Genomic DNA, 115,343 nt, shown 5'->3' with positions numbered 1-115,343 from the left:
CCGCGCTTGCCGCTTTGGAGGAAAAGGCCGCTGGTTCGCGACTGGAGATGCTGTTGTCGCAATTCCGTGACGTGCCCGAACTCAAACAGGATAGCGGAACGCTCGCGCGGGAACTGACCCGTCTTCTTCCCAAACGACGTAAGCGTTTAAGGGCTGATTCTGGTGGTGTGGAAAACCGGCCGGCAAATTTTCCTGGATTGATATGGGCGGTACTGACGATCTTCTTTCTGATTGTGCAATTAATACTCGCTGGCACTCCGGGAACGGGCCAATGACCTTGGGCAAAGCACAGGACGGCGACCGCAGGCAGGGCGGCACGCCCGGTCTGGACAATGCGATCCTCTGGGATCTGGAGGCGCGACACTGGACCAGCGGCGCGGACAGCGCTCGCACGGTGACTGCAACAAATGCAGTGATGATACTTCCCTATCCGCCAGGCATCCTTCAGGGCGAACAGATCCTGGAGCATATGAAGAAAAACACGGGCTGGCGAACCGTGGAAATGAAAGACCGTAGCCAAATCAGGCAAGGAGCCATTGCCGTGCTCGCCTATCGCGTATTCGCTGAAAAGTCGGGTTCACCAATCTATGAGGCGCTCTGCGCGTCCACATATTTTCTGGACAACGGTCGGTGGCTGCGGCTGTCACATCAGCAAACCCCCACCACCTGACTCCAGCAGGATAAATCTTCACCTTGGGGCGAAACCTCTAACGAACTTATTGACATGTGAACCGGCCCCTGGGGTCTGGATTCAGAACCAGAACTTGACCACTACAGCCGATGCCCAAGCGGACAGTACAACTTTCGAGTGTCCCAGGCTAACCTGCGTCAGTGCAACGGAGCGGAGAAGATGAGTACATGGCTTCGTGCCTGCCGAATCTCCGGCGGCACTCATTTCCGAGCAAAATAGAAGCGCGTGAAGCGTGCGGTTCTTGAAACGGGCTGCATTGCCCAGCGTCTCCTATTCTCGGAATGTCCAGGAAAGGACATTCTAATGACGCCTGAACAAACCAATGTCACCGAGAAGATGACCTCGGTCAAAGCAGCTTGTGACAAAGCGCCTGCCGGTCCCAGAAAGGATCGGGCGCTGGAACACTACCAGGCTGCCGAGAAAGCGCACGCGGCGAAGAACTACGACGAGACGAACCGGGAACTCGACGCGGCTGCAGAAGAGATTATCTGACTGATCTCGTCTTAGAAGAAAATCAGGCCGCCCAAGCTTAGCGAAGGGCGGCCTTCTTCATTTCAGAAGTGGGTCGGTCTGATCCAGATATGCCGGATCGAAACCCGAAAAGCCCACCAATCCGTCATAATTGTCGAACGTCACGCGGCCGTCCTGAAAGGTCAGCAGACCGCTTTCGCGAAGCTTCCGCAAAACACGGTTCACATGGACAGCACTTAGGCCGAGTGCATCAGCAAGATGATACTGTGTCAATGGGCAGGCGTACCCTTCCTTGCTCCCCATTCCGACCAACTTCAGCCTTGCCCCCAGTTCCAGAAGAAAATGCGCCATGCGCGCATCCGCGGACCGCCGACCAACTCCAACGAGATGCTCGACCACCATGGCTTCGTCCCGTGATGCTGCCCAAAGAAAGGCTGCCGCCAGGCGAGGGGTTTTCGTGAATGCATCCAGAAGGTCGTCCACCAGAACCTCCACCGCCTGAATGTCCGTGACCGGCTCGAAACTGTGGTCGGAGGTGCGCAGCAGGACGCTGCGCAATCCAAGAAAATCCCCTGGTATCTGGAAGTCTACGATCTGTCGGGTTCCGTCCGGCTGAAGCTTGTAGGAACACACCCAGCCGGCGGCCAGAATGTAAGCGGCCTGATCAGATTGCCCCTGATGCACAAGATCACGCCCCGCCGTGAAGGACCGGCGGCGCAGATGCAGACGCTTCAAAACATCCAATTCATCTTCAGACAAGGCGAGGAAGACTTGTAACTTCTTTGTAAGCGGGCTTTCTAAGATATCCGTCATCGGGGCCTCACAAGCCGAAAAATCTCCAGACGCAATCGTGCGGAGACTGCTTTCGGTTAGCCCAGCTTAGCCTTTTTTCTGCGAAGATGCTGGTGAAAAGCGAGGCCGCCCGGTCGCGCGTAACTCTAAGCGTTACCTGGAAGGAAACCACAAAATGCTTAGCGAGAAGGACTTCCCGGGAGTGGCCGCCCTCTCGATCTGCGAAGCACTGCTGCTGGCTATGAACGATAACAAAGTCCTGCCTGAACACGAGATCGTGGGTATCCTGCGCGATGCGGCAAAGACACATGAGAACGCGGCTGGCACTGACAACGAGATAGAGGCGCACCTGGCCGTGGCGGCTCTGATCAACCGGATCATTGCTGGCGGGAACTCCGTTCGGAGGCCGCCGGGATGACATGCTCAATTGCACCGGGTTGGACATTGCCTATGCCGTTTTCGTCCAACTCGTACAAGGCACAGGGCCAACAGCCCGGTCATCAAGACATGCCAGTTGGCACATGCCACCAAGACGGCAGCGTCCAAACTGACATGTTGAAAGCCGGATCTGCCTCGACCGCGCGGCAAGCGCGGGTCCAGCCAGGTCCCTTGCCCGTCACGGGTGGGGCACCCGGCGCGGGATACCCCTCCGGTGTAACCGGTCCGAGACAGGAAGAGGCGCAGCTGACCGCATCAGACTGGACACGAACCCTGATGAAGTACCGGCAGCCAATCCCCTCCCGCAGCATTTTCGAACTGACGGTCACGCTCGTGCCTTTCGTGGCAATATGGGCGGTTGCCTGGTGGGTGCTCTCGATCAGCACCGTGTTGGCACTGGCTCTCGCGTTGGCGAATGCAGCCTTCCTGCTCCGGCTGTTCATAATCCAGCACGACTGCGGACATGGTTCCCTGTTCCGCGACCGGCGTCTGTGCGATTGGATCGGTCGCGTGATTGGCGTTATCACGCTGACGCCCTATGACGTCTGGCGCAAGACCCACGCGATCCACCACGCCACGAGCGGAAACCTGGACCGGCGGGGCATCGGAGACCTGCCGGTGCTGACAGTCAGAGAGTACCGCGGGAAGGGATGGCCCGGCCGTACGCTTTACCGCCTGTTACGCCATCCGGTTTTCCTGTTCGGGGTGGTGCCGTTTTACACGTTCTTTCTGCACAACCGGCTGCCCGTCCATCTGATGCGGTCCGGCTGGCGCTACTGGTTGAGTGCGATGGCGACAAACGCTGCCATAGGCCTCACTCTGACAGTGATTGTCTTGCTGGGCGGGTGGGAAGTACTGCTGTTCGTCTTCCTGCCGACGATGCTTCTGGCCGCAATAGCCGGCATGTGGTTTTTCTACATGCAGCATCAGTTTGAGAAAACCAGCTGGCGGCACGAGGAAGACTGGAACATCCGGGACGCGTCCCTTCACGGCAGTTCGCACTACGCTCTGCCCGGCATCCTGCGCTGGATCACCGGGAACATCGGAGTCCACCATGTGCATCATCTGGCCAGCCGCATCCCCTTTTACCGTTTGCACGACGTAGTCAAGGATCACGACGCCCTGGCGCAGACCAGACGCATTACGCTTTGGGAAAGCTTCCGCTGCGCGCGACTGCACCTTTGGGATGAGAAAAGCCGCAGATTGCTATCGTTTGCAGAGGCCCGGGCACTTCCCGTCTGAGCCTTGCGAAATATTGCCACTGGTCAGTGAATTGGCGCGTTGGATAGGAAACTGGGGGCACCTAAATAGGACATTTGTCGTTCCACGGACGGCCACGTCTGTGCCAGTTGGGTTTCTTTCTGAGCCAGTATTGTCGGGACAATTGGGCTGATTACTCAGTTGTCGCTCTAATCAGGAAGGTGGATGCTGTGACCGCCATATCGTCAGCGGCAAAGGTATGAATGAAGGAGGGCGGACTGATTGATCTCATCGCCGACTATGAACCCTATCTTGCGCTCGCAGTTGTCGTCCTTCTGTTCGCAGCATTTCTTTCCGAGCGCTTCGAACCGGACGTAACCGCTGCGGGGGCCGCCGCGCTGTTTGTCGTCTTGGGGTTTGTCCCCACGAATGAAGTTTTGGCAGCGTTTTCGAACCCTGCACCCATAACGATCGCTGCGATGTTCGTGATCAGCGGCGCGCTGGTCCGAACCGGGCTTCTCGACGCACTTGCGAACAAGGTTGTCGCCGCAGGGAGCAAGCGCCCGGTCGCCGGTATAGCGGCGTTTCTCATCGCGACGCTAGTCGCCTCGGGTCTGATTAACAACACTCCGGTCGTCATCGTCCTCATACCGGTGGCCATTCGTTTGGCGCAGAGCCTGGGCTTTGCTGCGACACGCCTGTTGATTCCGCTATCCTACATGTCCGTCCTGGGCGGGACGTGTACTCTGATCGGCACGTCGACCAACCTTCTGGTGGACGGCGTTTCCCAGGCGTCTGGCTTGGAACCGTTTTCAATTTTCGAGATCACACCGGTCGGTCTGGTGGCCGCGGCCACAGGCGGTGTGGCGCTCCTCCTGCTTGGACCTGTCCTGCTGCCGGACCGAAAGGATATTGCGGAACAGGGCGGCGACGATGAAGCGACTTTTTTGACCGAGGTACGCCCGCGAGAGGACTACCCGAATATTGGTCGAACGATTGATGAAATCGCCACCCTCAGCCGAAGAGGTATTGAAATCGTCGGCATCCGTGCGCGTTCTGGAGTCAAGAGACAGGGTTTGGGTGAACACATACTCGAACCGGGCGACAGGATCATTGCCAAGGTTGCGACATCAGAACTGCTCACCCTCAGGAAAATTGAAGGGATCGAAGTCGGGTTGCGCCAGGGGCCAGCGGCCGAAAACACCTCGGAGCTGATCGTCGCCGAAGCTATCGTGACGCTTTCACGCCGAAGCCGCGGAGTGCGCATTGCCCAGCTTGCCATGGGGCACCGATACGGCATGCGTGCTCTTGGTGCCCACCGACATGGGGAAGTGCTTGGACCCGACCTGTCGACGGCGCTATTGCGCCCCGCCGATACGCTGCTTTTGGAAGGAACGCCTGAAGGCTTTGCCCGAATGACCGAGGCGGGCGATCTTGCCGCGATCACGGATGCCGGGGGGCGCGCCTTCCGCCGCGGGAAAGCGCCGCTGGCTCTGTTCGCGCTTTTCGCGGTTGTGGCGCTCGCCGCAGCCGGGTTCGCCGAGATCAGCGTGCTTGCCCTTGTCGCGGTCGCTGCCATCCTCGTGCTCCGGTGCATCGACAGCGGCGAAGCCTGGGCGTCCATCGACGCCAGCGTCCTTGTGCTGATCTTTTCCATGCTAATCGTCGGCAGCGGTATGCAGAATGCAGGAGCAGTCAACCTGATCGTGGAGACATTGGTGCCGACTCTCGTAGAGTTGCCCCTAATTGTCACGCTCGCTGTGATCTACATACTGTCTTCGGCGCTCACCGAGGCGGTTACCAACAACGCCGTAGCCGTCGTCGTTACACCTCTCGCGATCGGTGTTGCGGAACAACTCGGTGTCGACGCCAAGCCGTTCGTCGTCGCTGTGATGTTTGGCGCAAGTGCAAGTTTCGCCACTCCGGTCGGCTATCAGACCAACACGTTGGTATATGGCGCAGGGAACTACAGGTTTTCCGACTTCCTGAGGATCGGCGTTCCGATGAATCTTATCGTCGGCGCAGCCGTGGTCGGGGTGATCCCGGTATTCTTCCCATTCTAGGGTACCCGGCCTTGTTCTGCGGTGCTTGTGGCGCTTTTTGTGCGCGCTGCGTGAATTGTCAGCAGGAGCAGCATGAGGATCCCGGCCGTTGCGGCAATAGCTGATCCTGAGAGAATTCCAAGCTTTGCGGCGTTCAGCGTCGCCGGATCGAAGGCCAAGCCCGCTATGAACAGCGACATCGTGAAACCGATACCAGTTAGAAACGAGCCGGCCAGAATTAACGGCCCCGACAAGCCCGGCGCTAACACTGCCAGGCCTGATCGGACAGCTAGCCAGCTGAACCCGAAGACGCCGATCGGTTTTCCTAGCACCAGACCGACAATTATCGCCAAGGAGACCGGTTGTTCGAAATCGGCACCCTGAACCGTGATGCCGGCATTTGCCAGCGCGAAAATCGGCATGATTGCAAAGCCGACCCAAGGGTGCAGCATTGTCTCGAGCCGTTCGACTGGCGAGAGTGCCTCCGTGACCGCTCTGCTTGCTTGACGCAGGTTATGGCGGGTTGCGGTATCTCCCTGCTGCCGATCGCCGGCCGGAACGGCGCGTAGGCGTCCAAGGATTGCATGCAGCCGGGCATCGCTTACCCAGATGCGCGTCGGCGTCATAAGGCCCAGAATGACCCCTGCGATGGTCGCATGAACGCCGGAGGCATCGATGCATAGCCAGACTGCCGCACCGAGAAGAAAATAAACCGGGACACTTCTGATCCCGACGCGCGAGGCGCCTGCGACGACACCAATTCCCAGCAGACCCAAACCGAGCGCCGACCAGTTCAACGCTTCCCCGTAACCGAAGGCGACGACGAGAATTGCGCCGACATCGTCAAAAATGGCCAGAGAAAGAAGGAACAGACGCAAGGTGGACGGGATCCGCCTTCCGAAAAGCGCCAGGCATCCAATCACGAACGCCGTATCGGTTGCCATCACGGTTCCCCAGCCGTGCGCCCCGGGCTGCCCGGACATCAACAAATGATAGAACGCGACCGGCACCACCATGCCGCCCAAAGCGCCCGCGAACGGCAGGGCGGCCTGTCGCGGGTTTTGCAATTCGCCCAGTACGATCTCGCGCTTGAGCTCCAGAGAAAGCACGAAAAAGAAGAGGGTCATCAGCCCGTCGTTGATCCAGTGTCGCAGCGAGCGGGTGAAATCGAACGAACCGAATGTCAGGCCAACAGGGGTCTTCCAGAAGCCCAGGAAGCCTTCTTGCCAAGGCGAGTTTGCCAGCGCCAAAGCCAGCAGAACAGCCAGGAACAGGAGCCCACTCGCGGCCGCTTGGATCTCTAGGAAGCGTGCGAAGGGTTTTGTTATTCTATCGGCGGACTCTTGGGGAAGGCTTTGATGATTGTCTATCATGGGACAACTACGCCAATTCGGGTGAAAAGAGACTACGCCATTGAAGCGTGGACGCAATGACCACGTGGATCAATGTCTGGCTATGCAGGAGCCATCCACGCAGGATATTCACCAGCAGGTTTTTCAGTTTCTGAGAAACGGACAATGCGGAAACGGTTGATTAGGCTTCACAAATTAAGGAACAGGTTAGCATCCGGCATTCATGAAGCCCCGGAGTTGGTTCTTTGTCATTTCCCCGGGGACCGGCTCCGAACAATAGCTGGATCGTCACCAGAAGTCGTTTGTCAGGCTTCGGTGCTTCGGCTCTTTCCTTGAGCCAGCTGTGACTTTCCAAAGTTGAGTCCGCTTCACTCAGAATTTTGAAACCAGCGGCCAATAGATGCGTGGACATTTCCTCGGGTGTCGCGAGATGACTGATCGAAGGTTCTGAAGCCTAAGGTGCCGGATACAAAACTCACCGCCTTCTCCCTGCAAAATGTCATAAATTCTAAACCTTGCGCCGGGTTTGAGAAAACGTCGCGCCTCGGCATAGACCGTAGCCTTTTCCGGGACGTTCATAGCGACGTGAACTGGAAACGCACCATCGAAATGGTTGTCGGGAAAAGAAAGGTTTGTTGAATCACCCTGAAGGAACACGGTTTTGTCGCTCAAGTTAACCCCTTCCGAAATCTCGTTTGCCGCATCGTATAACTCTTGCGTCAAATCCATCTTCCTTGGCCGGTATCTTCGATCCGAAGACTTCCGCCGCGCGAAACACGAAGGGCTGGTTCAGACGTCTGTATCAGCAAGCGCCCGGTATACGGTCATTCTTGAAATCCCTAGTTCACGCGCGATCTGGGCTTTTGCGATGCCCTCGCTCGCCAATCGCCGGATTTCCTCATCATCTACGGATTTCCGCCGCCCCTTGTAGACACCCTTACCTTTGGCGGTGTCGATCCCAGCACGCTGACGGTCGCGGATAAACTTCAGCTCCATATCGGCGACCATACCGAGAACGGTGATGACCATGCGACCCATATCTCCGGCGGTGGTTACGTGCGGTTCAAGAACACGAAGTGATGCGCCCTTGGCGTCCAACTCATATACCAAGTTCAGCACGTCACGCGTGGAACGACCGAGGCGATCTAGGCGATGAACAACCAGCTCATCCCCTTCGCGCAGAAATTCCATCACTGTAGCCAATTCAGAACGGTCATCACGGGAAGCACCAGAGACTGTTTCGGATCGGACGATCTGACAGCCTGCTGCTCTCAGCGTGGCTTTCTGGATATCAAGATCCTGGCTTGATGAGCTGACGCGGGCATATCCAATCTTGGGCATAGCAAACTGTCACATTAGGGTGGTTCCCATTCTGATAATGTAACAATATGCTGTTGACTACTCATTTGTGACATCTTGGCGTGCCACATCACCCTGTCTCCTGCGGGTGTACCCTTTTGTGACGCACAGATCACGCGGCCATTGCCCCAAAGTCGATCCGCTTTTCCAAATCGACATCGAACCGACCATACGGATTGATGTGGGAATAGATCAATGGAGTGAGGCCGTGGTAATCCCGCTCGGACAGGCGAGTTGCCCATCCTGGTTCCGACAACACGGATTGCACCATGCGTGTGTTCACATAGACAAGGGATGCCTGAAGCAGATGCAAGGCATGGGCGGAGATTTCCTGATCGGCAATCCGGTTGCTGGAAATCTCGCCGCCTTTGCCAAAGAACACGAAGCCATTGGCGCTGTTCCAGTTCTCCACTACATTCAGTCCTTCATGAATCTCGCGGCGGAAATCTTCGGATCGTAGATACCTGCACAGAAAGATAGTCTTGATCGCCCGCCCCAGTTCAGCGAGTGCCTTGTATGTTGGATGCATCACATCGGCGCGTGCAAAGCGACGCAGGATGGCTTCCGGATCGGCCGTGCCATGCTGCATGGCCGAAGCGTATTTGACCATTTCATCGTACTGTCTTTCGATCTCGGCCCAGTCAACAGTGCCGGACAGGATCGGTAGCAGGTTGGGCAGTTGTCCCCGCATTGCGGAATTCGGTAAGGCCAGCTTTTGTCGGGCGATGGCCTTCAGACGTGGGGCCAATTCGAATCCAAGAAGATGACAGAAGGCGAAGCCGATGGCACTTTGGCCGTGGCTATCAACATACTGGCGCTGGATCTCCATGTCGGTGCAATGACGCAGAACCCCTTCGATCATCGCAGCCACTTCAGATGATGAGCAGCGTTTCAGCTGGGAATAAATACAGGTCGCCTGCCGTTCGACATGCCAATAGATCATGACACCGCGCCCGCCATAGCGGGCATGCCATTCGGTCATCAGGTTGCGATCCCAGGCTCCGAACTTGGTGGAATCTGCCGCGCAGGCGGTTCCCGCATTGCCCCAAACTGACGGATTGCGCACCGCCAACGTGGCATCTGCAACCTTGACCGCCGCTGCCCGAAGAGAAGCAGGATCGACATAGCGGCGTCGGATATGCAGCAACTCATCATAGCTGATTTCAGGCGTGCCAGCAGCTACACGTTTCAAACCGGCATTGGTGCCCAGGCCGTAGAGGCAAAGCAGCAGGCGTTGATCCCGGATATCACGCGGCAGTGCTTCCCGGCTGGCTGACGTTTCGAATGCTCCCAGAAAGCCTGTCTCCAGCGCTGTCTCTTTCAGCGTATCCAGCAGTCCGGTCATCGGCCACCGCCGACCAATCTCTGATTTAAGGCCGATCAACCCTTTTGGCTCTGGTGCCGGGGTGAAAGGTGTAATGCTAATGCAGTTGTCACCAGACCAGCGCAGCCGCACCTTGTCACTATTGGGCAGCGAGCTGTTCAGTTGACGTAACTCATACTCCAACTGCTCCCGAACAGATCGCGAAAATTCCCGTGCATCCTGGGTGAGCTTCAGACCAGCATAGTATACGTCGCGCTTCTCAGGAAAATCCTTCGGCAGATCATCGTCCGGGTTGCGATAACGATCAGCCCCTTCGACCCAGATCTCTTTTGACCTGATACGATCCCGCAACTGGGTCAGGACACAGAGTTCATAAGAAATAACATTCAGCCGCCCGCGTGTGTCGATCACGGTTTCCTGCCATTTACGCGGAATTGAGCCCTCGGGTGCCAGCGCAGCCGGGGCGTAACGCCGTCCTTCCTCATTCAGGCGGATTATCAGAACCAACGCATCCAGGATCGGTCGCCACGTCTCATTATTCGAGCGGAATTGTAAGACAGACAACAAGGACGGCAGCATTCGACGATAGTGGCTGGCATAGGAACCCCGCATTACAGTCTGAATCCGAACATTCAGTGTTCCCTTGGCCCTGTGTTCATCAATGATGGCTTTCAGCTTGGCCGCGCCCGCGATTGGAAAGATCACATCCGAGACTTTGCCGTTCGGGGCCATCATCGCCGCCGTCGCAATGTCCACCAGTAACCGTTCCTTGCCGTGAACCTTATCGATGTCAGCGGCAATTTTGCTGATCACCTTCCGTTTGGAGCGTGTGCCGATGCGATGAACAACGTCGATGAGCAGGTCTACAAGACCATCAATCAGCTGCGATCTGCGCGACATCAGATAGATCGCCAACAATCCCAGGCGCTTTTCCCGGCTATGCCGCCGCATCTCTGAGGCTGTTTCCCCCTCAACCCGGCGGGTCAATATCCTGATCCATGTGGGATCAACCTCGTTGACCAAATCGAACGGCAGATCAAGAGCATGAATAAAGGCCAGCCGGTCAGCTGCGTCGAGTACATTGTCCAGCGTGGCTGCGCCAACATCGTCTTTTAGGCTTTGAAAGCCATGATCGCCGCGTGGGTTGGCTAAGCTGGCTTCCAGTGCTGCAATGGTTTGCAATGACAACCGGCTGGATGCATGCTCCAGAAGTTCTTCCTGAAAACTATACTGCGCGGAACGCACCAAGCGTTCCATGATCTTCCGGGATGGAATGAACACTGATTGGCCCAAGGCCCATTGATAGCCGAATTGAACGAGATCTTCCGTGGAGGGCCCCAAAGTCGAAACCTGCGATGCAAGTGCTTCGCGCAGTTTGGCTCGATCCCGGTCATTGGCGCGGCGAATGCCGAGGAAGCGTAGAATCTCCAACCGGTGGCGGCGCGCCGTGTCACTACCGATGTCATAGTTCGACACATGCGCGACATCCTCACCAAGCTGTTCAGCGAGATAATCCAATGATTCCGATGGAAGGTCCTTCAGTCGCTTTGGGAAATACCCGAAGCGCCGAAAGTGCGCTAACTGGGCAGCCAACCCAATCCGCATTGCGTGCCGATAGCTGTTTATAAACTCAAGATCAGCGTAAGACAGACTCCAGACAGCCAGAAATTCTCGTTCCAATACAATACCCTCCAAACGAAAGGGCAAATTGGGTAAGGATCAAGATCTCGTCAAGCCGGACGGCGTTCCGCTATTGTTCTTCATAACGCCCAAATATGCACGCTCGGTCCAGTTGGGCCGTATTGGGTAACCAAAGCCTTTCAGCATCTTGTTTATGGCTTTGATGCCGGCAGTGTTGGCCCCGCTTTTGTCGATGACGATTTTACGCGGCAGCCCGTTGGCTTCGAGCGCGCGGGCAAAAAACTTCGTTGCCGCAGCTTTGTTTCTGCGCTTGGAAAGCATGAAATCAAGCGTTTTGCCGAACTTGTCGATCGCGCGATAGAGATACACCCATTCGCCCTTCACTTTCACATAAGTCTCATCCATGCGCCAAGAATGATCCGCAGCACGCTTTCGATATCGCGCGGCTTCAGCCACAAGCACGGCATATTTACCTACCCAGCGGTTCAGCGTCGCATGGTCTAGGTCAACACCACGTTCGGCCATGATTTCTTCCAGATCCCGGTAAGACACGCCGTAGCGCAAGTAGAAGAAGACCGCGTTTAAGATCACGTCCTTTGGAAAATGCGCGCCTTTGAATGAAATCGTCACGGTTTGCCCCTGTCTTATCCGAGCGCGCGTTATCAAAACCGCAGTCGGAATGACAGTTGGGAGCAAAATTTGCGACAGAACCGGGTGACATTGTATTAGAAGCCATCTCGTAGTCCTTTCCGAGTTACTTGCGCTGTCGCAACAAGAGTAACTCTTCACCCGTTCTTCTGGTATCCGGCACAAAATTGTGCTGTTCTGCAAAAATGAAGAACGGGTTCCGAAACTGGTCGGATATTCGTGTGTTCCTCTCGGTCTTCAGAGAAGGATCGACGCTTGCGGCCTCCAGAAAACTGCAGGTCTCCCAACCAACGGTTGCCCGACGCATTGCCATACCGGCTTTATCCCCTTTCGATTGCACACATGATGGCAGGTGATCAGCAACTCGCGCTTGAAGCAATTTCGGACGCGACTGAAATGCGCCCCTACTGTCGACACTTCTGGTTGGTGAAGGCGTGGATACTCAGAAAGTCGCGAATGCACTCCAAAGCGGAGGCTGCTGCAGAACGCGCGGAAACGCTGTCAGAAAAAGCGGATATCCTTGCACAAAACCTTCATCTGCCTGACCCCATCAGAGAGGATATAGCGTTGCCAGGTGATCCGATCCAAGCATAGAGGCCTAGATGGGTTATGAGAGCGTGGGCTGATAGCCGAACGGCAGACATGTAATACGTTCTTGCCTTTCGATATTCTATCAAGACCCAACCTAAAGCGCGTTATCTTCATTCACCGCGGGCGATGGGCAGCGTCATTTTTCATGGTCGATTTGTGCTCACAGCAGACATTCGAAAGTCAACAATAGGGAGCCAACGGCGGCTCTGCGGACAATTCCGCCGTTAGCTACAACAAATTCCGATGACCGCTTTCGGCGTACATTAACACTACCAAGATATGTTCTCTTGTGTTGGCGGTAAAACACACATTACGCAAATGTGCCTGTTTCCAGCCATGGCTCGAAAAGGAATATCTTAAAACCGCCATCCCGCATCTGTTAAGGCTGAAATCACTTCGTCCGATAGATTTGGACTGGAATAAAATGCTGCTAGAACAAGATCTGGCCTGAACTCTGGCCACGACTGTTTCAGTTGATTCAAGGTTGCATGTGCGTCTTTGGCTTCGCCCAACCTTTGATAGGAAGCCGCCAAAAATACCAAAGACAGTGCACTGACGGGGTCACCATTGTCACTCGCAAATTTCAAGGACGCGATTGCTTCCCTAAACTCACCGATGTGAAAACTGGCAACCGCGTGAATGTTCCTGTGGGCAAACCGATGACTTCCCATCTCTCTGGGGTGGCTTGGGTCGCTGACGTCATACGCTTCTTCAAAGCGACCCATAACCAGTAGTATCACGCCGCGAAAGTCCAGAACGTTTCCGTCATTGGGTCGAAGCGACTGGGCGAGTGCTGAATAGTCCAATGCGCTGTCATAGTCGCCAGAAACGTAAGACACCCATGCCATTGCCGATTGGCTCCAGCCGTTTGAGGGCGCAATATCCACAGCTTTCTGTGCCATTTTTCCTGAATTCAGTATCAGCGCGTCACGCTCTTCCTCGCCTCGCGTTAGTAGAGCCTGGGTTCCCAGACTATGGGCCAATCCGGCATATCCACAGTAAAAATCGGGAGCCTCATTTATTGCCATTCTAAAAATGTCGCTGGCCAGGATCTGGTTATCGATAGTTGCGATTGGAAAGAGCAGGCCCCGAGCTTGATCGCAGTAATTTGACGCCTGTACTGCAGCGGGTGATTTAGCGGATAGAGCCTTTCGCTCAAGTGAGCGCGCAGATGTCTTTGGGTTGAGATCAACAACCTGTTCCATGCGCCCGCCCAAGACGTAAGCAAGAGCAATGATCGCTATGGTGACAGCAGGGATGCCAATCCGCCAGGGTAATCCTGGCCTGAATGGCGTATGATCGACATTGCTCTGAATTGTACCAGAGCGGTCCTCGAACCAAGGTGCGTAGCCGCCGCTATCAATGTGAATGCGCAGATCGTCTCCAGCACCTGCCGTTTCATAGTACTGCTGAAGTTTCCGCCGTAACCGCCCCGCATCCACACGAACAACGTTGATGTGGCCGTCATCACTGGCAAAACTCTTGAAGTAAACATCCTGAGCGATTGTTTTGCCAAGAATAGCCTCGGATCTACCCGCAATGGCTTCTTCGACAACGTAGCTCAGAAAATTCCGAAGGCGTTCCGCCTTGCCAAATATGTCACTCGCCAATACCTGGTCCAGCGCGTACTTCACACGGGTCGCGTGACGTTCCGGATCAAGGGTCAATTCTCTGTCGGGCATCTGAAACTTCAAGTTTCTCTGTATTTTCAACTCTATACTGTCAAATGAATATTTGAATGTCACCCTAATTTCACGGTGTAACCCTTCCGCGTCGCGCGATGTGCCCTCAGCCTAGTGCCCAGAGATGGACTAGGCGCCAGGGCAATGACGGACATCAACTTACTAGAGCTCGCTTTTCCGGACCAAATCAGCCGCATCCGCGTCATGCGAAAGAACCATCGTGGATTCGAGGCACTTTGCGGTGACTTCGAGTTGCTCTCAACCGAGTTGGAGAGGGTCCGGAAGGTCAATGAGCAGACGTCACCATGTCTGATCGATCCTGTCACCGAAAGCCTAAACGGGCTGGCCGAGGAAATCGCCGAGCATCTCTCTCGATTCACTAATTCAGAGATTGTCCCGAAAGCCATTTCAGAAGTGGCTCCCATATTCACCCAGGCTCGAACAAAGGACTGAAAATATGCTGCAAGACAGACAGAGGAAGTCAATTAAGTCACTCAGCGCACTCGCCGTCGCAGCGACATTGTTCGCCACAAATGCGTTCGGTCAGGCTCCTCCGGTACAGGAGCCCTCATCCCAAGAAGATATTGAGGCTGCACTGACTGGCGGCGTCCCAATGGGACGTTGGAAAGAGGGTCTGACCTTTGAGGGCATCTCTCCTCAACCGTGGTTGAAAAGTGCGGCGAACTGGTTCCCACGCACAGAAGATGTACAGCCCAACGAGATGAGAATTATCTTCATGGGATCTGCCCCGTTCATTCGCCCTGGGCAAATGAACACAGCGATTCTTGTTGAGCTGGGTAACGGTAAGATTTTCATGTTTGACATTGGTGAGGGCTCACCAGCGAACATCATTGCCAGTGGATATGCACTGAATGAAATTACCGATGTATTCATCACGCACCTGCACGTGGACCACTTTGGTGGGCTGCCGTACCTGTGGATGTTCGGAACCTGGGCAGGTGGATGGCACGAGCAGTTGACGGTCCACGGCCCATCCGGCCGCACCAAGGAGTACGGCACCGCAACGATGGTAGAAGGCATGAAAATGATGACCGGCTGGCACCGGGATGCGTTCAGCGTCTTTCCCGTTGGCAAAGGTTGGGACATCGAAGTCAACGAATTTGATTTCCGTGACAATGGTGGCGTGATCTATGATGAAGACGGGGTCAAAGTCACACACTGGCAAAGAAGCCATGCCAAGGACGGTGCATCCGGATACCGGATGGACTGGAATGGCATGTGCTTCATCTGGACAGGTGACGGTCGACCCAACATGATCGACATTCCTTTCGCCAAAGGCTGCGATGTCTTCGTAACGGAACAGCAACAGGAAATCATCGAAATCTCATCCGGAGTTCAAGGCGTGCCGCCTTTCCTCGGGCGGTATACCGTCGACACCCATCACACGCCCAGCTATGCGGCCGGCTACATTGCCAATCTGGTGCAACCCAGGCTTCTGATGAACACTCACATGAGCTATGACCCCTATCAGATCGAGGAAACCGTAGCGGAGATCCGAGAGCACTGGAAAGGCCCCTATCACTTTGGAGCGCCTGACGGGATCGTTGTGAACGTCACCAAAGATCAGATATGGGTTCGCGAAGGCATATTGCCCGAGTTTCCAAACTCACGAGCGCCGCAGTTTGACTTTAGCAATGGTCAGTTGATCGTGCCGAAGCCGCCCCACCGGCGCGAAGACATTCAAGAACCCTACGTGCGGGATATGGAGATCGATCCTAAGCTGTACTATCCCGAGGGATATCATCCTGAGCTGCTGACAGAGTGGCCAGTTGATGACGACCTTGTTGTTCCTCTGGAAGCGCTTCCCGAAAATCTGAAAGAGAGTATGGGCGCGGCATGGCGCCATCGTGAAGCCAACCGCAAAGTGTTGGAAGAGCAAGGTGACAACTAAGTCATCATGACAAACAGGGCGATCACTCGTAAGTTTGGGTGGTCGTTCGAACTTTCCGGAAACATCACGAAGGAATGAAGTCTTGTTAATCGTACTTGGCCTCTACTTTGGAATAGTCTGGCTGGTCTTTTCCAAGTTTCACCTTCTCCCCTGGAATGGATTCTGGAAAACTCTGGTTTACTGTGTAGCCGGTGTTATCGCTCTGGTGGTCATCGGTGCGCTGAACCACACAACTCCGACTGGCCCGGTATCCATTCAGGGTGTTTCGACGAATATTGCTCCGAACGTGGCGGGCACGGTTACAGAAGTCGTTGTGGAGCCAAACCAGGAAGTTGCAATTGGCGAGACCCTATTCCGGATAGATAATGAGGTTTTCAAAGCCGAGGTTTCCCGGCTCGAAGCTGTCTTGGAAACTGCAAAGTCATCTGCCGATCAACTGTTATCAGATTTATCAGCTGCCGAGGCCGAGATTGAATCCCTGACTGCTCAGCTGATTTTCGGAATTCAGCGTCGTGATGACATCATCCGTTTGGAAGAACGCGGGGCATCAACCACGTTCCAACTGCAAGAGGCTGTCTCAACCATCGACCAGTTGACCGCGAATATCCGCGCAGCAGAAGCCCGGAAGACAAGCCTTGAGCGGCGTATCGCCGCGAAGATCGACGGGCGTGACGCAGGTGTTGTGGAGGCCGAACAGACACTTGCGCAAGCTCTTTGGGATTTAGAGCAAACAGTTGTAAAAGCGCCGGGAAACGGCGTTGTCACGGCTGTATCACTACGACCAGGTAACCGCGCCACTCCGCTACAAGGGGCAATAACTTTTGTCGAACCCGGAGACTTTGCAGTAATTGCTACTCTGCCCCAATCCAGTCGTGCCAATGTTTCGGTCGGTGACGAAATCCGGCTTGCATTTAGAACGGAACCCGGCGGAGAAATTACCGGCCGTATTTCCGATTTTCCGGTCGGAACTGTCGAAGGTACTGTTGATCTAAGGTCAGGCCTTCCCTCATTGCGCGAACTAACCGGGATATCCAGCTACATCGTATTGGTTGAACTACCTGCAGATGCAGACATAAATTACTTGCAATTTGGAACGTCAGGAACAGCTTTGGTCAAGACAGACGAGGCCGGAGCCATTGGTGTTTTGGCAGAGATCCTTTTCTGGGTCACCAAGAAGCTCAATTATCTTTGAAAAACCAAGCCAAAGCATCTGTGTCATCAATGAAAACTGTAGAGCTCAAATCCTTGGTGTTTCGGTGGCCCGGTCAACCTGACCCGGTTCTCTCAGTCGCTAGCTTCGATCTTGAGGCCGGGGAAAGTGTGTTTATGAAAGGCCCCAGTGGCAGCGGAAAGACCACATTGCTTTCGGCAATTGCTGGCGTGATCGATGTACCGCAAAGCGCGGTTCGCGTTGCAGGCACGGATGTCGGGGCTTTGGCCGGAGGTGATCGTGACCGTTTTCGTGTGGATCATTTGGGGATTGTTTTCCAGGTCTTCAATCTCTTGCCTTGGCTCAGTGCGCTTGAAAACACGTTGCTGCCCTGCCGGTTTTCAGCGCGACGTCGCAATCGGTCGGGGCCAGACCCCAAGGCTACCGCCACACGGTTGCTAAGTGAGCTGGGTCTTGAGGATACTGAGCTCATCAATCGACCTGCCAGCGCACTGAGTGTTGGGCAGCAACAACGCGTTGCGGCGGCGCGTGCTCTGATAGGGGCGCCTGAAGTAGTTTTGGCGGATGAACCCACCTCGGCTTTGGATGAGGAAGCGAAAGACACGTTTGTCCAGTTGTTGTTGAAGGAATGCAAAGCATCAGGGGCAAGTTTGTTATTTGTCAGCCATGATCGCAGCCTGGAAAAACACTTCGATCGGAGCGTTGACTTGCCGATGCTGAACGCGGGCAAAACGTGATGTTCAATCTTTGTTATAAAAGCCTTCTCAATCGCCGCTTTATCGCTGCGTTGACTGTTCTTAGCATTGCCTTGAGCGTGGCTTTGATTGTTGGGGTTGAACGACTGCGAACAGAGGCACGAGCGGGTTTTGCCAATTCTGCATCAGGGATCGACCTGATCATTGCGGCACGCGGAAACGATGTGCAGATCCTGATGGCAACGGTTTTTGGTGTCGGCACAACTGGCGCTGGTATCAGCTGGGACAGCTACGAGATGATCGAAGATCTGCCCCAGATAATCTGGACAGTGCCAATCATGATGGGTGACAACCACCGAGGATATCCCGTGATAGGAACGTCCGAGCAATATTTTGACCACTTTCGTCATAGTGGCGGCCGGCAACTGATATTTGCTGAAGGTGTTCCGTTTAAATCTCCAGATGGCGCAGTGATTGGAGCAAAAGTTGCTCAGGCTTTCGGGTACACGTCAGGTACTGAAATCGTGAATGCCCATGGCTCAGGGGAAGTCGCCTTTGATGTGCACGACGAAGCGCCATTCACAGTGACCGGCGTGCTGGGGCATACCGGGACGGCCGTCGACAGAATGGTTTTTGTCTCACTCGAGGGTTTTGACGCCTTGCACGAAGAACCTGCATCAGAGGTTGCGGACCCATTCGTTTTGATCGAAGCACCAGAAGTCGCCGGAGAACACGAAGACCATGACCATGTGGAGTTAGACGAGCCTGACGAGCACGAAGAAGGGCATCAGGAACATGACGACCGTCATGCTCACGGAAGCGGCCATGAAGACGAGGGGCAAACTGTCACGACCTCTGACGGGCACGATCACGATGGCCATGATCATGAACCGGGGACCATCAACGCGATTTTTGCCGGGCTGGAGGAAAAAACGGCGGTGCTTTCAGTTCAACGGCAACTGGCAGACCATCGCGACGAGGCACTGACCGCTGTTCTTCCTAATGTTGCGCTGTTGCAGCTTTGGTCGATTACCAGTACGGCCGAGACTGCGCTGCGTCTGATGGCAGGCGCTGTGGCAGTGGCTGGAATGATCGGCATGGTGGTCATGTTGTCTGCTTCACTCGACAACCGGCGGCGTGAATTTGCGATCCTTCGATCCGTGGGCGCAACACCTGCCGGCGTCTTTTCCCTGATCTTGCTTGAAGCCGTTTTATTGTTGTCGGCCGGTATCGTGCTTGGAGTAATCGCGCTCAGCGCTCTCACGCGCGTGATAGATCCGATTCTTGCCGCAAATTTTGGGCTTCGCATCGGTGTTGGCCTGCCGAGTTTTCGCGAGGTTCTTCTCATAGCCATCGTTTTCTGCTCTGGTCTTCTTGCCAGTATTATACCTGCGTTAAGGGTGTACCGTATGACGCTATCAGACGGACTGTTGGTGCGGCTTTGAATAAGAGGATCCGCTGAAATGAAAACCATTGCGCATTTTCTGAATATCTTATTCGCCCTTGCGATTGCGGGGCCTCTTCTAGCAGCGGATCCGCGCAACATAAGTTGGCAGGATCTCCTTCCTGAAGAGCGGCCCTACCACGATCCTTTTGCCACCCTAGAATATTCTCAGGTCAATGCGTTGGCCATGCTTTATCGGATTGAGGTTCTGCATGCGGACACCGCGGATGACGAGAAGCGCGCAGAAGCGTTTCAGATCCGCGAAGGACTCGTATCTCAAGGCCTTGACCCAGATTGGTTGTTTGAACAACGCGAAATTGTGATGAACCAACGGTTGATTGCCGCGCGCGAACCGAACCTTGACCTTTTGGGAGAGAACGTGCGCCTTCCCGGCTATCTCCTTCCCCTGGATATTGTCGACCAGAAGGCGGTCGAATTCCTTCTGGTTCCGACAGTTGGAGCCTGCATTCACACACCAGCACCTCCAGCCAATCAGATGGTTTACGTGCGATACGAACAAGGCTTCGAAATCGATGAGTTATATAAGCCGGTTTGGATAAGCGGGGAAATGCGGGCACTGAGCAGGTCCCAGTCACTCAATTACGTGGACGGCCAGGCAAATATCGAAACCTCATATGCGATGGATGCGCTGTCGGTAGAAATCTATGACTGATCAGTCAGACTAGAGGTCTGTTCTATGGCTTCACCGGGATAAATCTTTGCACCGCACCCCTGTATCAGGATCTTTGGTTCGTGCAGATGTGACGCTGCAAATCTCCTCTGAAGCTCCTTGATGATCAATAGGGCGATTTTTTTTCACGATCCGCCATTTCGTGACCACACCATTCCACGCGTACGGGTTTTACAAGTACACCCGGCAACCCTCGCTGGTTAATCAGCTTATTATAAGTAGCAAGAACTCTTTTTCATTGCTCTTGATCGATCATGTTGTCTCTTTGACCTATTGATCAGTGTTCTTAATCGCATCGCATACCGCGCTTGTAAGCCGCCTTTCGTGCGTGTCGCAGCATCCGTTAGTTTGGGCTCAGTGTTGCCGTTCTCCGTAGTCACCATTATTGGCGGTTCCAGCCCACAGCCGACATTGGTAGTCATCCCGGCGAAGGGCTGGTCCAAAGCCACTACAGACAGAATACCCCAAAGCGTCCGGGACAAACCCCTTGATCTGTGAGAAACTCAGTCGCAGCATGATATTAGAGGTGTTCTAATCTGGAGGGTACAGTTGGAAATACTGAAATTCGTGCTGCTGAACCAATGGTGGGACCAGCCGAGATGATCCTTCCGTCCCCAGAGCTTCTCGCAGTTTCAAGACGCTGGTATCAGGGTATTTTTAACGGAAATACTAAGATTTTGCGGGACTACCTTTCGACCGTAGAAGAGTTGCGGTTCATAGGAACGGGTGAAGGTGAATACTGGAGGGGCTCCGCGGTGCGCGACGGCGTCGGTGATTTTTTTGAAGAAATACCGGTTTTCGACGAAGTCGAGGAATTGGAGGCGGAAGCGTACGAAAACGGAGAAACCGGCTGGTCGTCCTTTGTCCATAGAATACGATTCGTCGGTGTTGCCAGTGAAAGCGTTCATCGCACAACACTGATATTCGCTCTAGATGGCGCCGCGTGGAAAATCGTGCATCGCCATGCCTCGGTTCCGACACCCAACATCGACATCGTGGGCGCAGAACAGATGGCAATCCAAAGACTGGTAGACGCCGCGCGGGACGAAGGACCAGAGTTGAACCAGACCGAGGGGCTAGCCTCGGTGCTGTTTACCGATCTGGAGGGCAGCACGACGTTAGCGGCGACACTGGGCGACAAACGTTGGTCAACATTGATAGATCAACATTTTCAGACTGTTGAAGGGATTGTTACGGCGCACCGTGGACAGTTCGTAAAGTCGCTCGGAGATGGAACGCTATCCAGTTTTCAATCCGCAAACGAGGCGCTTCTCGCAGCGATCAATATGCAGGAAGCCGTAAATTTGACCGATTTGGAACCGCGGTTGGGTTTGCGGGTTGGTATTCACACAGGCGACGTCGTGTTGGCGCGAGGCGACTTCTTCGGAACTGTGGTTAACAAGGCAGCTCGCATCATGTCATCAGCCAATGCGGGTGAAATTCTAGTCTCAGACGAAACACGAGTCATGGTTAGTGGAAACCACGAGTTCAACTTTGTGGACGCTAAATCAGTGACCCTCAAAGGGTTGCCAGAAGATCATACCATTTATCGTTTGGAATGGACGCGATAACTGTTTCGCTGGGCGACACCTTGAAAGTCAACTCTGCAACCGGTGTGTCTGTTCAGCCACTTGGTTTTCTATTCGGTATCCCCTTGCAGAGCGGACATACCCACTCAGCCGTTCCATCAATTGGGCGTCCCTTGCTCTTTAAATCCCGCTGAGAAACAACCTGCTGATCGCGACAAAATGGACATGTTGCAAGCGCAAAGAAATCTGGAATATGCGTAACTTTCTTAGGAACAGGATTGCAAACCATCACTAACTCCGTTTGAGAAAAGATGTGTTATCTAAAATCTTGACGACAAGGTTACGGATGTCTTCACAATCTTAGCATAGATCGACGACTCAAGTATTTCCGTCACAAATGTTCTGCTTTGGGCTCAAAGCAGTCATCTGACGACCTCTAGAAATCACAAGGCGGTTCAGCCGTGCCGAGCGTCCGGTGTGCGGGACAAAACTGCCATTGCCACGTTGGATCAGATTAAAAAGTTTACAGTGCCGATCTCTAATCAGAACAGATGCCCATACGTGCGAATTGCATGCTGCCTGTTCTGCAGTTCAAGTTTGGCGTAGATTTTACTTGTGTGGTTTCGAACGGTTTTTTCACTCATTTGGAGACTGTTAGCAATTTCTTTACTGCTCATTGCCTGACAGATAAGTCTCAGCACGTCCTGCTCGCGCTTTGTCAAATCGTTAAAGTCCGTCGTTTGACCGGAAGATGTAAATTCAAGCAAGCTCTTGGAAAAAGCGCGCCAGGCAGGTTCATCGCGTTGGATAATGTGATTTTTTCCCTCTAAAGCAGACATTGTCGCTCCGGGAATTTTCTGAGCGAGACGTTGTCCTTCTTCAAACGGAATAACCTGATCGTTCCTTGAATGGATCACCAGTGTTGGAACTGAAACCTTTGGCAGAAGGCTCTCAACATTTACGTCAGCGCGCGCCATAAGCAGGTCGGCCCCTGTCTCAGGCAAAACGGTCTTTTGGCAAAGATCTGTGAACCATGAGCGCTGTTCGACTGCCGCGCCAGGAAGAAATCTTGATGTGAATACATCTTGGAATGCTGGGTTGTCATTCTCCCAACCCAAGCGAAATATATCGATTACAGTCTTGTAGTTCTTGGCGGCAACCGGTCCACGGTGGTTACTGCCCCTTGCATAGCCGCCAACAAGTATCATCCCAGCGACCCTGTCGGGATACATGAGCGAATACGCGATAGAAGTCGCCGCACCCTGAGAAACACCCAGAAGATAGAATGGTTCATTTATTTCAGCGGCGTCGATTACAGCTTCGAGATCATCAACCCAGTAATCAATACCTAGATTCTCAACTCGCTTGTCAGATAATCCGCAGCCTCGCTCATCATAGCGAACAAGGGTGAATTGACTTTCTAACATTTCGATCCAGTGAGACCAAATTGGACTGTCGAGATCATAACTGAGATGCGTAAGCCAATTAGCCGCCTTTACCATGGGCAGGCCGTTTCCGGATTTGCTCCACGCCAGCGACGTACCATCGCTTGAGGAAGTGTATCTAACGGTTCGCATGTCCTTTTTTAGTCAATTTGGGGCAAATGTCCCAACAATTTCCCGTCGTTTTGAGTCTAGCCGGGACATGTGTCCGATAGGTTGAAGGACAGATGAGTGACACCATTGTGAAATTCAGATTGGAGGTCATCACATGAATAAACAATTTGACGCATCACTACACGCTTCGCCGTCCCGGTCCCAATTTTCGCCCGCTCCCTGCGTGGGGCTACATTGTTCCGGTGCTGACGGAAGCCAGTGGCGCACTCTGTTTGCCCGGATGAGCGATGAAACCAAAACAATAGCGCCCGACCTAATTGGAACCCTGTCTCGGGGTCATAAAATCCCCGACGGGCCGTTCACATTGGAACACGAAGCTGCTTCGATTATAACTGAGATAGAGAAGTTTGGCAGGCCCGCTCATTTGATTGGACACTCCTATGGAGGAGCGCTGGCTTTGCATATCGCCAGAGCTCGACCCGACCTTGTTCGATCACTTTGTCTCTATGAACCAACTTTGTTCAGCCTACTGAAAGCTGGAGAGTTGACTGATGGTTTATTGTATTCCGAGATTGTTAGCCTCACAAACGCAATACGAACGGGCATAGAAGAGGGATGCGAAGAGTTTAGCGCACAGGTTTTCACTGATTTTTGGGGAGGACTTGGCTCTTGGCAAGCCCTGAGTCGTGAACGCAGGTGCGCTATGATTGATTGGGTTCACAAAGCCCCAAGCGATTTCGATGCGCTTCTGAAAGAACCTGACCCAGAATACATTCTTTCTGAGGGTGTTCCCTCTACGATCATTCGCGGATCGCAGACGCATGTGCACACAAAGCGCATCGCAGAAATTCTGGCAACCCAAGGTAAGCTTGTTGAGCTAAAGGTTCTGAAAGGTGCCGGCCATTTGGGGCCCTTTACCTTCAAGGAAAGTTTCGAGATGGAGGTGCTGTCACATATTGGAACTGTGGACCGTCGCTACATGGCTTCAATGGAAATCTAGCCGATCAGAAGATCGTGAGCCGGGGACACTGGGACTCTAGGACAAACGACCGACCGCTAAGGGCTCGGTGCGGCCGTTCATAACAACATGTCTGTATGTAAGCTTTGCGGATAAAACTGACGCCCTCCAACTGAGGAACACACATTTGCTTACGATCCATCTTATGGTTCGTGTCACACTCAGGATCTACGGTCTAATCCGAATTTGGCTTCTGCTTCAATCAAGCCGACTTGCGGAGAATCCGTTGCCAAGATCGAGCTAAGCGCCGGAATTTGCTTTTTAGTTTCGACATGTGTTTGTCTTTCCACAGGACGCAAACGATCGTAAATCATGTGGAAAAAATATGTGTAAATCGAATAGGTTAACGTCAAGCCCAGATTGAATGCTAATGCGGCTGACAGTGTATGCCCGCCGATCCACATGAGTAGCGGACAAGTTATCAAAATCGCTGTAACTTCATGCAGTGTGGCGTGTAAAACTCTAAGTCTGTGTGGGCGTTTGCAGGCCAGTCGGTTGGTGAAATGTCTATCAATCACGTCAAAGAAGGTATTAAAGATCGGCGACCAGACCATTACTGCTATAGATAATACGGCAATTGTTGCAAACCCATGTACCATTGATGACCCGGCCAGTTGGGCATAAATGGGGGCAACAAAAAAAATACCTACTAACTCAAAACTTGAAGTCTGAATGACGCGTTCTTTAAATGACCTAAGTGTAATTTTTCTGCTCCAATACAGTAGTTCTTGCCACATCAAAAAAGGCATCTGCTCACTCAGGAAAATGACCCATCCGGATGCAGAGTACGTTTCCCGAGCAGCCTGCTTTCGCCGCTTCAATGATTATAATTGGCCAGTGAAGATGATTTAGCTGTGAAGTTAGTCACACTGGACAAGTTTAACGAAAAACTGGACATCTGCTCTCAACAATACGGTTTGCTGTAGTGCGGTTTTGTTTGACCATCAATTCGCGAACTTCCTAAACAAGTTCGCTTTTAACGTCTGCTTTGGGCTGATATTGTTGAAAAACTCACAATTGGTGTAAACTCGAGTCAGAATTTGGCCCGACACGGCCGACGGGAATTTTCAGCTGAGGGGTCGGCCAAAAACTGACACTGGCCACCAGTGGGCACCGAAACGCCCGTCATCGGTATCAGAAGTGGACTTTTCGGATTGACTGCCAGTTCGCAGACTATCAGGGCCTCCCAGATTTATAAGTTTTTCAACACAATCGGCTCAATATTGCAGTTCTCTGCGGTTTGCATGGTTGGCGGTTCGCAGCCCAAAGCATGCGTAATTGGGCTGACCGTGAACTGAGGTCGAGCTCCCGATAGGCTCACAGGGAAACTGTGAACATGGGAGATTTCGAATGGAGTATTTTGCAGGTTTGGACGTGTCGCTGCGTTCGTGCGCGATTTGTGTCGTTGATGGCAAAGGCGCGGTTCTGCACGAGCGAGACCTGCCTTGCGAAATCGAGGAGATCGCGGGCTATCTGGCCGCGCTTCCTGTTTCGGTCGAGCGCATCGGGTTTGAGTCTGGCACTTTGAGCCAGCACTTGTTCTACGGATTGAAGGCAGAAGGTTTCGACGTCGTTTGCATGGAGGCGCGCTAGGTAAGTGCGGCGTTGTCAGCGATGCGTAACTAGACGGATCGCAACGAAGCACGTGGCATTGCCCAAATCTTGCGGACAGGGCGGTTCAGTCCTGTTCACATGAAGAGCCGGGAGGCACATGGGATCCGGGCCCTCCTGAGCACGCGCAAGGCATTGTTGAGTAAGACCAATGATCTGGCCAACGAAGTGCGGGGATTGCTGAAGATCTTCGGCATCCGTCTGCCCAAGACGGTTTAGCATGGCAGCTTCGACGACGTCGTCCGACCGATGATCGAAATGGACGAGGTGTTGGCTCATGCCATGCTCCCGCTGCTCGACGCCCGGCTGGTGCTGTATCAACACTTCCTTGAATTGGATCGGAGGGTAAAACGCGCCGCCAGTCGGGATGCGGTCTGCATCGTATGATGACGGTTCCTGGTGTCGGCCCCATAGCGGCCTTAACCTTCAAGGCCGCTGTTGACGATCCTACGCGGTTCAAACGGTTTCGTACCGTAGCCGCCCACTTTGGCTTGACGCCTCGAAGATATCAGTCAGGTGAGCAAGACAATCCCGGTCGAATATCCAAAGCCGGGGATCGCGATGTGAGGGCGACACTCTATGCTGCCGCCAACGCTTTGCTGATGCGAACCATGGCAGGATCGCAGATCTAGTCATGGGGGATGAGATTGATGCGCACGAAGGGGCGCCGCCGCGCGGTCGTTGCCGTTGCACGCAAACTGGCCGTTCAAGTTTTCACCCGCCGTCTGTTCTACGGGCAACGCAGCCATTCGCAAATAATTGTCGTCGATGCGGCGCGAGCATGATCCGAGACCAATAAATTCCAATTTGATTATACATAATGTTGAAGTATCCTCCGACGAAGAAACGACATATAGATTGAAGGTGACGGAGCGGATGGTAAAAGGTCTTAAATCAGTAGTTGCAACTGCACTAACTGCAACGTTGATGACATGCCCCAATTTAGGCGCAGCAGACCAAGTCTCGGAACAGATAGAAGCGCTTCTAAGGTCAAATACGAATGCGAGTAGTACACTTTCAAACAGCAAGAGTTTGGACGCAGAAATCCTTGTACCTCGTTTCTATACGGCTAGAGAATTTACGCCAGCTTGGACCAGTATTGAATTGGTTGACGAGCTTTTTGAGGAGTTGGGTGGAGCAATTGATCAGGGCTTTACGCCGAGTGACTTCAAACTAGAGGAGCTTCGATCCGCGTTCAAAGCTTCACAGGGTGGCGATGCCTCCAGTCGAGCATTATTCGATATTCTGGCGACTGACGCGGCCGTGATACTCGTACACCATTTGGTGTTTGGAAAAGTCGATCCAAATGCGCTAGACGACGATTGGAATTTCTCAAAGCCAGTAATTCAACAAGACCCTTCCGTTGTATTGAGCCAATTTCTTCAAGGTGAAGGCTTCAGCGCTTTGATTGAACGCATCGATATCGACAATGCGCAATATACGATGCTCGTTGATGCATTGCGTAAATATAGAGCTATTGCATCAAAGGGAGGCTGGAACAAAGTTCCCGAAGAAACGGTTCTGAAGCCGGAAATGGTGGATCCTGCCGTCGCCGAACTGCGCAAAAGGCTAGCGACAGAAGGCTACGAGGGAACAAATGAATTTCAAGAAATCAGCCAAAACGGCATAAACCCAACTTGGGTTTATGACGATTACTTGGTGCAACTGGTAAAAACCTTTCAAAATCGTCATGGCTTGGAAGCAGATGGCGTCGTTGGTGGTAAGACTTTCGCGTCTCTCAACAAACCTGTCGAAGATCGCATAAATAAGTTGCGCCTCAGCCTGGAGCGAGGCCGCTGGCTCATGCGGGAAATCGACGAAGAATTCGTGCTAGTAAACATTGCAGGAGCCCGTACTTACTTAGTCAAGTCCGATGGGACGGTTTGGACCACCCGGTCGATCACAGGATCAGCCTACCGAAAAACCCCAGTGTTCCGAGATGAAATTGAATACATGGAATTCAATCCGACTTGGACCGTTCCCGCCTCGATTTTTCGGAAAGACAAGCTTTCGCGGATCCGCAAGGATCCAGCCTATCTGGCGCGCAACAATTACGTAGTTCGGAACAAAGACGGGCAGACAATTCCTGCCAACGCTGTCAACTGGGGGGCAAAGAACCCCGCCGTGACTTTGGTTCAGCAGCCGGGCCCAGACAATGCGTTAGGTTTAGTCAAGTTCATGTTTCCCAATAAATATGCAGTGTACTTGCATGATACCAACGACCGCAGTCTTTTCGACCGAAATGAGCGGAACCTAAGTTCCGGCTGCGTTCGTCTTGAGTATCCGTTCGAATTTGCCAGCCTTTTGATGGAGGGAGAGCCCGACTGGAGTCGGCAAAAGATGCAATCCATATTGGATAGCGGGAAGACAACGCGCGTTAACCTACCCGAGCCCATGCCGGTCCTTTTGACCTATTGGACTGCTTGGGTCGAAGATGGGGCCGTTCATTTCCGTGAGGATCCATACGAACGAGATGCTCGAATCCTCGCAGCTTTGGATCGATGAACACGTCATCCTCAAAGAGATGCGCAGTTCCATGTTCAAACTGCAATAGTTGTCGTCACCAAAATGAACCAGCGCAGCTGCGTTCAGGACTCACAAGCGCTCGACGCGCGGTGCAGCGCCGAGTGGCCGCTCTGGGCGGTCTAATAGTCTTTGCAATGTCCGGTTTCTGCGGATTGTGTTGAAAAACTTATAAATCTGGGAGGCCCTGATAGTTTGCGAACTGGCAGTCAATCCGAAAAGTCCACTTCTGATACCGATGACGGGCGTTTCGGTGCCCACTGGTGGCCAGTGTCAGTTTTTGGCCGACCCCTCAGCTGAAAATTCCCGTCGGCCTTGTCGGGCCAAATTCTGACTCGAGTTTACACCAATTGTGAGTTTTTCAACAATATCTGCGCATTGCTGTCATTGGGGAATCGCGCAGCATCGGTCAAAGTGGACTCCGAAGTAGACAGTCGCCGCACTCGGTGTGAGCGACTGCTATACGGGACGAAACAGCCGTTCGCTGCGTTTGCACCAATGTCCGTTCATCATGGCTCAACGGCTCAAAGTAGCATGGACATCTCGTGCCAAGTCATTCCTCCATGATCAGAGGTTGATGGATGAAGATAGCTGTAGCCAAATCTCTGATAAAGCGGGACGTGATGCTCTTTGCACATGAGGTAGATCGCGGATTTGTCCATATTCCTCATGCAGTCGACGAATTCAGTCATCAATGCCCGCGACAGGCCTGTTCCCTGATGCTCAGGATCAACAACGACGGACATAATAACAACATTTGGCGCGTCGGGGTCATGCCCCACAAGCTCCTTGAACTCCTCGTCTGACATTTCGACTTCATGGGCACATCCGCAATTGATAAAGCCAGCGATCTCGCCTCGTTCCTCAAGAATCAGGAAACCATCGGGATAGACCTCGATCCTCTTGGATATCTTTTCGAGGGTTGCTGCTTCGTCGCCTTCATAGGCAGCAGTTTCGATCTCAAAGCAACGCTGTGCGTCGGATTGTCGGGCATTTCGGAACTTGCTCATGCATTTACAATATGCGCGTTGGGTCAAGTTGCATAGCCGCCCTTGGTTGCGCTGACAGCATCCGGCAATTTGGGCTCTCACCGGCCCAATGCTTACGCGGCGATGCCGTTGCGGCGGGCTGACCGAGACCAGTCATCTGTGATTTTCGCCAGCCACATGAATTTTCTATGGCAAAACAGAGTAGCGAACCTTGGACAGCATTGAGCCGACCTTTGTGCGGCTGGCGGCGAATCTTGAAGGTGATCCCAAAGCGGAACTGGAAGTTTTCAGTGTCAACTTGAAGGGAGTGATCCTCCCCCTCTGAAGTGGTCCGCCGTTATGGTTAAGAAAACGGAGGAACCACATGGCGCGCAAGCGACCGAAGCCGGAAGAGATTGTCTCGAAGTTGCGGCAGGTTGAGATATTGATGGGGCAAGGCATGTCCCGTCTGGATGCGATCCGGCAGATTGGTGTTGTTGAACAGACCTATTATCGCTGGAGGAAGAAGTACGGCGGAATGGGTGCGGATCAATTGAAGGAACTTAAGCGCCTTCAAAAAGAGAATGAGCGTCTTCGAAAGGCCGTCTCGGATCTTACCCTGGACAAACTGATCCTGACGGAGGCGGCCAAGGGAAACTACTGAGCCCCGCCCGTCGCCGTGCCTGCATCAACCATGTGCGCCACAAACTGCGTGTCTCAGAACGCCGGGCGTGTCGCGTCCTGAAACAGCACCGATCCACACAGCGAAAGCTGCCGAAAGGTCGAGCTGACGAGAAGCGCCTGGTGGCGGACATGATAGAATTGGCCCGCCAGTATGGCCGCTACGGTTATCGCCGGATCGCGGCTTTGCTGAGAGATGCGGGCTGGCAGGTGAATGACAAGCGCGTCGAGAGGCTTTGGCGTCGGGAGGGGCTGAAAGTGCCAATGAAACAACCAAAGAAGGGGCGGCTCTGGTTAAATGATGGATCGTGTGTTCGGCTGCGGCCGGAGCATCGAAACCACGTCTGGAGCTATGACTTCGTGCATTGTCGAACGGATGACGGAAAGGCATTCCGCACGCTCAACGTCATTGATGAGTACAGCCGGGAGTGCTTGGCGATCCGTGTGGACCGCAAGCTGAACTCCAGCGATGTCATCGACGTGCTGAGTGACCTGTTCATCATGCGCGGTGTGCCAAGCTACATTCGCTCCGACAATGGCCCTGAGTTCATTGCCGTGGCGGTGCAAGACTGGATCAATGCAGTTGGAGCAAAGACCGCATACATCGAGCCAGGCAGCCCATGGGAGAACGGTTACTGTGAGAGTTTCTATGCGCGGTTCAGAGATGAGTTCCTGAATGGAGAAGTCTTCTACAGCCTAAAAGAAGCGCAGATATTGATCGAAGAATGGAGGAAACACTACAACACTAAACGCCCGCACAGTGCTCTGGGATATAAACCACCGGCCCCGGAAACCATCGTTCAGATGGACCAAAGGCCAATCATGCACTAACAATCAAATTGGACCACACAAGTGGGGCTGATCAATCAATTCACCAAGATCTAAGCGATTGTCAGCGTTGCTTTTTTGTGTTCGGCCGATACAAAAAAGCCAAGTTTTTCTCAAAGCAATATGGGGTTATGCCGAAGAAATGTTGCTTTTTCACAATGGCTTGATGATTTGAAGCTACCTTGAAAAACAAAGCCTCTGTGCCGACGGCAACGACAATCCAGACGAAATATCCCTTATCCGGTGTGCTTTCTCCCGCCCTGTACGTCATCTGAATAGAACCATTCGTCGGGATATGGATACCACCAGCCCGCCTCCTTCGCCTTCGGGTCAATCACGACCATCTTGGGCCGTCTGAAAGCCTCGAGGCCTTGAAGGCCTAGCGTGCGCCCAAGTCCGGAATTCTTGACGCCGCCAAAAGGCAAGGCATCGTTGTCCACTAGCGGGTTGTTGACCCAGACCATCCCCACCTGTAGTTCGTTCACCCCCTGAAATGCCTCGTCCAGGTCGCCGGTAAACAGGCATCCGCCAAGACCGAACTGTGACGCGTTGGCCAATTCAAGCGCTTGGTCAAAGTCGCTCACCCGAATGACCGAGGCGACTGGCCCAAAGACCTCTTCCTGAGTTAGCGCCATGTCCGTCGTCACGCCGGTTAGGATCGTTGGTGCGAAGAACCAACCCGGCCCGGCGTCATCCGGAATACCGCCTCCTACCTCGACCACCGCGCCTTTCTCAGTTGCATCGCGCACCAGACGCTCGACCTTGTTGCGCGCCTCCTTGGAGGCCAAAGGTCCGATTTCCGCCACCCCCATGCCGTCGCCGATGCGTAGTTTCCGGGTTCGGGCCACGAATTCATCGACAAAATCGTCGTACACGTCATCCACCACAAAAATCCGTTCAGACGATGTACAAACCTGGCCCGACTGCAAAAAAGCAGCGGTAACTGCCCCGGCAGCAGCGACCGCGATATCGGCATGTTTACTGACGATCAGTGGATCGCTTCCCCCAGCCTCGATCACTGCGGGTTTCAAGTTCTCTGCTGCGGCCACTGCGACTGCACGACCTGTCGGCACGGACCCTGTAAAGGCGACCACATGGGTTTTGGGGCTGGCAATCAGCTGTTTGCCCACGTCTGCCCCACCCGGCAGGCAAGCAATCAGGTCTTGGGGCAACGCCCGAAAAAACTCCATGAACGCCATCGTGCACAAAGTTCCTGCGGGTGAGGCTTTCAACACTACACCGTTACCTGCCGCAAGTGATGCGGCCATCGACCAGCTGCCAAGAATGAGGGGGAAATTGTACGGAACCACATGCACGGACACCCCGTAGGGCTCGTATGTCTGATACTGAAAAGATCCGGTTTGCATCGTGCCGGCGATCTTGCCCGCGTCATTGCGCGCCATCTCGGCATAGTAGCGGAAAACTGGCGGGATGTTCGCAATCTCGCCAATCGATTCAGGGTAAGGTTTGCCCGTTTCCAATGTCATCAAGCGGGCGATCTCAGTCATATCGCCGCTTTCGATGTCGTTGGCGATCTGGTGCAATACCCGCGCGCGAGATTTGCAGTCCATCGCAGACCACCTCCTTTGCGCCGCATTGACCCGGTCCAGAACCTGGTTCACGATCTGCGGCGACGGCTCACCAAAAACCCCGACGGGCTGCAAGGTAGACGGGTTGACCAGAGTGGTCCCACCACCCTCCAATGGCACATGCTTGGGGTTGAGGTAGTAGGTAGATTTGAACGGGTCACGCATTGGGCAGCCCCCTTGTTTGACAGGCATTGCGCCGTTAGCGGATCATGTACACTTTCTTGACCGTCTCGTGGACAGTGCAAACGCCTTTCCAGTCCTGCGGAAAAAAGGCCGCCGTATCGGGCGTAATCTCAATTACCTCGCCGCTTTCATGGACATAGGTACAGCGGCCTTCCAGAAAGTGGCAGAACTCGTCCTTGGTGACGTGACATTCCCACTTACCGGGAGTGCAGACCCAAAGGCCGCATTCGGACTGGCCGTCAGGCCCCTTGTGGATCAGCTTTCCCGAGGTGCGGGATTGCCCTTCAATCATCGTCGGGATTACCCCCCAATCGACAAGATCAGTCTGCTGGAGCGGGTTTTGCATACGTGGCGTGGTCATGATTCAGGTTCGCGATCCGTTAGGTAGTAGGTGTTGCGCAGTGTTTCCTCGACCGTGCATTCCCCTACCCAACCGGCGGGGAATAGTACGGCCGTTCCGGGCGTAACTTCGATGCTTTCGCCTGCATCCGACCGATAGACCGCGCGGCCCTGCACAAAATAGCAGAACTCGTCACGCGGAATCGTTAGGCGCCAGCGCCCTGGAGTACAGACCCATGCGCCGATCTCCGGTCGGTTGTCAGGACCCTTGTGAACCAGCATACCCGATGAATGAGACTGGCCTTCGATCATGTCCGGCTGTAGCCCCCAGTCCGTGAGGTCGGTGCGAGTCGAGATTTCGGAAAGATGCGGGGCGCTGCTCATTCCGCGGCTTTCAGGATGTCGTCGAGAATGCCGGCTGCCTTGGTCGGGCCATGCCGTGACTGCATATGAGCAGAGGTTGCCGCCATCTTCGCCTGCATTCCTGGATCGTTGATACATTTGTCGAGGGCAATAGCCAATTCATCATCGGTCCAGTCGTATCGGTGAAACCCGAACCCGTGGCCAGTTTCCTGAACACGAGTGGCGTTATCGTGGCCGTCCCAGACATAGGGCATAATGATTGCCGCTTTGCCGAAATACAGGCACTCGGTGAACGAGTTGTTACCGCCATGATGTATCACCGCGTCAACCTGCGGAATTACCGAAGGCTGGGGATACCAACTTTGTATGTGCACGTTGTCAGGAATTTCTGTGTATTCATCCATGTAATCCCCGACATTTACGAGCGCCCGGTAGGGCAGCCTGGAAATGGTCGAAATGATCCTTTTTAGCAGGTCGGTGTCGCCTGCACCAAGTGACCCGAAAGATACATAGAGAAGTGGTTTGTCATTGTTGGACTTAAACGTTGGCACCTCAAAGGATTCTTCTTCGCGTACGCAACCTTCAAGATACTGGAACCGGTTTGGGTCCAGCGGGTTCTGTCGTTCGTACTTTGCAGGCTCGGGATAAAGCAGAAGGTTCATTGTGGGCGACGCTTCGAAAAACTCTCCGATCGGATAGGCCTCTTCGTTGCATCTGGCCAGGAACGCATTGTAGTCGTCGTGGATCGGCTTGATCACCTCGTGGAATTTAGCCTCATAGGCCGCCATGCCCTCGCGGTCATCCACCCGGCAGCCTGACAAGTGCGGCGGCACAATCGGGTCAGGGATTTCGTTTTCGGAACATGAGATGATCCGCACCCACGGTACGCCGAACTGCTTGATAGCCGGGAACATAATGACATTATCCACGCAGATCATATCTGGTTTGATTTTTGCCAGTACATCGGGCAGATCTTTTTGCGCCCATTTTGCGCTGTCGACGATCGCCTCCCAGCAATCCTTGACGTAGTTATCGATCTGGTCAATCGGGGCTTTGCGAAAATTTGGGATGTGACCGTTGATGAAATCCTCCCAGAACTTTGCCATCGCCTCGGGTTCCATCGGCTCGGACAGGGCAACAGGATGCGCCTCAAACCCATAACCTTCATATACCTCGACAAAGCCGGGATCGCTTAGAAATACAGCCTTATGGCCCAGTTTCTCGCAGGCCTGCGCGATGCCAACCGAATTCAGCGCAGGGCCAAAGGCAGCTTCGGGGAAGAAGGCGATGGTTTTCTGTGACATTGTAGGTCTCCCGTTAGATATGGCTTAGCAGTTGGGTAGGATGCGGGAATGTTTCGCGTCCCATACGCAGTAGACATCCTGACCCGGCTGGATACTTTCACGGTCGGCTTGGCCGGCTGGAACGCGGGCGGACAGGGTGCTCCTCCCGCCGCGAACACGCACATGCACACCCAGGTCTGACCCGTGATAGGCGACTTCTTCGACAGTGCCGGGAAGGCAGTTGCGCCCATCTTGAGGGGCGGTCTGCATCAGGCTGACCCGTTCCGGGCGCACAGCAATCGTGGCGGCACCGCGCAGCTCGGAAACGCCCCTCAGCATTCCCGCCCCGTCGACATCGACACCGCCATCCACGGCGTTACCATTCAGGAAGTTCATCACGCCGATAAAATCTGCAACAAAGCGCGATCCGGGGTGTTCGTAGAGCTCGTGAGGAGTACCGACCTGCGCCAGCTTACCATCATGCAAGACCGCGATCCGGTCGGCCATGACCAAGGCCTCTTCCTGGTCATGGGTCACAATTAGAAATGTAATCCCCACCTCGTGTTGCAACCGTTTGAGCTCCAGCTGCATCTCTTCTCGTAGTTTCTTGTCAAGAGCTGAAAGGGGCTCATCCAGCAACAGGACTTTTGGCCTTTTGACCAGCGCGCGCGCCAAAGCAACCCGCTGTCGCTGCCCACCAGAAAGCTGATCCGGCTTGCGCCCGGCAAACCCCGAAAGTTTCGCACTTTCCAGAACCTCAGCTACTCTCGTGGCAATTTCGTCCTTAGGCAATTTCTCCATTTCTAACCCATAGGCGATGTTTTTTTCGACGCTCATGTGCGGAAACAAGGCATAGGATTGGAACATCAGATTCAGGGGCCGCCTGCTGGGACGTATGTTTGTCACGTTCTGCCCGGCAACGATAACCTGTCCTTCCTGTGGCGTTTCGAAGCCCGCCAGCGTCCGCAATAGTGTGGTCTTGCCGCAGCCCGATGGGCCCAAAAGTGCAAAGAACTCGTTATCGCGAATATCCAGTGAAACATTGTCGATCGCGGTCACCAAACCGTATCGCTTGGTTATATTCCTGAGTTGAACCCCTTGGTTCATCGGCTGAAAACCTCTTTGTCGGTACGCTGTGCGAAGAAGACCAGCGTGAATGAAACGAACATGACGATGGTAGCCATCGCATTGATTTCCGGCGTGACGCCAAATCGGATCATTGCGTAAATCTGCATCGGCAACGTGGTCGAGGATTGCCCAGCACCGGCGGTAAAGAAGGCAATAATGAATTCGTCCACAGACAGGGTGAAAGACAACAGCGCCCCGGCGATAACCCCCGGCGCGATGGCGGGCAGCAGGATGCGGCGAAAGGTGGTGAATTCGCTGGCCCCAAGGTCGGCACTGGCCTCAAGTATCGAATGGTCGAAATTGCGCATCCGCGTACGCACCACGGCGACAACAAAGGCTATGTTAAATACGACATGGCTGAGGATGATCGAATGAAGCCCCAGCGTCATGTTGAGTAGGGTGAAAAAGGACAAGAGCGCGATGGCCAGAACTATGTCGGGGATGATCATCGGTGCGAACAGAACCGCGTCTAGAACTGAAGAATTATGCCGTGTCTCGACACCGACCGCCAAAAGCGTGCCGAATATTGTCGCCAGAACGGTCGAGATTAAGGCCACGATTAGCGTGTTGCGCGCCGCCAACAGTATTGGATCCGCGGTAAACAACTTGCCGTACCATTCCAACGAAAACCCGGTCCATACAGTTGGAAGTCCGGCCCGGTTAAAGCTTAACGCCATGAGCACAAGGATCGGCACATAGAGAAAGGTGTAAAACAAAACCAGGTGCAGCTTCAGGCCCATGTTGGATCGGTCCCGCATCAGTCCTGCCCTCTCTGTCCCGCTGCGCGATTGGCCAATACCGCCTGTGCGAACAAAAGCCCCATCATAATCGCAATCAGGAACATCGACAGCGTTGCTCCGAACGGCCAGTCGCGGGCGCTCAGGAACTGGTCATAGATCAGGTTTCCAACCATCTGAAGTCGCCCGCCACCAAGCAAATCGGGCGTAATGAAATTGCCGATCGACAATACAAAAACAAAGACACCACCTGCCGCAATGCCGGGAACGGTCTGTGGCAGTATCACCCGGTGGAAAGTGGTCCAAGCGGGAGCTCCAAGATCTTCCGAGGCTTCTATGGTTTCGACATTTATGCGGTTCAGCGACGAATAGATCGCCAGAACCACAAAGGGGGTGTAGTTGTAGACAAGCCCAACGATCACCGCGAAATTGTTATAAAGTAGAGACAGCGGCTCATCGATCAAGCCTGCCCCCTGGAGAGTATTATTGATCAAGCCCTCGCGGTTAAGCATCACGATCCAGGCGTAAGTGCGGATTAGGTAGTTGGACCAGAACGGCAGGATCACCAAGATCAGCAAACCGGTCTGCCAACGGCGCGGCGCCAGCGTGATGGCATAGGCCGCCGGATAGGCGATCAGGATCGCGATTATCGTGGTCAGAAATGCGATCTTGGCTGAGCGTAAGAAGATCCCGAGGTAAAGAGGATCGGTGGCCCGCACAAAATTCTCAAACGTAAAGACGTGGTCGATACCGCCATAGATACCGCGTTCAAAGAACGCATAGGTAAAAATAAGGCCACACGGCACCACCATAAGAAGCGCAAGCCAGCCCAGGCCCGGCCCCAGCAAGATCACCGATTTCAGTCGATTGGTCATATACTTGGCAATCTGTGGAGTGATGTCGTACAGGCCCGACCCTTTGTTCGGGTCGGGTTTTGCTCAGGGTTTGATCACTTACTGTGCGGCCATGATTTCGGTCACGGTCCGTGCAAAGGGTTTCTGGCCATTGCCGAGATCGCGCAACTGCTCGTACTTGGTAAGGTCTGCAGGCGACATTCCCATATTCGGGAAGGTTTCGATTAAGGACGGGTCCAGCGCCTCCATCGCAGCCTTGTTCGGCGTTTTGTAAAGGATATTGCTGGCAACCCAGACACCGACGTCCGCGCCCAAGACATAGTTCACAAAGGCATGCGCCGCATCTTTGTTTTCAGATGCATCCGCGATGACTAGCGCATCCACCCACAGATCCGATCCTTCTGATGGTATCGTGTACTTGATGTCCGCGTTTTCACCGATGCCGTAGTTGCACCAGCCATCCCAGGCGTGAACCATCGTTGCCTCGCCCGATACCAACTTCAGATAAAAAGTTGCGTCGTCGTAGGCCAGCAGATCCTGCTTCGCCGCAACCAGCAGGTCCTTTGCAGCCGCCAACGTCTCATCCGACGTATCGTTCAGCGACTTTCCGAGGGCTAGCGCAGCAGCCCCCATCAGCCAGCGATCCGTCGAGAGCATTGTCACTTTGCCTTTGAGGTCGTCAGAGGGTTTGAGCAGATCGTTCCACGAAGTTGGCTCTGGCATCAGGTCTGACCGGTAGCATAAGCCCGTCGTGCCCCAAGCGTATGGCATTGAATAGTTGTTGCCCGGATCATGGGCTAGTTCTTTAGCTTCGTCATACAGGTTAGAGGCATTCGGAACCTTGTCGTGGTCGATTGCAGCCACCAGCCCCAGGTTGTTTAACGCCTCGGCAAAAGGCGACGAGACGAAAAGAACGTCGTAGCCCTTTCCTCCACCGGCTACGACCTTGCCCATGATTTCTTCGTTAGTGCCATGCACCGAGAGCTCGGCCTCGATACCGGTTTCCATGGTGAAATTCTCCAGCAGGTCCGGCGGCATGTAGCCGTCCCAGTTCGAGATCACGATTTTTTCTGCTTGGGCCGCTCCGGCGAATGCGCTGAGTGCGCAGGCCGCCCCGGCGGTGAGCCAAGCAAATGGCAAACGGAACGAATTGGTGAACTTGTTGGTCATGTCTTCCTCCCTTGACATCCGCGCTCGCTTCTGGGGCGAGATATATGATGCAATCACGGTATTTTTTGATGAAATAAAACTCAACAATTTTTTGAATCATTTTTGTATGGCCCGGAGAAGCCATTTAAGATACCGTTTTTATTGTATATTAACTGAGTATGACGAAAGCCGTCTTCTTATGTCACCAAGCAAATACTTGAAACTTGCTCAAAAAATACTGGATGTTGCGATGGATCTCGATTTGCATCAGGGCGACAGACTGGTGGAAAAAACCCTTGCTGATTCGTGCAGCGTCTCTCGCACTCCGATTAGATCCGCATTGAGGCTGCTGGAAAAGGAGGGGATGGCACGCAAAGCGGCAGAAGGCGGGTTTGTCCTAGAATGCGAACCCGAAAAGGGGCATTCGATACTCAACCAGCATGCGGTCGGAGCAGGTGTGGATCTCGCTGGTGCCATCCTACGAGATCGCGGCGCCCGACGCCTGGACGGTGCCATCAATGTCACAGACCTGATCCGCAGATATTCGGTTTCCCGCAGCGCTGCACAGCGTGCGCTCGAAGCCCTCCTGGCCCAAGGCGTGATTCAGAAAGCCGAAGGTCAATCCTGGGTTTTTACGCGCATGCCGGGAGACCGCTCCGGACGAATAGAGAGCTACGAATTTCGTCTGATACTGGAACCGCAGGCCATTCTGTCCGACGGTTTCAAGTTGGACACCAAGCGCGCCGATCTGGTCCGCAGCCAGACCGAAGCGCTTCTGGCGCAGTCGGAAAACTCTTTCAATAGCCAGGATTTCCAGGACGCGGATCTTGCCTTTCACAAGCTCATCGCTCGATCGTCCGGAAACCAGTATCTAGCTTCTGTTCTCATGGCCCATCATGGGTTGCGCCACCTGCCAGGCGGATCATTCGGTATGATCGACTTTCGGATGAGGCAGGCGCTCGATGAACATCTGCGTATCCTTGATTTCATCGAACAGGATCATTTCGATCTTGCGGCGGATCAGATGAGGTTGCACTTGCGGCTTTCAATGCACCAAAGGCCCAGCGTCGCCAATCGTGGTGCTCCGGCGCTAGTCCAAGCAACCCGCGGGTCAATCCGGTGATTGAATGATGAACCGCAAGGAAGCACCCGTAATCGCGTTTTTCCCCGAAGCTAGTTTTGGGGCTGCACTGAATTGTGTGGGGATCGCCCAGGAACTGCGCGCAATGGGTGCACACCCCGTTTTCCTCACCCACGGTGGCTTTGGTGGCGTATTCGCAGATTACGGTTTTGACGAGTTCGCCGTCCCTGTTCAGTCAGAGTTGACAGAAGAGGAAACCCAGACCTACTGGCAGGAATTCCTGAGCCATCATCTGCCGCATTTTAACATGCATCCAACTGACCAACTGACCACCTATGTAGAGCCCGTTTGGAACGCAATCGTCGAGACAGCGGAATCGGTCGAACAGGGTTTGGAAACGGCGCTAGAGCGGATCAACCCAGATGTCGTCGTCCTCGACAACGTCATCATGTTCCCGGCCATCGTACGATCCGAGTGCCCATGGGTCAGGGTTATTTCTTGCGCGGAAACCGAGTTGCCAGACAACTGCCTACCGCCGTACCTGTCCGGTCTGCCGGCATCTGACGCTGCCGGGTGTGCGGCATTTCGAGACCAGTACTTGGAGACCCTTGGCCCAATTCATGCGCGCTACAACAAATTTCGCCAGGATAAGGGGCTTGAGCTATTGCCTGAAGGTGAGTTCCTAGAAACATCACCGCATCAAAACCTTCTTTTAGCGCCATCTATCATTCGCCATGATCGTGATCAGGTGCTGGACTCTGGACAATTCACCTTTCTCGAAGGCTGCGTTCGCCAGGAAGGTCCTTACCGTGTACCTCAAATGCCCCGTAACAACGGGCCTCTGGTGTACGTGAGTTTTGGCAGCCTCGGTGCAATGGATGTCTCATTCTTTGAAAGCCTGTTCGACGTATTCAAGACATTGGACATGCGTTTTCTGATCAATGTCGGCGCACAGATCGATGCCTATTCCAGAGTGCCGGACAATGTTCATCTGCAGGAATGGTTCCCGCAGCCTTCCGTGGTTGAACAATGCGATCTTTTTATTCACCACGGCGGCAACAACAGCTTTTGCGAAGCGCTGTATTTCGGGGTCCCGTCGCTAATCCTCCCCTATTGCTGGGACGGACATGACAACGCCCAGCGGGCAGTCGAAACCAGTGTCGGACTCAGGCTAAATCGATGGGATTGGACAACGGAGCAGTTGGAGAATGCGATTAACCAACTACTTGGGGATGCGGAGATGAAGTCCCGGCTGGCTGCGAACTCCGAGGTCATGCAGTTGAGAAAGTCGGTTCAGTTAGCTGCTCAGAAAATACTGGATTGTGTAAATCCTAATCGAATCTAGGATATTCCCGTCGGTCATCCGTTTTGTCATGAAGGATGGAAGGGTGCATCGCAATGATCTCTAAATCACTGAACCTAAAGTGTCGGTTTGGGCTCGAGACAGACGCTCGCTGAAATGTCGCGAGCGGCAGCAATGCGGGACGTTGCAGCCATCCGCATTTTTACTCCAAAGAACCGCAGTCAGCCCAAAGTGGGTGTTCAAGGAACCTTTTAAAGTGCCTTTTCAATGAACTTTGAAAAAAGCTCACCCTGCGAATTGATCCTAAGTTTCGCGTAAATGTTGCGTCTGTGGATGCGGACTGTGCCTGGAGAGATGCCGAGAATTGTGCCGACAGCTTCTGCCGAATGACCCTTCAACGTGAACTCAACGACTTCTCTTTCTCGTGGCGTCAGAACGCCATCGCCAAATGCCTGGAAAGCAAGATCGACGCGACGACTAACGCCATTCGCTGCGGCGCCGCGGGTCATCGTTGGAAAGTCACTCCAATGTTTGCAACAGGCTGCCCGAACGAGCGGCCATAGAGCGTGCAAATGACGAATTTCCTTGGCTGAAAAAGGCTTCACTGATCGCATGAGCGAGACCACAACCATCCCAGTGCTTGGGATATCGATAAAGTAGCCAATCTCCTCTGCTAACCCAGTCCTTTTGTAATAGCTGCGATAGTATTCGCCCTGATAGAACCTGTCCGGTGCGATATCGCGCATGCGGTACAGACCCGGTGTTATCGGTTTTGTCGCGGCCAAAAAAAATGGATCAAGTACGTAGGGCCCTGCTTGGTAATCCTGAACAAAAATACGCCGTTTGCTTTTGGGAAAATCGTCGTGAAGGTCTATAGGTGCTTCGGTTCCGACATGGCCAAACACCACTGTAAAATCGAATGGTGCGACCTGCCGCAAGCCATCTGCTAAAGCACATGGAAATTCTGGGGTTCCGATCTTCTCCACGACCCTGCCGGCCTCTTCCATCCAATCGAACACACGCTGCTCCAGATTTTCGAAAAGCGGCTTTATACCCCAATTGTGGTATATACAGCTAATCGGGGTTATTGTTACTTTTTCCCTGTTTGAGTGGTATGCCAGTAAATGCCAAAAAATCAAGCAAAAGGAAAAAGGCAGTATATGAGCTTTGACATGAGCGTCACCATGCAGACGATTGCGGAACTCCGCGGAGTGACTAAGACCTTTGGGAATGTGGTCGCTGCCAAAGACCTGAATCTTTCCATTGGGAAAGGAGAGTTCCTGTCGTTCTTAGGCCCATCTGGTTGCGGCAAAACCACTGCGCTTAGAATGTTGGCAGGTTTCGAGAAGCCAACCGAAGGTCAGGTGTTGCTCGATGGAGAAGTCGTCAACGACTTGGATGCGCACCATCGCCCAGTCAACATGGTGTTTCAGCACTATGCTCTTTTTCCTCACCTAAGCGTGTTCGACAACATCGCGTACGGCCTGCGCCAACAACGACCACACGTAGACAAACAAACAATCGCGACAAAGGTTGAGCAAGCGCTGGAAACTGTCCGTCTTGGTGGGTTTGGCCCACGTCGCATCTGGGAGATGTCTGGTGGTCAGCAGCAACGCGTCGCTTTGGCGCGTGCGATCGTAAACGAGCCCAAGCTTTTGCTGCTTGATGAACCAATGGCTGCTCTGGATCGAAAGCTTCGAAAAGAAATGCAGTTTGAACTGCAGAACCTGCAACGACAACTGGGAATAACTTTTGTCCTCGTCACGCACGACCAAGAAGAAGCGCTTTCAATGTCCGACCGAATTTGTGTGATGGAAGGCGGCAGTATTGTGCAGGTTGGCAGCCCACGCGAACTCTATGACATGCCCCGCAGCCGCTACGTGGCTGGATTTGTAGGCACCTCAAATTTCTTTGATGCAACTGTGACTGACTCAGCAGCCGACCAAATTACTGTGCGTTTAGCGAGTGGCCAAAAGGTGCACGGAACTCCGGAGATTCCAATAGATGCAGGGCAGGAAGTGTGCGTTAGTATCCGTCCTGAACAGATCACGCTGACCCGCGCGCTACCCACAGCTGAAATCGCTCTGCCAGTTACCATTCAAAATCGGATCTTCCTTGGGGAGCACACAGAATACCTTGCGCGCAACGAAGCACTGGGTGATTTCCACGTACTTGTGCCAAGGCAAGCGGAATTGAACGAGGGGACGTTCAATGCAGGAGAGCAGGCCTTTGTTTCATGGGGCGAAGGCGCACTGCTGATCCTGGAAAATTAACAAATCCCGCAATCCAACAACAGAGAGGTTCACAATGACCAAGGATAATGGGACTATTTCCAAGCAAAAGTTCATGGAAGAGCTTCGCCGGTACCAAAAGGGTTCGGTTACACGGCGACATTTCTTAGGCGTGACAGGTCTTGGGATGGCAACGGCCGTTCTGGGCACGGCCATTCCTGGGTTGCGTCCACGCCCGGCATTTGCTGCCGGGGACATTGGCGACCGAGTGATCCTCGCCACATGGCCGAACTACCATGACGAGATGAACTTCGAAGCCTTCACGGAAGCCACTGGCGCCCATGTTCAGGTCAATGTTTTTGGCTCGAACGAAGAGATGTTGGCAAAACTACAGGCTGGAGGGTCTGGCTGGGACGTTTTTGTTCCAACCAACTACACAATCACTACGTATGTGGGTGAAGATCTGATCATCCCGCTCGATACGTCCAAACTGCCAAACTACGACGCAGGTTCATTCGAACAGCGCTTTTCCGATGCCGGTTCTGTCGATGGCCAGCTTTACGCGGTCCCAAAAAACTGGGGCACGACTGGCTTTGCAGTGAACACCAGCAAGCTTGACGGCGCTCCGACTCCAACCACATGGAAAGAGTTCTGGGACCTTACTATGGAAGGTTACTCAGGCCGGACAATGGTGCATGATTACCAACTCACCACCATCGGTAATGCCCTGAAATACTTCGGCTACTCCTTCAACTCGGTCGATGAGAAGGAACTGGCGGATGCCGAGAAATTGTTGCTGGATGCCAAACCGCATCTGTTTGCAATCTCGTCGGATTATCAGCCACCGATGCGTAACGGTGACGCCTGGATGACGATGTGCTGGACAGGTGACGGCAAGCAGATGAATGTCGACATGCCTGAAATCGCCTACGTTCTGGGAGCCGAGGGCGGTGAACTCTGGTCCGACTACTACGCTATTCCTAAGGGCGCACCCCATATGGATGCCGCTTATGCCTTGATCGACTTCCTGCTGAACCCGGAAGTTAATGCGAAAGAAGTCCTCGCTCACGGCTATCCATCGGCTGATGCTCGCACCAATGCGTTGCTGCCGAAGGAACTACTGGAAGATCCGATCCTTTATCCGGCAGCTGACCTTCTGAATGCACTCGAGTTCGGCGCGGCAGCTACACTAACAGATCCAAACCGTGCCGAGTTGCTCGCCCGCTTCAAGTCGGCCTAAGCGCCAAGGTCGCCAATATCGGAAAAGACGAGGACAAAATGACCGAACGAGGCAGAAAAGCACTGTTGCTGGCTCCAGCAGGAATATGGCTTTTGGTAATGCTAGCCCTTCCTCTGCTGGTCGTCTTCGTCTTTTCCTTTGGCGAACGGGGTGCCGCCGGAGGCTACGTTCCAGCGTTCACGTTGGAACAATATGCCAACCTTCCTGCGCGATGGACGGCGTTTAAGAACACTTTGATCCTTGCACCACTGGGGACTATCGCTGCGTTGGTAATTGCCTACCCGCTCGCCTACTTTCTTGCAGTGCGTTGTTCACCAAAGTGGAGAACTTCGCTGTTGATCCTAGTGATCGTGCCGTTCTGGACATCGATCCTGATCCGGTCATACGCTTGGATTTTCATCCTTGGGGGGCGTGGCTTGCCCGCTTTACTGGAGTCGATCGGCATCGATGATATCCGCCTGATAAATACGCCGTTCGCTGTGCTTGTCGGGATTGTCTATGGGTATCTACCTCTGATGGTTTTCCCGATTTTTGTAAGCTTAGACAAACTGGATAAACGCCTTCTGGAAGCATCGGCTGATCTCGGCTCTACCCCATGGCGTACGTTCCGTCAGGTGACACTTCCTTTGTCGGTACCTGGTATCGCAACTGGCTGCATGCTGGTCTTCATCTTGCTGATGGGCGAGTTTCTGATCCCAGCGATCTTGGGCGGCGGAAAGGTCTTTTTCGTCGGAAATGCGCTGGTGGACCTGTTCCTGCAGTCTCGGAACTGGGCGTACGGATCGGCGGTCGCAATGACTTTGGTTGTCGTAATGCTTGTCACTGTCTCAATTTACATGAAATTCATCTCGCGCCTGGGTGGCCAGCGCCAAGATGTCTCGCTGATGTGAGGGTCCGATGCGCTTATACGCGATTTGCGTCTACCTTTTTCTCTATATTCCAATCGGCATCATCGCGCTTTTCAGCTTTAATGCCGGACGACACGCAAGCCAGTTCATGGGGTTCTCGACCCAATGGTATGGTAAAGCGCTGAACAACCCATTTGTAATGGACGCGCTCGAGACCAGTCTGCTTGCGGCATTCATAACTGCTTGCCTCGCATCCACTCTCGGAACCATGGCGGCCATCGCTTTACAAGGGGTTAAGGGATGGCTCCGAACTTTGTTTGATGCGATGATTTATATTGCGATAATGATACCCGGTATCGTCATCGGCATCGCGACACTCATTGCCCTGGTCACTGTATTCGGCTGGCTAAACCCGCTTCTTGCAAGCCTATGGCCCGATGGAGCAAATCCCCCGCAACTTTCCATGGGGATGCCCACGCTTGTCGCCGCACACACCATGTTCACAATGGCGCTGGTCATAATCATCGTACGTGCAAGGCTATCGGGTATGGACCGCGCGCTCATGGAAGCTTCGGCTGACCTCTTTGCGACGCCCTGGGGCACCTTTCGACAGGTGACCCTGCCGTTGATAGCACCGGCAATTTTGGCAGGCTTCCTGCTCAGCTTCACTTTCTCATTTGATGATTTCATCATCGCGTTCTTCGTAGCTGGCTCAGAAACAACCCTGCCAATCTACATATTCTCATCCATCCGGCGCGGCGTAACACCCGAGATCAATGCCATCGGCACTATGGTTATGGGCGCGTCGCTCTTGTTGCTCGTAGCAGCGCAGCTGCTTTTGCGCCGAGGCGCCTCAAAATCGAATAATTAAATAAAGGAGCCAAGTGACATGCGGCTTGCAGGTAAGGTCGCGCTCGTTACGGGCGCGGGATCAGGAATTGGTCGGGCGGGTTCAATGGCAATGGCACAAGAGGGTGCGAATGTTGTGGTAACCGATCGCGATGCAACACTTGCTGAAGCCACTGTGGCCGCGATCGTTGCGCAGGGAAATCAAGCATCTGCCATACAGCTTGATGTGACCGATGACGATGCGCTTACCAAAGCCATAGACGAAGCAGTAAAAAACTTCGGTCGGCTTGACGTGTTGCACTCTCATGCTGGGTTGCAGATCGAAGGAACGCTGGAAGAAGTGGAACCAGATGGAATGGATGCTTCTTGGGCATTGAATGTCCGCGCTCACTTCATTGCCGCGCGCGCAGCCGTCCCCCATATGAAATCACAAGGTGGAGGCAGCGTGATCGTCACGGCCTCCAATTCGGGGGTTCAATACGACCGGGGTATGATCGCCTATGCGACTACAAAGCACGCAGCTGTTGCGATGGTCCGGCAGATGGCAGCCGACTACGCTGTCCATGCAATCCGTTTCAATGCCCTTTGTCCAGGATTTGTAGACACCCCCTTCAATGCAGGCTTCGAAAAGCAGATGGGTGGCCGTGCCAAACTGGAAAGCTACATCGAGCAGGCGATCCCTATGAGTCGGTGGGCGACAGTTGAAGAGATTGGCCATGGGATCGTCTATTTAGCTTCAGATGAATCCGCTTTTATGACGGGGCAAGCCTTGGTTATCGATGGCGGTGAATGCATTTAGTGATGGGTTAGACCGGATCTGTTGCAAACTTTTGACCGTTGACGCTCATAAGTGCTTCGAGTGAATGGATATCGAAATATTGAAGTCGAAAGTCAGTTTTTATGATCTCTTTCAAAGGCGCGCAGTATCCGAAGGATGTGATCCTCTTCGCTGTGTTCTTCTATGTCCGATAAGGTGTGTCATATCGCGATCTAGAAGAGATCATGCATGAGCGAGGCGTTGCAGTGGATCACACGACGCTGAATCGCTGGGTGACGCGGTATGCAGGCGCAATCGGTGAAGCGGCGCGTCGTCGAAAGGGACCGTGCGACCGCTCCTGGAGAATGGATGAGACTTACATCAAGGTGAAAGGCAATTGGGTCTATCTCTATCGAGCTGTCGACAAGCACGGCAAGACGCTTGATTTTATGCTTTCCCAGCGTCGAAACAAACTCGCGGCCACCATGTTCTTCGCCCGAATGCTGGAGGTCAACGGCCTTCCGAGAAAGATAGTCATCGACAAAAGTGGAGCTAACACCGCTGGCCTCAAGGCCATCAACAAGATGCTGAAAGGTTTTGGTTGCCCGGTCCCAATTGAAATGGTGAGGCGGAAATACTTGAACAACATCATGGAACAGGACCATCGTTTCATCAAAAGACGAACCCGCCCGATGCTCGGCTTCAAGTCTCTTGCTTCGGCATCAGCGACTCTGGCGGGCATCGAGGTGACGCACATGATCCGTAAAGGCCAGTTCACGCCCGGAATCTGCCGGTTTCGTCAATTCTCCGAGTTGGCAACCTGAACTGAAGCGATCGCAGAACTATTTGGCTGACCTAAAACTTTGCAACGAAACCTCTGGTAACGCGTGCTGGAACATGACAGGAGCAGACCGTGACGATCTCATTTAAGGGCGCGCATTTTCCGAAAGACGTGATCTTGCACGCGGTTTTCTTCTATCTCCGATACGGCGTGTCATATCGGGATCTGGAGGAAATCATGGCGGAACGTGGCGTTGATTTGGATCATGCAACGCTAAACCGCTGGGTCAGCCGATATGCAGGCCTCGTTGCTGAAGCAGCGCGGTATAGAAAGCGTCCCGCAGACCGCTCGTGGCGTATGGATGAAACCTATGTGAAAGTGAAAGGCGAATGGGTTTATCTTTACCGAGCGATCGACAAACACGGCAAGACACTGGATTTCATGTCGTCCGAACGCAGGAATAAAGCCGCTGCGACGAAGTTCTTCGCCCGCGCGCTAGAGGTGAACGGTCTACCGCGCAAGATCGTCATCGACAAAAGTGGTGCAAACACAGCCGGCATCACGGCGATCAACAAGATGCTCAAGAGCTTTGGTTGCCCGATCCCAATCGATATGGTCAGGCGGAAATACCTCAACAACATCATTGAACAGGATCACCGTTTCATCAAACGAAGGATCAGACCCATGCTGGGATTCAAATCTTTCGCTTCAGCCGCATCTGTCCTGGCAGGCATAGAGCTGGTCAACATGATCCGCAAAAGTCAATTCACGCCCGGACTCCGTCCGTTTCAGCAGTTCATCCAACTGGCGGGATAAACTGCTCACCAATTCCACCGATGCTCTGCCATCTAAAAAGTTTGCGACAGAACCCTGTTCCGTTGTTCGGCACATAAGCTGGTTCCGTTGCAAAGATTTCAGCCAGGCGAGCTACTTCAGTGATCACACCGGCGTTAATAGGCTAGTTCAGCGAACTGTTGGAACGGACAGAGTCCGGATGTGAGTTGCCCCTTGAGGATCATGTGCGCGAATTCGATCCCGGCCAGAGTTGCTGCAGCCGAGATATAGCACTTGAAGCCAAGCATCGGACGGGTTCGTCTTTTGATGAACCTGTGAGCTTGTTCCATGATGTTATTGAGGTATTTGCGCCTGATCATCTCGATCGGGATCGGGCAGCCATACCCCTTTAACATCTTGTAAATGGCCGTGATGCCAGCGGTGTTTGCGCCGCTTTTGTCGATGACTATCTCTCGCGGAAGGCCGTTGACCTCCAGCATCTGGGCAAAGAATTTCGTGGCAACTGGTTTGTTGCGCCGCTCGGACAGCATGAAATCAAGTGTTTTTCCGTGTTTGTCGACGGCACGGTAGAGATAGACCCACGCGCCTTTCACTTTGATGTATATTTCGTCCATTCTCCAGGAGCGGTCGCATGGTCCTTTGCGCCTACGCGCGACTTCGGCAATGGCGTCTGAGTATCGCGTTACCCAACGGTTCAGCGTGGTGTGATCCACGGAAACACCTCGCTCTCCCATGATTTCTTCCAAGTCGCGATATGAAACACGGTATCGAACATAAAAGAACACCGCGAACAGGATCACGTCCTTCGGATATTGCGCGCCTTTGAAAGAGTTCATGGACCGACTCTCGACTTGAATACACCGATAGCCATTCACTCGCAGCGCCTACGAGCGTCAACAGCCAAAAGTTTGCAACAGATCATCCGAGAGGTTAACAAAATCCTTAATCGGTTTGGTTGCACCGCCAAAATTTAAACAGTCAGGTCCAAGTATTTAAACAACCTGATCGAGCAGGATCATCGGTTTATCAAGCGTCGCATCCGGCACATGTGCGGGTTCAAATCTTTCAGATCCGCCTCGGCCACACTGGACGGCATTGAGGTCGCCAAAATGATCAGAAAGCAGCAATTCCCCAGCACTACGACATCTGGTTTTCGGCAATTTGCAGAGATCGCAGGATAAGTGTGTCCGGTAAGTCGCTAACTCTGACCGTCCCAAAAGTCTGCGACACATCCGTATGTGGATGCGCCCGTCTTGCCCCTCTGTCATAGTTTCGTTTACTCATTTCCATGTAGGCGAATTCAGAGAGACTGCCATGCAAAGGGATATTGGCCATCCCAACGGCCCGTTTGGTTTATTGATTTTAGCATTGGTTTCGGTTTTTGGGACTGTCCAAATCTATTTCTGGACTGATCGCAGCATCTGGATTGATGAAGTTTCGCAGTTGCTGAACTTCCCGCTGACCAATCTGGCCCAGGCCTTCGGCCCTTTGCCCGAGGCGCAGCAGGCGGGACCGCCCGTATTCAACCTGCTGCTGCAAGCTATCTCTGGTCTGTCAATTCATGTGATGCGTCTGATCATCATCCTGCTGACGCTGTGCGTGATCTCGGCGGCAATGTTTGGCGCTTTTGGCAAGCGGGCTCTGCCGATGGCGGCGGGGTTGCTCGTGTTGCTGTCGCTCCCGTCTTTTTTGATCAATGGCTCGATGTTGAAATTCTATGCTTTCGATGCCGCCGGGTTCGCCATCTTTGCGGCCTGGATCTATGCGAAAGACCGGAGCGCGGGGCTGAATTTCCGCGACATTGCAGTTCTTCTGGCAGGCCTCTTTTTGGGTGTTTCCACTATTGTCGGGGCGTGCGTCGTGGTGGGCGTATTTCTGGTATTGCGGCTTCTCGGGCGTCAGCTTGAGGTCAAAGAGATCGCGCTGGCGGGCCTTCTGATTGTGCTGTCTTTGGCTTATTACCTTCAGATTGGTCATGCGACGAAAATCCAGATTACTGCGTTTCCCGATGCCTATGGGGGTCTGGGCATGGAGGCGTTGCAGCGGTTCGGCGACGCCACAATGGAGCTGTTTCGGATCAGAGGCGCGGCCATCTTGTTTGTGGTTTGCCTCGTCGCTCTGGCCGCGGTTGCGTTCACAAAAGGGGCAGAGCGATCGCAACTGTCAGGGCTGATACTGTTCATCAGCGCCATTCTGGCGGTCTTTCTAGGGCTTGCCGCAATCGGCAAATACCCGGCCGCCAGTTCGCGCCATCTGGTTTGGATGTTGGGAGTGTTTCCCGTATTGGCCGGGGCGGTTGTCGATTGCCTGCTCCGCTCGTTAAGCTATCGACGTTCAATTGCCATTGCAGGTTTGGCTGTATTGAGCTGCATATTTGCAGCGACCGGGCTGCGCGTGGTATCGAAATGGCCGCCGCAACTTGTCGAAGGATCCAGTGATCAGGTGATCGCAACTTTGGCTGATCTTCCGCCGTCGCAGGTATTGCATTATTTCGGAGCATTTCGCCTGATCCCATTGATGATCGAACGAGGCGCACCCATTTCCCATCACAGTTATGCGCCATCTCTGTCGACCCACAGTGTTGCGATTGATCCATCCTATTTTGATCCGGAATGGAACGAGATGGACGCCGATCTGTTTTCCGAACTGATCGAGGATATGCTGCACAATGATCCTGCGGGCTGGGCGAAGATGTACATCATGTTGCGTTTGCGCGGCGATTTTCGCCCGTTGGCACGATTTGTTCTGGATGCTGCGCCCCGCGATGGTAGTACGTTCTACATAAGCTCAATCCATGCGGTCTGGCCCGGAGACACGGGGCGGGCGACCCACGGGTTGCGGCAAGTGCTTGACGAAAAGTCTTGCGATTATGAACCGGTGGGGGTTTTCATAACGCTGCTCAGTCCCGGTTATGTCCTGAAGGTCAATTGCCCGAAACTCCCTTAGTCCTGAAGGCAGTAGATGGCAATTTCATAGTTTCAGCCTCTTGAATATGTTCTCTGGAATGTTGCAGATGATCGTCATGATCAGCCACCAGATTGAACGGACATAAATCACGTTCTTCCCGCGCTCGACAGCTGTGGCGATCTTCTCGGCGACCTCCATCGGTTGTGCCGTCAACCATTCAGGCAGGTCCAGGTTTTCGGTCATCTGCGTGGCGACAAAACCAGGCAGAACCGTCACCACATGCACACCCTTCTTTGCCAACCGGTTCCTCAGACCTGACAGGAAGGCGGTAAATCCGGCTTTGGCCGAACCATAGACATAGTTTGTTGCGCGCCCACGCAGCCCGGCGACTGAACTGATGCCTACCAGAGTACCGGAACCACGCGTCTCAAACCGATTGGCGAGTTCAGCCAGAATGCCCGCGGGGCCTTCGTAATTCGAACGCATGACCAGGCTGGAGGCTGCTAAGTCCTGTTCGTTCTGCGATTGCTCACCCATGAACCCGACGGCGCAAACCGCGATCAATGGCAATTTCGGCAAACTGTCAACGAAGCCTGCAAAACTGTCAGGCTGCAACGCATCGAACTCATGAAGTGTAACGTCGACTTTGTATCGTGTCGTGATGTCGGCGCGGTTGGGTTTCAAGGTTTCGACATTACGCGCCGCAAGCTGGATCGGATGGCCGAGGCTTGCGAATTTATGCGCCACCGCGAGGCCGATGTCCGAGCGCGCACCAAGGATGAGAACGGAATCTTTGCTCATATCGCTAGCCTTTCGGATTGGGAGGATTGAAAAGTTTCAGAGGCACCGCTGTCCTGACGTTGGGCTACAAACCGCGCCACGCGCGGATCGCTCTCGATCAGCGTCTGTGCGGTCATTCGGGCATCCTTGGCCAGATAAAAACGGCCCCCATGGGCAATGGTGATCCTGTCCAACTGCTCAAGCAACCTTAGGTTTTTGGAAGTGGCAGGGAAGTCCAGCGCCAGTGTGTAGCCGAGCATCGGAAATGAAAACTTGCTGGACTGCTCACCAAACCGTTTCAGCACAGCCAGAAACGACCCGGCACCGGCTTCGGAAATCGCCTCGAGCAGAGCTTCGAGACCTGCTTTGGATGCATCGAGCGGCAATGCGCACTGAAATTGTAGAAAACCCCGGCGCCCATAAACCCGGTTCCAGTTCAAAATCGCATCCAGAGGATAAAAGTAGCTGTCCCAATCTACCAGATTGTCGCCAGCCTTGCGCAGCCCGGCGCGGTAGTACAGCGCGTTGAACGCCTTTACTAAGGGGCCTGACATGGCAAAACCCGGAAAGTCGAAGGCTACACTCTTTTTTCGCTTGGGGCGTAGCGCGTATCGGTCATCGTTTTCCTGCGCGCCCAGCATGTCGCCTGAGGCGTGTTCGCCCAACATGACCAGAGATCGGCCCCGGTTCGCACCACCCTTGAGGCAATCGATCCAGGCGACCGAATACGGGCTGTCGTCAGAGGTTTCGAAGATCTCCATTGCCTCGGCGAGGTTTTTGGCCGGGATCGTGGTTTGCCTGATCCAGCCGGTCTCGACCGATTGCAGGCGAATGGCTGCCCGCAGGATTATTCCGGTCAGTCCCATGCTGCCAGGTACCCAGTCAAATAGTTCCGGGTTTTGTGTGCGGGATGCCCGGTGCACCTGACCGGATTGATCCATGACATCCACCCATTCGAGGGCCGCCGACATCGAACCGTCACGATGATGGTTCTTGCCATGTACATCGGCCGCGATCATGCCTCCCAAGGTCACGAATTTGGTGCCCGGCGTGACCAGAGGGAACCAGCCGCGCGGCAGGAAAGAGGTGATGACATCCGCCAGCATTACACCAGACTCTGCAACCAAGATGCCGGTTTCCGCATCAAACGAGATCATGCGGTTGAAGTGACGCATATCGATTGTACCACGACGGCTGACGGCGCTGTCCCCATAGGCACGCCCGTTTCCGCGCGCGATGACGCCGCCTTTGGCCTGGGCAGCGGTCAATTCTGCCTCGGAACGCGGCCTATCAACGACCGGAGCGTAGATGACTGGAAAGCGCCCCCATCCGCTGAGCATCATGTCGCACGCCCCAGCGACAGCATCGCGTCGGTGAACACGTAGCGCCGGTCCAGATTGTATTTTACCACATAGCCGATGGTCAGGCCGATCACGGCACCGATCTCCCGTGCAAGGTCGGTTTTCCAGATCAGCCAGCATGCTGTTTCGGAACCCCAGAAGATTACCGTCGTGACCAGCCCCATGATGGTGTAGAGCGTGAACTTCTTGCCATGCGCCGCAGCGCCCGAGGACAGGTCATAGAAGATCCAGCGTTTGTCCAAAAGGTACTTTATGACCAGTCCCACAAATGTACCTGCGCCCATGGCAATGACAAAGAGGCCCAAACCTTCGCCCCAGTGCAAAACCAGCCGTTGGGTCGTCAGGTTTGCAATCGTTGCGATGACTGCGAACACGCCGTAGCGCAGGACCAATCCCCCCAATGTCATAGCAGCGCACCCCAGATGGCGCAGAACAGAATGCCCAGAAAACACAGCTGACTGGTTCGGTCCTTGGCCGCAAACACGACCGGGTCGTCGTGCATGTGTCCGCGATGGGTAATCATGATGATGCGGGTAAGCCAATAGAGCAGGATCAGGCATACAACCCAAAGCGCCGTAGGGGATCGGTAAAGCTCCACAACGGTTGGCGAGTTGATATAAAGCGCCATCACCAGCACCGATACATAACCTGACGAGATTGCCACCTGACTGATCAGCGGCAGATCATCGACCTGATATCCGCGACCAGCAGCTTCCATCGCACCACGCTTGGCGGTGTCTATCAGTTCGGCTTGACGTTTGACCGATGCCAGAGACAGGAAGAAAAACACCGAAAACGCCAAAAGCCAGACCGATAGGGGTATTTCTGTCGCATAGCCACCAGCGATGATGCGCGTCGTGTACAATCCGGCCAGCACTATGATGTCGATCACGATCCGGCGTTTGATGTTCAGGGAATAAGCGGTGGTCGCAACGTAGTAAAAGATCATCGCCCCCAACAAGGCGAGATTGACACTGGCGGCGATGATGACGCCAAGTGCAAGCATGCCCATCGCCATCCAGGTGCCATGAGCGATCGGTATTGCGCCTGACGCAAAGGGCCGTTTGCATTTGCGCGGATGGGCCCGGTCGGCGGCCAAGTCCAGAAGGTCATTTGTGACGTAGGCGCTGGAGGCAACCATCGAAAAGGAGATGAATGCCATCAGAGCGGCCAAAAACGTGCCCCAATCGTACTGATGGGCCGCCAGCATCGGCAGAAAGACCAATATGTTCTTGAGCCACTGATGCGGGCGCATTGCCTTGATATACGGTTTGATGCTGTTGGGCCGGGTCTGAAGATGATCGACCTGAGCGTCCAGGCTGTCCACCGTGCTGCGCAACGAGGCAGAGGTATTTACAGTGATTGCGCGTTCGGCTTGTGACCATACAGGAATATCGGCATGGGCGTCGCCCATATAAGCAAAACCGCCCTCAAAATGGTCCTTCAGAAAGGATGCCTTTGCAGGGCCTTTCAGGTTGCGAACGCCGTCCGATCCGTAGACCTCATCGAAAATACCCAGATGGTCGAAGATGCCATTGGCAATCCTTTCGTCACTGGCCGTTACCAGCGCCGTCCGGCCACCACGATTGCGCCAGTTCTTCACATAAGAGATGACCTCGGGGTCGTAGGGCAGCGTCGCCACATCCAATGGGCCGGATTGGGCAAGGTCCCGTTTCAGCTTTGCCTTGCTTTGCATCAACGCGCCGACAGCCTGAATTGGCGTCCGCCAGTTTCTTCCCAATGCACTCCAAAAAGTCTCAAACAAAATGTCAGAGCGCAGCAGCGTTCCGTCCAGATCCACCACCAGTACTGGTAAAGGTGTTTCACTCGTCATATGAACAAATGGCCGAAGCCCCTCAAACTATTAGTCAGATAACGCAAGTATATATATTTACTTGGCTATGGATATAATACGGCGGATGTATGTCTGGCGAGGCGCTATTTCACACAGGCTCGTTCATTGTGCCCCCATTACCCGTACTGATTTGAAATACGGACTTTTTCGGGATCGATCAGGGATAGCCCCTGTTTCATTGCCAAGAACAATATGCTGAATCGAGTAGAATAGTAGAGGGTCCGCGGAAGAATTTGTTTTGCAGGATGTACTTCGCATTTGCGCGATGTACTGTATTTCAATGAGATGAACCTATCGGGAGTTTATGCAGTGCGATTCTTGAGTGCAGTCGTTGTTTCGCTGGTCACCGTATCCTCGGTTCCGAGCCTTGCCCAAGCCGAGGCGTTACAGCGGAGGTCGACTGGTGCGTATATGAACAGTCTTTATGATCTGGTTCCCCCGATGATGAAGTTGCTGGTGGAAGCGAATGGCGAACAGTTTTTTGCGGCTCAGGGTAGCTATGACATTACGCCGCCTGTCGCTCCGCCGAATTGGAACCAGAACTGGATTCGATTTGGGGTTCCGTCGCCAGGGGTCACCCAGTCATGGCCGTCAGTTGAACGCGCAAACGTGACAGATGTTATCATCGTGACGGATAACTTTTCGGGCCCTCCTGTTTATGGCTCGCAAGGTGCTAACCCGAACCCGGCTGTCGCCGGGCCTATCCCCAGGCCCCCGGTCGAAGGCAAAGCTTTAACCTGGGGCGATGAGGTAACGGATATCATCGCGGCCCATGAAGAAAATGTGACGGATGAGCCGATCTATTGGATCTACGAAGGCTGGGCTGATGGCGGCAAAATATTGGACGATAGTACCGGTGCCGGATCAGACCGCGACTTTGCCCGTTGGCGTGAAAGAACGACATCACAATATGATTACACGGGTTGGTTCGACAATCTTCTGGAGCACGCCAAAAAAACTGAACCCAGTGTCGCATCGCGCATCAGGATGATCCCGGTCGCCCGCACAATGGTCTCGGTCATGGAAAACACGCCGGCTTCCGACATCAAAGCTGGCGAATGGTTTAAAGATGCCGCACCGCACGGCAATGACACGCTGCATCTGTTGGTCGCGATGATCGTATACTCGACCATGTTCGAGCAAAAAGCGCCAAAACCGGATGTCTCGACAAAGAATATTCACAGCGTCTTCATGGACAACTATGAAGAAATCTCTGACCATGTGTTCGAGGCTGTGCAGCCCTACATACCGTCCTGACGTCATTACTGCGTTAGCCAGAACCGAAGGTGATCCCGCTTGAGGGTTCATCTTCGGTTGCCCATCTGACGCGAGAAGCGGGTTGTTAAGGGCAGGCTAGGGAAGATTATCCGGCGGTTGGTTAGAGAATGCCATTTACCGCTTTCCACGCCATGCCGCCCCAAATCACGTTGACGAAATGTGAGAAGCCCACAATCAGGAAGAAAATGAGCAATATGTTGAACAATACAGGCGGCAGCTCCCGGCCCGGTGTGTTTTTCGCGAAGCCGAGGCTTACGGCAATCAGCAATGTAAAGATCACAGCTGTTGTGTGGAAACTGACCCAACGGCCCCAATCCACTGCAACGAGATAAAGAGGCAGAAACAGGAATGCCGAGGCCACGTAGGCCTTGATGAACATGCGACCATCAATGAAATGCCTGCCGATGACGATGATCGGGATCGCAGTTATTGCGTACAAAAGTGCAAAGGACAGGACGAGGGGTGAGAAAAACATCCAGAACGTCGCTGTCAGGTATTCCTTAAGCGGAATCTCAAGTGCTTTGATTGCTCCGGAACAAATCTCAGCGTCGACGCCCGCTGCCAGTACCGGGCGGCAAACTGTCATGTAATCGGTCACCGTGTCGAAGCTGAATGCAATGACGACGGTGGCGACGCAGGAGCCTGCAAGGATAATCAGAAGAGCAGCGAGCTCTCGGCGGGAAATCGCGGATTTCGCAAACAGCAGGTAATAGCTGAAGGCAAAGAAGGGGGCGAAGAAAAGGTTGCCTTCGTGGCTTAGAACAGCAAAGCCGAATACGAATGCCGAAACGTAGATCAAAATCCTGCTGGGTGTCAGGCGGCTGGTGGCATACAGCAAAAGGGTAAATGCCAGAAAGGTGATCAGCTCCTTTCGCAAGCCGCCCTGATCGTCAAGTGACCAGAAACTGATGAAAAAGCCCGGCGACAAAATCAGAAGCCAAATGGTCGCGGGTGTATCGGATCTTCTGATTGATTGGGTGAGCAGACCCATCGCGGCCAACAATAGGGAGATTTGCAGCAACACTACCAATAGCACAACGTCAATGGATAAGGTCTGAGAGACTCGTAGCAGTAATGAGCCCATTATTCCCCGACGCACGGTCGTATCGACGCTATTGATAAGCCAGTCACCCTGTTTCCAGGAGTTCCCACCCAGCAGAAAATCCTGGTACGCAAGCACCACGACATAGAGTGTGAACATCCATAAGAGAAATTTGGGAATGGAATAAATGTATCTTTGCAAGATCAACGGGTCCAGTTGAACATTAGCCAAAGCAGAGATTCACCATGGCGGTAATGCAGAACATATGAATTACCAACTGCAGCCGATGACTATGGTGGATCCGAGTATCTGGCAAGCCCACCTATGCAGTTGACGGTGAAAGCTGATCACGGCCGCCAAGCGAATTCTCGACCAATCTGAAAAAACGCCAGAGGACTGGTAGCTCGGCCAAGGCCCTCTTCATCACGGACACTGTAGTTTAGACCGGCATTTATAATCCATTGAGACTCGAGCTCGTAGCTGTATACGGCATTCAAGTCTGTCCGTTCAACGCGAGGATCTACTTCAGTAGAATCTTGGAAAATCTGCGTTGCACCAAGCCCGAAACGTGAAGATGGGCCAAGGCCCCAGATATAGCCGACGTCAAGAATATATTCGTCGCGAAATACCTCGTCATCTGTGATGACGACATCCCTATCGAAGAAGATTCGAAGTTCGTTGTCGCCAAATTCATTACTGTATGTCAACGACCCGATTGGTTCTGTTTTTCCACCATCTGTATGCGCAACACCCAAGCTGGCCGAGAGCTCAGCGCCAAGCACTTCAAGGCTGCGACCGACACGGAATGAATTAAGGCGCCCAGCCAGCGCCAACTCGCTTTCAGCATCGAAAAACACTGCGCCATTAGGCATATCATACTCGGCACCAAATCCTCCGATGAGGCCAGAGGCAGAGTCATCGCCGGAAATCAGTTCGCGCTCATCGATATCCACGTACCCTAACGCGAAGTCCAACCGCAACCGTTCGGTGACTTCCTGAGACAACCCAAAAACAATATCTTTGGTTTTCCGGTCAGTCTGATCCGGGTTATCTTCTTCGTATCGCTCTGCGCTGATATCAATCGCGGCAGTTGTGACCGGCGACAGGATAAAGCCAATGCCCGCACCCCCGCTAATTACATCAGTATCGAATAGATCCGGACTTGTCTGATCTACGTAGTCAAGATTCTGCGTATCTATGCGGAAATAATAGTTGACCAAATCCTGACGCCCAAAGTCCATTTGTAAGGAAAAGAGTAACTCTCTGCGAGTCCCGTCGCCCGTTAAATCGCCAAAGTCGGAGGGTAAATCGACTACACCGTCTTCATCTATGAAGTCATTAAGTGACCGAAAAAGACCTATATCATAGCTTGAAAAGTCGAGGCCAAGGTCGAGACCAGCGTTGGCTCCGTCTCGAATGTAACCAAAGTCAAAGATGGAATCACCGATATCAACGTCGCTGCCTCGATCTGGCAGATCGCTAAACCGCAAAGCGGTAACAGCATCCAAGCTCAGGCTCTGTATGGGAGTTTCACTCGATAGCCCAAAGGATAGGATTGTCGAAGCAATTGATCCATTGCCCTGCTCGGGAACATCAAGTGTCAAATTGCGCCCTGTCTCAAAACGCTGAGCTATGCCAAGGGTCATTTGCGGCCCGCCGGGATCCAACTCAATGCCCTGAGCGATTGCGCGGTTACCTGTATTTACCGACATACAAACAGCACCACAAAGTGCTGTTTGTAAACCAAGCTTTAATTTCACTGCCCTGCCCCTTTTTAGGGGTTATTCGAACAAGCGCCGTTGTGGGATTACAATCACATCACCGTCGGCCAGCCTCGTCGATCCCCCTGTTCCTGTGCCGTCCAACATCGCATCATAGTCAAACTGGTAAACAGTTTCCTTACCTGCGCTGTCTGTACGACGTAGCATTATCCGTTTTGTGGCGGCGAATCTAGAAAATCCACCCATCTCACCGAAGAATTGCATAAGTGTTGTACCGCGCACTGGCGCATGACGCCCGGGCGAGCCTGCTTCTCCAATCACATATACATAGATCGTTTCGTCGGGAAGCGGCGGAATCGGTACGTTCAACGCGCCCAGCGATACAAACACGTTGGGCGTAGAAGCGAAGTTGGGAGCAAGCAGTTCGGTCAGATCAGACCTGACCTGCTCAACTGTGCGGCCCCCGGCCCTGATGGTGCCCGCGAGCGGTACGTTTATCTGACCGTCAGGCGCCACAAGAATGTCGCGGTTGAGGCTCTCATCTTCAAGCACTTCGACGCGCAGCGTATCGCCTGACTGAATCCGATAGCCCTGCGCCAGCGCCGGCAGCGCCAGAACGCTGATCAATGCCGAAATAAGCAATGTGAAAATTGATCTCATGTCCAAACTCTTCCATCTCTGCATTGCAGTATCGCTCGGCGCTGCGCCGAATACACTCTATCCTGTTTCGGCGATATCTTGCCCAGCTTTCAAGTCAGTTTTCATGATTTCTTGCAGACTGTGACGTAGTTACCCTTTGTTAACCGGATCTTCCTAACCTGATCGGCGAATGACCGCTGCCTTCGTGCGCTGGACGAAGACATTATTGTGACACAATTGTATAATTTGCTGGCGTGGTGTCAGGACAACCGCGCGTAGGGACATCTCAGGGGATGAAGTGTGAGATGATAGTCGGATTGATCTTGCATGGATTGATGGCCGCGGGCGCATTGAGCGTCGGTGCGCTGGTTTCAGGCGCTTCATTGGGCACCGCGATCATGATCTATGCAGCAACAGGCGGTATTGTCGGCCTTATGCTGTGTGCCGTCCTCATTTGCCGCGCCCTGCTTGTCGAGGAAAATTGTGTCGAACACGTTTCGGTCCAACAGGTGAATTGACAGGCGGACCGCGCGACAGTCACCGGTTGACAGACAATTGCTGCAACAATTCCTGCGTTCTTTGTAACTGAGAGAAATCGTGCTGCGCCGAAAGCGCGACAGCCCGGTTCAAGACTCTTTGTGCGTCTTCCCCGCGTCCAGCAGCAACATAAGCTTCTCCCAGATGATATTGAACAGTCGGATTGTCGGGCAGTCCTTGCGCTGCTGCCTCAAGGTGAATTATCGCTTCATCCAATTCGCCCCTTAGAAATACAATCCAGCCATAGGTATTGCGAAAGGCAGGTACGTCTGAACGTTGAAACCGGCGGGCGACGACAAAGGCGCGCGACAGGCTTTCGGCATCATCGCGATGGATGCTGATCAGACTGGCCAGATTGTTGGCAAATACCTCTACGTCAGAGTTATTTGTGTAAAGCGCATCATAAGCTGCAATCGCTCCGTCGAAATCATTCTGACGTTGAAGCTGCTCTGCCCGCAGGGCGCGCGGCAACACTGCATCTGGATTGGCGTCTGACGCGACATTGAGCAGTGCCGTTAGCTCTGGCTCGCGCCCTTGTCGGGTCAGCATCCGGGCCATTTGGCGTACGGCTCGAAGATTTTCCGGGTCTTCTGTAAGCAACACGCGATAGATCGCTTCGGCTTCGTCATCCTGGCCTTCGGCCTCGTAAATCCCGGCGCGCAAATAGCGCAATACCGGATCGCCGGGCGTGTCCTGCAACCTGTTTTCAAGCACATCAACAGCCGTATTGATTTTGCCGTTCTGTACCATGGTGCCGATCAAGTTTGTCAGTGCATTAAGGTCCGCCGGCTCTGCGGCGCTCAGGTCGCTCAGGAATCTGATAGCGTCTTCGGTTCGGTTCTGTTGAACCAATACTGCTGCTTCGATCCGATCGGCGGCTGTCAGTGCAGAGGGATCATCTTGTGCCCGCAGGCGCCAGATCAGTCTCTTCACCCGAATCCAATTCTTTTGCCGCAGCTGAATCTCAGCCATTGCGGTCAGCAATTCGACATTGCCGGGCGTGACACCAAGCGCATCCGCCAGAACGGTTTCAGCAACATCAAGCCTGTCATCCGACAGCAGGAACGCAGCATAGCGCAAAGACTCGTCCAGAGCGCGACCTGAGGCCTCAACCGCTAGCGCATAGCGCTCACCGGCCAGCTCTCGCGCTCCGGTGCGCTCATGTGCCTGACCCATCAGAATCAGAATGTTGGGATCGCGCGGTGCTCCGGCCTGGGCGGTGCGCAGCGTCAGAATGGCCTCCTCGGGGCGATCCTCGCGAATTTGCCAGGTGGCGTGCATTTTCAGCGCTTCCGTATGACCCGGAGCTTCCGCCAAAACCTCGCTGATCAGCGCCTCGGCGGCAGGTACATCCCCGCCGCTGATCAACATGCGCGCCAGATTGATCTTAAGGTTTGCTGTCTCTTCCGTGGCCTGAGCGTCCGCCAGCAGTTCGTGCATCATTTCGATGGCGGCTGCGGTCTGGCCTGCCTCGTAGTTCAGGGCCGCCAATGTGGCCTGATAGCTTTTGTTTTCGGGCTGCGCGGAAATCAGGCTGTTCAGTTCCGAGCGCGCAGCTTCCTCACCTTGGGTGCGTTTCAAGAAATTGACCACTTGCAGGTGATCGTCGACGCCTGTGTTTGGTGCATTTGCGAGCTGACGCAAAAACGCCTCGCCTCCGGCGACGTCCTTTTGCTCCATATGCCATGCCAATCGCATGTTGCGCGCCAATCGCCGGTCGGGAAAGCGGCCCGTCAATTCCCGCAATGCCTCACCTATTGCCGCCATGTCTTGTTGGTCGGACAGGATACGCAAACGGGCCAGATGGAATTCATACTCATCGGGAAGATGCGTCAACGCTGTTTCGATACGGCGCAGGGCCAGATCAGGGTTCCCAGTCGTTACCGCATGATCAATAACCAATCGCCGGGCGAGGCGATCGTCGGGACTGTCCACCAGTCTGTCCTGTGCGACTTGCAATGGCGCGTCAAGCGCAGCAATGTCCTCGGCCTCGATCCCCTCACGATAGTCCAGAACCGCATTTAGAAAGCGGACATCCGCATTGTTAGCTGCCAGATCACGCGCAGTGCGACCATGGCGCAACGCATCCTCCCATCGGTTCTGGTCCAATGACATTCTGGTCACGATAAGTCTGGTATCCAGCCGTTCGGGCTCCTGTTCGACCACGCGCAGATACTGGTTCAGCGCCTCGCCTATCTGGCCTTGTTGTGCCAGAGTCTGCGCAAACAAGATCCGTCCTTGGGTATGAGAAACATCCAGCTCTAATACGTTACGCAGTTCAAGCAGCGCCAGTTCGGGATCACCCGTCTCCAAAAGCTCAAGCGCCGATTGATAGAAGCGCTCGGCCCGTTCTTCGGAGGATTCGCAGCCAGCTAGGAAAATGGTCGTGCAAAGCGCAATGAGTGGCGGATTAATCAGATGTCTGAACATAGCTTTTTAAGTTTGAGCTTTCGACTAACGGCATACTGTCCAGTAGTGCGTGATGTTACCAGCGCTTTGATCGAGAATTGTGTTCGCGCACGTTCACAGCCTGGTGTTTGTCGATATCAGGTTGGGGAGGCCTATCTTGCGTCATATGCGGGCAGAGGCGCGGAATTGTTCTTTTCCGGGCAAAAATTCGGGCATTCCCATTCGTAATTACGCTCACTTACTTTATAAAACTCTCGAAATTGACAAAATCCCGATTTACGCAGGGGTTTGAATAGGTCTTTTTGTTGTTAGGTTTGATAGTGTTGTGCGGTTGAGATTTCTTTTGAATACCAAGCACCAAGGGACACCCGGATTGTGTTAACGTCATGGCTGGGTTGAAGATTTTGATCACAGGCGCGAGCGGTTTCATCGGGCGCTACGCGGTTGACGCGGCGCGAGGCGCGGGGAATGAAGTGGTGGCATTGGTGCGCTCTGAAGCGACTACGCCTACTGCATGGAGCACTGATTCCGGGATTGTCGTGTTTCCTCTGGATCTGGCGGAACCAGATGCGAAGGGCAGACTAGCGAAACGATTGTCTGATGTGGATGCAATTATTCACGCTGCGGCAATAATGGGTGGGGCGCCAGACCGCCAGATTCGCGAGACAGCTAAGGCGATGGAAACGGTACTTGGCGCGATTCAGGCCTGCTCGTCTTCGCTTCGGCTGGTGCTGGTCAGTTCCCTGTCCGTCTATGATGGCCGTGCTGTAGAAACCGGCGTGCTGTTGACCGAAGATTGCCCGCTCGAAACTGCACCTCAGAAGCGGGACGCCTATTGTCAGGCCAAACTGATGCAAGAGCGGCAATCACGTGCTGTGGCCGAAGCACAAGGTTTCGATCTTTGGATTATGCGGCCTGGCGCGGTATTTGGGCCAGAGCGTTTGTGGAACGCGCATTTAGGGTATCCTGTTGGACCGCTGCTGATTTCGATGGAAAGTGCCGGGGAAGTCCCTGTCAGCTATGTGGTGCACACTGCGCAGGCGCTTGTGCAGGCAGCGCAGACCCCGTCCAATGGGGTCGAAGTGATCAATGTTTTTGATGATGACCGTCCAGACCGCGCCACCTATGTCGCGGCGCTGCGTCAGACGGGTTGGCCGCGCGTGGTATGGCCGATTAGCTGGCGTCTGTTCAGTATTGTCGGTGCCGTATTGGGCAAGATTCCGAGGCTGGGTAACAGATTACCGGGGCTGCTGCGGCCCGCCACGTTGCATGCCCGGATGAAACCAGTGCGCTTTGATACGACACGCCTTCATGCGCGACTGGATATCCCGCCGCAGCCGTCCTTTTCCGAAGTCATGCACCGGTTACAGATCGAAGGTAAGTCGGCATGAGCCAGCCAGCACCCATCGCATATCTGACTGGGGAATACCCCCGCGCGACAGATACTTTCATCCAGCGCGAAATTTTCGCCCTGCGTGCGCAGGGGGTTGAAGTCGAAACGTGTTCGATCCGCAAGACGGGCATCGAGCATCATGTGGGCCCCGAACAACAACAGGAATATCAGAATACATTCTATGTGATCGCGGCAGCGAAATCCCCGTTGCACCTGATCCAATGCCACCTGAAGGCACTGATGCGGGCGCCAGGTCGATACTTCTCGGCCCTTGGTCTGGCGCTGAAGACCCGTCCGGCCGGGTTGAAGGGATTGGTGTATCAACTGTTCTACTTTGCAGAGGCGGCGGTGCTGGCCGAGCATCTTCGCAAGCGTAAGGTACGCCATCTTCACAATCATATCGCTACGGCCACCTGCACGGTTGCAATGCTGACCAGCCGGATCAGTGGTATATCTTTCAGTTTCACAATCCACGGGCCGGATATCTTTTTTGAACCCAAACACTGGCGCATCGATACCAAGATCTCTGAGGCCCGGTTTGTGGCCTGTATCAGCGATTTCTGCCGCAGCCAGTGCATGATCTTTTCGGACCCCCAGCATTGGAAGAAGCTCAATATCATTCATTGCGGTATCGATCCCGAGAAGTATCAAGCGACCAGCACCGCTGATCCTGACAGGCCTCATCTGGTCTTTGTCGGTCGGCTGGCGGGGGTCAAAGGCGTGCCGGTCCTACTTGAGGCACTGTCGCGGCTTGAACAGGACACGCCCGGATTGCGTGCAACGCTGATCGGGGATGGGCCAGAACGGGCAGATCTTGAAGATCAGGCGAAGCGCTTGAAACTGGATGGGGTGGTGCATTTCGCCGGATACAAATCGCAAAGTGAGGTGGCAGAGATTTTGACCGGGGCCGATGCGTTGGTCCTGCCCAGTTTTGCCGAAGGTGTCCCGGTGACGCTGATGGAGGCGATGGCCAGTGGTCTGCCTGTGCTGACCACCCGTGTCGGCGGCATTTCGGAACTGGTCGAGGATGGCGTCAGCGGCTATCTGGTGCCGCCCGGCAATGTCGATGCGTTGACCGAACGCCTGCGTGATTTGCTGAGCGATCCCGAATTGCGCGCCCGCATGGGTCAGGCGGGCCGGACCAAAGTGACCGCCGAGTTCAACCAGAAAACTGAAGCGACGCGTCTGGCGCAGCTCGTCCAACCTGAAAGTCAGGGGGTGAGGAATGCCGAATGATACCCTGATCCCGGCAATCGGTCTGGTCCTGATCGGTCGAAATGAAGGTGAACGTCTGGTTCGTTGCCTGGCTTCGGTTCCCGATGAAGTGTCTGCGGTGGTTTATGTAGATTCGAATTCTTCCGATGACAGCGTGCAGCAGGCCCGTAATGTCGGGGCACATGTAGTTGAGCTGGACCTGTCCCGCCCGTTCACTGCAGCGCGGGCACGCAACGCCGGATATGCTGCCTTAAAGGCGATGGGTGTGCCACTGGACTTTGTTCAGTTTGTTGATGGCGATTGCGCCATCGTCGATGGCTGGGTCGCTGCCGCGTCTGAGGCGCTGGTCGCCGATCCCGGGCTTGGCATCGTGACAGGTTGGAGAGCTGAGATTCACCCCGATACAAGCGTCTACAATGCGCTTTGCGATTTCGAATGGCACCGCCCGGCGGGTTCGATCCTAACCTGCGGCGGCGACATGATGGTACGGGTTCCGGCCTTTGACGGGGTCGGCGGCTTTGATGACACCGTCATCGCGGCCGAGGATGACGAATTCTGCGTGCGCATTCGCAAAGCGGGTTGGAAAATCGAACGCTTGCCCCTGGACATGACCCGTCACGACGCTGCCATGATGCGTTTTTCTCAATGGTGGAAGCGGGCCGTTCGCACCGGGCATGGATTTGCCCAGGTTGGCGATCTGCATGCCGACTATTTCACGCGAGAGCGCACAAGGGCCTGGTTCTATGGTGCGGTCTTGCCAGCCGTCGCGGCAATCGGGCTGTTCGTGTCGGCCTGGATCGTTCTGGCAGTTTTGGGCATCTATGTGCTGTCGTACCTGCGGACCACACAGGGCCTTATGCAGGAAGGCTTGCCTCGTCCATCAGCGATGCGACAGGCGGTTTTGCTGTCCTTGTCCAAACTTCCCAACGTTGTTGGTATGCTGACATACCTGTGGCGCCGAAAGCGGGCGGCGCCGATGAAGATCATCGAATATAAATAGTCATTCGTGTTGAAAAGAATATGTATCAGAACCCAATTCGCGTCGGCCTGATCGGAGCCGGATATATCGCAACCTGGCACGCAAACGCGCTGCGGGCCAGCAAAGGCGTTGACCTAACGGCAATCTGCGATGTGTCGCCCGCGGCGGCATCGGATTTCGCCGGAACCTATGGAATTCAGCCCTTCACCTCGATCGAAGAGATGGCGGCTGCCAATATCTGCGACGCGGTCCATATCCTGACCCCACCGCATATCCATGCAGACCTGGCACAGCGCTGTCTTCGGGCGGGCTTCCATGTGATGGTGGAGAAACCCTTTGCGTTGTCGCATGCCGATTGCAGCGCTGTCGCGGCTGCAGCAAAAGAGGCTGGGCGGCAGATTGCCGTCTGCCACAACTTCCTGGGTGTCCCGTCATACGAGCGGTTGAAACAAGCCTGCCGGTCTGGCGCGTTGGGCCGGATCAACAGCGCCGAATTCAACTGGCGCTTTCCCTTGGCGCCCCTGCGATCCGGTCCCTATGGCCTGTGGATGTTACAAGAGGCACGCAATCTGCTTTTTGAACTGGGGCCGCATCTTTACGCCTATGCCGTGGATCTGTTTGGTGAGCTCAGCGATTTCAGACTGGAAGCAGGTAAGCCCGTCACTCTGCAAGGGGGGCAGGTCCGCCCGCAAAGCTGGCAGATCCGGGCGCGGGCTGGTCATGTCGATCTGACGTTCAATCTCGAATTGGTTGAAACCATGGATGACCGGTCGGTCGTAGTGCATGGATCCTCGGCGATGGCGCGGCTGGATTATGCTACGGACACGCTGACGATCCGACGCGAGAACACATCCGACATCGTCATAAACCCATTCCGTCAACAGATGGGGCTGGCGGGTCAGCATCTTTGCGAGGGCGTGGTCAACGGCGTGAGACAACTGACATCGTTGAACCGCAAATCCCCCTATGCGCTGAGCTTTCTGGGGGCGTTTGGTGCGTTTTACGATGCGATCCGCACTAACAACCCGGTGGACGACCGTTTTTCGGCCGCTGCTGCCGGGGCCGTCATCGGAGCCATTGAACAAACCGCCGAATTGATACCGGATGAATTCACCGCGAAGCCTGCCCCGGTCGTGCCTGCTGCAACTTTGAAGCCTACGGTTATGGTGATCGGGGGCACTGGTTTCATCGGTCGCCATCTGACACGCGCTTTGGTCAAAAGCGGACGTCGGGTGCGGGTCCTCAGTCGTGGGCGGCATGGACCTTTCGCCGACATTGCTGATCAGGTTGAAACTGTTGCTGTTTCGTTGCGGGACAAAGAGGCGCTGACCGCTGCCATGGAAGGGATTGAGGTCGTCTATAACCTGGCCAAATCCATGGACAATACCTGGGAAGGGTGCCTTGAAAACGACGTCGGCGTGGCTGTGCGCGTGGCGGAGGCAGCGCAAGAGGCCGGGGTCAAGCGGTTGATCTACACCGGAACCATCGCCTCATATGACATGTCCGATCCAGCGCGCACGATCACAGAAGACACCGGATTTGGCGAGGATATGAGCGACCGCAACCTCTATGCCCGCTCAAAGGCGGAATGCGAGAAGCGACTGCTTGAAATGCACCGGAATCAGGACCTGCCTCTGGTAATTGCGCGGCCCGGCATTGTCATCGGTGAGGGCGGGCCGCTTCAACATTGGGGCATCGGGCGCTGGCATGGGGCCGGGGCGGTGCGGATCTGGGGGGATGGGCACAACATCCTACCGTTTGTCCTGATCGAAGATATCTCGGATGCTCTGATCGCAATGATCGACAATGACGCTGCCGTGGGGCAGTCATTTAATCTGATTGGTGAGCCGATGATGAGCGCGCGGGACTATTTTGACGCGATACATGAGGCTTTGGACGCGCGGATCGAGGTCAAAAAAGGCGCTTTCTGGACCTTCTACCTGTCGGGCAGCATCAAATACCTGCTCAAACGCTACGTCGTCGGGCTGCGTGATCTGAAGAACCAGTCCTATAGCGATTGGAAATCCCGGGGCCATCTGTCCCCCTTCAGCAATGCCCGCACCAAAGAGGTTCTGGGTTGGAAACCCGAAGCGGATCGGGATGAATTTGTCCGCAAGGGCATCACCCAGGCCAACCTGTTCGGCTTTTAGGATGTGGTGGAGTCAGACCATGGCTGAACCGGCATGAAGTTCATAAGCCAGCGCATATCCGGGCTGATGTCCGACCGCGACAGTCTGCGGCGCAAGATCATGGCGTCGGCCGCGTTATCGACAATGGTCTTCGTGATGCAGGTAATGGCGCGGATCGTCTCAACCATCGTGCTGACCCGAATACTGACGCCCGAGATATTCGGGGTCTTCGCCGTCGTCATGACCTTCATCTTCGTGCTCGAGATGTTTTCCGATCTGGGCGTGCGCTCGCTGATCCTGACCCGCGAGGGCGAATTGGATGATGGGTTTCTGCGCTCCTGCTGGACGGCGCAGATTTTGCGCGGAGTTCTGATCCTGCTGGTCTGTATCCTGCTGGCGTTTGGCATATCGTGGGGGCAGGGGGCAGAGTGGTTCGATCCAAAGTCAAGCTATGGTGACCCGACGCTTCCATTTGCAATCGCCGCAATCGGTGGGTTTTCTATCATCAGCGGCTTCGCGTCACCAGCCAAGTTTGTCTATGAACGCGAAATGAAGTTCCGTCAGGTCAGCAAAGAGACGCTGATCAGAGTGGTTCTGACAACGGTCATAACTATAGGTCTGGCCTTCTGGCTGCGTAATATCTGGGCGCTGGTTCTGGGTAATCTCGCAGGCGCAGTTATCATGGTTACGCTTAGCTATGCGATGTTTATCGGTCCAGCGATGCGGCTGAGTTGGAGCGTTGATGATTTCCGGGTGATCATCGAGCGCGGCAAATGGATCATCGGTCATTCGGCTTTGTCCGCCGTCACCGTAATGGCTGACCGCTTTGTTTTAGGCTTTGCGATGTCGGCAAGCTCGTTTGGATTCTATTATATCGCCCGTCAGATCGTGGATATTGTCGAGACGTTTTTGAACACGGTACACGCTCAGATGGGACTTCAGGTGTTCACTGAATTGCACAAAGACGGCGAAGAGGCATCTTTGCGCCGCCGCTATTATCGATACCGCATCCTGTTTGACAGTCTGGCGATGTTCGGAGCCGGTACGCTAATGACTTTCGCCCCAACATTGGTAGGTATTATCTACGATGACCGATACGCGGACGTCGCGGGCATGATCCAGATCCTGTCTGTGGGTCTGATCCTGATTGGCCCGCGCCTGTTGCGCGAGGCCTATAGCGCGCAACGCCGGTTCCGCGAGATGACGGTTCTCAGCCTGGTAAGCGCTGCAACGATCTGGGTCGGACTGTTCATCGCGATATGGGGTTTCGGGTCAACGACCCTTGCGCTAATCGTTGTCGCATTGCATCGCATACCCGAGGTCACCGCGCTCTTGGTGATGGGGCGTCGGGAAGGCTGGGTATCACTGCTGCATGAGGTCCGGTTGATGCCGCTTGTGCTGGTCGGAGCAGCAGTGGGCTGGGGAATGGCTGAACTTTGGGCCGCAGCAACATGATTTCGAGGAAGTGCATGGATGATGGTTCCAAGCACTCAGAGCTTCTTCACTTATCCCCTGAAAACTTCCAATTGCTTTCACACATGTCCCTGAGGCCGTGCTTCGCCTCAAATCCAAGGACTTCGCTTGCCCGGTCTGTCGCTGCATAAGAAACCGGCGGGTCGCCAGGGCGACGATCCACAATGCGATTGGGTATCTCGCGATTGATCACCTCCGAATAGGTGTTCAGAACTTCACGGACCGAGTTACCTCGCCCGGTGCCAAGATTGACGAGATGGCTTTCTTTCTGGTTCAGAAGTGCATCGAGACTCAGTACATGACCCCGAGCCAAATCAAGGACGTGGATATAATCACGGATGCAGGTTCCATCGGGGGTATCGTAATCGCCACCGAAGATGGAAAGCGCCTCGATTTCGCCGCGCGCGACGCGGGCAATCACCGGAACGAGATTGCCGGGCGGCTGAGAGGGATCTTCCCCGATCAGCCCGGATGGGTGAGCCCCAACAGGATTGAAATAGCGCAGTATGCCGGTTTTGACATCGGGATGCGCCTTGGTGACGCGCGCCAAAAATTCCTCTCCGAATAGCTTTGTGGAGCCATAGCAACTGTCCGGTAGGCAGGGGCTGGTTTCGGTTAAGGGCATTTGCGAAGCGCTGCCGTAAACTGCGGCCGATGACGAAAAGACGATATTTTTAACGCCACTTGCCTGCATTGCGTCGACGATGTTGATCAAGCCTGTGCAATTGGAATTGTAATAGCCGATGGGATCGGCTTCGCTGTCAGGGACGGATTTCAATGCAGCAAAGTGCACAACGGCATCAAAGTCGTTGGTGGCAAATGCGGATTTGATGGCGTCCTGGTCGCGAATGTCTGCCTCGATGACCGGTACAGCTTTTCCTGTGATTTGGGACAGCCGGTCAGGCACATCATGGCGCGCGTTTTCGAAATTGTCCAAAATGGTGACCGCGTAACCGGCATCCACAAGGGCTGCATAGGTATGCGAGCCGATAAATCCGGCGCCGCCGGTGAGAAGAATGTGCTTTGTCATGATTCACCTTTTTGCGGGATCGACCTGAGAGGGCAAGCCATCGTGATTTCCCGAGCCAACCTTTGCAACAATAACTCGTACCCTATTTGATTGTCCCCTGTATTGGGACGCCTCTTTCGAGGTCAAAATTGCCGCATATCACTGCAACTAAAGCTAGAATCCAGCGTGGATACTGTGCCACAGACAATGACAACTGCAACTGGAATCTAGCATGGACAGAGAGTCCCTGCTACGAGTCATTTACGTGCACAACCCGCGCCGTCCGGTGGCAGTTGTTCCATCTTTAAGAGATTTTGATTTAGGCCCCAAGAAGGAGATGGGCAGAGAACCGTTTGCTCAGATTTTTGGACATGAATGAAAGAACCGACCAGCCGATGAAGATCGCGATTTACGTCTCATCTTGGCCGCCCGGACGCGTCGCGTCCGGAATTGTAACATACACGTCGCAGCTTGTGTCCTCGCTGCGGGCATTTGGACATGAAGTTTATATTCTGACGCCTGACGCTGGAGAGAAGGATCCGTATACGATTGACCTCGGGGACGTTCAGGTTCCTTTTCTTTCAAGGATTTGGCACAAAATACAGTCGAAGCTGACGGCGCGCCCCTACGACGCGTTGCGGCATTCGGCCAAGATCGCATTGGCCATTCGCAAGCTGGTGGCCGAAAAAGGGATCGAGGTTTTCGAGATCGAGGAATCCTTCGGAATGGGTGCCGAGGTTGCGATGATGAATATCGTCCCCGTTTCAGTGCGTTTGCACGGCCCATTCGTCCTGACCGGTGGTTTCAAGGACGCAACATCCGCGCAGTCCATCAATGACGGGCGTTCGACGTATGAAGGGCTGGCCATCAAAGCAGCGCATTATGTGACGGCCAACTGTAACGACACGCTGGATACAATTCGCAAACACTACGATCTTGGGATTGAGAGCAGTACCATTATTCCAACTCCAATTGTTTCGTCGCCAGAAACTGAGACCTGGCAAGTTGACCGGTGTGACAAGAACAAGATGTTTTTCGTCGGACGTTTCGACAGCATCAAGGGCGGGGATCTGGTACTGCGGACCTTTGCGCGGCTTGCCGAGGCGAACCCAGATCTGACCTTGACCTTCATCGGCCCGGATCAAGGTATCCAAACCGAGAATGGCACAGTCTATTTTGAGGAGTTCTTCGAGCAGAATTTCCCACCGAAGTTGCGTGATCGTGTCGACTACCGGGGACAGATGACTCATTCCGAGCTGATGAGTCTGAGAACAAGCCACTACCTGACTCTGATTGCGGCCCAGTACGATACGATGGGATATATGTTGCTGGAACCGATGTCTCTGGGCTGTCCGCTGGTCACAACGGCGGTGGGTGGCATTCCCGAAGTCATCGAAGACGAGCGAAATGGCCTTTTAATCCCCAGTCAGGACCTAGAGGCAATGGTTGCGGCCTGTCAGCGCCTGTTGGACGATCCGGACCTTGCCACGCGGCTTGGGCGACAGGCTTGGGCAGATTGCAGCGAGCTTTACAGCCCCGATGCAGTCGCGACCAAAACCGTTGAAGGATACAAGGCCGCGATCCGTGCCTTTAAAGGCTGACGCAGATATTAACCCGTACAGACGTTATCATTTGAATGTAGGAACTTGCACATGGAAAAGACCCAGACGTTGATCATCGGGGCCGGCATTAGCGGCTTGTCCACTGCTGCAGCCCTTGGCGATGCCGAGTACCTCGTCATTGATGCGGACAGCGCCATTGGCGGCTATTGCAAAACCATCAAGAAGGATGGGTTTGTCTGGGACTATTCCGGTCATTTCTTCCACTTCAAGAACCCGGAAATCGAAGCCTGGTTGCGTGAGCGGATGCAGGGCCAGCAGATTATCACCTGCGAAAAGAAGTCCTTCATCGCTTATGGCGGTGACTGGGTTGATTTTCCATTTCAGAAGAACATCCACCAATTGCCCAAGGCGGATTTCATCGACTGCCTGTATGACCTGTATTTTGCCAAACCGAACGAGCAGGCAGAGGGCAGTTTTCTGGACATGATCTATGGCCGTTTCGGCAAGAGTATCAGCGAAAAATTCTTGGTTCCGTACAACGAGAAGCTCTATGCCTGCGACCTCAGTTCGCTCGACAAAGACGCCATGGGGCGGTTCTTTCCGCACGCAGATGTGGATGACATCATCCACAATATGAAGATCCCTGACAATCAGAGTTATAATGCCACGTTCACCTATCCCGAAGGCGGCGCCATCGAGTATGTGAATGCCATTGCCAGTGCCGTGAAGCCTGATGCGATTTGTCTGGACGAAGCGTTGGTCGGGATTGACCTTGACCGCAATGTGGCGCGCACAACACGTCGCGAAATTGGCTTTGAGCGGCTGGTGTCGTCCGCACCGTTCAACCATCTGGCCAGAATTGCCGGTCTGGAGCATCAGGAAGAGGCATTTACCTGGAACAAGGTGCTGGTCTTCAATCTGGGCTTCGACCGGAAGGGGCCGCGCGATGTGCATTGGGTTTACTACCCTAATCGCGAGCGGGTGTTCTACCGTGTTGGGTTCTATGACAACATATTCGACGCCGACCGGATGAGCCTTTATGTTGAGGTCGGCCTGACGAGCGATGCAGAGGTTGACGTCGAAGCCACCCGCGCACGCGTGCTTGAAGATCTGGCCCGTGAAGGTCTGATTGATGACCATGAGCTGATGGCTTACCACGCCTTGGTGATGGACCCGGCCTATGTCCATATCAACCAGCAGGCCAAATCAGAGGTAGAGCGTTTGAACAAAGTCCTCAACGATAGTGGTGTCTATTCCATCGGGCGGTACGGAGGTTGGACCTATTGCTCGATCGAGGACAATATAATCGAGGCACGGGAACTGGTTGCTTCATGGCAAGCGGACTGAACATTTGGCGATGCGGTGACTTTCAAACCACCGCGCCACGCGTTTGTTACGAAAGGCGCAGCGGGATGCGCTTTTTACCGGTAATCTTGTTCAATATCTTTCGTTTCAAAGAGATTGGCTCCAGAAACTCGGTGTCCTGATCAAACAGGCGTCCGGTGAGCATCGGATCATGCCACAATGCCAGTCGCACGCCCCATTTTGCGGCCTCTGCTGGTTCGATGCCATCGGGTATGCCCATTCGGGTTTTCAACGCGCCGGGTATCCAGTCATTGATGACGATATCCGGAAAACGGTCGGCAAGATCGGCAATCAATGATTTGGTCAATGTCTGCGCAGCCCCCTTGGTCACCGAATAGGCCGCGGCCGTGGGCGCCGGTGCAATGTGGGCGAAGGTGCTGAGGTTGACGATCCGGCCATAGCCACGCTCGACCATGCCGGGAAGGACTGCGTGGCAGCAATAAAAAACGCCGCCGAGATTGATGTTGACCGACTGCATGAAACTTTCCGGGGTTTCATCCAGAATGTCGCGGCGCGGATAAACGGCTGCGTTGTTGATCAGGATCGTGGGCGCGCCTAAGGTGGCGGTGATATCTTCGAATGCCCGTGCGACGGCCTCTGGGTCCGAAACATCGGCTGTGACGGGCATGAATCCATCCCCCAGCTCGGTCGCAACGGCCGTCGACTGTTCGGGGTTGCGACCGATGCCCGCGACACGGATGTCTTCGGCAATCAGGGTGCGACACAGTTCTCGTCCCAATCCCGCGCCGGCACCTGTGACGACGGCAATACCTTCGCGAATTCGCTGGCTTGTATCTGTCATGACGCCTCCGTGGGTTGTTTAGACTGGTTCGTTCGATCAGCGATGATGTCTGCGACCCGCAATGCGTTGGCGGCGATGGTCAGGCTTGGATTGACCCCCATCGATGTTGGCATGAACGAACCATCGGCGACATAGAGGTTTTGCAGATCATGTGCCTTGCAATCGGGATCAAGCACCGACGTGGCGGGATCGCTTCCAAAGCGTAACGTGCCCAGCGGGTGACCGACGTTAACGATTGGTTTTATTGACAGAAACATCACACGCCACCGGCCGATTGCGCTCCGGATGGCGCGGCGCAGTCCGGTTTGACGGGTGAAGACGTCGCGCGCGACTGTGTATTCGAATGTAAAGACCTCGGGGTCCTTTTGGTTCAATACTACCCGGTTTTCGCGGACGGGGAAGTCCTCCATCTGGGCCACGAACACGTCGGCGTTTCCAAACAGTTTGGCGGCCAAAAGGGCGGGTATGTTCAGAAGGCGGCGCAGCTTTGTGTATTTGGCAAACCGCGAGCGTTCGAGCTGCATAAGCAAAAAGCGCAGGATGGTTCCGTAATCCGCCTCGTATCCCATGGATTGCGCCAGGCCCATACGCTCACCTTTCACAACATAAAAGTCGCGTGTGGATATTGCCCTGCTTTTGCCGATCGGTTCCGCACCCCGCCTTGGCCAGACAGCAAAGAAATTATCAATATGAAACATCAGCCCGCGCCCGACCCAATCGCTTGAATTGGCACATCCGGTTGCGGATAGGTCGGTTGACCGCAGCAACAGGGTGGGCGAGCCAAACGAACCCGCAGCCAAAACATAGGTCCGGGCGTGCAGGGTGAAAGTCTCGTCACCATGGCGCACGCGGACGCCGGTGATCTGTCCGGGCTGGTCTTCTGCCAGCGCTTCGACATCGCATTCGGTGATGATAGCGGCGCGACCGCTGGCCAGTGCCGGTTCTACACCGGCCGAGCGGCCATCCATCTTGCAGGTGCGCGGGCATTTCCTGCCGAAGCAATTGGCACACCCCTCAATCCATTTCTGTGCGATATGAGAGTAATACGGATGCAGGCCCCGATCACGGAAATCGGCCATCATCGCCGCTTCTTGGGGTGTGAATTCTGGCGGCGGGCGCAGTTTGACCGAAGGAATATCCGAGAGCGGGTCTTCCGCGCCATGTACAAAGAGCAGGTCCTCGGCCTGATCGAAATAGGGAAGGAACGCCTCAAATCCCACGGGCCAACCGCCAGTCGGGTGCGTGATATCCGGTACGTCGTCCAGATCGTGCGGTTCAGGACGCTCCAGTGCCGCTGCATAGAAGACGGATGAGCCGCCGACCCCGCTGCCCAATGGCGCGAAATAGTGTGAAACCGCCCCGCCGTCGTGTGCCTCGACCGGTTTGGGCCAATACCCCCGCAGCTTGCGAGCAATCGGCTCCGTGACATCATCGGCATAGTACTGACGTTCGCTCCGGTAGCCCGTCACGCCCTTCTCGAGAAACAGAACCGACAAACCGCGTTCCGTCAGACGCCGCCCGGCCATGCCGCCGCCCATGCCGGCGCCGATGACGATCACATCCCACGACTGCGACTGCGCTTCATCTGGCGTTATCACCCGGACCCTCCTTTCACGGTGTTGCTACAGGCCGGAGGATTGCGCGATTGAGGCATTATGCTTCCAGCCAAATATTTCTCCACCTTGCACCGCATTATCGACCCCGGCTCCAGGCAGAGTCGCTGCGGCTGCGGACGGATAGGCTCACAGCGACATATACCCCGAAACCAATCGGGTCGGTCAGGGCAAGGCGCAGCAGATGTCCCGCTTTAAGCGGGGCTTTGCCTTCCCGATCCAGTATACCCGGATATAAACGCGCAAGCTCGGCTACTCCTGCGTCCTGCCTGCGCCGGACACGTACAAGAGCCTGAAATCCTTCGACGAGGGGCCAGGAATACGGAGGCGAAACCGGCAAACGCTCATCCGGTGTGAATTGCAGCCGTACAAAGGTGTCGTCCGAGATGATCTGCGGAAATGCCTCCCAACGAGCGCGACCAGCCGCATTGACGGCAAACAGCCCGGCACCGGGCACGCCCTCTGTCATGAAGGGCAGTCGGGTCCAGATCCGGCCATAGGCCCGTGTGACCCAGCTTTGTGCCGAGCTGACCTTCAGATCGCCGCTGGCATAGGCCGGTTCAGTGCGATCCAGCACTTTCACCAGCGCGTCCAGTAGCATCGGTGACATGACAACATCCGCGTCCAGATAGACCCTTGTGCCACCCGTTGCCACAGCGTCGGCGCGGTTGAGCGCCGCTGGTTTGCCGCCCTCTTCTGAATCCAGTACCTCCAGATGCCAATCCCGCTGCTCAAACCGCTGTGCGTAGCTACGGGCGATATCTGCTGTCTTGTCGGTGCAGGCATTTGCCGAAACGATCACCTCGGCCCGGTGCGCGATGACCTGTGCCAAGAGAGCCTCGAGGCAGGGGCCGATATAAGCTTCTTCGTTGTTAGCAGGGATGATGACCGAAATCTCAAACATGGTTCAACGTGCGAGGCTTTCGGCCCAAGGCATAGGCGCGACGGGATCGAAGCGGGTCTGCATCGTGACCGCTCCGCCGTGTTCTCCGGCATTTTGCAAGGTCAACGTGACTTCGTTCATATGCAGAGACAGGTCGGGGGACAAACGGCAGGGCCGCTCTTCGCGGATTGCGTCCCGCATCTCGACCACGCCGAGGGCAAAGTTCATCGCCGCGGCACCCTTGCGCCCAAGTTTTTCGTGGGTCGGCCCCTTGATTTTAAGACGCCTGGCCAGCGGCGCATTGACCAGTCTGCGGCGCAACGAGAAACGTCGGCGCAAGCGGACCGGTGCGGCGTTGTTCCAGCACTCATCTATCTCGATCACGCCCGTATCACCGATGATCCGAAGTTCGTGGTTATGTCTGGCCAATATGGAACAGGTGAGCCGTGCCACCACGCCGCTTTCGAAAAAGAGTGTCCCGACCGAAATATCCGGTGCGGCCCCGGCGGTCACATCGGTCACATCTGCCAGCGCCGCCGAAGCTGCGACAACCGTCCGGACCGGGCCGAACATGGGCAATAACCACGCCAGGTAATAGCCTGCATGTTCCAGGGTACACCCCACTTCGAACTCGTCTTTGGCCGGCCACGGCGCGCCGCTTTCCGAGAACCATTTTTGATAGGGGGCCTGCGAGATAAAATCGTCATCCATCTCGGCATAGATCAGGCGGGTTTTGCCGATTACGCCAGCGCGTAATCCGGCCCAGATCGTTTGCGGGGCTTCGCCAAGAAAGCTGCAGGGCGCCGAGGCAAGGCGCAGCCCGCGCTCAGCGGCAAGATCAGCCAGCACCTGGGCCTGGTCCATCTCCATCGCCAGCGGCTTTTCGGAATAGACGTGAAGCTCGGCTTCCAGGCCCTTGCGCGAAACATCGTAATGCGCGGACGGATTGGTCAGGTTGAGCAGAATATCATCTGGTTTCGCCAGATTCAGCAATGCCTCAAAACTGTCCACCGCAGGCAGTGACCAGTAGGTACAGAATTGAGACAGCCGCTCGGGATTGCGATCATAGCACCCGGCAATCTCGATTTCAGGATAGAGCTTGAGGGAGCGCAGATACAAATCCGCGACATATCCGGTACCAATAATCAACAACCTGGGCATAAAGAGAATGGTCTCTTATTCGACGGGCGGGAACTCATAAACAACGAATACTGTAATATGGGCAGAATTGCGGATGTGCCACTGTAAATTGGCCGATGCCCTGCAAATCGTTCAAACATCACGCGAGATCACCCTGTTCCCAACCGGAGACTCGGGTATTTCATGCCTCAGAGTTTCAAGTTTCATTGTCGCAAAATAAGGGACTTTTCTTCTGAAATAGCCCTATTGATCCTGATCATGTGTTTGTCAGGCATGGTTGGATATGTCACATTGTGAAATGGGGGGAATCCCCCCATTTTTCTGATAGAAGACCTTGATCCCCACTTTGCTCTGCCGCTGCAGAAGCTGGCCGGTAATTCGAGTTGTATTATTGTTTAGATAGGAAAAGAAGATGGCGATCTATCAAATTGATCCCGAACGTCTGAGTATCAGTGTTGAAAACGCCCGCGCGGCGGCGGCCCCATTTGCCGAAGAATATCAGAGCGGCGAACCCTATAACCATATTTGCATCGATAATTTTCTTCCTGAAGAAGTTCTGCGCAAAGTTCAGAAGGACGTGGCCACGCTTGAAGAAGGCGAAGACAGCGACACATTTGAGCGGGCGCAGGAGAACCTGAAAACGCAGTACAATCCCGAGAGATTGCCGGTCTATTCGCGTGAGTTGTTCCACGCCTTCAACTCCCGCCCGTTTATCCTGTTTCTTGAGGAAATGACCGGTATCAAAGGGTTGATCCCCGATCCTTATTATATCGGCGCAGGCATCCACCGGGTTAAAAACGGGGGGCATCTGGATATTCATGCGGATTTCAATCTGCACAAACAGATGGTCGTTGAACGGCGCCTGAACGTGTTGATCTATCTGAATGACGACTGGCGCGAGGAATGGGGCGGTTCATTCGAGATCTGGAGCAACGATATGACTACCAAGGTCAAAAGTTTTGTGCCGACCTTCAACCGCATGTGCTGCTTCTCGACAGGCACAAGCACGTTCCATGGCAACCCCGAAAAAGTGAACCATCCCGATGGTGAGCCACGCCAGTCCATCGCGCTGTACTACTATACAGCGACTTGGGACCCCAGCCGCAAGGCACATTCGACGATCTTCAAGCCACGCCCCGGTACAGAAGATCAGTTCGACCGCCAATCGCACCGGCAGGAAGTTCTGGAAAACTGGTTGCCACCGGTTGTTTATCGCAGGATTTATCCCCGTCTGGCGCGTCTGGGCTTCTGAGCAACGCCAATCGCGCTCGATGCCAACGGCTCGGGCGCGTGACAGGCTGAAAAGATCGGATCCATGCAAGGCAATATCCAGCAAACGTCAACTGTTGAGCCAGAGCAGCCGTTGGTGGTCTCAGCGACAGTTCCGGACTGGTCGCGCGAAGAAGTGCGGCAATTTTGGGACCCGGGTTACAAGCTGTTGCGCGCGATCAGGCGATATCAGGCGGCCAAGGCGCGGGGTGGCCCAATTGGATGGGCGTTCAGCAAGTACTGGGCTCTGGTGCACCGGTTCTGGTCGGTGATCACACAATCCGAGATTCATCTGAATACCCATATCGAAGGCGGTCTTCGGTTGCCGCATCCAACTGGAATCATCATCCACCCCACCGCCCGTATCGGACCGAATTGCATGATCTTCCAACAGGTTACGCTGGTATCAACGGTTGTTCTCGGGGGACATGTGGATCTCGGAGCAGGTGCCAAGATCATGGGCCCGCTCACGATCGGTAATGACGTGACCGTTGGCGCTAATAGTGTTGTCACCCGCGATGTCGAAAGCGGTGCGACCGTCGCTGGCGTCCCCGCGAGAAAACTGAACACTTAGGTGTTGGTCTGCCTCGAACGTCGTTTGTTATGCGGGTTCTTTAGCTGAGCGGAAGTGGTTGCTTTCGCCTGACCACGCGGCTTGCGCACATGAGCCACACGAGGTGGATCCGGCTGGGGGACCGTTACGTCGGCCTCATCAGATCGGTCCCGCACCGCAGCCGTGGACTTGGCTAGCAGCATGCCAGCCATAATCCAAGTCATGCTGTTGATGGATGCGTTGGGGATCAAATCAACAAGGTTGATACTCAGCATGAGCGCAATGCCGTTCGTAACATACTCGTCGGGTGAGCCGATGCACTTTTTGCGTCTTGCCCAAAGCCGGAGAAGTGGGAAGATCAGCATCCCAAAAATGCAGATATACCCGAACCAGCCCAGCACACCGATGATTAGGACCCAATATCCATCTGGAACAGTCAGAACGCGACCGGTTTCTGGATCCATGTTTCGATTTCGATTCCAGAATGCCCAGCCGGTGAGAGGTTTTTCGGCGGCGCGCTCCAACAGCATGCTTTCGTTCTCAAAGCGAAATTCCAGAGATTGGGCCCGTTCAGCCTGAATCTGTGCCGCATAGCCGAGAATACGCTCAACGGGTATTGCATCTTCTGCGCGCAAGATCGGGTAAGCTATCAGGAATACAGCACAAATCAGCATTACCCAGCGTTGTATACGGGAACTGGCAAATAGCACGATGGGCGCGAACAGAACGGCAAATAAAATCGCACCCACCGTTTTGCAGAGAATGAGGATGGCGAACAGATATACGAGAATGCCAAATTTGTGCCACCGATCATTGCCCAGCGAACCTCGCAAAAGCGCGGCTGTCGCCAGAAACGACATCAGGACGAAAAACGCTACCAACAACCCGTGGCCAAGAAACACGGTGGGCCTAAAACCACCAAATCGAACTTGCTGCCAAAAGAGTTGGGGAAAAAACCCATAAACCCAGTTGTTGAGTTGCGGGCTGAGCCGAACTTCGAGCAAGATCGGAATCGAGTATATCAACCCGATAACCATGTAGAGTGTTAGGAATTCTCTCTTATTGTCGGGTGTTGAGAGAATATTGAAGCCCAGAACAAATGGGATAATGATAATCACGTGCTTCAGGAACTCTGAAATCGCATCTCGGGCAGTCATCCCCGGCAGAACGACAGGTCCGGCAAAAACCGGTTCCAGATTGCCCAAAGCGCTGACAATCGGGCTGAGCAGGAACCCCAGCATCAAGATCGAAACCAGACGGGATTGCGGAAAAAACCTGATTTTCTGATCCAACATTGTCAGGCACAACACTAATGCAGCCAAACTGGGGATTGTGTGCTTGTCTAGCGTCGGTATCAGCGGCAGATCAAAATATGTGTTTGGGGGCAAGATAACATAGCCGCCCAATATCGAGATCAGCAGAGCGCGTGGCGCCGGAAGTTTCTTGAACAATACTACCATGATGATCGGCCAGACCATCAACATCAGATAGGCGAGTGAATTGGGCATATATATCAGGTCTTGGCGTTAAAGGGGTTGAGTGTCAGGTATCACGTTGGCGATGATTCTGTCCTGAGCGTTTCAATTCGGCAAGATGGTTGTTTGTCCCGGCATCAGCCCAGCGTGTCTGTGGGTGGGCGAGATCAAGGATCAGGACTGGCCAACCCGGTAAACCGCAAATTAGTCACCACATCCCAGACGATCTCCTGCATCAGACGTGCGGCTTCGGGGCATGGGTCTTTGGCGGGCGTGCCATCGGCTTTGGTCAATACATGTGGCAATCCTAGGGGTGAGGTTTGATACAATACCGCGTAATGGGTCAACGCGACCAGATAGGTGCCATAATCACTCAGGTGGATCGTGTCAGTGAACAGGTGGTTTCGGTCGGCAATAGGTCCGACGCCGCCACGGTGCTCAACTTCACGCACGAAACGCGCCATGACTTGCCCGGCAGGGATGACATAGACCGGGGCCGGTGTTCCCTCATAACCCAAAGCAACCCGAAGAATGCCATTGAACCAATAGCGCTCAAGATCTTTGTCGATCCGCTCCAGCCAGCCTTCCTTGTCGTCCAGATTGTGCCATGTCTCATAAAAAAAGATGCGTATGTCCGGATTGGACTGGCGGCCAAGTTGGATCCAATTGCGAAGGTATTTTGCGCTGTTATAATACTTGATGGCGGCCCGGATTTCGACCATCTCAGTCATGACCAGCGTATTGTATTCGCCGGACGAGAGGGCCTGTTTAGCATCCTCATATTCAGCTGGGGCATTTCTCAGCTCGAACCCGTTGATGGTTTCTTCTGGATCCCAGTGGGCCCGCAGCGGTGTGCCCCAGCCCAATTGGCTGGTGTAATCGTGCCTTTTACCCGCCAGTTGTTTTAGCATTTCAGGGATATCCGGGCCGACCAGACTGTGCCCCAGATGGAAAACCTTCTGCGAAATGGCGGGCTTAGGGCCGGGATTGTCATATAACGAATCAAACGTGGCGATATCGATTGGTCTTGCGCCGTTTAGGCGCAAAACACCGGCTATGGCGGCTGTGGCCACCCGGATACGACCTGGAATATATCGCTTGATCAAGACACGCTCTCTAGGCTGAGCAAAAACATGGCTGACATGTCGTCGAGTGCGGCGAAGCTGAAGAATTTATCATCGAGAGTCTGGCTCATCAGTCTGAGCTCCAGCCTGGTTGTGCGATCACCAATGGTCAGCGCAATGGGGCTGTTGGGCTGCAAAGGGCGCAGGAATTCGACGTCCTGGAATTCGATCATTTGTCCAATCAGCGGGTGGATCGCTTTGTAGATGCTCTCTTTCACGCAGAAAATCTGTTTTGCCAGATGTCCACGTCGCTCAGTGTTCTGGGTATCCAGCCATTCTCTTTCAGACGGTGTACAGATCACCGCCTCAAGGTCGGGGTCCAACAGCCCGTCAGGCTCGATATCAATACCGATACCGTGTTCAGAGCCCTTATGTGCAACGATTGCGATACAGATATCGTTGCAATGGGTGATCGAGCCGATTACGCCGTCGGGCCAAACTGGGCTGCGATCGTCAGCCATCGGGATTGCGACGGGGCTGAGGTTTAGTTCTCTCATCGCCTGTCGAGCAGCGCTACGTCCGGCGGCGAACTCCAATCGACGCGTTTCGACCGCGCGTTTCATTGCGGGAATTTCCCCGGGCAATAATGCAGCGCCCGAAGCTTTGGGATCGGTCACCCCGATACCTATCTCCGGGCCGAGCATCTTGCGAAGCTCGGCCTTTATCGCTGTAAACCTGTTCACGCCGACCGTCTGCGCGCCCGCATCTCGCGCCTGCGCGCCATAGCATCGCTACGGCTGCTGGCTTTTTCTGGCGACGACTGCGTCGGGCTTGCTTCGGCAGGTTTGGAGCCTGATTTCTTTTCGACCGTTTCGGCAAGGGCCGCCAAAGTTGGGCACCGGAAAATATCCGTTATGCTGAGCCCCGGCACGTTCAACTCTGTGCGGATTTCGCGATGTGCCTGTACCGCCAGCAGGGAGTGCCCGCCCAGATCGAAGAAATTGTCCCGCCCGCTGATGTCTGAAACACCCAGAATCCGTGACCAGATCGCCGCAATTTTCTGTGTGGCAGAACCGCCCGAGGCCGGCTCAGATACGGTGGATTCGGTACGCGGTTTCTGTGCTGCAGGTGCAGGCAGGGCCTTGCGATCTACTTTCCGGTTCGGTGTCAGCGGAAAGCTGTCCAGCGTCACAAAATGCGTTGGCACCATGTAGTCCGGCAGTTGCATCGCCAGCGCCTGACGCAATGCCTTTTCATCCACAGCGTGATCGACGGTCATATAAGCCGCGAGTTGCACCAGATTGGGCGTATCCTCGCGCGCGATGACAACCGACTGCCGTACACCGGCTTGCGCGTCCAGCAGGCTTTCGATCTCGCCCAACTCGATCCGATAGCCGCGCAGTTTGATCTGGTGATCCGCGCGGCCCAGGAAATCGAGCCGTCCGTCCGTCCGCCAGCGCACCAGATCGCCGGTGCGATAGAGCCGCGCCCCGGGGGTGTCTGAGAATGGATCGGGCACGAAGCGGTCGGCCGTCAGGTCTTCGCGCTGCCAATAGCCGCGTGTCACGCCTGCGCCTCCGATATAAAGCTCTCCGGCCACGCCGATGGGGGCGGGACGGTTGCTTTCGTCCAGTACATAGACCTGTGTGTTTGCAATCGGGGTTCCGACATTGACCACGCCATCCGCAGCTGTTGCGGTCTCGGTTGTCGACCAGATCGTTGTCTCTGTGGGCCCGTACATGTTTTCGATATGTGCAGGGGAAAGTTTGTTGATCTGCTTGACCAGCGAGCCGGGCAGGGCCTCACCGCCGATCATCATGTGCTTGATCTTGGACAGGGCAAAGCGCGCCTCATCGCTCATCAGGATCATCTGCGCCATGCTGGGGGTGCATTGCAGATGGCTGACCTTATGGCGGATGATCTGGGCGGCGATGGAATAGTCATCCTCAGCCAGGTCTGTATCCTGATTGGACAGGCGCAGCACCTCGGCCAGAGGCTTCAGCCCCTCCATCACCTCATCGACCGAAATGCCATAGTCGATCAGGCAGGCAATCTCATCCACGCCGATGCGTTTCAGCTCTTCAACCCGGTTCAGACAGTCCTCAACGGTGCCGAACAGGCCGGAATCCTCGAAATATCGCAGGAAAGCGAAATCGAGTATGCCTTCGAGTTCCTCGTCAGACAGGCTGCCCAGATCCAGTTGGAATGGGTTTGAAACACCTTTCGGTTTCTTGAAGGCCGGGAAGGCCCAGGCATATTGCTTGATCAGCCCGGCAGCCGAGCGCAGGTAATCCTTCATCGGCTCTCGCGCGACCTCGCGCACCTCTTCGCGGTCCTGACCCACATAGGTATGCAGCATCAGGGTGACCGTGTGGTCGTCGGGATCATGGCCCGCTTCACTTAGGGCGGTGTGGTAGATGCCAATCTTGTCGGCGACCTCCTGCACGCTCTGGCCCAGAAGGTGAGTCAGGACGTTGGCCCCGATGGCCCCGGCCTCGCGCCATGTATCCGGGTTTCCGGCGGTGGTGACCCATACAGGTAATTTCTTTGACACCGGGCGAGGCTGCGTGACGACGCCATGCATATCCCCGGACTTGGTGGGGAATTCCACTGTTTCACCAGCCCAAAGTTGGCGCAAAGTGCTGATCGCCTTAAGCATCGCAGGTTTGTTCTCGGGAGGCGTGTTTTCGGGTCGCAGAATGAAGTCATCTGGCTGCCAGCCCGAGGCGATGGCAAGCCCCGCGCGTCCGTTGGTCAGGTTATCGATGACCGCCCATTCTTCGGCAATACGTGCCGGGTGGTGTAGCGGTGCGACGCAGCTTCCAGCACGTACGCCGATATTTTCGGTCACGGCAGCAACAGCTGCGCCTGTGACCGACGGGTTGGGGTAGGGGCCGCCAAATGCGTGGAAATGACGTTCGGGCGTCCAGACAGCACAGAACCCGTTCTGATCCCCGAATTTTGCGCCCTCTAGCAGCAATTTGTACTTGTCGCGCCCAACACCATCGTCATTGCCCCAGTAGAAAAGGCTGAACTCCATCCCTTTGCCGGTGATAGATTTCCCAGGGGCCGAGTCGCCCGCGACCAGGGCGCGGTTTTCATCATCGCTGAGTACGATCTTGAAGCCGCGTGCGAGGGTCCAGAACAACTCGAGCACCGAAATATCGAATGATAGGCTGGTCACCGCCAGCCAAACCCCGGCCGGATCATGGCTGATGCGATCGTCCATACCGGTGAAGAAGTTCGACACGTTGCGATGTTCGACCATGACACCCTTGGGCCGACCAGTCGAACCCGAAGTGTAGATCAGGTAGGCGAGGTTGTCCGAGGTCACACCGCTGCTGATATTGTCTGTCGCGGTCGTTCCCAGCCGCGGGTCCGTATCCAGCAGCAATGGCTGTGCGTTATGTTCCGGCAACGCGGGTGCCAAGGCGGATTCGGTCAACAATACCTTCGCGCCGCTGTCTTCAAGATAAAGAGCGGTTCGATCGGCGGGATAGGCCGGATCCATCGGTACATAGGCGCCGCCTGCCTTCAGAATACCCAACGCCCCGATCAACAAGAGTGGAGAGCGTTTGACATGCAGGCCCACGAGCGTGTCCGGACCAACCCCCATCTCACGCAGAATATGCGCGACCTGGTTGGCCCGTGCATTCAGTTCGGCATAACTGAAGCTGAGATTTTTAAATACCAGTGCCGGTGCATTGGGAGTACATTTAACCTGGGCTTCGAAATGCTGGTGAACGCAGGTGACTTCATCATAGGCGATAGAAGTATTGTTCCAATCCTGCAGGATCTGTGCACGTTCCGTATCGGGCAGAATGGGAAGCTCGGCAATTGGCAGGCTCGCCTTGGCCGGATCTGTCAGCGACACCAGCAGATTCTCGATACGTGCCGCGAACAAGCGCAGCGCGGCTTCGGAGACATGTCCACTGTCGGCAAACAGCACTGTCTGTCCATCAAACGTGGCCAGCGTCAGACTTGTGCCTGGAACAAGACCTTCCGAAACATCATCGGATAGCCCGATCACCGGTGTTTGCAGTGCCGCCGCACCGGGCAGGCGCGCCGGCAGATCATGGGCGAACGGACCAAGTGCCTGAGCTTGCGTAATTGTCTGATCAAACTCCTCCTGCGCCGCTGAGAATGTCTTGTCCGCAGCAAAGCGCACCGGAACCCAGTCGTTGAGATAGGGGGATGCGCTGTTCAGCCGGAGCGCCAGATCGAGGGTGAATGCATCCCCAAGGCGTGCCATCAGGGCCGCTAATGCAGCCTTGACTGTCACATCTGCAAGCCCATCCGGCGCATGCAGCGCTTGCGATCGGGGGGCACCGGACGGCATCGCCGGATTGATCAGCGGAATGTCGACCTCTTGCAGCGATTCCAGGCGGGCCCGCCATTGTGGTTCGGAGGCAAGCGTTTCAGCAATTGATTGATTGATCGCGGTCGCCTTTTCCGCGGTCAATGCAGGCAGTGCGCTGCCGCCATTCAAAATACCATCGGTAGGCATAGGTGCGCCCATGCCATTTCGCAGATCGCTGATCTCAATTGCGCCTTCACGGGTGGCGATGGTCACACTTTCTGCGCTGCTGGCCAGAATGGTGCCGGGCACAGCATCGGTTGGCTGTTCACTCACCTTGGCCGCGCCGACTAGCCAGAGCTGACCATCGCGCTCGACCTTCGGGCGACACAAAGGGTTCCAATAGTCTCCGTGATCCAATGCGCGCACCAAAGCGGCCAATTCATGCGCCGGTTTTGCGAAATCCAGCCGGGCCGCCGCCTCAGGGCGGTCGTTCTTTGCAAAATAGCTGCGCTGCGACAGATCCTGTGGGGCAGGGGGTTGATCCGCTTCCAGTGCCCGGATGACCTCGGCAAAGCTTTCGATGGCGGCACCGTAGCATTTGGTGTTCAATGTCAGGGCAGTTTCGCTGTTGTTGATATCAAACAGGTTTTGGGCAACGATCCCGCCCTCATCCACGCCGCCCGAGATAATGTGCCAGGTGATCCCGTGTTGTGTCTCCCCATTCAGAATGGCCCATACCGGCGCGTTAAGCCCTGCATAGCGCGGTAGCGGGCCATCGTGGAAATTGACAGCACCTTTCGCAGCTTTGTTCAGCAACGCTTCTGGTAGCAGATCGAGATTTGCGATGCTCAGCAGCCAATCAAACGAGACCCCTTCAACCCGGTCTGACAATCCTTCGCCAGGTGCATGAAGAGGCAAGGAGTGAGTCTTGGCCCAGGCTTCCACATCGGAATTCCGCGTAGCGACGCCCTGAATGCTGTGCCCCGCCTCCAGCAGCATTTCCCCGCACTGAATGACAAGGGATTCATGGCCGACAAGAAAAGTGCTGAAAGGCATCTTCATTCTCCAATAACGGGCCTGGCCTGAGCATCCGGATTGCGCTTGCGCCACGGCGCGCGCATGCATGCGGACAGGTCATGCCAGGCAAGAGTACGCAAAAAATGGGGCGGCACACCGGTGCGCCTGCGTGATATTAAGCAGCGCAGCCAGTGCAGAAAGCCACCAGTCAAATGTACGCAGGTAGCGCAGGCGGCGTAAAAAGCGCCATGGTTTTTGACGAAATAGTACAGGCGTGAGTCAAACCAATAGGTCGGCACCCGGTTCCAGTTCTTCATGCCGGTTGAAACAGATCCGATATGCATCACCTCGCTGACGCGTACATAATCGGTGCGATACCCCGCGCGCGCCGCTCGCAGGCAGAGATCGGTTTCTTCGAAATACAGAAAAAACGTCTCATCAAATAGACCGATCTCATCCAGAACGCGTTGCCGTATCATCAGGCTGGCACCGGCCAACCAGTCGACTGTTCGCGTTTCGGACGGGATCGGAATGGGTACGATCCGGTTTTTGAACAACCGGGTGACGGGGCCAAAGTTGATGCTGCTTTCAAACTCGCTTGCGACCGAAGGAAAGCGGAAGCTGGTCAGGTGGGGTTCTTCGTCGTCGCCGAATATGTAGCTGCCCGCAAACCCGGTTTCGGGTGTGGTTTCAAGATGCTCCAGCAAAATGCGAATTGCATCTGGAGCGGGGAAGGCATCGGAATTCAGGATGTAGACGTAATCGGGCCGCGTTCCGTCCGAAAGCCCCGCGCGCATACCTACATTGTTGCCAGCGCCAAAGCCGCCGTTATGCCCTGACTGAATGACCCGAACGCGATTGTCCTGATCCCAGCCTTGATCATGAACATGGGTCGAGATCGCCGCGAAAGATCCATCTTGCGAGTCGTTGTCTACAACGATGATCTCTCCGGGGATCCCCTCCATGGCTATTTTTGCCGCCTCGACCGACCGCAACGTCATGTCCGCTGTTTTATAGTTCAGAATTACGGTCAGAAGTACAGGATCAGGCATGGCTATTCCGCTGCCTCTTGCAGAGTGGGTCGCGGGCGCAAAATTTGGCGTTCTGCATTTTCAAGGCAGGATTTCATCTGCGCTGCCAGCACCCGCACATTCGGCTCCAGCACCATCGAGTCGTGATCACCGGGCACTTCGAACACTTCGATATTCGGGGCCCAAGGTGTCCAGTCATTGTCATGGGTCAGATAGTAGCGTTCGTGGTGAACCAGCTTCCCGGGCGCAACCTCCCATTTTCCGACCAGCGGTGGCCTGAACAGGGTTAGTGGTCCGTCCCAGGCATTCAGGGGATAGCTTTTCACGCTTTCCATGAACGCAGCTTCGATCTCGGTATCGTGGAACTGTTGGCCAGTTTCGGCGATCTCATCCTTGGGCTGACGCTTTTGTATTTCCCAGGCGATCCGGTTTTTTGCCCATTGAATCGGATAGCTTGCGCCTTTGTTCTTCAGCTCCTGCAACTGGATTACCAGACGATCCCGTCGCGTCAGCGGGTGGCGAACGGGCAAGGGCGTGTCCAGCATCACCAGCGCTGCGATCTCTTCACCGGCTTCGGTCAACTGACGCGCGATCTCGTAGGCGGTGATGCCACCCCCCGAGAAGCCGCCCAGCATATAGGGACCGGTCGGCTGTACCTGCCGCATTTCGGCGATGTAGTCTCTGGCCGCTTCGCGCAGATCACGGTGTGGTTCTTCATCCCCGTAAAGACCGCGTGCCTGCAGCCCATAAAACGGACGGTCGGTGCCCACCAGATGCGCCAGATGGCGCAGGTTCAGGACGTTTCCGAACATGCCAGCCACCAGGAAGAACGGTGTCTTCGGTCCGCCCTCGCCGGAATGCATCGGAACCAGATGGGTAAAGCGACGTTCCGGTGTGGCCGGGGCCGCAGTTGCCGGCGCATCGTCTTCGCCCGCGTCTATTGGCACGCCGCGGGCGGCGATCAGGTCGGCGCATGTGCGGATGGTCGGGGCCTCGAACAGGACCGAGATCGGGAAGTCCACATTGTAGGCCTTGCGGATCTGCGCGAACAGGCGCACCGCAATCAGGGAGTGCCCGCCAAGATCGAAGAAACTGTCCTCGACACCGATCTCGTCCACACCCAGAAGCTCTTGCCAGAACCCGGCCAGACGGCGTTCGATATCATTTTCCGGCGCAACGTAATCCGAGTCCAACTCGGGCCGTTGGAATTTCTGATCCGAGCTTTCGGTGGAGGCTCCGCTGTCGGCAGCCTGTGCAATCAGCCCGTCAAGATCCAGCGAGGACAGGATGATCTGAGACTGCCCGCTGGTCAGCGCCTTGAAGAACAGGCCCGGCCCTTCTGATGCCGGAATGCCCTGAGACAGGTTATGGCGCAGCCGTTCTTCGGCCGGGGATAGGGGCGCTGGGGTGTCGACCTCGGAGGTGACGACAGGCGCGCTTTCGGTGAAGGCGAAATCCACGGCATCCTCCATCCGGCGGATCGAGAAGCCCTCGACCTCGATGCAGATCGTGCCGTCTGGCGCAGCGATGGTGACATCGAAGCTGGCGGTTTCGCCTTCGGCCCGGTTGTCGCCCGCGTTGCGGACCCAACTGACGATCTGCGCGGGCAGCGGCGCAAAGACACGCACCGAGCGATACGAGACCGGCACCCATAGGTGCGAGGCCTGGTATCCTGCGATCAGCTCCATCGCCCAGCCCGTGGCCAGATCCATCAGGGCAGGGTGCAGGTGATAGCCCGCCTCGATATCCGTCTGCAAGCCTTCGGGCAGGGCCAGATGAGCCAGACCTTCATCATGCCCCAGCGCGGTTGAGGTCAGGACCCGCCAGCGCGGACCAAAGTTCAGATGCGCCTCCTGCAGGGACCGCAGGCGCCCCGCACCCTCGGCCTGATGGGCCGTGCCACAACGGGCCGCGATGGCCGCAACATCCAGCGGTGCGGGTGCGATCAGCGGCAGCAGCGACAGGCTGGCCTGTGCATTCAGCTCGAACGCGTCATCCGATCCGCTCTCGACCGTCAGATCATAGCCAACATCGCTGCGTGGCAGGCGCAGACGGACCTGCTGATCTTTACTGTCCGCAACCGCAAGGGGGCGCAGGAAATACAGGTCACGGATTTCAAACGGGCCGGTTTCGCCCTGTACCCGCAGCGCTTCGGAGGCCAGCTCCAGATAGCCGGTGCCGGGTACCAAAGCGTGCCCGGCCTTGGTTCTGTGGTCATTCAGGAACCAGCGATCATGGGCGTTATAGGTCGCGCTCAGCATGCGGTTGCCAGCGTCATCAAAGCTTGCCTGATCCAGCATCGGAACGCCCGCCGAGGTGACAGGAGCCGGTTCACTGGACCCGGTCCGTGCCTCCATCGCGTCGGCGGCCATGCCGACATCGGCCCAAATACCCCAGTTGACTGACACAACCTGCGTTTTGCCGCCCGAGCGCGCGCGGGCAAAGGCGTTCAGATAGTCATTGGCGGCGACGTAATCGACCTGACCCACAGGCGCTGTCGCCGTTGAGCTGGACGAGAACAGAACCAGCCAATCCAGCGATCCGTCCGGGAAGATCTGGTCTATGACCTGCGTGCCATGGATCTTGGGTGTGAACACATCCTCAATCTCCATCATGGTCTTGGTCATGATCGGCGCGTCATCGATCAGGCCGGCCGCATGAATCACCCCATTGATCTGGCCGAACTCCTGCGTCGCGCGATCCACGCAACGACGCATCTCTTCAACATTGCTGACATCCACGGATATCGGCAGAACTTTCCCGCCTACGGCTTCCAGCTTTTCGACGGCACGGATACGGCGGGCGGTCTTGTCCTGAGGCGCTGAATTGTTCAGCACGTTTTCCCATTGGTCCCGCGGCGGCAGTTCACCGCGGGCGAGCAGGACGATATTGGCATTCACCTTCGAAATTAGCGCCTCGGCCAGTGTCAGACCAATACCCCCAAAACCGCCGGTGATCAGATAGGTGCCGCCGTCACGCAGGGGTAGGTCTTCCAGAGACGGCTCTTCCAGTGCCTGCGGTCGATACCCCTGTTCAAACCGCTTGCCCGCACGGATTGCCGCCGTGAACGAGGCGGGTGGGGCCAGCAGGTCTTCCAGCACCTGATCCGTCAGGCCTTCGGGCAAGGCAGGGGTCCGGCGTTTGCCAGCGCTTTGTGGTAGATCGATATCCAGCAGCGCACAGGTCAGGCCGGGGAATTCGCGCGGGATCACCCGGGTCGGGCCGGTCACGGTGGCTTTTTCCGGATAGGGCAAGGCCTCATCCCGGACCTGCAACGCGCCCGAGCTGAGGACATGGAGATGCAGAGGCATCGGCAGATCTTCATCCCCGATTGCCTGCGCCAGGAAGAACAGGCTGTAAAAGCCCTGCTCCAGATTGCGGTGGAAGAAGCTGCCACCGGGGCGGAAGGTTTCGGCCTGTGTCAGCAACCAGCCATGCACGATCCGGGTTGGGCTGCGTTCCCGCGTAACCAGATCGCGGATCAGCGCATCATAGCTTTCGCGCCCGCGTTCGGGGGCCAACTGATAGTGATCTTCGCTGATACGTGCAAAGGCATCGCCGGGCGTGACCGTCACCACCTCATGACCGGCCTGTTTCAGGCGCTCGGTCAGCTTGTTGCAAAGCCCGGCCTCATCCGCGAAGATCAGCCAGCTTTCCTGAGGCGCGTCTGACAAATCGCCTGTGACATCGACGTCGCAGGTTGCGTATTTCGGCGTCCAGGCGACGCGATAGCCCCAATCGGCTGAATCTTCAGTGCGCATCAACCACTGGCTGGCCGTCTCCGCCTGCGTCTTGCCGGGTTCGATGAAATAGGGTGAGCGCTGGAATGCATAGGTCGGCAGGGGTACCCGGTTGCGGCGCGCCTCACCCCAGATCTGTTCCCAGTCGAACGTGCCGCCCAAAGCCCAGATACGCCCCAGCATGGCCATGAAATAGGCATCGTCAGCCACATCATCATTCGGGTGGCGCAGGCTGCTGATCACCTGATTGGCGTCCACCTTGTCATGTTGCCCGGTCAGCGAAGCCAGCGCTTTGCCCGGACCGACCTCGATGAAAATACGCTCGGGGTTTTCAGACAGCGTGGTGATGCAGTCGGCGAAATGAACCGTGTTGCGCAGATGGCCGACCCAGTATTCCGGGTCCGTGGCCTCGGCCTCAGTGATCCAGTCACCGCTGCGGTTCGAGGGGAAGGGAATCTGCGGTGCCTTCAATTCGATCGAGCGCAAATAGTCGCCGAAGTCCTGCAGGATCGGCTCGAGCATCCGGGAATGCGCGGCGATATCGATCGGGATGCGCTGGCAGTCGACACCCTGATTGCGCAGGCGCTCCTCCAGATCGTCCAGCGCGGCCTGAGGTCCGGTTGCAACGCTCAGGCTGGGGGCGTTGACGGCGCCCAGATCAAGGTCATCCCTCAATAGCGGCCGCAAATCGCCGGCGGGCAGAGGGACGCTGAGCATGCCGCCAGCGGGGACCGTATCGAACAGGCACCCGCGCAGATGCACCAGACCGATGCAATCCTCGAACGACATCACACCAGCCACGCAGGCGGCGGTGTTTTCACCCATCGAGTGGCCAACCAGCGCGGCGGGCTGCACACCCCACTCCATCCAGAGCTGCGCCAGCGCATATTCGGTGATCATGATCAGCGGCAGCTGCACCGAAGGGGTTTTCAGCCGCTCATCCGCGGCCTCTTCCTGTCCCGGTTCGGGCAGCCATATTGCGCCGATATCGTAATCGAGCTTGGCCTGCAGGATATCCAGACCGCGGTCCATCCAGTCGGCAAAGGTCGGCTCAGTTTCATAGAGGTCCCGTGCCATTCCAGCATACTGCGCCCCACCGCCGGGAAACATGAAGACTTGTTCGGGCGCGTCCGAAATCACCGTGTGCGTGAATACCCGGCGCGGATCATTTTCCTCCAGTATGGCCGCAGCCTCTTCATGGGTTTCAGCGACGATCACACGCCGCTTTTCAAACCCGCGCCGCCCGTTTTTCAAGGTCCAGGCGATGTCCGCCAAATTCTGATCTGGATTGGCGCGCAAATGCTCGGCCAATGCGGCACTGTTGGCATCCAACGCTTTCTTGCCTCGTGCCGAGAGAGTGAGGATCTGAAACGGCCAGTCCGAAGGTTGGGACGCGGCCCGCTCAGGCGCTTCTTCCAGAATAGCGTGTGCGTTGGTCCCGCCGACGCCCAAAGAGTTGACACCCGCTCGTCGTGGGCCGTTGTGCGGAACCCAATCGGTGAGGGTGTCGTTCACCTGGAACGGGCTGTTTTCGAAATCGATGGCAGGGTTGGGCTTTTCATACCCAAGGCTGGGCGGGATCTGCCTGTGGTGCAGTGCCAGCGAGGTTTTGATCAAGCTGGCGACCCCGGCGGCGGTATCCAAATGGCCAATATTGGTCTTGACTGAACCCAACCGGCAGAAACCGGTCTCGTCCGTGGTTTCCGAAAACGCCTGGGTCAGGGCCGCAACCTCGATCGGATCACCCAGATAAGTGCCGGTCCCGTGGCATTCGATGTAGTCCAACGTGTCGGCCTGAACGTCGGCCATCACATGGGCCTCGGATATCGCAGCAGCCTGACCATCGACAGACGGAGCCAAATACCCGGCTTTAGCTGCCCCGTCATTGTTGATCGCCGTGCCCCGGATCACGCCCCAGATATGGTCCCCATCCTCAATTGCGTCAGACAAACGGCGCAGGACAACAGCGCCTGCACCTGACCCAAAAACAGTACCTTGCGCACGATGATCGAAGGCATGGCAGTGGCCATCAGGCGACAGTACTTCGCCTTCTTTGTAGACATAGCCCCTGTTGTGGGGCAGCTCGATCGTGACCCCTCCGGCAATTGCCATGTCGCACTCACCAGTCAGTAAGGCCTGTGTTGCGTAATGGGTTGCAACCAACGAAGTCGAACACGCGGTCTGCACGTTCACACTTGGCCCTTTGAGGTCGAGGATATGGCTGAGCCGTGTGGACATGAAATCCTTGTCATTGCCCGTGTGGCGCAACAGAAACATGCCCACATCGTCGACCAGATCCCGGTTCGAACAGACGTTGAAATAGAAATAGCTGCCCATTCCGCATCCGGCGAATACACCGATGGGACCAGGAAAGCTCTCAGGCGGATGACCGGCGTTTTCCAGTGCCTCCCATGCCACCTCCAGAAACTGGCGGTGCTGCGGATCCATGATGGCGGCTTCCTTCGGCGACAGCCCGAAAAACTCGGCGTCGAATTCTTCGAACCGGTCCAAAGGCGCGGCGAAGGGAACATAGTCCGGCCGCTCAAGCAGGTGCGGTGTTTCACCGTTTGCAAGAAGCTGTTCTCTGCTGAGTTGGCGGATCGATTCCACCCCCTCACGCAGATTGGACCAATAGGCTTCAATCGAAGACGCGCCAGGCAGATGCGCGGCCATGCCAACGATTGCGATGTCGCCGTCCCTGGCAGAAATACTCACTGTAGAACCATCCATTAATAAACCGGTTTGAGTTTATGTCCCGCTGTAGGGATTGCCAAACGAAAGTGGTGCATGTGCTCTGAATTTTATGGCCTTTGCGGCACTCGATCCCCATCATTGTGGTGCAGGAGCCTTATAACGTTAAGAAAATGTCGTATTCGAGCCTTAGGGCCGGGATATTCAGGAAAGAAGAGCGTACATCAATGGTTTCCGAATGCTCCACAATCCTAAGGTGGAAAACTCATTGCGCCAGTCCAGGGAAGCCTTGGGCTGGCGCGGCACAGCTACGCTGCAGTTGAGAATACTCGCTTAGATGCCCGTGGCTCGGACGACCACGCCAACCGTGGAGTACAAGATACCCAGATCGGTTTTGAGGTTCAAATTTCTGGCGTAGGAAGTGTCGAACTCGGCGCGACTTGCGAAGGAGGTGGCATTGCGCTCGGACACTTGCCACGACCCTGTCATGCCGGGGCGCAATGAGAAATAGGCCTCGCCCGGATACAGCTTTCGCTGTTCGGGAAGCATCGGGCGTGGTCCGACCAAGCTCATTTCACCCATCAGCACGTTCCACAACTGCGGCAGTTCATCCAGAGATGTTTTGCGAAGCGCAAGGCCGAACTGCGTGATGCGGGGATCGTTCTGCAGCTTTTGAGTTTCGTCCCATTCGCTGCGGGCCTCCGGGTTTGCGGACAGGTAATCATCAAGCATCGACTGCGCATTCGGAACCATCGAGCGCAGTTTCCACATCTTGAAAATCCGACCATCGCGGCCGACACGAGATTGAGCATAAAATGGGTTCGAGCCATCGCGCGCAACAAGAAGAGCCAACACCAAAACGATGGGTGCTACGATTGGCAAAGCCAACAGGACAATAGTCAAGTCAAGCAGGCGTTTGAATACACTGCGGTAAATTTGAGTTGTTTCGCTGGCTGCTCGACCGGCCTGTATAACAGTGCCACAGGCTCTGGAATCGGCGCGAATGTTCGTATCTTGAATAGACATATCAACCTTTAACCTTAAGCCAAATCTGGCTTCACCATTACGCTGCAATCCGTGGGGCAAAAAATATCCCTTTAGAATCGGACCGCTGCAGACACGATATACCACGAAACTGTACCACAAGTACGTGAACCAGTTTATACAGTTTTTAGCAACTTCTCAAAGCGTGAATCTGGTCCGAACGACATTTTTTCGCCTTATTTGAAGCACAATTGAGCACTTTAACTGCCATTGTTCCGTATTGTAGAAGTGCAAACAATTTTGAGTTGAGGTTCATTTCTTAACTTTCCTAAGTGCAGCAAATTGCCAATCTTTGCCTCTTTGTCTTTGAGGGTGAGCCGGGTTGTGCAATCTGATTCGCTCTGTTGGTTGTCATGTTGCTAAAAAGCCTGCCGGTCCAGGCAGGCTCTGAATTGGTTCTGAAACAAGCTGATATCAGGCAACACGCCGACGTTGACGTTGACGTATCAGGCCAAACCCAGCAAGACCGCCCATCAGCAACAGAGCTGCCGAGGGCAGTGGAACCGCAGCAACAGTTGCGCTGGAGACGACGAAATCATCGTTGGCGCCGAATGCTGCCACAGAAAATCCGCGAGCAATGGTGTTATCGCCGAAGAAGAAAGTCCTTTCATCGGTGAATGTGCCAGGCTGCCCGTCTCCGTGCACATCGACCCAGGCGTCATCGTCGTCACGCCGCCAACCCAATCTGCCTTTTCGATATGCGGTGAAGCTGGCGAACGTGACCGACACAAGCTCAACTGCGGAATCAAATGTGAAGGTCAGCCAATCGTCGCCGCGACTACCATCAATCCTTGAATTGTCGTTATACGAGCCATTATCAACACCAATCCCATTACGATGGGCCGTGATGGTTGAGAAGAGGCCGCCGTACACAGTTGAGCCAGACCAGACAGATCCGGAAATACCACCTTCATCGAAAGTTGCCGCGCGTATTCCTACACGGTCAAGGTCGCCGCCGCGAGTGCCGGTAAAATCCAAAGTTACAGGAGTGGCATTTGATGTGGTCGCTATACATGCGACGGCAGATGCAATTGCCAGAAGCCTTCTGAGCATGGCGCGAACTATCCTAACCAAGTAAATCGGTAACACTGATCCGAAATTGTCAGAGAGTAGCCGTTGTTACCATCTAAAATTTTGAATTTTGACAAAAAAGTGTCCTCTGGTGGGCGGTATCATAAGTTGAATGAACGATCAGCGCTTTGCAGGTCTTATTGTTGCCAAAAAAGCTTCAATGACTGTGATGCGATCAGACTGAATCGGAGTACTGCCCGCAGAAGACTTGGTATCGACTCAGCGATTACTTTAGAAGCAGCTCTAGATATTCACCATAAGTGGACTTAGAGAACAGCTTTGCGCGTTCGGCTAAGGCTTGATCATCGATCCAGCCATTAGCCCAGGCGATTTCGTCAAGGCTTCCGGTTTGCATGCCTTGGCGGTCGGTCAACGTGCGGACGAAATTGCTGGCATCCAGCAGTGACCCATGCGTGCCCGTGTCCAGCCACGCAAAGCCTCGACCCATGGTTTGAACGTCCAACCTCCCCTCGGCCAGGTAGGTTTCGAGTAGAGATGTGATCTCAAGCTCACCGCGCGCGGAGGGTTGGACTTGCCGAGCGCGGGCGGGCGCGTCCGCATCCAGAAAATACAATCCCGTAACTGCATAATGCGACGGTGGTATCTTGGGTTTTTCGATGATTGCGCGTGCTTTGTTTCCATCAAAATCGACCACGCCATAGCGTTCGGGGTCAGCCACGCGATAGGCGAACACTGTACCGCCCTGAACTTGCGCATCTGCAACGCGTAACAGGTCGGGCAGGCCATGGCCGAAAAAGATATTATCACCTAAGATCATCGCGGATGGCGCTCCTGCCAAAAATTCCTCTGCCAGTATGTAGGCTTGCGCCAGGCCATCAGGGGAGGGCTGTGTAATCCAAGTCAGGGACAGGCCATATTGGCTGCCATCGCCTAACAGACGCTGGAACTGATCCTGATCCTGAGGCGTGGTGATGATCGCAATCTCGCGGATATCGGACAGCATCAGAACACTGAGGGGATAAAAGATCATCGGCTTGTCATAGATCGGCAGCAATTGTTTTGAGACGGCCATGGTGATCGGGTAAAGCCGTGTGCCGGATCCACCGGCAAGAATAATACCTTTGCGTTGCATAGCTTATCCTCTCAAATACTAGTCGCTCAGGGCATTCAATTCGGCCAGAACATCGGTCAGGCCGGCTTTCCAATCGGGCTGTGGGATATTAAGTATTTCCATGAGCCGTGAACAATCGAGGCGTGAATTCAGTGGCCTTGTGGCCTGGGTCGGGTAGTCTGCGGTTTGGATATCATTGACCTGAGAAGCCAAACCCGCTTGTGAAACAATTTCACGGGCGAAATCTGCCCAACTGACATCCGGCGCGCCCGCGTAATGAAACACGCCGCCCTCGAATGCGGGGGCTGCCTTGGCGATCGCCAAAAGTGTCTCGGCAATATCAGCGGCAGGCGTTGGCCCCCCGATCTGATCTGCCACGATAGACAGCGTGTCCCGGTTTTCGGCCAACCGAAGGATGGTTTTTACAAAGTTCTTCCCATGCGCAGAAAACACCCAGCTTGTGCGCAGAATGGCGTGCCAGCCTCCGGCCTCGGCAATCCGGCGTTCTCCTTCCAGCTTGGTTCGGCCATATACCCCTAGTGGACTGGTCGAGTCTTTGATCGCGTGCGGGGTTCTGCCTGATCCGTCGAAGACATAGTCGGTTGAGATGTGCAGGAACGGCAGACCGCGCGCTGCCGCGGCGCGTGCCATGGCACCGGGCGCATCGCCGTTGATCAGCTGGGCCAAATCCGGTTCTTTTTCGGCCTCATCAACCGCTGTATAGGCGGCGGCATTGATGATCACGTCTGCATCCGCACGACGAATTATTTCAGCACAAGCGACGGGGTCGGACAGATCGGCCCGGGATCGATCTAACGCTTCGAGTGTGACACCATGCACGCCTGCACGTCTGTGCAGCTCTGACGCCACTTGACCGGTATAGCCGAAGACCAGCGCCTTCATCGCGCAATCCCGAGCCGCTCACCTACGCCGCTTCGGGTATGCAGGGCGTTGAGCCATGCGTCGTTGTCCAGATACCACTGCACGGTCTGCTTAAGGCCAGTTTCGGGTGTGAAGGTGGGGCGCCAGTTCAGCTCTTCCCGAATGCGTTTCGGATCAATGGCATAGCGGCGGTCATGACCGGGGCGGTCAGTGACAAAGGTGATCAGATCGGCATAAGGCGTCTTGCCTGGCTTCAACTGGTCCAAAATTGCACAGATCATCCGGACCAGATCTAGATTGGTCATCTCGTTTTCGCCGCCAATATTGTAGCTTCGACCCAGTTTGCCTTTTTCTAACACCAGCAACAACGCCTTGGCATGATCTTCGACATGCAGCCAATCGCGAATATTGTCACCAGCCCCGTAGATCGGGATCGGTTTGCCGGACAATGCATTCAGGATCACTACCGGGATCAGCTTTTCCGGAAACTGATAGGGGCCGTAATTGTTCGAGCAATTGGTCATAACCACCGGCAGACCGTAGGTTTCGCGCCAGGCGCGGACAAGATGATCCGAGCTTGCCTTCGAGGCAGAATAGGGAGAATTGGGTTGATAGGGGCTGTCTTCGGTGAAAAACCCGGTCTCGCCCAGCGAGCCAAAGACTTCGTCGGTTGAGATATGGTGAAACCGGAAGGTCTCGGGGCGACCTGCATCCATCCAATAGGCGCGGGCCGCTTCCAGCAACACATATGTCCCGGTTACATTGGTGTCGATAAAGGTCGCAGGACCGTCGATTGAGCGGTCGACATGGCTTTCGGCGGCCAGATGCATGATCGCGTCGGGCTGATATTTGCACAGGATCGCAGACATCGCTGAGGCATCCCGAATGTCCGCATGTTCAAACGCGTATTCAGGCGACTCTGATGCGGAAGCGACGTTATCCAGACAGGCCGCGTAGGTGAGGGCGTCGACATTTACGATCGAATGTCCATAGGCAATCGCTCGCCGAACAACGGCAGAGCCGATAAAGCCAGCACCGCCCGTGACCATAATTTTCATTAACCATCCTCAATCGTAAACGGGGACTCTATATCTCGCAAAAATGGGGCTGCTTTATCTTTATCTGATATTTTGGATTCGGCCATGTCGAGGGGCCAATTAATTCCAATATCGGGATCATCCCACCGAAGGGCGCCTTCTGTTTCCGGCGCGTAGGTGTCCGAACATTTGTAGACAATCTCTGTCTCCGGCTCCAACGTCATGAAGCCGTGGGCAAACCCGGCAGGAACCAGCAGCATCCGGCCATTCTCAAAGCTGAGTTCTGCGCCAACCCATAGACCAAAGGTCGGCGACCCTCTGCGGATGTCGACGGCAACATCAAAAAACCGCCCACGCCCGCAGCGAACCAGTTTGGCCTGAGCGCGCGGCGGGGCTTGAAAATGCAGGCCGCGCACCGTGCCTGCGGATCGGGACAGCGAATGATTATCCTGCACGAACACAGTCTCGATGCCATGGTTGACAAAGCTGTCGTGGTTGTAGGTTTCCTCAAAAAAACCGCGGTGATCGCCGAAACGCCGGGGCGTGATCAGTCGGATATCGGGGATATCAAGAAGTTTAATGTCCATTATTCCAAATTTCCCGTTTCACGGTCCTGCGGAGCGCAGCTTTGCAGCGCAGGGATAGTTGTTTGTATAGTCCGGGATTTTGTCAACGACTTAAAGGCGTTGTATCGAATGCTTTGGTACTCGGGAGTCCCGGAGAAAAACGAGGTAACTCTGACAAAATGTCCCGAGTAGCGGCGTCAAGGCGCGCCTTGGCCTGTGCCATTGCGTCGTTCTCGGTGCTCTCGATGGGCGTGATCAGGCGGATTAGGGCGCTGTCGTTACGCCCGTTGATAATCTTGCCTTTCAGAAGTTGCAGTTTCGCCCAAAATCCCGATGCGGTGCGCTGCCCCTGTTGTTCGAACCAGAAATAGACAAGCATGCGGGTCTGGCCCTGCTGGATGATCGCCTTATTCAACGTAAAGGCCTGATCCCCTGCAACCGGCGCATCAATCTGTTCCAATTGGGCAATTTCCCAACCTCCACCCGGCAGACAGACTTCTGGGGAATGAACACCCCCCTGGTTCTGATCCGCGTACCACGCCATGAACAGATCGACCTGTTGCAGATCTCCTGGTCGTTGCAACTCTGCCGAATAATAGTCATCGGCGGCGAGGATCTGCGCGACCGTTGGATCGAGCACCCGGGCCGGGCCGCTTTGCCAGTCGCCGATGCGGGTCGGAAACAGGGCAAATGGGTCGCGTACAATCGGGATGGTTGTGTCGCGCGTAGGGATGGCTGACCACAGGATCGCTACTATCATAGCCAGGATGGTGCATCCAATCAGGGCGCCCGAGGGCTGAATGTGTCGTATCCGGGCTGCCTGCTGTAACAGCCCGCTTGTGTCCAGATCCAGCGCCTCGACCAAACCCATCTTGTCACGCCGCAGAAACAGCATCAGCCACGCCAGTGCGAACAGCAACAGGATGCAGGCGACGAAGATCACCCAGCCTTCGAAGAAATGAGAAATCCCTTCGACATACTCCATGCCATACGTGTTTACGACCAGCCCGGCCAAGGCGATGCGGGCCGAGTTCATGAAAACCGCGATCGGTGCGGCGGCCAGCAAAAGAACGGCCTTGTGCCAGGTTGGGCCTCGATACAGTACCGCAAAGATGTAAGAAAAACTTAGGATCGGAAACAGATAACGCAGGCCGGAACAGGCCTCGGCCACGTGCAGCTTGTAGACCCCGAGATCGATGATGTTGCCCTGCAGAAACACTGGCACCTGCAAAAACCGCAGAAAATAAACTCCGAGTTCCGACGAAACCCCCTGCAAATATGTTGAAACCCCGTAATAAAGGCCGACGGGCAGAGGCAGCATATAAATCAGATGCAAGACCGGCGGCCAGAAGTTACGCCCGCGCTGCCATCCAAAGCTGATCAGCAATATGGCTCCGACCCAAAGGATCATTGCATAGGCGACAATATCGCCGATCTGGATCAGCTTTCCTGCAATTGCCAGGCATAGGGAAAAAGCAAACAGGATCACACCCGGTTTGCGGTCGGGCAGCGGACCGGTGATGACCGGCACCGTTTTGAGTTGCCTCAGAAACAGCAGCGCAGACAATAGCGGGATGAGCGGTCCATGGCTGTATTCAGGCAGGCTCCAGGCCTCGAACAGTTCATTGATGCCGTCCTGAAACAGAATGAATGAGGCAATCGTCATCACGATCAGCCAGAACATACCCCAGCCCGACAGGGACGAAAGGCCCGTGTTGATGCCGTTGGTTGATTGGGGAACCGTTATTTTCTCCAAAGCTCGGGAGCCTCTGTGATGAAACAAACAACTAATTAAACCTGCGGGCGCAGTGTAGCGAAAACAGCTGAAAAAGCCATGTGCTTTTGTCTGACGGCGCTCACCTTATGGTGAGCTTTGGTGCTGGAGATTTTCCAGATGAGCAAATATCTAGAAAGCTTGTTCTGACTATCGCCGGATCAGTTTTAAGGTGAATACCGCCCCAACGCGGCAGCCAGTGTTTGTTGCAGGATCTTCAACTTGCCGGAAAACCCCGCGATCTTGGTGGGGGTTTTGCCACTCTTGGGATAGCTGCGTGACACCGGAACTTCGGTGACACGCAGCCCAAGCTGCCCGGCGCGCACACTGAGATAGAACAATAGCTCATAAGCGTTGAACACGTCACGGAACGGCTGCACGGCAAGATTGAGAAGATAACTTGCAGAATAGGCGCGATAGCCGTTTGTTGTGTCTGTCAGCTTCGAGCCCGATGCCAGACTCAGCATCGGCGCGTGGATCATGCGGTTTGCCACCGTACGTTCGAGCGGCGTGTTTTTGTGGGTGCCATCCGGATGATAGCGCGAGCCCTGAACATAGTCATAGCCTTCCGACAATTTCTGCAAAAACAGAGGAACGGCATCCATGCCATCTTTCCCGTTACCATCCACAGTCACGATGCCTTGGTACCCTTGCTTCAATGCCCAAGCATAAGCCATGCGAAGTTGAGCACTGAGTTTTCCGGGCCCGGTTTTGGTCAATCGTGCGCGCACACCGACGTCGCGCAGGAAATCCTCTTCCAGCGAGCCGTCGGTCGATCCTCCATCGGCTATAATGATGTCAATTGGGTGGTTCAGCGCGGCAAGATTGCGCAACTGCCCTTGAATCCGCTTGCCCTCGTTCAAGACAGGTATCACCAGCACAGCGTCATGCAGTTTCGGGCCCAACTCTAGGCTATCGAAGTCCGGCACCTGCCAACTCGCATCGTCAACGGCGGCAAGCGATGGCGCAGCGTCCTGATATTCGGTGTCGGTACTTGGGGACATCCGATCATTCTCCAGATGTTGATTGGGGCTGATCGTCGCGTTGAAAAACCCAGTGTTTTGAAAGCAAAAAATTGGCGGTGAAAGACACGCCGACTGCCAGGCACAAGATCACCATAGGCGCTGTCTGTGCAGGAAGCAGGGCGGCCAATACCCAGACCGCTGCAGCTCGAACTGCCATGGTGACGCCAAGCGCCCCCAGATACCGAAGCCGTCGCGAGCCGGAGCCTATTGCCTTTTGCCCGGCAAAGGCCCAAAGATCGAGAACGACAAAGTTAAAGATCGCACCAAAGGCCACACCGATAACGGCGGCGAGTTCAATCGGGACACCAATCGCCAACACACTGCGCGCGGCGGCCAGATCGACGATCAGGCCAAGCGCCACCGTGGCGCCATATCGCAGAAACTCATGCCGTTTCCGTGACATGGCCGTCTCTGTCCGCAAGGATATATCGAAAGTCCGCTCGTTTCAGCGCAACATGCTGGGTGCGTAGATGGGAAAACAGATCATAAATATTGTCGATCTTACCGCCCAGCACAGATGTGACTCGACCACCGCGCGGTTCTTCGTGGACAAGAATTGGGCGTCCGTCGTCAACTTCGTTCTTTACCAGAACCGTTTTGACCTCATAGATCGAATCTCCGCCCGAAATGCCCCCAACGCAAGGCAGATACCGGGACGCGTCCAGAACCATGTGTCTGAGTCGACTTTCAGGCTCAAGCCGGGCGAAAGCGTCGTATGGTGAAACCGGTCTTGATTGATCCGTCCAACTGACATGCGGAGTGTAACGCACATGGGTCAGCGAATACTTTCCTGCCGCTGGATAGGGCATGAGCGAAAAGAACGGCCCATCCATCACCGTGACCGCATAGCCCTGCATCTCGTCGGGCGGATCAACGAGGGCAAGCTCTGTCATTTCGTGTTTAAGACGCGCCTGAGGCAGACCGGATTGACGGAGCACGTGGTTGATCTGGGCATAGGTAACGTTGAATACGTGGTCTGCAAGAATTTCGCTGCCATCCGACAAATGAACGACCGCTGCATGTGCATCTGAGTTGTCGTCGATGGACAAGACCTCGGTCCCAAGCCGCAAATCGAGATTGAGCGCATCCATCCGGGCCGCCAGTTGATTTGCCAGGACAGAGTAGTCAAAGGCAAATTCATTCGCGCGAAAAACCGCCTCGATCCGGTCGTCATCGAACAATGCGGCTTCCTGCCGCGACGCCAACGCAATCGGCGCCTTCATATTCTCGAACATTTTGCGAAATCGATTGGCAGACACTTTCGAACGTTGACGCGCCACGGCATAGAGCATCTGGAAATCAGATACGATCGCATCGGGAAAATCATTGGCGAAACGATGGCACAATTTGCGTGATTTCAACGCAGTCAACATCGAACGCGGGTAATGAAAGCCTGAGTGCAAGCGCGCCTGATTGACCCGCGATGCGCGCGTCATGATCTCGGATCCTGCTTCGACCAGAACGACATCGCGCGTAGTCGAGCGTAAAAACAGGGCCAGGCAACAACCATAGAACCCGCCGCCTATCACCAGATACTTGACTCGACGCGGCGAGGTCACGGTGCACCACCTGCCGAACGCTTATGTACTAATGCGGTTGGCGCGGGGGCTTCTTGCCGATCTTCAAGCTTTTCGGTGCCATCTGTATCGACATTGAGCGCATTCGACACGCTTTCAAACAGATCAACCGAGCTGCGCTCGGCCACCAGATAATCGACTGTACGGCCGCGTATGATCTCCATCGCTTTGCGCAAGGTCACACAAATCGCAAACAGAGCGGCACCCAGGAACGCGAGCATACCCGAAATCGAAAGCGACAGGGTGGTCCAGCCTTCGGCGATATCTGTTTTGGTGAGATATATGACCACCACATAGATCGCAAAAAGCACCGCGCTGACAAACATGAATGCAGAAAACAATGCCACGGCACTCAGCAGTGAAGGTCCCGCTTCGGTCACCATCCGCAGTAGCAGGTCAGACCGGCTGGTTGTGCGCGCCACCCAGGTGGATTCGTGAACTGTTACGGCACCTTTGACGTCGGGTGCGCGCCGAAGCACCGTCAGTGAGTTGTCCCGAGGCGGGAAGCGCAGGGCCAGCACGGGGTTTGCATCGTTGAGCAGGCGATTCAGGGCCGTACGCGGTATTGTGATGGTCTGCATGTCGCGGGTGCTGGCCTGAAATCCGCTGGCACGGCCAAGAATTGCGATGAAAGGTTCGGCCATCACCATGGCCTTGCGCTGACCCAAGACAACAGCGTTGTAGTCCTGTGCTTCGTCGATCATTGCGGGAATATCGAAGCTGTTCACCTCGTTCACCGAGGTGATTACCACAAAGTCTCCGATCGCTTCCGAGGCGGCAATGACCCGGCGTTGACTGTTGTCCAACCCGCGTACCACCGACAGATAGCGTACGTTCGGGACCGTGATCAGCGCCTCTTCCATGGCAGTATCGTAGCCGGTTTCGTTGACGACGAGTATTTCCCAATAGCGGTAGTTGTTCTTTAATATTTCCGCAGTCGCCGCAATATGCGGAACCGCAGTGTCGGGGACGTAGGCGTCTGTGAAGCATACAGATATCAGGATGTCGTCGCGCAGCTTCGGTCCGCTCATGGGTCACCTCCGCTGAGATGACGTGCCGCCGACAGGTTGCTAAGCGCCGCATCCAGACCGGTAAGCCCATCTTCGGGCCGGCGCATCTCGATCGAAACCGCGCGCTGGTATCCAAGTGTGTGTAAGGTGTGCAGCACCAGTGCCGCATCTTCCGGGCTTGCAGGTGCGGGGGCGAGAAACGGTTCGCTGATATGGACATGGCTGAGCGTCGGGCCCGCCGCAGTCAACTGATCCTTGACCCGATCAAATGTGCCGGTCAGCAGCGTCGCACCAACGTCGAAATTCAGCATGATTGCAGCATGATCAGCGCGTTTCACGAAATCAAGCGTTTCATCGGGTGTTATCAGGAAATTGGTGTCATATTCGCCGGGGTTGCACTCCATCGCGATTATTGTGCCCGCAGCTGCGGCGGCGTCAGCAAGCGGTGTCAGAATTTCGATGGCCCTGTCGACAGCAGCGTCCGGTTGCATTTCCGGTGGTCGCTGGCGCTGTTTGGGTGAGCCCATCACAAGATTGGGTATCTCGAGCCGTCCTGCCAAAGTGATTGCGCGTTTCAATCCCCGTTCAAAGGCCATCCGTCCAGTATCTTCGCCTAATAAATCGGCGCCTTCGACTCCGAAAAGCAGAGACTGCATCGAAACGATCTTCAGCCCGAATTCTTCAAGTTCGCCCCGAACTGACGCGATCTGGGCATCAGTTGGCTCGAACGGGTCGTCTGCAGTGTTGAACAGTAGGCCAGGGGCGATCTCTAGCCCAGTAATGCCCTCAGCCTGTAGCCTGGCATAGACGTCGCGGCGATCATCTGCGGTCCAGGCGATATTTGAAACGGCATATTGCATTGCTCAACCTTCCATCGAGGCTGAGAAGAAACTGGTCAGTGCCGCCAGTACGTCATCGCCGGAGCGATTGTATGGACCGTCTTGGCCGAAAAGCCCAGCGTGTTGAGTGCGCATGTCTTCCTGGTGAAGTTTTCCGGCAGTTTCGGGCATGTTCCGTCCGATGAGGGCGCGATGAACTTCGGATGCCATAAGCGGTTCTGGCGCAAGGTGCAGAACATCCAGCCCGGCCTCCAGCGCAAGGTTGATGTCCGAATTCAGTCGCGTCATTTCATAGAACTGATAGGTGGTTTGGCAGTTGTGGAACATGACGGCGTTAATGCCAACGTGATCCGCCTCGGCCGTCAATTCAGCCCGATCCGGCAATGCTGCTAGTGCAGCACGATCGATCACGTACATACCAACTGCATCATCGGCGGAGTAAATTTTACCTAACGTTGGGGTCAATGAGGCCGGGAGCTGGGTTTCCAGCTTTTCATAAGCGGCCGAATTCAGCATGGTGGGCATGGGATTCATCAGGTCGAAGATGAAGTTCTTCATCAAGCCGGGCCCGAACAAGGCTGGTAAGCGAACGATTAGGCATTGCGGGAAATGGGCCTGACAGGCTTGCTCTAGCCTTCTGCGGTTGACGCCATAGGCGACGGTTTCCTGATAATTTGCATTAGTTTCAGTATATCCGCCATCGAAACGGTCCAGTACGGCGATTGTTGAAATCAGCACAAATCTGCGCGCTTGCATCCGTGAAAGCGAGGCGATCAATGCATCAATGCGTTGGGCGTCGCGGTCCGGATACTTGTTGGCCTCAAACATCGAACCGGGCGCGGCAGCGCAATATAGCGTGTCAAATCTCTGGCCTTCGGCGTTTTGCACGGTGCGAGAGTTAAACCTATGCGCATCCGGCAGAGCTCGCGCGAGGGTTGAACCAACAAAGCCAGAGTGTCCCAGAATGCCGATATCGAATTGTAACGCCATGGTCAGATTGTCTCCAATCGGCTTTTTTACTCATTACTTACATCGCGGACGGACCGCAGCGATACACAATAAACCAGAGCCCGGTAAACTTGGACCAGCCAGATGGCTGACCCCTGGGCCCCGTTGACGATGATGCCAGAGCAATCGGACACCGCCAAAAGTGGAGTAAGCCCCGGTTTCGAGTCTGTCAAAGAGAAAGAACCGGCCGGTAACCCCGTTCAGATAGCGCCTTTTCGGAGATTCTACCAAGTTGGCTAAGCAGAAGCTTTAGCCCGGACAACTCTCACACTGTATCGAGCGCTGACTCGTCGAGCGCTCGAGTTCTTCACAATAGCGGCATCAGGTCGCGATTGTTTCCAATGCGCGTCGAAAATTCATTGGCGAATCTGAATAAAATTCAGCTGCTCTGCCCGACATGCAGGCTCCAAATTTGCAGCCATTTCAGTCGATGAGTCTGACCGCAGATGCCAGTGAAGCAACCTTTGCAAATGAATTACGGCACATTACGACGCTTTGCGTGGGTGCGTCATGGTCTGTTCTCGACGCAAAAACCCTTGAAATGCTGAAGCAAACGTTCACTTTGCACATACTCGGGTTGTGCTATGCTGAAGTGCGAGGGAATTCTGAGACAATGACGGGGATTCGGGATTGATATCTTAATACTCATCCCCGCAGGATGACTGGTCTTGTACGCGTTGCCCGAAAAACCGCTTAAGTTGTGGCCTAAATCACATGTGTTTGCTACGAGAGGTGGTAAGTAAATAGTAGCTGTAGTTTAGAGTGTAGCGCTAAAAAGTCTGAATTCCCGAACCACTATGGGGATATCCGAGAGTTCGGATATGTTGGCGCAAGTAAATGAGTACGAGGATTTGAATATTCGTCCCAGCCAAACACCGAGCGACAACTCTAGTTCGCTTGACATCTACTCCGCTCACTTCGGGTTAACCGAGCGGCCTTTTTCCCTGTTACCCGACCCGGAATTCATTTTCTGGTCGAAAGCTCATCTTCAGGCGTACACGATGCTGGAGTACGGCATCCTGACACGAGCGCCGATCACCCTGATTACCGGCGATGTGGGGGCTGGCAAGACAACGCTGTTGCACCATCTTCTGAAAAGCGTCGGGAGTGATGTGAAGATCGGCTTGATCTCAAACGCCCACGGCGATCGTGGCGAGCTGTTGCGCTGGGTCTTAATGGCGTTGGATCAGCCCGCCCCTGCTGATGCTACCTATGTCGACCTCTTTGCCAATTTCCAGGCCCATTTGATTGAGGAATATGCCAAAGGTCACCGGGTGATCCTGATATTTGACGAAGCTCAGAACCTGACATCTGAATCGCTGGAAGAGCTCAGGATGTTCACGAACATCAATTCAAACAAGGATGAATTGTTGCAGTTGGTCCTGGTTGGACAACCCGAGCTACAGGAAATCATCCGTCGCCCAGAAATGCGTCAGTTTGCGCAACGCGTGGCGTCGAGTTTCCACTTGAAGTCAATGGATAAGAAAACAGTGCGCAAATACGTGGCACACAGACTTGATGTAGCAGGGGCCGAACGCAATTTTTTCAGCCCGGCCGCAACCGATCAGATCTACGAGTCCACAAAAGGAGTGCCGCGTTTGGTTAATCAGCTTTGCGATCTGTCGATGGTTTATGCCTTTACGCGAGGCCGCAAAGGCGTCGTGCAGCACACGGTAGAGATGGTCCTCAACGATGGTGCCTTTTTCGCCGCGAGTTTGGATTCGGACAAAAACGGCCTGACATCATGACGAACGATATCCGGTTTTACCTTTCTTTGGTGTGGCGCAGGCTCTATTTCATTATCCCTATCATTGTGTTTTGCACACTTGCTGGCATTTACGCGGCATTTATGCTGCCGCCGGTTTACAAAGCCCAATCTCGGCTGGTTGTGGAATCCGCGCAGATCCCGGGAGATCTTGCCTCAACAACCGTGCAGGCTAGCGTCGTCGAAATTCTGCAGGTTATCCAGCAACGGGTTATGGCAAGGGCCAATTTGCTGGAATTGTCGCGCCGCTTTGGCGTGCATGACGACCAACCAAATTTGACATCGGACGAAATCGTCTGGGATATGGAAGAACGGATTGAGCTTCAGTTACCATTTGATACCCGAAATCAGGCCGCATTTGTGACAGTATCTTTTGCGGCGCCGGATGCCGAGAATTCGGCCCGGGTTACCAACGAACTGGTCACGCAGATCCTGCAAGAGAACGTGGCAATGCGCACAGGTGTTGCGGCGCAAACGCTGGACTTTTTTGTGCAAGAGGTGGCTCGTTTGGATGGTGAAATGGCAGAGCAAAACCGCAAGATTCTTGAATTCAAAGAGGCGCATAAAGATGCCTTGCCGGACAGCCTGACCTATAGCCGTGAACGCCAGTCCTCGTTGCAGGAACGTATATTGCAGTTGGATCGCGAACTGTCGGGTCTGCGCGACCGTCGTTCCCGGCTTGTTGAAGTCTACGAACGGACTGGGCGTTCGGACCTGGCCGGTGAGAGCCTGACGCCGGAACAGCGCCGTCTGCGGCAATTGCAGGACGAGCGGGCCTCGGCTCTTGTAATCTATTCATCTGATCATCCGCGCATTCGGTCGCTGGACGGTCAGATCGCGGCGTTGGAGGCGGCCAATATCCAATTGGGTCTTGGCACTGAAACGGCACCCAATTTCACAGCGTTCGACCTCCAAGTTTCCGATATCGATGGGCAGATCGATTTCATCGAGGCTCAAAAAACCGACATCAATACCGAACTGGAATTACTGGCCCAATCCATCGAGGCCACGCCAACTAATGCGATTGCCCTTGGCACGCTCGAGCGGGACTATGATAATCTGCAATTGCAATACACTCAGGCGACGGCCAGCCTCGCTGAGGCTCGCACCGGCGATCAAATCGAGGCGCAATCTCGCGGCCAGCGCATCACCGTGACAGAACATGCCACTGTACCGACGTTCCCAGCGGAACCTAGTCGCAAAAAAGTTGCAGCCATTGGGATGGCCGCCGGTTTGGCGTTGGCAGGGGGGCTGTTCGTACTACTAGAGGTCCTCAATTCGACGGTACGTAGACCTGTCGATATATCCTCGCGTCTTGGCGAACCTGTTTTTGGAACTGTGCCATATATGTGGACGAGACGCGAGATCGCTATCCGTCGCAGCATGATTGTCGCTGGGCTGTGCCTTCCGATCGTGGGTGCAGTTGCGGCTTTGTATCTCATTCACTTATATTACTTGCCACTTGATCTTGTTATCGAAAAGGTCGCCGAAAAGCTTGGCGCGACATATTTGCTTGATCGGTTGAATTTGGGATAACGGGACACGAAGGTTATGGAACGTATTCAAACTGCCATCCAGAAAGCCCGCGAAGCGCGGAGAGTTTCTGATGCAGATAAAAAGGAGCAGACCTCCGCGCCGACGCCGGTCGAAACACTGCAGCCAGAGGGGTCTCCTGCTTCACTTAAGGAAAAGCTGTGGGCAGACCTGCCCAAGTATAAATTGAATCCGAAGCAGTTGATGCGGGCACGTATTTCCGGCCACGAGGCGACTACAGAATCTGTATCCTTCGATGTGTTGCGCACACGTATGATGCATCAGATGCAAAGCAATAACTGGCGCCGGGTCGCAATCGCATCGCCCGGTTCTGCCTGTGGCAAGACAACTCTGTGTCTGAATCTAGCTTTTAGCTTTGCGCGTCAGCGAAATACCCGGGTGATATTGGTCGATCTCGACCTGCGCCGCCCATCGATTCACAAGTTGCTGCAAACAGGTGAATATCACTTTGCTAAAGCGTTGGAAGGTGAAAGTCAGCCAGAAGATCACATCGTTTGCTATGATGAAAAGTTGGCTTTTGCTCTGAATAGCCACTCGGTCCCGGAGTCAGCCGAGTTGCTTCAGGACAAAGATGCGGCCCATGTCATTGATCGGATGGAAGAGCGGTATCAGCCCGACATCATGTTATTCGATACGCCCCCCATGCTGACCTGCGACGATACATATGCCTTTCTAGATCAGATTGACTGCGTGCTTCTGGTGGCCGCTGCGGAAAATTCTACCGCTGAGGAGCTGGAGAAGTGCAAAGACGAGATTTCGGCACGCTGCAATCTCTTGGGCGTGGTATTGAATAAATGCCGTTATCTCGAAACGCTGGATAAATACGGCTACTGACGATTGTTGTCAGCAGGTGTGGGGGCGCCCGGGCTTGAGCAAGACAATGTCCGCTGGCGCGAGATTCAACGCGTGAAACGCGCCCACAAGGCCTGCCACGACAACTTTGGCAAGATGACCAAACACCGCCCGTAGCGCGTTGCCAAACGAACCGGGTGGCTAACCATGCGCCAGACCCATTCCAAGGCCAGTTTGCGAACCCAGGACGGTGCCCGTGTCTGGCTGCCCGCGATAAAATCAAGCCCAGCCCCAATCGAGACAAAACCGCAGGCTGGTGCAAGCTGCGCCCCGCGGACCGCCAGCATTTCTTGTTTGGGCGCACCAAGGGCCAAGAAGCACAGGCGCGCACCTTCCGTGTGGATTGTTTCAAGATAGGTGGCAACTTCGGGCCCATCGGGATCAAGCCCAAAGGGGGGCGCAATCTTTGTCACGACGCGGAGCCCGGGATTATCCTTTTCCAGTAGGTCCGCTGCGCGATCCAACGTGTCCTGAGTTGCCCCCAGCAGTGCGACGGATATGTCGTGCTCGGCGGCCAGCCGCGCGAGCGGGGCGATAAGGTCTGAGCCGGGCATCAGTTCGATGGATCGTCCCGCCAGACGCGACAGCCACACAATGGGATTGCCGTCAGCGACGACGTGAGTGTGCGCAATATAGGCTGAATGAAACTCGGGCATCTGACGCATCTTCACGATGTGGTCCAGATTCAACGTGGCCAGCGTAAAGCCTTGCCCTTTATCCCAGCAACTGACGATACTTTCAAAAAGTCCTGCTTTTGTTGGCTGACTGACCAGCGACAGAAACTCCGGGCCTTGCGCTGTTTGTTGTGTCGCAATGTCAGTTTCGGAATTCACAAACACTATTCCACTCTTATTGAACCAATGACCTTTGATGGCTCAGCAATGTGTTGTTGTCTATTGTTAGTTGCTGGCTTTTGCTGGAGCGGCCAAAATACGTTTATTGTTCCGGCGGTTTTTACAAAGCGATTCAAAGTTGTCACGCAGTGGGCCCAAAAAACCGGTAGTTGAAAAGCTAGGGCATGTTTCCCGCGTTGGGCAGTGTACTGCTGCCAACTTACATGAAGATTCTATGAAAAAATTAATGAAATTTGGGCGGCGATAGGCGCCAAACGGCCTGTGCGCACGGAAAAATCGGCGTCTTGGGCATAAATTCGGCGAAAAATAGGGCGCGCTCGGCAATGTCCCGCTTGCGTTTATGGCATTCAGTATTTCTGGGTTGTGGGCAATTTGCCCCCTGAGTATGCCATTGTTCAGGGATGGTGAACTAGTACTTCGTTGCGTTTAAACGACCATGATTCCCGGGGGTTACGGACCGCTGGGCACAATAGGACTATGTGTGAGAGATGGCTTGCAGCTGGGCAAAGGCCCCTAAAACAATGACTGCGATTTCGCGGCTATTAGCTATTCCTTATCAAAAGAGTACTCAGAATGGACACAATTCCGCCGTGGATATGTTCATTTGCCAGAGTCCCGCCGCACTTTCGCCTTTGTGTCTCCGTACCCCGTAATCGCCACCACATCAATTGGAGCCAAATTCGGCTTTTGTTGCCTGAACCAAGGATAACGTCATGAGCAGTATCGATATTCGGAATTTCGGGATCCCAACTCAAGGCTTGGGTTTCGTCGCAGAATATTACGTTTTGCCTAATTGGGTTTCCAGCCTGAGTGAAATTGACTTTGACAGATCGCCCGATGCGGTCGAGATCGCAACAGAATTGGATGCGGTGTGGTCCTATGACGCTTTTTGGGATGGGGGACCTCAGGATTCCTTCGCCGCGCGCTACACTGGAAGCCTCAATGTGATTGAGGATGGCGTTTACACCATCCATTTGACGTCGGATGACGGTTCGGCGCTCTATGTTGATGGCGAGTTGGTCATCAACAATGACGGTAACCATGGCGCAAAACTGGTTCCGGTTTCGCTGGAATTGAGCTCGGGTGCTCATGAAATTGAAGTCCGCTACTTTGAAAGTGGCGGTGCGCAAACGCTAAAGCTGGAATGGAGCGGACCCGATACTGATAATGAACTGCAACTGATCGACTCCAGTGTAGTTAACTATTCCTTGCCGGCGGATACCGACGCGGCAAATGAGGGCACCGACAGCGTAGCGGCCAGCGCAGAGGCTGCGCCGGATACTGTAGCCGAGGCGACGACTAATCCCGGTCTTGAAGCTAAGTTCGTCAAGATTAATCGTGGGGATAAGACGTTGGATCAGATCAATTTTGACGCTGACCCGATTGCCGAACAGATCTTGACCGAGGTTAACTATGAAAAGAGCAGAAAAGCGTGGTGGGAAGATGGCCCACGCAGCCGTTTTGCTGCAGAGATAACGGGCCAGCTAAACGTTGAAATGGCGGGCGAGTACACGATTTATCTGGAATCGGATGACGGTTCAGCTTTGTCTCTGGATGGCGTGCAGATCATCGACAATGACGGACGTCACGGGACCACCGAAATCCACGAGACTCTGTTTTTGACCGCGGGATCCCATGATCTTGAGCTTTTGTATTTCGAATACTCAGGTGCACAGACGCTGAGGCTGCTGTGGAGCGGTCCGGATACGGATGGTGCCAAAGTGCCGATTAGTGGCAACAGCTTGAGTCATGGCGAACCTGCCGCTGCCCCCGTTGCGGATCAGGATAACACCGATCAAGGTGGGCATGACGA

The 115,343-nt window shown here is 54.8% G+C and carries 98 protein-coding genes and 3 pseudogenes (1 of these 101 running past the window's edge); 47 read left to right on the top strand and 54 right to left on the bottom strand.

Annotated features, from left to right (window positions below; genetic code table 11):
- The 3 genes from G7G_RS0115135 to G7G_RS0115125 all read left to right on the top strand — a co-directional run.
- A protein-coding gene (locus tag G7G_RS0115135; protein WP_010442279.1) for a hypothetical protein crosses the window boundary here: on the top strand, window positions 1-275 show its 3' portion. Its footprint begins 145 nt before the window's first position; only the last 275 of its 420 coding nucleotides appear in the window; the start codon falls outside the window, past its left edge; it ends in the stop codon at window positions 273-275.
- Window positions 272-670, top strand: coding sequence for a hypothetical protein (locus G7G_RS0115130; RefSeq protein WP_010442278.1), 399 nt, complete (start codon window positions 272-274; stop codon window positions 668-670). The genes G7G_RS0115135 and G7G_RS0115130 overlap by 4 nt, the downstream gene beginning before the upstream one ends.
- Before the next feature lie 324 nt (window positions 671-994).
- Window positions 995-1,183: a hypothetical protein gene (locus G7G_RS0115125; RefSeq protein WP_010442277.1), complete on the top strand. Its 189-nt coding sequence runs from the start codon at window positions 995-997 to the stop codon at window positions 1,181-1,183.
- A 57-nt stretch (window positions 1,184-1,240) separates the two neighbouring features.
- Here G7G_RS0115125 and G7G_RS0115120 read toward each other — a convergent pair whose 3' ends face one another.
- Complete coding sequence (locus tag G7G_RS0115120; RefSeq protein WP_010442276.1) at window positions 1,241-1,975, bottom strand: Crp/Fnr family transcriptional regulator; 735 nt, start codon at window positions 1,973-1,975, stop codon at window positions 1,241-1,243.
- A gap of 154 nt (window positions 1,976-2,129) precedes the next feature.
- Between G7G_RS0115120 and G7G_RS0115115 the strand changes: the two genes are divergently transcribed.
- The 3 genes from G7G_RS0115115 to G7G_RS0115105 all read left to right on the top strand — a co-directional run bounded on the left by G7G_RS0115115 (window position 2,130) and on the right by G7G_RS0115105 (window position 5,655).
- The gene (locus G7G_RS0115115) at window positions 2,130-2,372 is read left to right on the top strand and encodes a hypothetical protein (protein ID WP_010442275.1); all 243 of its coding nucleotides are present in this window, start codon (window positions 2,130-2,132) and stop codon (window positions 2,370-2,372) included.
- Entirely contained in the window at window positions 2,369-3,634 is a 1,266-nt protein-coding gene (locus G7G_RS23125) for a fatty acid desaturase (protein ID WP_010442274.1), read from the top strand. Before G7G_RS0115115 ends, G7G_RS23125 begins: the two co-directional genes overlap by 4 nt.
- Before the next feature lie 221 nt (window positions 3,635-3,855).
- Window positions 3,856-5,655 carry an SLC13 family permease gene (locus G7G_RS0115105; protein ID WP_010442273.1) on the top strand — a complete coding sequence of 600 codons (1,800 nt, stop codon included), beginning with the start codon at window positions 3,856-3,858 and terminating at the stop codon, window positions 5,653-5,655.
- On the opposite strand, the gene nhaA is transcribed toward G7G_RS0115105, so the two are convergent.
- From nhaA to G7G_RS23115, 5 genes and pseudogenes are all read right to left on the bottom strand, one after another.
- Window positions 5,652-7,007: a Na+/H+ antiporter NhaA gene (nhaA, locus tag G7G_RS0115100; protein ID WP_010442272.1), complete on the bottom strand. Its 1,356-nt coding sequence runs from the start codon at window positions 7,005-7,007 to the stop codon at window positions 5,652-5,654. The genes G7G_RS0115105 and nhaA overlap by 4 nt on opposite strands.
- Before the next feature lie 351 nt (window positions 7,008-7,358).
- Window positions 7,359-7,715, bottom strand: a complete 357-nt coding sequence (locus tag G7G_RS24985) for a class I SAM-dependent methyltransferase (RefSeq protein WP_010442271.1) — start codon at window positions 7,713-7,715, stop codon at window positions 7,359-7,361.
- A gap of 60 nt (window positions 7,716-7,775) precedes the next feature.
- Window positions 7,776-8,327, bottom strand: coding sequence for a recombinase family protein (locus G7G_RS0115090; RefSeq protein ID WP_010442270.1), 552 nt, complete (start codon window positions 8,325-8,327; stop codon window positions 7,776-7,778).
- A 130-nt stretch (window positions 8,328-8,457) separates the two neighbouring features.
- Window positions 8,458-11,349 carry a Tn3 family transposase gene (locus G7G_RS0115085; RefSeq protein WP_010442269.1) on the bottom strand — a complete coding sequence of 964 codons (2,892 nt, stop codon included), beginning with the start codon at window positions 11,347-11,349 and terminating at the stop codon, window positions 8,458-8,460.
- Window positions 11,350-11,439: 90 nt separating this feature from the next.
- A pseudogene (locus G7G_RS23115) lies at window positions 11,440-11,940 on the bottom strand (IS6 family transposase); the annotation flags it as partial.
- 203 nt (window positions 11,941-12,143) lie between these two features.
- Here G7G_RS23115 and G7G_RS24980 point away from each other — a divergent pair.
- Together G7G_RS24980 and G7G_RS24220 are read left to right on the top strand one after the other, a co-directional pair.
- On the top strand, window positions 12,144-12,314 hold the full coding sequence (locus G7G_RS24980) for a helix-turn-helix domain-containing protein (protein ID WP_120981209.1): 171 nt from the start codon (window positions 12,144-12,146) through the stop codon (window positions 12,312-12,314).
- Window positions 12,253-12,552 carry a hypothetical protein gene (locus G7G_RS24220; protein WP_162096915.1) on the top strand — a complete coding sequence of 100 codons (300 nt, stop codon included), beginning with the start codon at window positions 12,253-12,255 and terminating at the stop codon, window positions 12,550-12,552. Before G7G_RS24980 ends, G7G_RS24220 begins: the two co-directional genes overlap by 62 nt.
- A 353-nt stretch (window positions 12,553-12,905) precedes the next feature.
- Here G7G_RS24220 and G7G_RS23720 read toward each other — a convergent pair whose 3' ends face one another.
- Complete coding sequence (locus G7G_RS23720; RefSeq protein WP_010442265.1) at window positions 12,906-14,231, bottom strand: tetratricopeptide repeat protein; 1,326 nt, start codon at window positions 14,229-14,231, stop codon at window positions 12,906-12,908.
- 144 nt (window positions 14,232-14,375) lie between these two features.
- Here G7G_RS23720 and G7G_RS0115060 point away from each other — a divergent pair, with 144 nt between their 5' ends.
- The 7 genes from G7G_RS0115060 (at window position 14,376) to G7G_RS0115030 (ending at window position 21,715) form a co-directional block, all read left to right on the top strand.
- Complete coding sequence (locus tag G7G_RS0115060; RefSeq protein ID WP_010442264.1) at window positions 14,376-14,684, top strand: hypothetical protein; 309 nt, start codon at window positions 14,376-14,378, stop codon at window positions 14,682-14,684.
- Between the two features lie 4 nt (window positions 14,685-14,688).
- Entirely contained in the window at window positions 14,689-16,143 is a 1,455-nt protein-coding gene (gene gntH / locus G7G_RS0115055; RefSeq protein WP_109312726.1) for a guanitoxin biosynthesis MBL fold metallo-hydrolase GntH, read from the top strand.
- A gap of 82 nt (window positions 16,144-16,225) precedes the next feature.
- Window positions 16,226-17,335: an HlyD family secretion protein gene (locus G7G_RS0115050; RefSeq protein WP_010442262.1), complete on the top strand. Its 1,110-nt coding sequence runs from the start codon at window positions 16,226-16,228 to the stop codon at window positions 17,333-17,335.
- Between the two features lie 29 nt (window positions 17,336-17,364).
- On the top strand, window positions 17,365-18,051 hold the full coding sequence (locus tag G7G_RS0115045; RefSeq protein ID WP_037321629.1) for an ABC transporter ATP-binding protein: 687 nt from the start codon (window positions 17,365-17,367) through the stop codon (window positions 18,049-18,051).
- Window positions 18,051-19,454, top strand: a complete 1,404-nt coding sequence (locus tag G7G_RS0115040; protein WP_010442260.1) for an ABC transporter permease — start codon at window positions 18,051-18,053, stop codon at window positions 19,452-19,454. The genes G7G_RS0115045 and G7G_RS0115040 overlap by 1 nt, the downstream gene beginning before the upstream one ends.
- Window positions 19,455-19,472: 18 nt before the next feature.
- Window positions 19,473-20,126 carry a DUF3299 domain-containing protein gene (locus tag G7G_RS0115035; RefSeq protein ID WP_010442259.1) on the top strand — a complete coding sequence of 218 codons (654 nt, stop codon included), beginning with the start codon at window positions 19,473-19,475 and terminating at the stop codon, window positions 20,124-20,126.
- A gap of 599 nt (window positions 20,127-20,725) precedes the next feature.
- Complete coding sequence (locus tag G7G_RS0115030) at window positions 20,726-21,715, top strand: adenylate/guanylate cyclase domain-containing protein (RefSeq protein ID WP_029622059.1); 990 nt, start codon at window positions 20,726-20,728, stop codon at window positions 21,713-21,715.
- Between the two features lie 500 nt (window positions 21,716-22,215).
- Here the strand turns inward: G7G_RS0115030 and G7G_RS0115025 are convergent, their stop codons facing one another.
- Window positions 22,216-23,250, bottom strand: a complete 1,035-nt coding sequence (locus G7G_RS0115025; RefSeq protein ID WP_029622057.1) for an alpha/beta fold hydrolase — start codon at window positions 23,248-23,250, stop codon at window positions 22,216-22,218.
- Window positions 23,251-23,383: 133 nt separating this feature from the next.
- Here G7G_RS0115025 and G7G_RS23105 point away from each other — a divergent pair, with 133 nt between their 5' ends.
- The gene (locus G7G_RS23105; protein ID WP_083829018.1) at window positions 23,384-24,229 is read left to right on the top strand and encodes an alpha/beta fold hydrolase; all 846 of its coding nucleotides are present in this window, start codon (window positions 23,384-23,386) and stop codon (window positions 24,227-24,229) included.
- A gap of 179 nt (window positions 24,230-24,408) precedes the next feature.
- Here G7G_RS23105 and G7G_RS23965 read toward each other — a convergent pair whose 3' ends face one another.
- A complete protein-coding gene (locus tag G7G_RS23965; protein ID WP_083829017.1) occupies window positions 24,409-24,996 on the bottom strand; it encodes a PACE efflux transporter in 588 nt (195 codons plus the stop codon).
- A 601-nt stretch (window positions 24,997-25,597) separates the two neighbouring features.
- Between G7G_RS23965 and G7G_RS24710 the strand changes: the two genes are divergently transcribed.
- Window positions 25,598-25,840, top strand: a complete 243-nt coding sequence (locus G7G_RS24710) for a hypothetical protein (RefSeq protein WP_029622054.1) — start codon at window positions 25,598-25,600, stop codon at window positions 25,838-25,840.
- Between the two features lie 15 nt (window positions 25,841-25,855).
- On the opposite strand, the gene G7G_RS24975 is transcribed toward G7G_RS24710, so the two are convergent.
- Complete coding sequence (locus G7G_RS24975) at window positions 25,856-26,137, bottom strand: hypothetical protein (RefSeq protein WP_238528812.1); 282 nt, start codon at window positions 26,135-26,137, stop codon at window positions 25,856-25,858.
- A 107-nt stretch (window positions 26,138-26,244) separates the two neighbouring features.
- Between G7G_RS24975 and G7G_RS24700 the strand changes: the two genes are divergently transcribed.
- From G7G_RS24700 to G7G_RS23095, 3 genes are all read left to right on the top strand, one after another.
- A complete protein-coding gene (locus tag G7G_RS24700; RefSeq protein WP_238528811.1) occupies window positions 26,245-26,490 on the top strand; it encodes an IS110 family transposase in 246 nt (81 codons plus the stop codon).
- 18 nt (window positions 26,491-26,508) lie between these two features.
- Window positions 26,509-26,643 (top strand): hypothetical protein, encoded by a 135-nt coding sequence (locus G7G_RS24845; protein WP_010442252.1) that lies wholly within the window; start codon window positions 26,509-26,511, stop codon window positions 26,641-26,643.
- A 91-nt stretch (window positions 26,644-26,734) separates the two neighbouring features.
- On the top strand, window positions 26,735-28,363 hold the full coding sequence (locus G7G_RS23095; RefSeq protein WP_238528810.1) for a L,D-transpeptidase family protein: 1,629 nt from the start codon (window positions 26,735-26,737) through the stop codon (window positions 28,361-28,363).
- A gap of 542 nt (window positions 28,364-28,905) precedes the next feature.
- Here the strand turns inward: G7G_RS23095 and G7G_RS0114975 are convergent.
- On the bottom strand, window positions 28,906-29,391 hold the full coding sequence (locus G7G_RS0114975; protein WP_010442250.1) for a GNAT family N-acetyltransferase: 486 nt from the start codon (window positions 29,389-29,391) through the stop codon (window positions 28,906-28,908).
- 343 nt (window positions 29,392-29,734) lie between these two features.
- Between G7G_RS0114975 and G7G_RS0114960 the strand changes: the two genes are divergently transcribed.
- Window positions 29,735-30,861, top strand: a protein-coding gene (locus G7G_RS0114960) for an IS3 family transposase (RefSeq protein ID WP_085977576.1) whose coding sequence is annotated in 2 segments (ribosomal slippage) — window positions 29,735-29,999 and window positions 29,999-30,861 — 1,128 coding nt in all. Because the reading frame shifts where the segments join, the coding sequence is not laid out codon by codon here.
- 233 nt (window positions 30,862-31,094) lie between these two features.
- Here the strand turns inward: G7G_RS0114960 and G7G_RS0114955 are convergent.
- From G7G_RS0114955 to G7G_RS0114920, 8 genes are all read right to left on the bottom strand, one after another.
- A complete protein-coding gene (locus G7G_RS0114955) occupies window positions 31,095-32,612 on the bottom strand; it encodes an aldehyde dehydrogenase family protein (RefSeq protein ID WP_010442246.1) in 1,518 nt (505 codons plus the stop codon).
- Between the two features lie 34 nt (window positions 32,613-32,646).
- Window positions 32,647-32,991 carry a cupin domain-containing protein gene (locus G7G_RS0114950; protein ID WP_010442245.1) on the bottom strand — a complete coding sequence of 115 codons (345 nt, stop codon included), beginning with the start codon at window positions 32,989-32,991 and terminating at the stop codon, window positions 32,647-32,649.
- The gene (locus G7G_RS0114945; RefSeq protein ID WP_010442244.1) at window positions 32,988-33,353 is read right to left on the bottom strand and encodes a cupin domain-containing protein; all 366 of its coding nucleotides are present in this window, start codon (window positions 33,351-33,353) and stop codon (window positions 32,988-32,990) included. Before G7G_RS0114945 ends, G7G_RS0114950 begins: the two co-directional genes overlap by 4 nt.
- A complete protein-coding gene (locus tag G7G_RS0114940) occupies window positions 33,350-34,636 on the bottom strand; it encodes a nucleotide disphospho-sugar-binding domain-containing protein (RefSeq protein ID WP_010442243.1) in 1,287 nt (428 codons plus the stop codon). The genes G7G_RS0114945 and G7G_RS0114940 overlap by 4 nt, the downstream gene beginning before the upstream one ends.
- Window positions 34,637-34,660: 24 nt before the next feature.
- Complete coding sequence (locus G7G_RS0114935; protein WP_010442242.1) at window positions 34,661-35,722, bottom strand: ABC transporter ATP-binding protein; 1,062 nt, start codon at window positions 35,720-35,722, stop codon at window positions 34,661-34,663.
- Window positions 35,719-36,501, bottom strand: a complete 783-nt coding sequence (locus G7G_RS0114930) for an ABC transporter permease (RefSeq protein ID WP_010442241.1) — start codon at window positions 36,499-36,501, stop codon at window positions 35,719-35,721. The genes G7G_RS0114935 and G7G_RS0114930 overlap by 4 nt, the downstream gene beginning before the upstream one ends.
- The gene (locus G7G_RS0114925) at window positions 36,501-37,355 is read right to left on the bottom strand and encodes an ABC transporter permease (RefSeq protein WP_010442240.1); all 855 of its coding nucleotides are present in this window, start codon (window positions 37,353-37,355) and stop codon (window positions 36,501-36,503) included. Before G7G_RS0114925 ends, G7G_RS0114930 begins: the two co-directional genes overlap by 1 nt.
- Window positions 37,356-37,433: 78 nt before the next feature.
- On the bottom strand, window positions 37,434-38,504 hold the full coding sequence (locus G7G_RS0114920; RefSeq protein WP_010442239.1) for a polyamine ABC transporter substrate-binding protein: 1,071 nt from the start codon (window positions 38,502-38,504) through the stop codon (window positions 37,434-37,436).
- Between G7G_RS0114920 and G7G_RS0114915 the strand changes: the two genes are divergently transcribed.
- Together G7G_RS0114915 and G7G_RS0114910 are read left to right on the top strand one after the other, a co-directional pair.
- Window positions 38,488-39,606 carry a GntR family transcriptional regulator gene (locus G7G_RS0114915; RefSeq protein ID WP_139056611.1) on the top strand — a complete coding sequence of 373 codons (1,119 nt, stop codon included), beginning with the start codon at window positions 38,488-38,490 and terminating at the stop codon, window positions 39,604-39,606. The genes G7G_RS0114920 and G7G_RS0114915 overlap by 17 nt on opposite strands.
- A gap of 7 nt (window positions 39,607-39,613) precedes the next feature.
- Window positions 39,614-40,909, top strand: coding sequence for a nucleotide disphospho-sugar-binding domain-containing protein (locus tag G7G_RS0114910; RefSeq protein WP_010442237.1), 1,296 nt, complete (start codon window positions 39,614-39,616; stop codon window positions 40,907-40,909).
- 209 nt (window positions 40,910-41,118) lie between these two features.
- On the opposite strand, the gene G7G_RS0114905 is transcribed toward G7G_RS0114910, so the two are convergent.
- Window positions 41,119-41,886 (bottom strand): helix-turn-helix transcriptional regulator, encoded by a 768-nt coding sequence (locus tag G7G_RS0114905; protein WP_010442236.1) that lies wholly within the window; start codon window positions 41,884-41,886, stop codon window positions 41,119-41,121.
- Between the two features lie 153 nt (window positions 41,887-42,039).
- Between G7G_RS0114905 and G7G_RS0114900 the strand changes: the two genes are divergently transcribed.
- From G7G_RS0114900 to G7G_RS0114870, 7 genes and pseudogenes are all read left to right on the top strand, one after another.
- A complete protein-coding gene (locus G7G_RS0114900; RefSeq protein ID WP_120981226.1) occupies window positions 42,040-43,140 on the top strand; it encodes an ABC transporter ATP-binding protein in 1,101 nt (366 codons plus the stop codon).
- 34 nt (window positions 43,141-43,174) lie between these two features.
- Complete coding sequence (locus G7G_RS0114895; protein ID WP_010442234.1) at window positions 43,175-44,338, top strand: ABC transporter substrate-binding protein; 1,164 nt, start codon at window positions 43,175-43,177, stop codon at window positions 44,336-44,338.
- A 38-nt stretch (window positions 44,339-44,376) separates the two neighbouring features.
- The gene (locus G7G_RS0114890; protein WP_010442233.1) at window positions 44,377-45,228 is read left to right on the top strand and encodes an ABC transporter permease; all 852 of its coding nucleotides are present in this window, start codon (window positions 44,377-44,379) and stop codon (window positions 45,226-45,228) included.
- 7 nt (window positions 45,229-45,235) lie between these two features.
- Complete coding sequence (locus G7G_RS0114885) at window positions 45,236-46,057, top strand: ABC transporter permease (RefSeq protein ID WP_010442232.1); 822 nt, start codon at window positions 45,236-45,238, stop codon at window positions 46,055-46,057.
- An 18-nt stretch (window positions 46,058-46,075) separates the two neighbouring features.
- A complete protein-coding gene (locus G7G_RS0114880; protein ID WP_010442231.1) occupies window positions 46,076-46,834 on the top strand; it encodes an SDR family NAD(P)-dependent oxidoreductase in 759 nt (252 codons plus the stop codon).
- A gap of 101 nt (window positions 46,835-46,935) precedes the next feature.
- Window positions 46,936-47,616: pseudogene (locus tag G7G_RS23090) on the top strand (IS6 family transposase).
- An 89-nt stretch (window positions 47,617-47,705) separates the two neighbouring features.
- Window positions 47,706-48,389 (top strand): IS6 family transposase, encoded by a 684-nt coding sequence (locus G7G_RS0114870; protein WP_010442229.1) that lies wholly within the window; start codon window positions 47,706-47,708, stop codon window positions 48,387-48,389.
- A gap of 134 nt (window positions 48,390-48,523) precedes the next feature.
- On the opposite strand, the gene G7G_RS0114865 is transcribed toward G7G_RS0114870, so the two are convergent.
- A complete protein-coding gene (locus G7G_RS0114865; protein ID WP_010442228.1) occupies window positions 48,524-49,204 on the bottom strand; it encodes an IS6 family transposase in 681 nt (226 codons plus the stop codon).
- A gap of 144 nt (window positions 49,205-49,348) precedes the next feature.
- On the opposite strand from G7G_RS0114865, the pseudogene G7G_RS23960 reads away from it, so the two are divergent.
- Both G7G_RS23960 and G7G_RS0114855 read left to right on the top strand, forming a co-directional pair.
- Window positions 49,349-49,549: pseudogene (locus G7G_RS23960) on the top strand (DDE-type integrase/transposase/recombinase); the annotation flags it as partial.
- A 133-nt stretch (window positions 49,550-49,682) separates the two neighbouring features.
- Window positions 49,683-51,314 carry a hypothetical protein gene (locus G7G_RS0114855; protein WP_010442226.1) on the top strand — a complete coding sequence of 544 codons (1,632 nt, stop codon included), beginning with the start codon at window positions 49,683-49,685 and terminating at the stop codon, window positions 51,312-51,314.
- A 24-nt stretch (window positions 51,315-51,338) separates the two neighbouring features.
- Here G7G_RS0114855 and G7G_RS0114850 read toward each other — a convergent pair whose 3' ends face one another.
- The 4 genes from G7G_RS0114850 to G7G_RS0114835 are packed head-to-tail and all read right to left on the bottom strand — an operon-like array spanning window position 51,339 to window position 55,250.
- Window positions 51,339-52,076 (bottom strand): SDR family oxidoreductase, encoded by a 738-nt coding sequence (locus tag G7G_RS0114850; RefSeq protein ID WP_010442225.1) that lies wholly within the window; start codon window positions 52,074-52,076, stop codon window positions 51,339-51,341.
- Complete coding sequence (locus G7G_RS0114845; RefSeq protein ID WP_010442224.1) at window positions 52,073-53,398, bottom strand: FAD-binding oxidoreductase; 1,326 nt, start codon at window positions 53,396-53,398, stop codon at window positions 52,073-52,075. The genes G7G_RS0114850 and G7G_RS0114845 overlap by 4 nt, the downstream gene beginning before the upstream one ends.
- A complete protein-coding gene (locus tag G7G_RS0114840) occupies window positions 53,395-53,823 on the bottom strand; it encodes a GtrA family protein (protein WP_010442223.1) in 429 nt (142 codons plus the stop codon). The genes G7G_RS0114845 and G7G_RS0114840 overlap by 4 nt, the downstream gene beginning before the upstream one ends.
- Complete coding sequence (locus tag G7G_RS0114835; protein WP_010442222.1) at window positions 53,820-55,250, bottom strand: UbiA family prenyltransferase; 1,431 nt, start codon at window positions 55,248-55,250, stop codon at window positions 53,820-53,822. The genes G7G_RS0114840 and G7G_RS0114835 overlap by 4 nt, the downstream gene beginning before the upstream one ends.
- Before the next feature lie 330 nt (window positions 55,251-55,580).
- On the opposite strand from G7G_RS0114835, the gene G7G_RS0114830 reads away from it, so the two are divergent.
- Entirely contained in the window at window positions 55,581-56,528 is a 948-nt protein-coding gene (locus tag G7G_RS0114830) for a hypothetical protein (RefSeq protein WP_139056610.1), read from the top strand.
- Window positions 56,529-56,649: 121 nt separating this feature from the next.
- Here the strand turns inward: G7G_RS0114830 and G7G_RS0114825 are convergent, their stop codons facing one another.
- The 3 genes from G7G_RS0114825 to G7G_RS0114815 form a co-directional block, all read right to left on the bottom strand.
- Window positions 56,650-57,750: a hypothetical protein gene (locus tag G7G_RS0114825; RefSeq protein ID WP_029622046.1), complete on the bottom strand. Its 1,101-nt coding sequence runs from the start codon at window positions 57,748-57,750 to the stop codon at window positions 56,650-56,652.
- A 188-nt stretch (window positions 57,751-57,938) separates the two neighbouring features.
- Window positions 57,939-59,351 (bottom strand): hypothetical protein, encoded by a 1,413-nt coding sequence (locus G7G_RS0114820; RefSeq protein WP_139056608.1) that lies wholly within the window; start codon window positions 59,349-59,351, stop codon window positions 57,939-57,941.
- Between the two features lie 21 nt (window positions 59,352-59,372).
- Window positions 59,373-59,972 carry a polysaccharide biosynthesis/export family protein gene (locus G7G_RS0114815; RefSeq protein WP_010442218.1) on the bottom strand — a complete coding sequence of 200 codons (600 nt, stop codon included), beginning with the start codon at window positions 59,970-59,972 and terminating at the stop codon, window positions 59,373-59,375.
- A gap of 284 nt (window positions 59,973-60,256) precedes the next feature.
- Here G7G_RS0114815 and G7G_RS0114810 point away from each other — a divergent pair, with 284 nt between their 5' ends.
- A complete protein-coding gene (locus G7G_RS0114810; RefSeq protein WP_010442217.1) occupies window positions 60,257-60,469 on the top strand; it encodes a hypothetical protein in 213 nt (70 codons plus the stop codon).
- Between the two features lie 19 nt (window positions 60,470-60,488).
- Here the strand turns inward: G7G_RS0114810 and G7G_RS0114805 are convergent, their stop codons facing one another.
- Entirely contained in the window at window positions 60,489-62,918 is a 2,430-nt protein-coding gene (locus tag G7G_RS0114805) for a tetratricopeptide repeat protein (protein WP_010442216.1), read from the bottom strand.
- Window positions 62,919-63,283: 365 nt separating this feature from the next.
- Here G7G_RS0114805 and G7G_RS23085 point away from each other — a divergent pair, with 365 nt between their 5' ends.
- Genes G7G_RS23085 through G7G_RS0114780 form a run of 5 tightly spaced genes read left to right on the top strand, consistent with a single transcriptional unit; the run spans window position 63,284 to window position 70,068 of the window.
- Entirely contained in the window at window positions 63,284-64,288 is a 1,005-nt protein-coding gene (locus G7G_RS23085) for an NAD-dependent epimerase/dehydratase family protein (protein WP_010442215.1), read from the top strand.
- Window positions 64,285-65,526, top strand: a complete 1,242-nt coding sequence (locus G7G_RS0114795; RefSeq protein ID WP_010442214.1) for a glycosyltransferase — start codon at window positions 64,285-64,287, stop codon at window positions 65,524-65,526. Before G7G_RS23085 ends, G7G_RS0114795 begins: the two co-directional genes overlap by 4 nt.
- Window positions 65,516-66,505 (top strand): glycosyltransferase family 2 protein, encoded by a 990-nt coding sequence (locus G7G_RS0114790; RefSeq protein WP_010442213.1) that lies wholly within the window; start codon window positions 65,516-65,518, stop codon window positions 66,503-66,505. Before G7G_RS0114795 ends, G7G_RS0114790 begins: the two co-directional genes overlap by 11 nt.
- A gap of 20 nt (window positions 66,506-66,525) precedes the next feature.
- Window positions 66,526-68,634 (top strand): NAD-dependent epimerase/dehydratase family protein, encoded by a 2,109-nt coding sequence (locus G7G_RS0114785; RefSeq protein WP_010442212.1) that lies wholly within the window; start codon window positions 66,526-66,528, stop codon window positions 68,632-68,634.
- Between the two features lie 33 nt (window positions 68,635-68,667).
- Window positions 68,668-70,068 carry an oligosaccharide flippase family protein gene (locus tag G7G_RS0114780; protein ID WP_010442211.1) on the top strand — a complete coding sequence of 467 codons (1,401 nt, stop codon included), beginning with the start codon at window positions 68,668-68,670 and terminating at the stop codon, window positions 70,066-70,068.
- Between the two features lie 46 nt (window positions 70,069-70,114).
- Here G7G_RS0114780 and galE read toward each other — a convergent pair whose 3' ends face one another.
- A complete protein-coding gene (gene galE / locus G7G_RS0114775) occupies window positions 70,115-71,116 on the bottom strand; it encodes a UDP-glucose 4-epimerase GalE (protein WP_010442210.1) in 1,002 nt (333 codons plus the stop codon).
- A gap of 350 nt (window positions 71,117-71,466) precedes the next feature.
- Between galE and G7G_RS0114770 the strand changes: the two genes are divergently transcribed.
- Together G7G_RS0114770 and G7G_RS0114765 are read left to right on the top strand one after the other, a co-directional pair.
- Window positions 71,467-72,696 (top strand): glycosyltransferase family 4 protein, encoded by a 1,230-nt coding sequence (locus G7G_RS0114770; protein WP_010442209.1) that lies wholly within the window; start codon window positions 71,467-71,469, stop codon window positions 72,694-72,696.
- Between the two features lie 51 nt (window positions 72,697-72,747).
- Entirely contained in the window at window positions 72,748-74,004 is a 1,257-nt protein-coding gene (locus G7G_RS0114765) for a protoporphyrinogen/coproporphyrinogen oxidase (RefSeq protein ID WP_010442208.1), read from the top strand.
- 46 nt (window positions 74,005-74,050) lie between these two features.
- On the opposite strand, the gene G7G_RS0114760 is transcribed toward G7G_RS0114765, so the two are convergent.
- From G7G_RS0114760 to G7G_RS0114745, 4 genes are all read right to left on the bottom strand, one after another.
- Window positions 74,051-74,824, bottom strand: coding sequence for an SDR family oxidoreductase (locus G7G_RS0114760; RefSeq protein ID WP_010442207.1), 774 nt, complete (start codon window positions 74,822-74,824; stop codon window positions 74,051-74,053).
- Window positions 74,821-76,422, bottom strand: coding sequence for a GMC oxidoreductase (locus tag G7G_RS0114755; protein WP_010442206.1), 1,602 nt, complete (start codon window positions 76,420-76,422; stop codon window positions 74,821-74,823). The genes G7G_RS0114760 and G7G_RS0114755 overlap by 4 nt, the downstream gene beginning before the upstream one ends.
- 94 nt (window positions 76,423-76,516) lie before the next feature.
- The gene (locus G7G_RS0114750; RefSeq protein ID WP_010442205.1) at window positions 76,517-77,341 is read right to left on the bottom strand and encodes a glycosyltransferase family 2 protein; all 825 of its coding nucleotides are present in this window, start codon (window positions 77,339-77,341) and stop codon (window positions 76,517-76,519) included.
- A gap of 3 nt (window positions 77,342-77,344) precedes the next feature.
- Window positions 77,345-78,481 (bottom strand): Gfo/Idh/MocA family protein, encoded by a 1,137-nt coding sequence (locus G7G_RS0114745; RefSeq protein ID WP_010442204.1) that lies wholly within the window; start codon window positions 78,479-78,481, stop codon window positions 77,345-77,347.
- A 391-nt stretch (window positions 78,482-78,872) separates the two neighbouring features.
- On the opposite strand from G7G_RS0114745, the gene G7G_RS0114740 reads away from it, so the two are divergent.
- Together G7G_RS0114740 and G7G_RS0114735 are read left to right on the top strand one after the other, a co-directional pair.
- Window positions 78,873-79,712 (top strand): 2OG-Fe(II) oxygenase, encoded by an 840-nt coding sequence (locus G7G_RS0114740; RefSeq protein WP_010442203.1) that lies wholly within the window; start codon window positions 78,873-78,875, stop codon window positions 79,710-79,712.
- Between the two features lie 63 nt (window positions 79,713-79,775).
- On the top strand, window positions 79,776-80,303 hold the full coding sequence (locus G7G_RS0114735) for a serine O-acetyltransferase (RefSeq protein ID WP_010442202.1): 528 nt from the start codon (window positions 79,776-79,778) through the stop codon (window positions 80,301-80,303).
- Here the strand turns inward: G7G_RS0114735 and G7G_RS23080 are convergent.
- From G7G_RS23080 to G7G_RS0114640, 19 genes are all read right to left on the bottom strand, one after another.
- Window positions 80,300-81,790: a hypothetical protein gene (locus G7G_RS23080; protein ID WP_010442201.1), complete on the bottom strand. Its 1,491-nt coding sequence runs from the start codon at window positions 81,788-81,790 to the stop codon at window positions 80,300-80,302. The genes G7G_RS0114735 and G7G_RS23080 overlap by 4 nt on opposite strands.
- Window positions 81,791-81,924: 134 nt before the next feature.
- Window positions 81,925-82,863, bottom strand: a complete 939-nt coding sequence (locus G7G_RS0114725) for a hypothetical protein (RefSeq protein ID WP_010442200.1) — start codon at window positions 82,861-82,863, stop codon at window positions 81,925-81,927.
- Window positions 82,860-83,564: a 4'-phosphopantetheinyl transferase family protein gene (locus tag G7G_RS23075; protein WP_010442199.1), complete on the bottom strand. Its 705-nt coding sequence runs from the start codon at window positions 83,562-83,564 to the stop codon at window positions 82,860-82,862. The genes G7G_RS0114725 and G7G_RS23075 overlap by 4 nt, the downstream gene beginning before the upstream one ends.
- Window positions 83,561-88,177, bottom strand: a complete 4,617-nt coding sequence (locus G7G_RS0114715; protein WP_010442198.1) for a MupA/Atu3671 family FMN-dependent luciferase-like monooxygenase — start codon at window positions 88,175-88,177, stop codon at window positions 83,561-83,563. Before G7G_RS0114715 ends, G7G_RS23075 begins: the two co-directional genes overlap by 4 nt.
- 2 nt (window positions 88,178-88,179) lie before the next feature.
- A complete protein-coding gene (locus G7G_RS0114710; RefSeq protein WP_010442197.1) occupies window positions 88,180-89,190 on the bottom strand; it encodes a glycosyltransferase family 2 protein in 1,011 nt (336 codons plus the stop codon).
- Window positions 89,191-89,192: 2 nt separating this feature from the next.
- Window positions 89,193-95,639, bottom strand: a complete 6,447-nt coding sequence (locus tag G7G_RS0114705) for a type I polyketide synthase (protein WP_037321617.1) — start codon at window positions 95,637-95,639, stop codon at window positions 89,193-89,195.
- 294 nt (window positions 95,640-95,933) lie between these two features.
- Window positions 95,934-96,626 (bottom strand): sugar transferase, encoded by a 693-nt coding sequence (locus G7G_RS0114700; RefSeq protein WP_010442195.1) that lies wholly within the window; start codon window positions 96,624-96,626, stop codon window positions 95,934-95,936.
- A gap of 432 nt (window positions 96,627-97,058) precedes the next feature.
- Window positions 97,059-97,697 (bottom strand): MprA protease, GlyGly-CTERM protein-sorting domain-containing form, encoded by a 639-nt coding sequence (gene mprA, locus G7G_RS0114695; protein ID WP_010442194.1) that lies wholly within the window; start codon window positions 97,695-97,697, stop codon window positions 97,059-97,061.
- 244 nt (window positions 97,698-97,941) lie between these two features.
- Window positions 97,942-98,808, bottom strand: coding sequence for a glucose-1-phosphate thymidylyltransferase RfbA (rfbA, locus tag G7G_RS0114690; protein ID WP_010442193.1), 867 nt, complete (start codon window positions 98,806-98,808; stop codon window positions 97,942-97,944).
- Window positions 98,809-98,826: 18 nt separating this feature from the next.
- A complete protein-coding gene (rfbD, locus tag G7G_RS0114685) occupies window positions 98,827-99,690 on the bottom strand; it encodes a dTDP-4-dehydrorhamnose reductase (protein ID WP_010442192.1) in 864 nt (287 codons plus the stop codon).
- Window positions 99,687-100,727, bottom strand: coding sequence for a dTDP-glucose 4,6-dehydratase (gene rfbB, locus G7G_RS0114680; protein WP_010442191.1), 1,041 nt, complete (start codon window positions 100,725-100,727; stop codon window positions 99,687-99,689). The genes rfbD and rfbB overlap by 4 nt, the downstream gene beginning before the upstream one ends.
- Window positions 100,727-101,293 (bottom strand): dTDP-4-dehydrorhamnose 3,5-epimerase, encoded by a 567-nt coding sequence (gene rfbC, locus G7G_RS0114675; protein WP_010442190.1) that lies wholly within the window; start codon window positions 101,291-101,293, stop codon window positions 100,727-100,729. Before rfbC ends, rfbB begins: the two co-directional genes overlap by 1 nt.
- Window positions 101,294-101,375: 82 nt before the next feature.
- On the bottom strand, window positions 101,376-103,028 hold the full coding sequence (gene xrtD, locus G7G_RS0114670) for a VPLPA-CTERM-specific exosortase XrtD (protein ID WP_010442189.1): 1,653 nt from the start codon (window positions 103,026-103,028) through the stop codon (window positions 101,376-101,378).
- Window positions 103,029-103,213: 185 nt separating this feature from the next.
- Window positions 103,214-104,050 carry a glycosyltransferase family 2 protein gene (locus G7G_RS0114665; RefSeq protein WP_010442188.1) on the bottom strand — a complete coding sequence of 279 codons (837 nt, stop codon included), beginning with the start codon at window positions 104,048-104,050 and terminating at the stop codon, window positions 103,214-103,216.
- Between the two features lie 4 nt (window positions 104,051-104,054).
- Window positions 104,055-104,474 carry a GtrA family protein gene (locus G7G_RS0114660; RefSeq protein WP_010442187.1) on the bottom strand — a complete coding sequence of 140 codons (420 nt, stop codon included), beginning with the start codon at window positions 104,472-104,474 and terminating at the stop codon, window positions 104,055-104,057.
- Complete coding sequence (locus G7G_RS0114655; protein WP_010442186.1) at window positions 104,455-105,630, bottom strand: FAD-dependent oxidoreductase; 1,176 nt, start codon at window positions 105,628-105,630, stop codon at window positions 104,455-104,457. The genes G7G_RS0114660 and G7G_RS0114655 overlap by 20 nt, the downstream gene beginning before the upstream one ends.
- On the bottom strand, window positions 105,627-106,679 hold the full coding sequence (locus tag G7G_RS0114650) for a hypothetical protein (RefSeq protein WP_010442185.1): 1,053 nt from the start codon (window positions 106,677-106,679) through the stop codon (window positions 105,627-105,629). The genes G7G_RS0114655 and G7G_RS0114650 overlap by 4 nt, the downstream gene beginning before the upstream one ends.
- The gene (locus G7G_RS0114645; protein WP_010442184.1) at window positions 106,676-107,518 is read right to left on the bottom strand and encodes a sugar phosphate isomerase/epimerase family protein; all 843 of its coding nucleotides are present in this window, start codon (window positions 107,516-107,518) and stop codon (window positions 106,676-106,678) included. The genes G7G_RS0114650 and G7G_RS0114645 overlap by 4 nt, the downstream gene beginning before the upstream one ends.
- Before the next feature lie 3 nt (window positions 107,519-107,521).
- Window positions 107,522-108,487 (bottom strand): NAD-dependent epimerase/dehydratase family protein, encoded by a 966-nt coding sequence (locus G7G_RS0114640; protein ID WP_010442183.1) that lies wholly within the window; start codon window positions 108,485-108,487, stop codon window positions 107,522-107,524.
- A 1,019-nt stretch (window positions 108,488-109,506) separates the two neighbouring features.
- Here G7G_RS0114640 and G7G_RS0114630 point away from each other — a divergent pair.
- Genes G7G_RS0114630 through G7G_RS23070 form a run of 3 tightly spaced genes read left to right on the top strand, consistent with a single transcriptional unit; the run spans window position 109,507 to window position 112,658 of the window.
- The gene (locus G7G_RS0114630; RefSeq protein WP_238528809.1) at window positions 109,507-110,253 is read left to right on the top strand and encodes an ExeA family protein; all 747 of its coding nucleotides are present in this window, start codon (window positions 109,507-109,509) and stop codon (window positions 110,251-110,253) included.
- Complete coding sequence (locus G7G_RS0114625; RefSeq protein ID WP_010442180.1) at window positions 110,250-111,806, top strand: GumC family protein; 1,557 nt, start codon at window positions 110,250-110,252, stop codon at window positions 111,804-111,806. The genes G7G_RS0114630 and G7G_RS0114625 overlap by 4 nt, the downstream gene beginning before the upstream one ends.
- 15 nt (window positions 111,807-111,821) lie before the next feature.
- Window positions 111,822-112,658: a CpsD/CapB family tyrosine-protein kinase gene (locus tag G7G_RS23070; RefSeq protein ID WP_010442179.1), complete on the top strand. Its 837-nt coding sequence runs from the start codon at window positions 111,822-111,824 to the stop codon at window positions 112,656-112,658.
- A 65-nt stretch (window positions 112,659-112,723) separates the two neighbouring features.
- On the opposite strand, the gene G7G_RS0114615 is transcribed toward G7G_RS23070, so the two are convergent.
- The gene (locus G7G_RS0114615; protein ID WP_010442178.1) at window positions 112,724-113,515 is read right to left on the bottom strand and encodes a WecB/TagA/CpsF family glycosyltransferase; all 792 of its coding nucleotides are present in this window, start codon (window positions 113,513-113,515) and stop codon (window positions 112,724-112,726) included.
- Window positions 113,516-114,243: 728 nt separating this feature from the next.
- On the opposite strand from G7G_RS0114615, the gene G7G_RS23065 reads away from it, so the two are divergent.
- On the top strand, window positions 114,244-115,343 hold a 1,100-nt coding region (locus tag G7G_RS23065), incomplete at its 3' end, for a PA14 domain-containing protein (RefSeq protein WP_010442177.1).

This window comes from Ruegeria conchae (assembly GCF_000192475.1).
Classification (GTDB): Bacteria; Pseudomonadota; Alphaproteobacteria; order Rhodobacterales; family Rhodobacteraceae; genus Ruegeria; species Ruegeria conchae.
Note: the sequence above shows the minus strand (reverse complement) of the source record. Positions and strands in the feature narration are given on the sequence as shown.

Excerpts from the sequence above, each read along its gene's own strand:
- G7G_RS0115060 (WP_010442264.1), top strand. The coding sequence starts at position 14,376 with ATGACGGACATCAACTTACTAGAGCTCGCTTTTCCGGACCAAATCAGC.
- G7G_RS24980 (WP_120981209.1), top strand. The coding sequence starts at position 12,144 with ATGAAGAACGGGTTCCGAAACTGGTCGGATATTCGTGTGTTCCTCTCG.
- G7G_RS0115045 (WP_037321629.1), top strand. The coding sequence starts at position 17,365 with ATGAAAACTGTAGAGCTCAAATCCTTGGTGTTTCGGTGGCCCGGTCAA.
- G7G_RS0114790 (WP_010442213.1), top strand. The coding sequence starts at position 65,516 with ATGCCGAATGATACCCTGATCCCGGCAATCGGTCTGGTCCTGATCGGT.
- G7G_RS23070 (WP_010442179.1), top strand. The coding sequence starts at position 111,822 with ATGGAACGTATTCAAACTGCCATCCAGAAAGCCCGCGAAGCGCGGAGA.
- G7G_RS0114945 (WP_010442244.1), bottom strand. The coding sequence starts at position 33,353 with ATGAGCAGCGCCCCGCATCTTTCCGAAATCTCGACTCGCACCGACCTC.
- G7G_RS0114910 (WP_010442237.1), top strand. The coding sequence starts at position 39,614 with ATGAACCGCAAGGAAGCACCCGTAATCGCGTTTTTCCCCGAAGCTAGT.
- G7G_RS0115115 (WP_010442275.1), top strand. The coding sequence starts at position 2,130 with ATGCTTAGCGAGAAGGACTTCCCGGGAGTGGCCGCCCTCTCGATCTGC.
- G7G_RS0114765 (WP_010442208.1), top strand. The coding sequence starts at position 72,748 with ATGGAAAAGACCCAGACGTTGATCATCGGGGCCGGCATTAGCGGCTTG.
- G7G_RS0115125 (WP_010442277.1), top strand. The coding sequence starts at position 995 with ATGACGCCTGAACAAACCAATGTCACCGAGAAGATGACCTCGGTCAAA.
- G7G_RS24710 (WP_029622054.1), top strand. The coding sequence starts at position 25,598 with ATGGAGTATTTTGCAGGTTTGGACGTGTCGCTGCGTTCGTGCGCGATT.
- G7G_RS0114705 (WP_037321617.1), bottom strand. The coding sequence starts at position 95,639 with ATGGATGGTTCTACAGTGAGTATTTCTGCCAGGGACGGCGACATCGCA.
- G7G_RS0114805 (WP_010442216.1), bottom strand. The coding sequence starts at position 62,918 with ATGTTCAGACATCTGATTAATCCGCCACTCATTGCGCTTTGCACGACC.
- G7G_RS0115025 (WP_029622057.1), bottom strand. The coding sequence starts at position 23,250 with ATGCGAACCGTTAGATACACTTCCTCAAGCGATGGTACGTCGCTGGCG.
- G7G_RS0114880 (WP_010442231.1), top strand. The coding sequence starts at position 46,076 with ATGCGGCTTGCAGGTAAGGTCGCGCTCGTTACGGGCGCGGGATCAGGA.
- G7G_RS0114740 (WP_010442203.1), top strand. The coding sequence starts at position 78,873 with ATGGCGATCTATCAAATTGATCCCGAACGTCTGAGTATCAGTGTTGAA.
- G7G_RS0114850 (WP_010442225.1), bottom strand. The coding sequence starts at position 52,076 with ATGAGCAAAGATTCCGTTCTCATCCTTGGTGCGCGCTCGGACATCGGC.
- G7G_RS0114770 (WP_010442209.1), top strand. The coding sequence starts at position 71,467 with ATGAATGAAAGAACCGACCAGCCGATGAAGATCGCGATTTACGTCTCA.
- G7G_RS0114810 (WP_010442217.1), top strand. The coding sequence starts at position 60,257 with ATGATAGTCGGATTGATCTTGCATGGATTGATGGCCGCGGGCGCATTG.
- G7G_RS0115090 (WP_010442270.1), bottom strand. The coding sequence starts at position 8,327 with ATGCCCAAGATTGGATATGCCCGCGTCAGCTCATCAAGCCAGGATCTT.
- G7G_RS0114890 (WP_010442233.1), top strand. The coding sequence starts at position 44,377 with ATGACCGAACGAGGCAGAAAAGCACTGTTGCTGGCTCCAGCAGGAATA.
- G7G_RS0114955 (WP_010442246.1), bottom strand. The coding sequence starts at position 32,612 with ATGCGTGACCCGTTCAAATCTACCTACTACCTCAACCCCAAGCATGTG.
- G7G_RS0114630 (WP_238528809.1), top strand. The coding sequence starts at position 109,507 with ATGCTGGAGTACGGCATCCTGACACGAGCGCCGATCACCCTGATTACC.
- G7G_RS23965 (WP_083829017.1), bottom strand. The coding sequence starts at position 24,996 with ATGCCTTTTTTGATGTGGCAAGAACTACTGTATTGGAGCAGAAAAATT.
- G7G_RS0114745 (WP_010442204.1), bottom strand. The coding sequence starts at position 78,481 with ATGCCCAGGTTGTTGATTATTGGTACCGGATATGTCGCGGATTTGTAT.
- G7G_RS0114625 (WP_010442180.1), top strand. The coding sequence starts at position 110,250 with ATGACGAACGATATCCGGTTTTACCTTTCTTTGGTGTGGCGCAGGCTC.
- G7G_RS0115040 (WP_010442260.1), top strand. The coding sequence starts at position 18,051 with ATGTTCAATCTTTGTTATAAAAGCCTTCTCAATCGCCGCTTTATCGCT.
- G7G_RS0114815 (WP_010442218.1), bottom strand. The coding sequence starts at position 59,972 with ATGAGATCAATTTTCACATTGCTTATTTCGGCATTGATCAGCGTTCTG.
- G7G_RS0114785 (WP_010442212.1), top strand. The coding sequence starts at position 66,526 with ATGTATCAGAACCCAATTCGCGTCGGCCTGATCGGAGCCGGATATATC.
- rfbC (WP_010442190.1), bottom strand. The coding sequence starts at position 101,293 with ATGGACATTAAACTTCTTGATATCCCCGATATCCGACTGATCACGCCC.
- G7G_RS0114840 (WP_010442223.1), bottom strand. The coding sequence starts at position 53,823 with ATGACATTGGGGGGATTGGTCCTGCGCTACGGCGTGTTCGCAGTCATC.
- G7G_RS24975 (WP_238528812.1), bottom strand. The coding sequence starts at position 26,137 with ATGAGCCAACACCTCGTCCATTTCGATCATCGGTCGGACGACGTCGTC.
- rfbA (WP_010442193.1), bottom strand. The coding sequence starts at position 98,808 with ATGCAACGCAAAGGTATTATTCTTGCCGGTGGATCCGGCACACGGCTT.
- G7G_RS0114795 (WP_010442214.1), top strand. The coding sequence starts at position 64,285 with ATGAGCCAGCCAGCACCCATCGCATATCTGACTGGGGAATACCCCCGC.
- G7G_RS23080 (WP_010442201.1), bottom strand. The coding sequence starts at position 81,790 with ATGCCCAATTCACTCGCCTATCTGATGTTGATGGTCTGGCCGATCATC.
- G7G_RS0114865 (WP_010442228.1), bottom strand. The coding sequence starts at position 49,204 with ATGAACTCTTTCAAAGGCGCGCAATATCCGAAGGACGTGATCCTGTTC.
- G7G_RS0114845 (WP_010442224.1), bottom strand. The coding sequence starts at position 53,398 with ATGATGCTCAGCGGATGGGGGCGCTTTCCAGTCATCTACGCTCCGGTC.
- G7G_RS0114835 (WP_010442222.1), bottom strand. The coding sequence starts at position 55,250 with ATGACGAGTGAAACACCTTTACCAGTACTGGTGGTGGATCTGGACGGA.
- G7G_RS24845 (WP_010442252.1), top strand. The coding sequence starts at position 26,509 with ATGCGCACGAAGGGGCGCCGCCGCGCGGTCGTTGCCGTTGCACGCAAA.
- G7G_RS0114780 (WP_010442211.1), top strand. The coding sequence starts at position 68,668 with ATGAAGTTCATAAGCCAGCGCATATCCGGGCTGATGTCCGACCGCGAC.
- G7G_RS24985 (WP_010442271.1), bottom strand. The coding sequence starts at position 7,715 with ATGGATTTGACGCAAGAGTTATACGATGCGGCAAACGAGATTTCGGAA.
- G7G_RS0115030 (WP_029622059.1), top strand. The coding sequence starts at position 20,726 with ATGGTGGGACCAGCCGAGATGATCCTTCCGTCCCCAGAGCTTCTCGCA.
- G7G_RS23125 (WP_010442274.1), top strand. The coding sequence starts at position 2,369 with ATGACATGCTCAATTGCACCGGGTTGGACATTGCCTATGCCGTTTTCG.
- G7G_RS0114935 (WP_010442242.1), bottom strand. The coding sequence starts at position 35,722 with ATGAACCAAGGGGTTCAACTCAGGAATATAACCAAGCGATACGGTTTG.
- rfbD (WP_010442192.1), bottom strand. The coding sequence starts at position 99,690 with ATGAAGGCGCTGGTCTTCGGCTATACCGGTCAAGTGGCGTCAGAGCTG.
- G7G_RS23085 (WP_010442215.1), top strand. The coding sequence starts at position 63,284 with ATGGCTGGGTTGAAGATTTTGATCACAGGCGCGAGCGGTTTCATCGGG.
- G7G_RS0115035 (WP_010442259.1), top strand. The coding sequence starts at position 19,473 with ATGAAAACCATTGCGCATTTTCTGAATATCTTATTCGCCCTTGCGATT.
- G7G_RS0115105 (WP_010442273.1), top strand. The coding sequence starts at position 3,856 with ATGAAGGAGGGCGGACTGATTGATCTCATCGCCGACTATGAACCCTAT.
- galE (WP_010442210.1), bottom strand. The coding sequence starts at position 71,116 with ATGACAAAGCACATTCTTCTCACCGGCGGCGCCGGATTTATCGGCTCG.
- G7G_RS0114940 (WP_010442243.1), bottom strand. The coding sequence starts at position 34,636 with ATGTCACAGAAAACCATCGCCTTCTTCCCCGAAGCTGCCTTTGGCCCT.
- G7G_RS0114900 (WP_120981226.1), top strand. The coding sequence starts at position 42,040 with ATGAGCGTCACCATGCAGACGATTGCGGAACTCCGCGGAGTGACTAAG.
- G7G_RS23720 (WP_010442265.1), bottom strand. The coding sequence starts at position 14,231 with ATGCCCGACAGAGAATTGACCCTTGATCCGGAACGTCACGCGACCCGT.
- G7G_RS0114760 (WP_010442207.1), bottom strand. The coding sequence starts at position 74,824 with ATGACAGATACAAGCCAGCGAATTCGCGAAGGTATTGCCGTCGTCACA.
- G7G_RS23105 (WP_083829018.1), top strand. The coding sequence starts at position 23,384 with ATGAATAAACAATTTGACGCATCACTACACGCTTCGCCGTCCCGGTCC.
- G7G_RS0115130 (WP_010442278.1), top strand. The coding sequence starts at position 272 with ATGACCTTGGGCAAAGCACAGGACGGCGACCGCAGGCAGGGCGGCACG.
- G7G_RS0114975 (WP_010442250.1), bottom strand. The coding sequence starts at position 29,391 with ATGAGCAAGTTCCGAAATGCCCGACAATCCGACGCACAGCGTTGCTTT.
- G7G_RS0114920 (WP_010442239.1), bottom strand. The coding sequence starts at position 38,504 with ATGACCAACAAGTTCACCAATTCGTTCCGTTTGCCATTTGCTTGGCTC.
- G7G_RS0114825 (WP_029622046.1), bottom strand. The coding sequence starts at position 57,750 with ATGTTCACACTCTATGTCGTGGTGCTTGCGTACCAGGATTTTCTGCTG.
- G7G_RS0114650 (WP_010442185.1), bottom strand. The coding sequence starts at position 106,679 with ATGAGCGGACCGAAGCTGCGCGACGACATCCTGATATCTGTATGCTTC.
- G7G_RS0114895 (WP_010442234.1), top strand. The coding sequence starts at position 43,175 with ATGACCAAGGATAATGGGACTATTTCCAAGCAAAAGTTCATGGAAGAG.
- rfbB (WP_010442191.1), bottom strand. The coding sequence starts at position 100,727 with ATGAAAATTATGGTCACGGGCGGTGCTGGCTTTATCGGCTCTGCCGTT.
- G7G_RS23095 (WP_238528810.1), top strand. The coding sequence starts at position 26,735 with ATGGTAAAAGGTCTTAAATCAGTAGTTGCAACTGCACTAACTGCAACG.
- G7G_RS24700 (WP_238528811.1), top strand. The coding sequence starts at position 26,245 with ATGACGGTTCCTGGTGTCGGCCCCATAGCGGCCTTAACCTTCAAGGCC.
- G7G_RS0114735 (WP_010442202.1), top strand. The coding sequence starts at position 79,776 with ATGCAAGGCAATATCCAGCAAACGTCAACTGTTGAGCCAGAGCAGCCG.
- G7G_RS0114885 (WP_010442232.1), top strand. The coding sequence starts at position 45,236 with ATGCGCTTATACGCGATTTGCGTCTACCTTTTTCTCTATATTCCAATC.
- nhaA (WP_010442272.1), bottom strand. The coding sequence starts at position 7,007 with ATGATAGACAATCATCAAAGCCTTCCCCAAGAGTCCGCCGATAGAATA.
- G7G_RS0114855 (WP_010442226.1), top strand. The coding sequence starts at position 49,683 with ATGCAAAGGGATATTGGCCATCCCAACGGCCCGTTTGGTTTATTGATT.
- G7G_RS0114645 (WP_010442184.1), bottom strand. The coding sequence starts at position 107,518 with ATGCAATATGCCGTTTCAAATATCGCCTGGACCGCAGATGATCGCCGC.
- G7G_RS0114640 (WP_010442183.1), bottom strand. The coding sequence starts at position 108,487 with ATGGCGTTACAATTCGATATCGGCATTCTGGGACACTCTGGCTTTGTT.
- G7G_RS0114750 (WP_010442205.1), bottom strand. The coding sequence starts at position 77,341 with ATGTTTGAGATTTCGGTCATCATCCCTGCTAACAACGAAGAAGCTTAT.
- G7G_RS0114665 (WP_010442188.1), bottom strand. The coding sequence starts at position 104,050 with ATGTCCCCAAGTACCGACACCGAATATCAGGACGCTGCGCCATCGCTT.
- G7G_RS0114930 (WP_010442241.1), bottom strand. The coding sequence starts at position 36,501 with ATGCGGGACCGATCCAACATGGGCCTGAAGCTGCACCTGGTTTTGTTT.
- G7G_RS0114710 (WP_010442197.1), bottom strand. The coding sequence starts at position 89,190 with ATGCCTGATCCTGTACTTCTGACCGTAATTCTGAACTATAAAACAGCG.
- G7G_RS0115120 (WP_010442276.1), bottom strand. The coding sequence starts at position 1,975 with ATGACGGATATCTTAGAAAGCCCGCTTACAAAGAAGTTACAAGTCTTC.
- G7G_RS0114925 (WP_010442240.1), bottom strand. The coding sequence starts at position 37,355 with ATGACCAATCGACTGAAATCGGTGATCTTGCTGGGGCCGGGCCTGGGC.
- mprA (WP_010442194.1), bottom strand. The coding sequence starts at position 97,697 with ATGCTCAGAAGGCTTCTGGCAATTGCATCTGCCGTCGCATGTATAGCG.
- gntH (WP_109312726.1), top strand. The coding sequence starts at position 14,689 with ATGCTGCAAGACAGACAGAGGAAGTCAATTAAGTCACTCAGCGCACTC.
- G7G_RS0114715 (WP_010442198.1), bottom strand. The coding sequence starts at position 88,177 with ATGCCTTTCAGCACTTTTCTTGTCGGCCATGAATCCCTTGTCATTCAG.
- G7G_RS0114660 (WP_010442187.1), bottom strand. The coding sequence starts at position 104,474 with ATGTCACGGAAACGGCATGAGTTTCTGCGATATGGCGCCACGGTGGCG.
- G7G_RS0114950 (WP_010442245.1), bottom strand. The coding sequence starts at position 32,991 with ATGACCACGCCACGTATGCAAAACCCGCTCCAGCAGACTGATCTTGTC.
- G7G_RS0114700 (WP_010442195.1), bottom strand. The coding sequence starts at position 96,626 with ATGTCTATTCAAGATACGAACATTCGCGCCGATTCCAGAGCCTGTGGC.